The 115,343-nt window shown below is 61.3% G+C and carries 93 protein-coding genes, 1 other RNA gene and 2 pseudogenes (1 of these 96 cut by a window edge); 49 read left to right on the forward strand and 47 right to left on the reverse strand.

Annotated features, from left to right (window positions below):
* A protein-coding gene (locus N008_RS00435) for an ABC transporter ATP-binding protein (protein ID WP_044012878.1) crosses the window boundary here: on the forward strand, window positions 1–107 show its 3' portion. Its footprint begins 703 nt before the window's first position; the window shows 107 of its 810 coding nt (coding positions 704–810); its start codon lies off the left edge, out of view; it ends in the stop codon at window positions 105–107.
* Window positions 108–291: 184 nt separating this feature from the next.
* Here N008_RS00435 and N008_RS00440 read toward each other — a convergent pair whose 3' ends face one another.
* The 4 genes from N008_RS00440 to N008_RS00455 all read right to left on the reverse strand — a co-directional run bounded on the left by N008_RS00440 (window position 292) and on the right by N008_RS00455 (window position 3,540).
* Window positions 292–837, reverse strand: coding sequence for a YfiT family bacillithiol transferase (locus tag N008_RS00440; protein WP_044012881.1), 546 nt, complete (start codon window positions 835–837; stop codon window positions 292–294).
* Between the two features lie 129 nt (window positions 838–966).
* Window positions 967–1,593, reverse strand: coding sequence for a bifunctional nuclease family protein (locus N008_RS00445; RefSeq protein WP_044012883.1), 627 nt, complete (start codon window positions 1,591–1,593; stop codon window positions 967–969).
* A 102-nt stretch (window positions 1,594–1,695) separates the two neighbouring features.
* A complete protein-coding gene (locus N008_RS00450) occupies window positions 1,696–2,673 on the reverse strand; it encodes an electron transfer flavoprotein subunit alpha/FixB family protein (RefSeq protein WP_044012886.1) in 978 nt (325 codons plus the stop codon).
* Window positions 2,674–2,799: 126 nt separating this feature from the next.
* Window positions 2,800–3,540 carry an electron transfer flavoprotein subunit beta/FixA family protein gene (locus N008_RS00455; RefSeq protein ID WP_044012888.1) on the reverse strand — a complete coding sequence of 247 codons (741 nt, stop codon included), beginning with the start codon at window positions 3,538–3,540 and terminating at the stop codon, window positions 2,800–2,802.
* Between the two features lie 74 nt (window positions 3,541–3,614).
* On the opposite strand from N008_RS00455, the gene N008_RS00460 reads away from it, so the two are divergent.
* The gene (locus tag N008_RS00460) at window positions 3,615–3,956 is read left to right on the forward strand and encodes a hypothetical protein (protein WP_044012891.1); all 342 of its coding nucleotides are present in this window, start codon (window positions 3,615–3,617) and stop codon (window positions 3,954–3,956) included.
* A 75-nt stretch (window positions 3,957–4,031) separates the two neighbouring features.
* Here the strand turns inward: N008_RS00460 and N008_RS00465 are convergent, their stop codons facing one another.
* Window positions 4,032–4,907, reverse strand: a complete 876-nt coding sequence (locus N008_RS00465; protein ID WP_044012894.1) for an alpha/beta hydrolase — start codon at window positions 4,905–4,907, stop codon at window positions 4,032–4,034.
* A gap of 164 nt (window positions 4,908–5,071) precedes the next feature.
* Here N008_RS00465 and N008_RS00470 point away from each other — a divergent pair, with 164 nt between their 5' ends.
* Together N008_RS00470 and N008_RS00475 are read left to right on the forward strand one after the other, a co-directional pair.
* On the forward strand, window positions 5,072–5,965 hold the full coding sequence (locus N008_RS00470; RefSeq protein ID WP_044012897.1) for a DUF5996 family protein: 894 nt from the start codon (window positions 5,072–5,074) through the stop codon (window positions 5,963–5,965).
* A gap of 170 nt (window positions 5,966–6,135) precedes the next feature.
* Window positions 6,136–6,987, forward strand: a complete 852-nt coding sequence (locus N008_RS00475) for a transporter (RefSeq protein ID WP_044012900.1) — start codon at window positions 6,136–6,138, stop codon at window positions 6,985–6,987.
* Between the two features lie 250 nt (window positions 6,988–7,237).
* On the opposite strand, the gene N008_RS00480 is transcribed toward N008_RS00475, so the two are convergent.
* The gene (locus tag N008_RS00480) at window positions 7,238–8,578 is read right to left on the reverse strand and encodes a M20/M25/M40 family metallo-hydrolase (RefSeq protein WP_052381031.1); all 1,341 of its coding nucleotides are present in this window, start codon (window positions 8,576–8,578) and stop codon (window positions 7,238–7,240) included.
* 162 nt (window positions 8,579–8,740) lie between these two features.
* Between N008_RS00480 and N008_RS00485 the strand changes: the two genes are divergently transcribed.
* Window positions 8,741–9,190, forward strand: a complete 450-nt coding sequence (locus N008_RS00485; protein ID WP_052381032.1) for an META domain-containing protein — start codon at window positions 8,741–8,743, stop codon at window positions 9,188–9,190.
* A gap of 77 nt (window positions 9,191–9,267) precedes the next feature.
* Here N008_RS00485 and N008_RS00490 read toward each other — a convergent pair whose 3' ends face one another.
* From N008_RS00490 to N008_RS21140, 3 genes are all read right to left on the reverse strand, one after another.
* The gene (locus tag N008_RS00490; protein WP_156108942.1) at window positions 9,268–10,002 is read right to left on the reverse strand and encodes a hypothetical protein; all 735 of its coding nucleotides are present in this window, start codon (window positions 10,000–10,002) and stop codon (window positions 9,268–9,270) included.
* Window positions 10,003–10,193: 191 nt separating this feature from the next.
* Window positions 10,194–13,643, reverse strand: coding sequence for a pyruvate carboxylase (locus N008_RS00495; RefSeq protein ID WP_044012906.1), 3,450 nt, complete (start codon window positions 13,641–13,643; stop codon window positions 10,194–10,196).
* A gap of 154 nt (window positions 13,644–13,797) precedes the next feature.
* Window positions 13,798–15,036, reverse strand: coding sequence for an OmpA family protein (locus N008_RS21140; protein WP_197062918.1), 1,239 nt, complete (start codon window positions 15,034–15,036; stop codon window positions 13,798–13,800).
* Between the two features lie 255 nt (window positions 15,037–15,291).
* On the opposite strand from N008_RS21140, the pseudogene N008_RS22145 reads away from it, so the two are divergent.
* The 7 genes and pseudogenes from N008_RS22145 (at window position 15,292) to N008_RS00535 (ending at window position 22,492) form a co-directional block, all read left to right on the forward strand.
* Window positions 15,292–16,043, forward strand: a pseudogene (locus N008_RS22145) (IS5 family transposase).
* Between the two features lie 126 nt (window positions 16,044–16,169).
* Window positions 16,170–16,882 (forward strand): annotated as a pseudogene (locus tag N008_RS00510) (SDR family NAD(P)-dependent oxidoreductase).
* A 142-nt stretch (window positions 16,883–17,024) separates the two neighbouring features.
* A complete protein-coding gene (locus tag N008_RS00515; RefSeq protein ID WP_044012914.1) occupies window positions 17,025–18,332 on the forward strand; it encodes a cryptochrome/photolyase family protein in 1,308 nt (435 codons plus the stop codon).
* 57 nt (window positions 18,333–18,389) lie between these two features.
* Window positions 18,390–19,058: a TetR family transcriptional regulator C-terminal domain-containing protein gene (locus N008_RS00520; RefSeq protein ID WP_052381034.1), complete on the forward strand. Its 669-nt coding sequence runs from the start codon at window positions 18,390–18,392 to the stop codon at window positions 19,056–19,058.
* 125 nt (window positions 19,059–19,183) lie between these two features.
* The gene (locus N008_RS00525; protein WP_044012916.1) at window positions 19,184–20,500 is read left to right on the forward strand and encodes an ABC1 kinase family protein; all 1,317 of its coding nucleotides are present in this window, start codon (window positions 19,184–19,186) and stop codon (window positions 20,498–20,500) included.
* Between the two features lie 293 nt (window positions 20,501–20,793).
* Window positions 20,794–21,657: a dienelactone hydrolase family protein gene (locus N008_RS00530; protein WP_044012919.1), complete on the forward strand. Its 864-nt coding sequence runs from the start codon at window positions 20,794–20,796 to the stop codon at window positions 21,655–21,657.
* Window positions 21,658–22,006: 349 nt separating this feature from the next.
* Complete coding sequence (locus tag N008_RS00535; RefSeq protein ID WP_044012922.1) at window positions 22,007–22,492, forward strand: DUF962 domain-containing protein; 486 nt, start codon at window positions 22,007–22,009, stop codon at window positions 22,490–22,492.
* A 194-nt stretch (window positions 22,493–22,686) separates the two neighbouring features.
* On the opposite strand, the gene phhA is transcribed toward N008_RS00535, so the two are convergent.
* From phhA to N008_RS00610, 15 genes are all read right to left on the reverse strand, one after another.
* Window positions 22,687–23,445, reverse strand: coding sequence for a phenylalanine 4-monooxygenase (phhA, locus tag N008_RS00540; RefSeq protein ID WP_052381035.1), 759 nt, complete (start codon window positions 23,443–23,445; stop codon window positions 22,687–22,689).
* 321 nt (window positions 23,446–23,766) lie between these two features.
* Window positions 23,767–24,501, reverse strand: a complete 735-nt coding sequence (locus tag N008_RS00545; protein WP_044012925.1) for a phenylalanine 4-monooxygenase — start codon at window positions 24,499–24,501, stop codon at window positions 23,767–23,769.
* 368 nt (window positions 24,502–24,869) lie between these two features.
* Complete coding sequence (locus N008_RS00550; RefSeq protein ID WP_044012927.1) at window positions 24,870–25,403, reverse strand: hypothetical protein; 534 nt, start codon at window positions 25,401–25,403, stop codon at window positions 24,870–24,872.
* 30 nt (window positions 25,404–25,433) lie between these two features.
* A complete protein-coding gene (locus N008_RS00555; protein WP_044012930.1) occupies window positions 25,434–25,820 on the reverse strand; it encodes a hypothetical protein in 387 nt (128 codons plus the stop codon).
* Window positions 25,821–26,087: 267 nt separating this feature from the next.
* The gene (locus N008_RS00560; RefSeq protein WP_044012933.1) at window positions 26,088–27,452 is read right to left on the reverse strand and encodes a helix-turn-helix domain-containing protein; all 1,365 of its coding nucleotides are present in this window, start codon (window positions 27,450–27,452) and stop codon (window positions 26,088–26,090) included.
* 343 nt (window positions 27,453–27,795) lie between these two features.
* Window positions 27,796–28,809: a 3-deoxy-7-phosphoheptulonate synthase gene (gene aroF / locus N008_RS00565; RefSeq protein ID WP_044001621.1), complete on the reverse strand. Its 1,014-nt coding sequence runs from the start codon at window positions 28,807–28,809 to the stop codon at window positions 27,796–27,798.
* A 136-nt stretch (window positions 28,810–28,945) separates the two neighbouring features.
* Window positions 28,946–29,725 carry a tryptophan synthase subunit alpha gene (gene trpA / locus N008_RS00570; protein ID WP_044012936.1) on the reverse strand — a complete coding sequence of 260 codons (780 nt, stop codon included), beginning with the start codon at window positions 29,723–29,725 and terminating at the stop codon, window positions 28,946–28,948.
* Between the two features lie 121 nt (window positions 29,726–29,846).
* Window positions 29,847–31,043, reverse strand: coding sequence for a tryptophan synthase subunit beta (trpB, locus tag N008_RS00575; protein WP_044012939.1), 1,197 nt, complete (start codon window positions 31,041–31,043; stop codon window positions 29,847–29,849).
* A gap of 83 nt (window positions 31,044–31,126) precedes the next feature.
* A complete protein-coding gene (locus tag N008_RS00580) occupies window positions 31,127–32,035 on the reverse strand; it encodes an ABC transporter substrate-binding protein (protein WP_044012942.1) in 909 nt (302 codons plus the stop codon).
* A 54-nt stretch (window positions 32,036–32,089) separates the two neighbouring features.
* A complete protein-coding gene (locus N008_RS00585; RefSeq protein WP_231569759.1) occupies window positions 32,090–32,737 on the reverse strand; it encodes a phosphoribosylanthranilate isomerase in 648 nt (215 codons plus the stop codon).
* Window positions 32,738–32,910: 173 nt separating this feature from the next.
* The gene (gene trpC / locus N008_RS00590) at window positions 32,911–33,723 is read right to left on the reverse strand and encodes an indole-3-glycerol phosphate synthase TrpC (protein WP_044012943.1); all 813 of its coding nucleotides are present in this window, start codon (window positions 33,721–33,723) and stop codon (window positions 32,911–32,913) included.
* Between the two features lie 173 nt (window positions 33,724–33,896).
* Window positions 33,897–34,889: an anthranilate phosphoribosyltransferase gene (gene trpD, locus N008_RS00595; RefSeq protein ID WP_044012946.1), complete on the reverse strand. Its 993-nt coding sequence runs from the start codon at window positions 34,887–34,889 to the stop codon at window positions 33,897–33,899.
* 164 nt (window positions 34,890–35,053) lie between these two features.
* Window positions 35,054–35,620, reverse strand: coding sequence for an anthranilate synthase component II (locus N008_RS00600; protein WP_044012948.1), 567 nt, complete (start codon window positions 35,618–35,620; stop codon window positions 35,054–35,056).
* A gap of 147 nt (window positions 35,621–35,767) precedes the next feature.
* The gene (locus N008_RS00605) at window positions 35,768–37,183 is read right to left on the reverse strand and encodes an anthranilate synthase component I family protein (protein ID WP_044012951.1); all 1,416 of its coding nucleotides are present in this window, start codon (window positions 37,181–37,183) and stop codon (window positions 35,768–35,770) included.
* A gap of 357 nt (window positions 37,184–37,540) precedes the next feature.
* On the reverse strand, window positions 37,541–38,962 hold the full coding sequence (locus N008_RS00610; RefSeq protein ID WP_156108943.1) for an alpha/beta hydrolase-fold protein: 1,422 nt from the start codon (window positions 38,960–38,962) through the stop codon (window positions 37,541–37,543).
* A 950-nt stretch (window positions 38,963–39,912) separates the two neighbouring features.
* On the opposite strand from N008_RS00610, the gene N008_RS00615 reads away from it, so the two are divergent.
* Window positions 39,913–42,921, forward strand: coding sequence for a SusC/RagA family TonB-linked outer membrane protein (locus N008_RS00615; RefSeq protein WP_044012954.1), 3,009 nt, complete (start codon window positions 39,913–39,915; stop codon window positions 42,919–42,921).
* Between the two features lie 12 nt (window positions 42,922–42,933).
* Entirely contained in the window at window positions 42,934–44,562 is a 1,629-nt protein-coding gene (locus N008_RS00620; protein ID WP_044012957.1) for a RagB/SusD family nutrient uptake outer membrane protein, read from the forward strand.
* Window positions 44,563–45,023: 461 nt separating this feature from the next.
* Here the strand turns inward: N008_RS00620 and N008_RS00625 are convergent, their stop codons facing one another.
* Window positions 45,024–46,178, reverse strand: a complete 1,155-nt coding sequence (locus N008_RS00625; RefSeq protein ID WP_044012960.1) for a T9SS type A sorting domain-containing protein — start codon at window positions 46,176–46,178, stop codon at window positions 45,024–45,026.
* Window positions 46,179–46,527: 349 nt separating this feature from the next.
* Between N008_RS00625 and N008_RS00630 the strand changes: the two genes are divergently transcribed.
* The gene (locus tag N008_RS00630) at window positions 46,528–47,373 is read left to right on the forward strand and encodes an N-acetylglucosamine kinase (protein ID WP_044012963.1); all 846 of its coding nucleotides are present in this window, start codon (window positions 46,528–46,530) and stop codon (window positions 47,371–47,373) included.
* 97 nt (window positions 47,374–47,470) lie between these two features.
* Here the strand turns inward: N008_RS00630 and N008_RS00635 are convergent, their stop codons facing one another.
* The gene (locus N008_RS00635) at window positions 47,471–50,296 is read right to left on the reverse strand and encodes an alpha-amylase family glycosyl hydrolase (RefSeq protein WP_044012967.1); all 2,826 of its coding nucleotides are present in this window, start codon (window positions 50,294–50,296) and stop codon (window positions 47,471–47,473) included.
* A 321-nt stretch (window positions 50,297–50,617) separates the two neighbouring features.
* Here N008_RS00635 and N008_RS00640 point away from each other — a divergent pair, with 321 nt between their 5' ends.
* The 4 genes from N008_RS00640 to N008_RS00655 all read left to right on the forward strand — a co-directional run bounded on the left by N008_RS00640 (window position 50,618) and on the right by N008_RS00655 (window position 55,463).
* Entirely contained in the window at window positions 50,618–51,478 is an 861-nt protein-coding gene (locus tag N008_RS00640) for a DUF2279 domain-containing protein (RefSeq protein WP_231569760.1), read from the forward strand.
* A gap of 291 nt (window positions 51,479–51,769) precedes the next feature.
* Window positions 51,770–52,882 (forward strand): Smr/MutS family protein, encoded by a 1,113-nt coding sequence (locus N008_RS00645; protein WP_044012970.1) that lies wholly within the window; start codon window positions 51,770–51,772, stop codon window positions 52,880–52,882.
* 264 nt (window positions 52,883–53,146) lie between these two features.
* Complete coding sequence (locus N008_RS00650) at window positions 53,147–55,009, forward strand: M1 family metallopeptidase (RefSeq protein WP_044012972.1); 1,863 nt, start codon at window positions 53,147–53,149, stop codon at window positions 55,007–55,009.
* 106 nt (window positions 55,010–55,115) lie between these two features.
* Window positions 55,116–55,463: a TonB-dependent receptor plug domain-containing protein gene (locus N008_RS00655; RefSeq protein WP_044012974.1), complete on the forward strand. Its 348-nt coding sequence runs from the start codon at window positions 55,116–55,118 to the stop codon at window positions 55,461–55,463.
* A gap of 366 nt (window positions 55,464–55,829) precedes the next feature.
* Here the strand turns inward: N008_RS00655 and N008_RS00660 are convergent, their stop codons facing one another.
* Window positions 55,830–57,398, reverse strand: a complete 1,569-nt coding sequence (locus N008_RS00660; RefSeq protein ID WP_044012977.1) for a PglZ domain-containing protein — start codon at window positions 57,396–57,398, stop codon at window positions 55,830–55,832.
* Between the two features lie 349 nt (window positions 57,399–57,747).
* Between N008_RS00660 and N008_RS00665 the strand changes: the two genes are divergently transcribed.
* The 7 genes from N008_RS00665 to N008_RS00695 all read left to right on the forward strand — a co-directional run bounded on the left by N008_RS00665 (window position 57,748) and on the right by N008_RS00695 (window position 64,443).
* Window positions 57,748–58,977 carry an HD domain-containing protein gene (locus tag N008_RS00665; RefSeq protein WP_044012979.1) on the forward strand — a complete coding sequence of 410 codons (1,230 nt, stop codon included), beginning with the start codon at window positions 57,748–57,750 and terminating at the stop codon, window positions 58,975–58,977.
* Between the two features lie 129 nt (window positions 58,978–59,106).
* Window positions 59,107–60,147: a UDP-3-O-(3-hydroxymyristoyl)glucosamine N-acyltransferase gene (gene lpxD / locus N008_RS00670; RefSeq protein WP_044012981.1), complete on the forward strand. Its 1,041-nt coding sequence runs from the start codon at window positions 59,107–59,109 to the stop codon at window positions 60,145–60,147.
* A gap of 105 nt (window positions 60,148–60,252) precedes the next feature.
* Entirely contained in the window at window positions 60,253–61,647 is a 1,395-nt protein-coding gene (locus N008_RS00675; RefSeq protein ID WP_044012984.1) for a bifunctional UDP-3-O-[3-hydroxymyristoyl] N-acetylglucosamine deacetylase/3-hydroxyacyl-ACP dehydratase, read from the forward strand.
* A gap of 111 nt (window positions 61,648–61,758) precedes the next feature.
* On the forward strand, window positions 61,759–62,556 hold the full coding sequence (gene lpxA, locus N008_RS00680; protein WP_044012987.1) for an acyl-ACP--UDP-N-acetylglucosamine O-acyltransferase: 798 nt from the start codon (window positions 61,759–61,761) through the stop codon (window positions 62,554–62,556).
* A gap of 109 nt (window positions 62,557–62,665) precedes the next feature.
* Window positions 62,666–63,301 carry an ATP-binding cassette domain-containing protein gene (locus N008_RS00685; protein WP_231569761.1) on the forward strand — a complete coding sequence of 212 codons (636 nt, stop codon included), beginning with the start codon at window positions 62,666–62,668 and terminating at the stop codon, window positions 63,299–63,301.
* 46 nt (window positions 63,302–63,347) lie between these two features.
* Complete coding sequence (locus N008_RS00690) at window positions 63,348–63,941, forward strand: Uma2 family endonuclease (RefSeq protein WP_044012990.1); 594 nt, start codon at window positions 63,348–63,350, stop codon at window positions 63,939–63,941.
* Between the two features lie 139 nt (window positions 63,942–64,080).
* Window positions 64,081–64,443 (forward strand): hypothetical protein, encoded by a 363-nt coding sequence (locus N008_RS00695; protein WP_044012992.1) that lies wholly within the window; start codon window positions 64,081–64,083, stop codon window positions 64,441–64,443.
* A gap of 116 nt (window positions 64,444–64,559) precedes the next feature.
* Here N008_RS00695 and N008_RS00700 read toward each other — a convergent pair whose 3' ends face one another.
* Together N008_RS00700 and N008_RS00705 are read right to left on the reverse strand one after the other, a co-directional pair.
* A complete protein-coding gene (locus tag N008_RS00700; protein WP_052381037.1) occupies window positions 64,560–65,330 on the reverse strand; it encodes a DUF4197 domain-containing protein in 771 nt (256 codons plus the stop codon).
* A 67-nt stretch (window positions 65,331–65,397) separates the two neighbouring features.
* Window positions 65,398–66,222, reverse strand: coding sequence for a DUF4197 domain-containing protein (locus N008_RS00705; protein WP_052381038.1), 825 nt, complete (start codon window positions 66,220–66,222; stop codon window positions 65,398–65,400).
* A 100-nt stretch (window positions 66,223–66,322) separates the two neighbouring features.
* Here N008_RS00705 and N008_RS00710 point away from each other — a divergent pair, with 100 nt between their 5' ends.
* The 3 genes from N008_RS00710 (at window position 66,323) to N008_RS00720 (ending at window position 69,408) form a co-directional block, all read left to right on the forward strand.
* Window positions 66,323–67,579, forward strand: coding sequence for a competence/damage-inducible protein A (locus N008_RS00710; protein WP_044012995.1), 1,257 nt, complete (start codon window positions 66,323–66,325; stop codon window positions 67,577–67,579).
* A gap of 112 nt (window positions 67,580–67,691) precedes the next feature.
* Window positions 67,692–69,104, forward strand: a complete 1,413-nt coding sequence (locus N008_RS00715; RefSeq protein WP_044012998.1) for a dihydrolipoamide acetyltransferase family protein — start codon at window positions 67,692–67,694, stop codon at window positions 69,102–69,104.
* A gap of 97 nt (window positions 69,105–69,201) precedes the next feature.
* Window positions 69,202–69,408, forward strand: a complete 207-nt coding sequence (locus N008_RS00720) for a hypothetical protein (RefSeq protein ID WP_044013000.1) — start codon at window positions 69,202–69,204, stop codon at window positions 69,406–69,408.
* Between the two features lie 151 nt (window positions 69,409–69,559).
* Here the strand turns inward: N008_RS00720 and N008_RS00725 are convergent, their stop codons facing one another.
* From N008_RS00725 to N008_RS00735, 3 genes are all read right to left on the reverse strand, one after another.
* Entirely contained in the window at window positions 69,560–71,680 is a 2,121-nt protein-coding gene (locus N008_RS00725; RefSeq protein ID WP_044013003.1) for a S9 family peptidase, read from the reverse strand.
* 195 nt (window positions 71,681–71,875) lie between these two features.
* Window positions 71,876–74,455 carry a TonB-dependent receptor domain-containing protein gene (locus N008_RS00730; RefSeq protein ID WP_052381039.1) on the reverse strand — a complete coding sequence of 860 codons (2,580 nt, stop codon included), beginning with the start codon at window positions 74,453–74,455 and terminating at the stop codon, window positions 71,876–71,878.
* Between the two features lie 318 nt (window positions 74,456–74,773).
* A complete protein-coding gene (locus N008_RS00735) occupies window positions 74,774–77,467 on the reverse strand; it encodes a valine--tRNA ligase (RefSeq protein WP_044013005.1) in 2,694 nt (897 codons plus the stop codon).
* A 366-nt stretch (window positions 77,468–77,833) separates the two neighbouring features.
* Between N008_RS00735 and N008_RS00740 the strand changes: the two genes are divergently transcribed.
* Window positions 77,834–78,661 (forward strand): carbon-nitrogen hydrolase family protein, encoded by an 828-nt coding sequence (locus tag N008_RS00740; RefSeq protein WP_052381040.1) that lies wholly within the window; start codon window positions 77,834–77,836, stop codon window positions 78,659–78,661.
* A 77-nt stretch (window positions 78,662–78,738) separates the two neighbouring features.
* A complete protein-coding gene (locus N008_RS00745; RefSeq protein ID WP_044013007.1) occupies window positions 78,739–79,902 on the forward strand; it encodes an N-acetyl sugar amidotransferase in 1,164 nt (387 codons plus the stop codon).
* A gap of 186 nt (window positions 79,903–80,088) precedes the next feature.
* Here the strand turns inward: N008_RS00745 and N008_RS00750 are convergent, their stop codons facing one another.
* The gene (locus N008_RS00750; RefSeq protein WP_044013009.1) at window positions 80,089–80,433 is read right to left on the reverse strand and encodes a 4Fe-4S dicluster domain-containing protein; all 345 of its coding nucleotides are present in this window, start codon (window positions 80,431–80,433) and stop codon (window positions 80,089–80,091) included.
* Window positions 80,434–80,643: 210 nt separating this feature from the next.
* Here N008_RS00750 and N008_RS00755 point away from each other — a divergent pair, with 210 nt between their 5' ends.
* Window positions 80,644–81,657 (forward strand): acyl-CoA reductase, encoded by a 1,014-nt coding sequence (locus tag N008_RS00755; protein WP_044013010.1) that lies wholly within the window; start codon window positions 80,644–80,646, stop codon window positions 81,655–81,657.
* A 141-nt stretch (window positions 81,658–81,798) separates the two neighbouring features.
* Window positions 81,799–82,104, forward strand: a complete 306-nt coding sequence (locus tag N008_RS00760) for a hypothetical protein (RefSeq protein ID WP_044013011.1) — start codon at window positions 81,799–81,801, stop codon at window positions 82,102–82,104.
* Window positions 82,105–82,322: 218 nt separating this feature from the next.
* Here N008_RS00760 and N008_RS00765 read toward each other — a convergent pair whose 3' ends face one another.
* The 8 genes from N008_RS00765 to N008_RS00800 form a co-directional block, all read right to left on the reverse strand.
* Window positions 82,323–83,195, reverse strand: coding sequence for a nucleoside phosphorylase (locus N008_RS00765; RefSeq protein WP_044013013.1), 873 nt, complete (start codon window positions 83,193–83,195; stop codon window positions 82,323–82,325).
* A gap of 67 nt (window positions 83,196–83,262) precedes the next feature.
* Window positions 83,263–84,216 (reverse strand): rhodanese-related sulfurtransferase, encoded by a 954-nt coding sequence (locus N008_RS00770; protein WP_044013015.1) that lies wholly within the window; start codon window positions 84,214–84,216, stop codon window positions 83,263–83,265.
* 108 nt (window positions 84,217–84,324) lie between these two features.
* On the reverse strand, window positions 84,325–84,957 hold the full coding sequence (locus N008_RS00775) for a NeuD/PglB/VioB family sugar acetyltransferase (RefSeq protein WP_044018134.1): 633 nt from the start codon (window positions 84,955–84,957) through the stop codon (window positions 84,325–84,327).
* A 106-nt stretch (window positions 84,958–85,063) separates the two neighbouring features.
* Entirely contained in the window at window positions 85,064–86,329 is a 1,266-nt protein-coding gene (locus N008_RS00780; protein ID WP_044013017.1) for a hypothetical protein, read from the reverse strand.
* Window positions 86,326–87,630 (reverse strand): DUF2851 family protein, encoded by a 1,305-nt coding sequence (locus N008_RS00785; protein WP_044018135.1) that lies wholly within the window; start codon window positions 87,628–87,630, stop codon window positions 86,326–86,328. The genes N008_RS00780 and N008_RS00785 overlap by 4 nt, the downstream gene beginning before the upstream one ends.
* 144 nt (window positions 87,631–87,774) lie before the next feature.
* Complete coding sequence (locus tag N008_RS00790) at window positions 87,775–88,419, reverse strand: LolA family protein (protein WP_044013019.1); 645 nt, start codon at window positions 88,417–88,419, stop codon at window positions 87,775–87,777.
* A 121-nt stretch (window positions 88,420–88,540) separates the two neighbouring features.
* Window positions 88,541–91,513 carry an FtsK/SpoIIIE family DNA translocase gene (locus N008_RS22600; protein WP_081910528.1) on the reverse strand — a complete coding sequence of 991 codons (2,973 nt, stop codon included), beginning with the start codon at window positions 91,511–91,513 and terminating at the stop codon, window positions 88,541–88,543.
* Between the two features lie 228 nt (window positions 91,514–91,741).
* Window positions 91,742–93,460: a DUF6044 family protein gene (locus N008_RS00800; protein ID WP_156108945.1), complete on the reverse strand. Its 1,719-nt coding sequence runs from the start codon at window positions 93,458–93,460 to the stop codon at window positions 91,742–91,744.
* A gap of 109 nt (window positions 93,461–93,569) precedes the next feature.
* On the opposite strand from N008_RS00800, the gene N008_RS00805 reads away from it, so the two are divergent.
* Window positions 93,570–93,989 carry a hypothetical protein gene (locus N008_RS00805; RefSeq protein WP_044013024.1) on the forward strand — a complete coding sequence of 140 codons (420 nt, stop codon included), beginning with the start codon at window positions 93,570–93,572 and terminating at the stop codon, window positions 93,987–93,989.
* A 24-nt stretch (window positions 93,990–94,013) separates the two neighbouring features.
* On the opposite strand, the gene N008_RS00810 is transcribed toward N008_RS00805, so the two are convergent.
* Window positions 94,014–95,198 carry a cytochrome-c peroxidase gene (locus tag N008_RS00810; protein WP_044013027.1) on the reverse strand — a complete coding sequence of 395 codons (1,185 nt, stop codon included), beginning with the start codon at window positions 95,196–95,198 and terminating at the stop codon, window positions 94,014–94,016.
* A 180-nt stretch (window positions 95,199–95,378) separates the two neighbouring features.
* Window positions 95,379–96,281, reverse strand: a complete 903-nt coding sequence (xerD, locus tag N008_RS00815; protein ID WP_044013029.1) for a site-specific tyrosine recombinase XerD — start codon at window positions 96,279–96,281, stop codon at window positions 95,379–95,381.
* Between the two features lie 183 nt (window positions 96,282–96,464).
* Here xerD and aroQ point away from each other — a divergent pair, with 183 nt between their 5' ends.
* The 8 genes from aroQ to N008_RS00850 all read left to right on the forward strand — a co-directional run bounded on the left by aroQ (window position 96,465) and on the right by N008_RS00850 (window position 102,975).
* Window positions 96,465–96,911 carry a type II 3-dehydroquinate dehydratase gene (aroQ, locus tag N008_RS00820; RefSeq protein WP_044013031.1) on the forward strand — a complete coding sequence of 149 codons (447 nt, stop codon included), beginning with the start codon at window positions 96,465–96,467 and terminating at the stop codon, window positions 96,909–96,911.
* Between the two features lie 260 nt (window positions 96,912–97,171).
* A complete protein-coding gene (locus N008_RS00825) occupies window positions 97,172–98,236 on the forward strand; it encodes an aminotransferase class V-fold PLP-dependent enzyme (RefSeq protein ID WP_044013035.1) in 1,065 nt (354 codons plus the stop codon).
* A gap of 242 nt (window positions 98,237–98,478) precedes the next feature.
* On the forward strand, window positions 98,479–99,039 hold the full coding sequence (locus N008_RS00830; protein ID WP_044013037.1) for a MarC family protein: 561 nt from the start codon (window positions 98,479–98,481) through the stop codon (window positions 99,037–99,039).
* Window positions 99,040–99,165: 126 nt separating this feature from the next.
* On the forward strand, window positions 99,166–99,636 hold the full coding sequence (rnhA, locus tag N008_RS00835) for a ribonuclease HI (protein ID WP_044013038.1): 471 nt from the start codon (window positions 99,166–99,168) through the stop codon (window positions 99,634–99,636).
* Between the two features lie 178 nt (window positions 99,637–99,814).
* The gene (tnpA, locus tag N008_RS00840; RefSeq protein ID WP_044013040.1) at window positions 99,815–100,306 is read left to right on the forward strand and encodes an IS200/IS605 family transposase; all 492 of its coding nucleotides are present in this window, start codon (window positions 99,815–99,817) and stop codon (window positions 100,304–100,306) included.
* A gap of 208 nt (window positions 100,307–100,514) precedes the next feature.
* An RNA gene (gene rnpB, locus N008_RS22155) (RNase P RNA component class A) lies at window positions 100,515–100,968 on the forward strand.
* Between the two features lie 216 nt (window positions 100,969–101,184).
* Window positions 101,185–102,342, forward strand: a complete 1,158-nt coding sequence (locus N008_RS00845; RefSeq protein ID WP_044013043.1) for a sigma-54-dependent transcriptional regulator — start codon at window positions 101,185–101,187, stop codon at window positions 102,340–102,342.
* Between the two features lie 135 nt (window positions 102,343–102,477).
* A complete protein-coding gene (locus tag N008_RS00850) occupies window positions 102,478–102,975 on the forward strand; it encodes a hypothetical protein (RefSeq protein WP_052381043.1) in 498 nt (165 codons plus the stop codon).
* A 193-nt stretch (window positions 102,976–103,168) separates the two neighbouring features.
* Here the strand turns inward: N008_RS00850 and N008_RS00855 are convergent, their stop codons facing one another.
* Window positions 103,169–104,173: an acyltransferase gene (locus tag N008_RS00855; RefSeq protein ID WP_044013045.1), complete on the reverse strand. Its 1,005-nt coding sequence runs from the start codon at window positions 104,171–104,173 to the stop codon at window positions 103,169–103,171.
* A 117-nt stretch (window positions 104,174–104,290) separates the two neighbouring features.
* Between N008_RS00855 and N008_RS00860 the strand changes: the two genes are divergently transcribed.
* The gene (locus N008_RS00860; RefSeq protein WP_156108946.1) at window positions 104,291–104,866 is read left to right on the forward strand and encodes a hypothetical protein; all 576 of its coding nucleotides are present in this window, start codon (window positions 104,291–104,293) and stop codon (window positions 104,864–104,866) included.
* A gap of 186 nt (window positions 104,867–105,052) precedes the next feature.
* Here N008_RS00860 and N008_RS00865 read toward each other — a convergent pair whose 3' ends face one another.
* Complete coding sequence (locus N008_RS00865; RefSeq protein WP_052381044.1) at window positions 105,053–107,473, reverse strand: thiamine pyrophosphate-dependent enzyme; 2,421 nt, start codon at window positions 107,471–107,473, stop codon at window positions 105,053–105,055.
* 249 nt (window positions 107,474–107,722) lie between these two features.
* Here N008_RS00865 and N008_RS00870 point away from each other — a divergent pair, with 249 nt between their 5' ends.
* From N008_RS00870 to N008_RS00885, 4 genes are all read left to right on the forward strand, one after another.
* Window positions 107,723–108,496, forward strand: coding sequence for a DUF1573 domain-containing protein (locus tag N008_RS00870; RefSeq protein WP_052381045.1), 774 nt, complete (start codon window positions 107,723–107,725; stop codon window positions 108,494–108,496).
* A gap of 138 nt (window positions 108,497–108,634) precedes the next feature.
* On the forward strand, window positions 108,635–109,762 hold the full coding sequence (gene ald, locus N008_RS00875; RefSeq protein ID WP_044013048.1) for an alanine dehydrogenase: 1,128 nt from the start codon (window positions 108,635–108,637) through the stop codon (window positions 109,760–109,762).
* Window positions 109,763–110,024: 262 nt separating this feature from the next.
* A complete protein-coding gene (locus N008_RS00880; protein ID WP_044013050.1) occupies window positions 110,025–110,621 on the forward strand; it encodes an SMI1/KNR4 family protein in 597 nt (198 codons plus the stop codon).
* Between the two features lie 152 nt (window positions 110,622–110,773).
* A complete protein-coding gene (locus tag N008_RS00885; RefSeq protein WP_081910529.1) occupies window positions 110,774–112,702 on the forward strand; it encodes an LTA synthase family protein in 1,929 nt (642 codons plus the stop codon).
* A gap of 8 nt (window positions 112,703–112,710) precedes the next feature.
* Here the strand turns inward: N008_RS00885 and N008_RS00890 are convergent, their stop codons facing one another.
* Together N008_RS00890 and N008_RS00895 are read right to left on the reverse strand one after the other, a co-directional pair.
* Complete coding sequence (locus tag N008_RS00890) at window positions 112,711–113,103, reverse strand: two-component system response regulator (protein ID WP_156108947.1); 393 nt, start codon at window positions 113,101–113,103, stop codon at window positions 112,711–112,713.
* A gap of 176 nt (window positions 113,104–113,279) precedes the next feature.
* Window positions 113,280–113,723 (reverse strand): type I restriction enzyme HsdR N-terminal domain-containing protein, encoded by a 444-nt coding sequence (locus N008_RS00895; protein ID WP_044013055.1) that lies wholly within the window; start codon window positions 113,721–113,723, stop codon window positions 113,280–113,282.
* 210 nt (window positions 113,724–113,933) lie between these two features.
* On the opposite strand from N008_RS00895, the gene N008_RS00900 reads away from it, so the two are divergent.
* Entirely contained in the window at window positions 113,934–114,707 is a 774-nt protein-coding gene (locus tag N008_RS00900; protein WP_044013057.1) for an AMP nucleosidase, read from the forward strand.
* Between the two features lie 147 nt (window positions 114,708–114,854).
* Window positions 114,855–115,310 (forward strand): hypothetical protein, encoded by a 456-nt coding sequence (locus N008_RS00905; RefSeq protein WP_044013059.1) that lies wholly within the window; start codon window positions 114,855–114,857, stop codon window positions 115,308–115,310.
* Window positions 115,311–115,343: the final 33 nt, after the last annotated feature.

Consider the following 115,343-nt stretch of genomic DNA (forward strand, 5'->3'; position numbering starts at 1 on the left):
GCGAGTTCATCTTCAGCAGCAGCCTCGTACGCGCCGCTAAGCGCGTCGACGAAGAATCGGAAGGCGGTCTGGAAGCTTTGGCCAACGAGCCGCTTTCAGAAGTGTAGCTTCCTATCGTTGCTAGGATGGATGGAAGATCAGACATTCTTTCCCCTCGCCGACCCGAATTACCCTTACAAGCAAGCCCTCCGGCAGTAGTTCACTGAACTACCGCCGGAGGGCTTTGTCATTACGATTTTCAGGCTCAGAAGAAAGCAACGGGTACGCTGCCCTTCATCCTCGCCCTGCCAGCTACCACTGCTCGCGGCGGCGCAGCTCCGTGATATGAGCCAAATGGTGCCGGCTGTGCCAGGAGTACAATGCCAGCGCCTGGTCCAGCGTGAAGTTGCAGCCGGAATCGGGGTGGTGGAAGGTGCGCTGCCACTGGGCCTCGGTGAGGTTACGCAGCAGCCGCACCCAGCGAATGTGCAGCGCCTCCAGCAGCGCCAACGATACGGCCGGCGGCGTGGCCTCCACATCGGGCAGTTCGGCCCAGGCGGCTTCGTCGTAGGGCTTGATGGTGGGGTTGTCCTCGGTGAGGGCCAGCCGGCAGCGGGTGTAGGCGTTCAGGTGCGAGTCGGGCAGGTGATGGACGAGTTGGCGCACGGTCCAGCCGCCGGGGCGGTAGGGCGTGTCGAGCTGGGCGGGCGTGAGGCCGGCCACGGCGGCCCGCACCTGGTCGGGCAGGGTGGCCAGGTGGGCAATGTAGGCCGTGCGGCGGCCGTGGTCCAGCGGCGCCTCAGGCAGCACGGGCCGGCCGATGGGGTAGCGGAGGTCGGAAGAAGCAGAATCAGACATGGTAAAGACGGGTTGGGGGCGCAAAGTACGGCAGCCGGGCGCAGCCGAACCTTCGCAGGCCAAGGTTCAGGCACAAAAAAGGCCTTCCCGGGCAGGAAGGCCTTTCAGTTATTTCAGACAAGCCGCGGCTTAGCTGTCGCGCTTGTTGAGTTCGTCGCGGATTTTGGCGGCTTTCTCGTAGTCTTCGCGCTCCAGCGCCTGCGCCAGCATCTTGGTCAGCTCGTCCAAGGACACCTGGCCGCTGGGCTCGCGGGGCGTGGGAGCCGGCTTGGCCGGGCCCTCGTTGGTGTCGTCCTCGTCGTCGTCATCCTCGTCGTCGTCCGAGTCTTCGGCGTTTTCATCGAGGTCCGACAGAATGATACCGGCTTCGCTCAGCACGCTTTCCACCGTGAAGATGGGCACACCGAAGCGCAGGCCGATGGCAATGGCGTCGGAAGGGCGCGAATCCAGCTCGAAGGTAGTGGCCCCGTCGGAGCACACAATCTTGGAGTAGAACACGCCTTCCTTCAGGTCGGAAATCAGGACTTCCAGCACGGCCACGTGTACCTGCTCGGCAAACGACTTGAACAAGTCGTGCGTGAGGGGCCGGTTCGGGTTAATTTTCTCTATCTGAATGGCAATGCTCTGCGCCTCAAACATGCCGATGATGATCGGCAGGCGTCGGTTGCCGGTCTTCTCCCCCAGGATGAGGGCAAAGGAACCCGACTGCGACTGGCTGGACGAGAGGCCCAGGATTTCGAGCGGTATTTTTTTCACAAGTAGGGTCTTGGTGAATTTGCTGGTGCGAAGAATGTGAAAATGTGCGAAATACGGGAACGGCCGCAGCACATTTCCCGCATTTCGCACATTACAGTCACATTAGTTCAGCTCTTTTACCGCTTGCGTGAGCTTAGGCAGCACATCAAACACGTCGCCCACGATGCCGTAGTCGGCAGCTTTGAAGAACGGAGCCTCGGGGTCTTTGTTGATGACCACAATCACCTTGCTCGAGTTCACGCCGGCCAAGTGCTGGATGGCACCCGAAATACCGCAGGCAATGTACAGGTTCGGCGATACGGTGATGCCGGTCTGACCCACGTGCTCGTGGTGAGGGCGCCAATCCACGTCCGATACGGGCTTGGAGCAGGCCGTAGCCGCACCCAGAGCCTTCGCCAGATCCTCGATGAGGTTCCAGTTCTCGGGGCCTTTCATGCCCCGGCCACCCGATACCACGAGGTCAGCCTCGGGCAGCAGAATGCCGCCAGCCTGGTCCTGCATCACTACTTGCTTAGGAGCATCGGCGAAGTCGGCATCCGACAGCTGAGCCGAGAAGGCCTCCACCTGAGCGGTTTTGCCAGCCTCGTGCAGAGCTTCGATGGAGTTCTTTTTAACGGCAATGATTTTCCGGTCACCGTCCAGCTTCACATCAGCAAAGGCTTTGCCCGAGAAGGCCCCGCGCTTCACCGTGAACGAGCCACCGTCGGTTTTGGGCAGCTCTACCACGTTGGTGGCAATGCTAGCCTGCAACCGAATCGACAGGCGCGAGCCAACCGAAGCACCGATGTTGGAGTTAGCCAACACGATGATTTTGGCGTCTTCCTTCTGGGCGGCGGCCGCAATCAGCTTGGTGTAGGCCCCGTTCACGAAATCCTTGAGGCGGGGTTCGGCGTCGTGCAGCACCTTGGTGATGCCCTGCTCGCCCAGCTTGGCCAGGTTGGCTTCGGTGGCTTCACCCACGGCTACGGCCGTGGCCGTGGTACCCAGCATCTGGGCTACCTGGCTGCCGTAGGAAGCTACTTCCAGCGAGGATTTCTTTACCTCGCCGCCGTCACATTCAACAACTACTAGTACAGACATTTCTTTTCTTAATTAGTAATTAAGAATTAGTAATTAAGAATGATTGGATTTTCCCATCGGAGCGACTTTCGCCGGCTCATGGTCAGCCAATTACTACTTCTTAATTACTAATTATTAATTGATGTTTTAGATGACCTTGGCTTCGTTGCGGAGCAGTTTGATCAGCTCGCCGGCGCTTTCGGCCGGGATGAGCTTCACGCCTTGCTTCTGGGGGGGCAGCGCGAAGGCGGCTACCTCGGTGCGGGCCGCGTCGGCGGTGGGCTCCACCACTTTCAGGGGCTTGGTGCGGGCCGTCATGATGCCGCGCATGTTGGGGATGCGGGGCTCGCACATCGGCTGCTGGCAGGAAGCCACGAAAGGCGTGTTCACCTCCACGATTTCCTTGCCGCCTTCGATTTCGCGCTCCAGCGTGGCGGTGTTGCCGCTCATATCCAGCTTCATGGCCGGGGCCACCGTCGGGATGCCGAGCAGCTCGCCTACCATGCCGTGCACTTGGAAGCCGTTGTAGTCGATGCTTTCCTTACCCATCAGAATCACGTCGTAGCCGCCGTCTTTGGCGATGCTGGCGATTTGCTGGGCCACGAAGAAGGCATCCTTCGGGTGGGCGTTGACGCGGATGGCGTCGTCGGCGCCGATGGCCAGGGCCTTGCGGATGTTGGGCTCGGTGTCGGCCTCGCCTACGTTGAGGACGGTGACCGTGCCGGCACCCTGAGCTTCTTTCAGCTCAATGGCGCGAGTGAGTGCATACTCATCCCACGGATTAATCACGAACTGCACGCCAGCTTTGTTAAACTCCTTGTTATCAGGAGTAAACGTGATTTTGGTGGTCGTGTCGGGTACGTTGCTGATGCAAACGAGAAACTTCATCTACGGCTGCTTATATGGAAGATACTAGGAGAAAGTGCCAAATTTGGGGCGAAGATACTCAAAACTACCGCCCCATGGAAACCGCGCCGAGCCGCCTGCAACAACTCCTGGCCTTTTGCCAGGATGATCCCACCGACGCGTTTACCATCTACGCGCTGGCCACCGAATACCGCGTTACGGAGCCGGAAAAGGCCATGACGTACTACCAGAAACTACTCGACGAGCATCCGGACTACGTGGGTACGTACTACCACGCCGGCAAGATGCTGCAACAGCTGGAAAAGCCCGAAGAAGCCGAAAAAGTTTACCGCAAAGGCCTCACCGTGGCCCGCAAAGCCGGCCAACTGCACGCCGCCAGCGAAATCCAGCAAGCCCTAAACCAGCTGCTGGGCCTGGATTACGAGGACGAAGACTAGTTACTCGTTAGATCTTTTCCCGTTGCTCGTTATTGGTTGTTGTTGAAAAACGAACAACCAACCAATAACGAGCAACTACTTCACGGCTACCCCGCCCTTTTCCAGCACCTGCTGGAAGAACTGCATGTGGAAGGGCAGCGCGTTTTGCCAGTACTCCCAGGTGTGGGCGCCGGGCCGCTCGGTGTAGTCGTGGGGGGTGTGGTTGTAGACGAGGCGGCGGTGCATTTCGCGGTTGATTTCGATGAGGAAATCGTCCACACCGCAGTCGATAATGAGGGGTAGGCCGTTGGTGTAGAGCTTATCGGCCATGTTCACCACCGAGTTGGCGCTGTATGGGCTGGGGGCCGGCGTTTCGGGGCCGAGGATGGGGGTGAACAGGCTCTGGCGCTGCTGGGCTTCCTGGGGGTTGAGTTTGCGGTTGGTGATGCTCATGTCCAAGGCCCCGCTCATGCTGCCGGCCGCGGCAAACAGCTCCGGGTGCCGCCCCGAGAGGTACAGCGCCCCGTGCCCGCCCATCGACAAGCCCGAAATAACCCGACCCTCCTTGCGGGCCACGGTGCGGTACGTCTGGTCGATTTTGCCGATGACTTCTTTGGTAATATAGGTTTCGAACTGGCTGCCGGGGTTCACCGGCGAATCGAGGTAGAAGCTGAACGTCTCGCCCTCAGGCATAACGATGATCAGGTTATACTGGTCGGCGAGGCGGTGGATGAGGGCTTTGTCGGGGGTTTTGCTGCTCCAGTCCGAAAAGTGGCCATAGGCACCGTGCAGCAGGTAGAGCACCGGGTAGCGGGCCTTCTTGTTTTTGGCGTAGGAAGCCGGCACCGCCACGGCGGCCTTGTAGGTGCGCTGCATGGCGGCGCTGGCAATGGCCACGGTATCGACGGTGGCGGCGCGGGCGGCGGGGCCCAGCAACAGCAGGAGCAGCAGCAGGCGTAGGACGTTTTTCATAGGAGAGGAATGGATACTGGGGTACAGACGCAGATTAGTAGCCGCTCGTTGCGGAAGATGGCTTGGCCGAGGCAAGCGGCCCCTCAATACCAGCGGCCATTCCCCAACGCGCCGGCCCCAAGTTGCGTCTTTATCAGCACGTTTCACCCGTCAACGCATCTACCATGTCTGCTTCCGCTACTTCCTGGCCCGCCCTGCCCCTGGCCGCCTGGGCCGATACCCTCGCCACGCTGCACCTGTACACGCAGGTAGTAGGCAAAATCCGGCTGGCCACCACCCCGCTCGTCAACCACTTCTGGAACGTGCCGCTCTACGTTTCAGCCCGGGGCCTCACCACCTCGGCCATGCCCTACGAAGGCCGCAGTTACCAGATGGATTTCGACTTCCTCGACCATCAGCTCATTATCCGGTGCAGCGACGGGGCCGAGCAGCGCCTGGCCCTGCAGCCCCGCTCCGTGGCCGCCTTCTACCACGAAGTGCAGCGGATGCTGGCCGAGCTGGGCATCCAGGTAAACATCTGGCCGGTGCCGGTGGAAATCGAAAACCCGATTCCGTTTGCTGAGGACGAGCAGCACGCCAGCTACGACCCGGAGGCGGCGCAGCGGTTCTGGCGCGCCCTCACTCTCATTACGCCGGTGCTGGAGCAGTTCCGGGCCGGGTTCATCGGCAAGTGCAGCCCGATGCATTTCTTCTGGGGCTCGTTTGATCTGGCCGTGACGCGCTTTTCCGGCCGCCTGGCCCCGGCCCGCCCCGGTGCCGACGGCATCACCCGCGAGGCCTACTCCCACGAGGTCATCAGCCACGGCTTCTGGCCCGGCGGCAACGGGCAGGAGGCCGCCTTCTACGCCTACACCGCCCCCGCCCCGGCCGGCTTTGCCGAGGCCCCAGTGCAGCCGGCTGCGGCCTTCTACAGTGCAGAGCTGGGCGAATTCCTGCTGCCCTACGAAGCCGTGCGCACCACCCCCGACCCGGCTGCTGCCCTGCGCGAGTTCCTCGACAGCACCTACGCCGCCGGGGCCACCCTGGCCGGCTGGGACCGGGCGGCACTGGAACGGTAACGCGCCGCCTGACAGAACTGCCCCCCTGCTCAACGCAGCTATATAGTATTGTTGCGAGTTGAATGGCAACCTGCTATGGCTGGCTTGCATTATCCGTCGAAAGCTGCAGCAACCCATGCTGTTAATGGATTTGCAACGAACTTTCCCCGTACCGCCGGTGTCGGGCACGTATGCGCACGACCACTCTGCTGACCGCCGGCGGGCTTCTGCTCGCTGCCCCCGCCTGCACCCTGGCCCAAACCATAGACCCCAGCGTCGGCAATGCCGATACGCCCTTCATCCGGAATATTCGCCCCGACCGCCCCGGGCAAACCGTAACCACTAGCATGCTCCGTCCCGGGCAGGTGCAGCTTGAGCTGGGTACTCAGGGTCAGCTACAATCAGCCGTAGGCACGCCCCGCTCCTTTTCGCAGGGGTTGTTGCGCGTGGGGTTCTTTGGGTTGATGGAGCTGAGAGTGCAGCAGCAGTATCTGCCCAAGGGCCCGGCCCCCGCGCCTGCCACCGAGGGCAGCGGTGCCGTAGTGGGCCGGCCGGGCGGCTTTGCGCCGCTTACGGTGGGCGCCAAAATGCTGGCCTCCTCCAACCAAGATACCCGCTCGCAGGTATCGGTGCTAGCCGAGCTGACGTTGCCCGGTACCGGGGCCGCCGCCTTCGCCGATAAGGTATACGAGCCTGCGGCCCGCTTGCTGGTGTCGCAGCAACTGGGCGAACGGTTCGGCCTGGAAGCCAACCTTGGCTTTAAGCAGCGTGGCTTCAAAGCCGCCGACACCAGCCGGGGCCAGTACCTGGGCACGGTGGCGCTTAACGGCCCACTAGGTGAGCATTTCGGATTCTTTGCCGAAACCTATACTACCTGGCAAAAAACGGCCAGTTGGAAACCCGGCCTCACCGGCGGCCTCTACTGGCGCCCCGCTCCCAGCCTGCGCCTCGACGTGACAGCGGGCGGTGGGCCCGGCACCAGCACCTATGCGCCATCTGGCCCCTACGTAGGAGCTGGCCTAAGCGTGCGGCTACCACGCTAAGGCCGCCTTCTGCCAGCAATCAGCCTTTTCAATATCACATCATCATGTGATTGTACAGTCTGTAGCTGGCAGTTAGATTTGAGTATCTACTACTGACTTCTGCTGATGCCAGCGGTAGTAGTTTAGCTGCTTACACACCTTGCACATTAGTCGCCAGCCGCCGCCCCTTGTTCCTGAACGCAAACACCCCGCAGACTGCCTGCGGGGTGTTTTTTTGTACACTTAAGTGCTCTTGGGAAAATGTCGAGTGCTACTTACCGGCTCCGGTAGCCGGGGTCGGTTTTGGAGCCTCCGGTGCAATGCGCGTTGGAGTTTGCTGTCCCGCAATAATGCCGGCTGCCCCACGGGCTATGCCTGTTATTACAGCCGTCATGTTAGGCAGGTCCAGGCTCTGCACTTCGTCGTCCACAGAATGGTAGAGTTTGTCGGTCGGAATCTGGTCGGTGCTGATACTGTGTGCGGGCACGCCCAGGCGGGCCAGCGTGGCATTGTCGGAACGGTAGAACAGGTTTTGTTCGGGGTAAGGGTCGGGTTCGAAGCGGAATAGCGTGCCTTTAACATTCTCCTGCAGCATAGCGCCAAAGTTCGATTTGTCGAAGCCCGTGATGAAGGCCGTGTTGGGGCCAAACTTCGCCGGCTTGCCAATCATTTCGATGTTGAACATGGCCACCACCTTGTCGGGGCTCAGCTGCTTGGAAAAATACGTGGAGCCAAAACCGCCTATTTCTTCGGCCGTGAAGGCCACGAAGATCAGCGTGCGGGCATTGTTGTTCTTTTTCTTGAAGTGCTCGGCCAGCGCTACTACGGCCGCCGTGCCGCTGGCATCGTCGTCGGCGCCGTTGGCAATGGAGTCGCCGGCCACCGCCGGCAGTATCCCGATATGGTCGTAGTGAGCCGAAAACACTACCTGCTCCCGGCTCCGTGCGGTATCCCTGCCCGGCAGCACCCCTACAATATTGCGTAGCTCTACCGTGCGCGTGGTGGTATTGGCCGCTACTTTGAAGGTAACCGTGGCGCCGGCCGGCAGCGCCTGCATCACCACCAGGCTGGAATACGGGTTGCCGGCTTTGTCGAGGCGCGGCGCTTTGTTGGTGATGTAGCTGGCCAGACGGCGGAATTCCTCGTCGTGCACCGGGTGCAGCACCACCACCAGGTTTTCGCGGGGGCGCATGATGTCGCGCATGTAGGGCTGCACCTTGTCGTCGGGGCCTACTACCACCACTTTGGTGGCGGGCTCGTCGGAATCGGTCCAGTTGAGGTGAGCTTGTGCCGAAACGAGAAGCGCCTTCTCTTTGGGAACCGGTGCGTTGTTAAGGGTCACGAACAAGGCGGCCACCTTCGACTCGTAGGCCGGAAACACCTGCTCGTAGGTGGTCAGGCCGGGCAGCATACCCAGCCCGATGCGCTGAAACTCAGCGGCCAGAAACTGAGCGGCCTTCTGCCCGCCGGGCTTACCGGTGGCCCGGCCCTGCATGTCGTCGGCGGCCAGGGCCTTCACCACCCGCTCCACCGTAGCAGCCGACACACCGGCTGATGCGGGTACCGTTACCGTTTTTTTCTGGGCATACAGTGTAGCGGGGGCAGCAAGCAAACAGGAGAACAGAACGAAGAGAGGGAATTTTCGCATTCCGCAAAATAACCCTTTTGTTATGGTTTATGTACAACTCACCTGAGCAGCCGCTCAATTTTGCCCATCTGTTTTGCTCTATTTTCCCCGAAGCTCATGCGGAACACTTTGCTCTTCGCAACTACTATGTTGCTGACTGCCAGCTGCCAGACCACTGCTCCCGCCACCGACGCCGCCATCCCGGCAGCTGGCCAGGCCACTCCCGCAACCCCGGACGCGGCCCTGCGCAACACGCGCTGGGTGCTGCGCCAGCTGAACGGCCAGCCCGTGCCGCCGCCCACCAACGCCGAGCCCTACGTGCTGCTACGCCAGGATGCCCCCAATGCCGAAGGCAACGGCAGCTGCAACCGTTTCCGCGGCACCTACGAGCTGCCGGCCGATGGCCAGCTGCGGTTCGGTGCGCTGCTTTCCACCCGCATGGCCTGCGCCAGCCCGGAAGGCACCACCACCGAAACCGGCTTCCTGCGCGCCCTCGAAAACGCCCGTACCTACCGCATCAGCGGCGACACGCTCCGCCTGTTCGGTGAAGCAGGTACCACACCGGCAGCCGTGCTGCACGCGGTGTATCTGCGCTAAACAGAGCCTGTAAACACAACGGCCGGCTGGCATACGTCAGCCGGCCGTTGTGTTTACAGAGTGCGGGCAGCTACTGCTTACCGGGCATCCACTGTAGCCAGCACCTGCACCCAGTCGGTCTCGGTGCGGGCTGCCTGCGCGGATGCCGAAGCTTTGAGGGCCGCGGCCAGCTCCGGCGCGGCGGCCTGCATGGCCTTGAGCGTGAGCTTAACGGGTGCCGCCACGCCGCCGGCCCGCGTCAGGTAGAAGGTGTTTTTGTCGGAAATTTCGTCGTAGGAACGAGCAGATGAGCTGTAGCCGCCTTCCAGCTGGGCTTTGCGCAACACCTTGTCGTAGCACTTCAGGAGGGTGTAGCTGCCTTCGTGCAGCACTTCCACGTACTTCTGGCGCTGCTCGGCCTGGGGCGCTTCCGCAAACCGGCGGAACTGCCGCCGACGGGCCGGCTGCCCGGCCGCTGTAGGCTCTTCCAGCACAAAGCCCGCCACCAGCTGGTCGTTGAGCTGCAGCGAGTCGGTGGGGCGGTCGACGGGCTTCATCAGCAGGCGGGCGTTGAGCACATCGTACTTCAGCGGCACCGGAGCCAGAAGACGGTTGTTGGTGGTGCGCAACTGCGCCAGCAGCCAGCGCTTATCGGCGTAGGGCGAGCCCACGGTGCCGTCCGCCACGGCTTTGGGCACCACTGCCATCGAGCCGCTGGTCAGCGCATCGAGGTTGGTTTTGGTGCCCATGCCGTTTTTTTCGGTGGCGCCCTGGGCTACAGCGGCGCCAGCCCACAGCAGGGCCGGCATAAGAAAGAGAATTCGGGGTTTCATATCAGATAACGTGTTGATCATTTACGGCCCTAAGCTACCGGTTTATATGATTCCGTTTCTTAAGTACCTGCTGTTATATAGCAGCAGTAGCATGAAGCCTTTACGGCCCGTTTGCTCCGGCCCCAGCGAGCCGCCGCAAACGCGCCATAAAGGCTTCGCGCTACTGCCTGAACAACAACCCGGGAACTGCGCTATTTCAGCGTCAGCACGAGGTCGTCGGCGTTTACCAGGCTGCCCTCGGTTAGGTTTACGGCCTGCACTGTGGTGTCGTCGGGGGCGGTGATGGTGGTTTCCATCTTCATGGCTTCGATGATGAACAGCGGCGCGTTGCGCTTCACCTGCTGGCCGCTTTCCACCAACACCCGCGACAGTAAGCCCTGCAGCGGCGCACCAACCTGGCGCGGGTTGCCTTTGTCAGCCTTGGGGTTCTGGATTTTCTTCACTTCCACCGAAGTGTCCCGGATTTCCAGGTTGCGGGTCTGGCCGTTGAGGTTGAAGAAGATGGTGCGGTTGCCTTCCTCGTTCACTGGCCCGATGCTCTGCAGACCTACGATGATGCTCTTGCCGCGGGCAATTTCGATGATGGTTTCGTCGCCGGGCTGCAGGCCGTAGTAGAACACCGGCGTCGGCACCACCGACACGTCGCCGAACTCCTGCTGATGCGCCCAGTACTGCTCGAACACCTTGGGGTAGAGCAGCCACGACAGCACATCCGTGAACTTGCCGCGCTGCCCGAACTTCTCCTCGAATTTCTGCCACTCGGCGTCGAAGTCAATGGGGGCCAGGTGCTCGTTGGGGCGGTCCGTGAAGGGCGTTTCGTCTTTCAGAATCACCTGCTGCACGTCGCGGGGCCAGCCGCCTTCGGGCTGCCCGATGTCGCCGCGGAACAGCTCCCGCACCGACTCGGGGAAGTTGAGCGTGGCGCCTTTTTCCAGCACGTCGCGGGTGGTGAGGTTGTTGCTGACCAGAAACAGGGCCATGTCGCCGACCACCTTCGAGCTGGGCGTCACCTTCACGATGTCGCCGAACAGCTGGTTGACGTCGGCAAACGTGGTTTTCACGGTTTCAAACTTATCCAGCAAGCCCAGGGAAGCCGCCTGCGGGCGCAGGTTGGAATACTGCCCACCCGGAATTTCGTGCTGGAACACCTCCGAGGTGCCGGCCTTCAGGCCCGACTCAAACGGATAGTAATGCTCCCGCACGGTTTCCCAGTAGTTGCTGAACTCGTTGAGGGATTGTTGATTGTACTCGCGGTGCCGCTCCTGCCCGCGCAGCATTTCCACCACCGAGTTGAAGTTGGGCTGCGAAGTGAGGCCCGAGAGGCTGCCCAGCGCCACGTCAATCACATCCACGCCGGCTTCCACCGCTTTGAGGTAGGTGGCGGGCTGCAGGCTGCTGGTGTCGTGGGTGTGCAGGTGGATGGGCAGGCTGATGGTGTCGCGCAGGGCCGTAATCAGCTCGGTGGCGGCGTAGGGCTTCAGCAGCCCGGCCATGTCCTTGATGCAGAGGATGTGCGCCCCGGCGTCCTCAATCTGGCGGGCCAGGCGCAGGTAGTAGTCGAGGTTGTACTTCTGGTTGCGTTTGGGGTCCAGGATGTCGCCGGTGTAGCAGATGCTGGCTTCGGCCAACCGGTCCGTCTTGTTGCGCACGAAGTTGATGCAGGCCTCCATGCCCGGCATCCAGTTCAGCGAGTCGAAGATGCGGAACACGTCGATGCCGGTTTCGGCAGCCTGCTGCACGAACCGCTCCGTGAGGTTGTCGGGGTAGGCTTTGTAGCCCACGCCGTTGGCCCCGCGGATCAGCATCTGGAGCAGAATATTGGGCACGGCGGCGCGCAGCTTGGCCAGCCGCTCCCAGGGGTCTTCGTGCAGAAAGCGCAGCGCCACATCAAACGTGGCCCCGCCCCAGCACTCCAGCGAAAACGTCTGCGGGTGCTGTTGGGCGTAGCGACTGGCCACTTTCAGCATATCGAAAGTGCGCATGCGGGTGGCCAGCAGGCTCTGGTGGGCGTCGCGCAGGGTGGTGTCGGTGTAGTGGATCTGCTTGTCGGCCCGTAGCCACTGGGCGAAGCCTTCGGGGCCCAGCTCCGTGAGCTTCTGCTTGGTGCCGGGCGGCGGGGTGGCGGTCAGGTCGGCTTCGGGCAGGCGGGGCTTGCGCAGCTCGCGGCGCGGGTCCAGCAGGTTGCGCACGTCGGGGTTGCCGTTCACTATCACGTCGCCGAGGAAGCTGAGCACCTTGGTGGCGCGGTCCTGCCGGGTCTTGAACCTGAACAGCTCGGGGTGGTCCTTGATGAAGTCCACGTTGGCCTCGCCGGCCATGAAGACCGGGTGGGCGATGATGTTCTGCAGAAACTGAATGTTGGTGCTCACGCCCCGCACCCGAAACTCGTCGAGGGTGCGGGCCATCTTCTGGGCCGCATCGGCCAGGCTGGGCGCGTGCGTCGACACCTTCACCAACAGGGAATCAAAGAACGGCGACACCTTCACGCCGGTGTACACCGAGCCCTGGTCGAGCCGGATGCCGAAGCCGCCCGCCGAGCGGTAGGCCGTGATGGTGCCGTAGTCGGGCTTGAAGTCGTTGGTAGGGTCTTCGGTGGTTATGCGGCACTGGATGGCCACCCCGATTTTCAGCGGCTTCACGTCGGGCCCCAGGTTGATTTCGGGGTCGGTGAGGCGGCGGCCGTCGGCAATGTGGAGCTGGGTTTTGATCAGGTCGATGCCCGTAATCATCTCCGTGACCGTGTGCTCCACCTGAATGCGCGGGTTCACCTCGATGAAGTAAATCCGGTCGTGCTCGGGATTCACCAGGAATTCCACGGTGCCCACGTTGTTGTAGTTCACGGCCCGGCCCAGGCGCAGCGCGTACTCGTAGAGCAGGTGGCGCATGTGGTCAGGCAGGTTCAGCGAGGGCGCCACCTCCACCACCTTCTGGTAGCGGCGCTGCACCGAGCAGTCGCGCTCATAGAGGTGCGTGAGGCCGCCGTAGTTGTCGGCCACCAGCTGCACCTCGATGTGCTTGGGCTGCTCCACGAACTTCTCCAGAAACACGGTATCGTCGCCGAAGGCCTTGAGGGCTTCGTTGCGGGCCTCGAAGAAGCCGCGCTCCATCTGCTCGTCGTCGCGGATGATGCGCATGCCGCGGCCGCCGCCGCCGCTGGCCGCTTTCAGCATCACGGGGTAGCCGATACGGTGAGCCTCAGCAATGGCCGTTTCGGCATCTACCAGGTCGGCCTCGCTGCTCTCAATGATGGGCACCTGGCAAGCTACGGCCACTTTTTTGGCCGCTACTTTGTCGCCGAGGGCTTCCATCACCTCGGGGCGCGGGCCCACGAAGATGAGGCCTTCCTCGCCGCAGCGGCGGGCCAGCGTGGCATTCTCGCTCAGGAAGCCGTAGCCGGGATGGATGGCGTTGGCCCCGTTTTCCTTGGCCGTCCGGATGATGCCTTCGATGTCCAGGTACGGCTTAAGCGGCTCGTCGTCGCGGCCCACCTGGTAGGCTTCATCGGCCTTGTAGCGGTGCAGCGAGTAGCGGTCTTCGTAGGTGTAGATGGCCACGGTCTGAATGCCCAGCTCGGTGGCGGCGCGCAGCACGCGAATCGCAATTTCGCCCCGGTTGGCGACCAGCAGTTTGCGGATGTTCATCTTGGAAAACGGAGTTTAGAGAGAGAACTGAATGCGGATGGCAAGCTACAGAAAGAGCGGGAAAGCGCCAGCGAAAATTCGCTAACACTTTCCCGCTCTCCTTTTTCACCCTAGCTACCAGCGCATTTATCCTTCAATAAACCATTCGCGGTGGCTACTTATTGATGACCCGTACACTCAGGCGGCGGTTCATGGCACGGCCAGCCGGCGTGGTATTGGACGCAACAGGATAGTTGGAGCCGTAGCCGCGGGCCTCCAGGCGCGAGGGACTCACGCCCAGCTCCACCAGCGCGGCCCAGGCGGTGCGGGCCCGTGCCTCACTTAGTTGCCGGTTCATCTGGTACGAGCCCACGCTGTCTGTGTAGCCGCCCAGCTTGATGCGGGTCTGGGGGTAACTCTGCAGCAGCAGCGCAATGTTTTTGAGCTGCTGCATCGATTCTTTGGTGAGGGTGGCTTTCCCGGTATCAAAGTACACCCGGTCGAAGCTCATCCACCCTTTGGTGCGGTCCACGGTGTCTATCTTCTGTTTCGGATCAGCCAGGAAGTGGTGTAGTTTGGTTTCAATCGAGTTGATGCCCACACCGCTCAGCTTTTTGCCGTCGGCCAGCTGCAGCGTGGTCGGGGCGCCGGTATCGTAGATATAGTTGCCTGAGCCGGCATCGTAGTGGCCACCTATGGCCGGCGCCTCAATGGCTTTGGCTGAGCGGCTACCCGGCCGAAATGCCGGCCGCGCCGCCGGAGACGCAGTGGCTGCCACCGCACCGGTTGTTGCTGTGCTAGCAGTTACAGGAGGCACAAGGGCCGTTGCTTTGGCTGGCGCTGGGGCCGACGACGGGGCGGCCATACGGACTGGCCCGGCAGCAGCTACGGGTCGGTTGCCAACTGGCTGGCCTGACGCCACGGGCTGAGCTGAAGCCATTGCCGGCCCTGTTCCCGACGGAATAATACGGCACTGCTGGATGTAAGTGAGGTGGTAGCGCGTGGGCACTGTGGCTACGGCCGGCTGGCCGGCGGAGGCCAGCAGGGCCGGATTGGCGTCGGCACCGGTAGCCAGCTTTTCTTTCCCCGTTTTACGCCGGGCCGGAGCCACGACCTTGTCGGCGGGATGAAGCACGAACGTGCCGTTGGCAGTTTTGCCAGTCAGCAGAAACACGTCATTCACCACTTCAGGCTGGTAGTTTGGCTGGGTGACCTGCACCGTGTAGGGGCCACCCACGGCCAGCTCAGTCACAGCAAAATTGCCGGCAGCGTCCGTTATGGTGGTGTGGCGCTTGCCGGTCGGCACGTAGATAACCAGCACGGATGCCTTAGCCAGTACTTGGTTATCGACGGAGCGTACTGTTCCCACAATGCCCACCGGAGCTTGCGGGTCGCCGGGTGCTGCGCTAGCCAACAAAGACCAGAAAAGCAGTAGAATGGACGTAAACAAAGGCTTCATTGGAGTAGAGTAAAAATATCTGCGAAATCGACGTATAAATGTAATACTTATTATAAAAACAATTATATAAAATCAGCCAATTATTTCTGCTTTAAATTCTACTAGGCTGTGTCTGAAAAGGGGTGTTATGTATCTTAGGGTATGGCAGCACGGTATGAGTTAACAGATGCCCAATGGGCCGCGGTGGAAAGCGAATTGCCCCCACAACGTCTGGGGCGCCCCCGGCGCGATGACCGCCAGCAATGGAATGCCTTACTCTGGATCCTATGCACCGGAGCGCCCTGGCGGGATTTACCAGCACGCTACGGCCCCTGGCAAACGGCGTACGAACGATTTCGCCGGTGGGCCGCTGATGGCACCTTCGAGCGGGTGTTGCACCGCTTACGCCTGCGCCTGGATGCGGCCGGCTTGTTAGACCTGGACACGTGGCTGGTGGATTCGACCACGGTGCGGGCCACCAAAAGTGCGGCGGGCGGCACGAAAAAAAAGCCCAGTGCCTCGGGCGCAGCCGCGGCGGGCTGACCAGCAAGCTGCATGTAGTCTGTGATGGCGCGGGTACGCCGCTGGCCCTGCATCTGTCGGCCGGCCAGCGGCATGATGGGCCCCAGTTTGAACCGCTTTGTGAACAGGTGCGGGTGCGTCGACGCCCACGTCAACTCCTGGCCGACCGCGGCTACGACGCGGTCCACATTCGCCACTGGCTCCGTCGTCGTCGCATCCGGGCCGTCATTCCACGTCGGCAACCAGCCGCAGGCCGTCGCTGTCGGCGGCGAGGACGGCCACCCCGAATCGAGCCAACTCGCTATGCGCGGCGCAATGTGGTGGAACGCTTCTTTGGCTCGCTCAAAGAACATCGCCGCGTGGCCACGCGCTATGAGAAACACGACGCCCATTTCCTCAGCATGGCCTCGCTGGCCTGTATCCGCCGTATTTTGCAGCATCACTTTTCAGACACAGCCTAATGCAGCTAGGCTATACATCTGTGGCAAAGGCACCGCCCGTCTTTTATGGTGTCGCGTAGGCAGGCAGCAAACTTTCCCGCAACCGTTCAGTTCTGAACCCACTTCCCTACCTCTGACTCTACTCTCATGCAATTCTCCGACAAGAACATCCTTATTGTAGGCGCTTCTTCGGGCATCGGCCTGGCTACGGCCCGGCTGCTGCACGGCCTGGGCGCCAACCTCTACACCGCGTCCCGCCACCAGTCGGCCGAGCTGGCCGAGCTCAGCACCACCTTCCTGCCTCTCGACGTGACGCAGACTTTCGGCACGGCGCTGGATGCCTTGCCCGAGGTGCTGCACGGCGTGGTGTACTGCCCCGGCAACATCAAGCTGCGGCCCTTCGAGCGGATTCCGGTGGAGGATTTCCGCGGTGATTTTGAGCTGAACGTGCTGGGCGCGGTGCAGGTGTTGCAGGCCAGCATGAAGCGGCTGAAGAAGCCGGCGGAGCCTCGGTGGTGCTGTTCAGCACCGTAGCCGCCGATACGGGCATGGCGTTCCACGCCAGCATTGCCACCTCTAAAGCCGCCGTGGAAGGCCTAACCCGCGCGCTGGCCGCCGAGTACGCCGCCAGTGGCGTACGGGTAAACGCCGTGGCCCCGTCGCTCACCAACACGCCCTTGGCCGCTGCCCTGCTCAACACCCCCGAGAAAGCCGAAGCCAGCGCCAAGCGCCACCCGCTGCAGCGTATCGGGGAGCCCGAAGACTTGGCCTACATGGCCTCCTTCCTCCTCTCCGACCACGGCTCCTTCATCACCGGCCAGGTCCTGCCCGTAGACGGCGGCATGGGCCGGCTGAAGTAGCGAGTCGTCTGTCATCCTGAGCGGAGCGAAGGACCTTATCACGTCAGAACGTTTGTTGCATCAACGACTCGTTCACGCGTGATAAGGTCCTTCGCTCCGCTCAGGATGACAGGGTAGTTTCATTCTCTTCCACTTCTCTATTATGAAAGTATCCCTGTTCTGGCACCGGCGCGACTTGCGTTTTCAGGATAATGCCGGGCTGGCCGCCGCGCTGCAGGGCGGGCAGCCGGTGGTGCCGCTATTCATCTTCGACTCCGAAATCCTCGATAAGCTGGAAAACCACCAGGATGCCCGCGTCATGTTCATCTTTGACGAGGTGCAGCGGCTGACGGAAGAAGCCGAGTTGGCCGGCGGCACCATGCTGGTGCGCTACGGCAAGCCGGAAAAGGTGTTTGCCGAGCTGCTCAAGGAGCTAGACGTAGCCGCCGTGTACACCAACCACGACTACGAGCCCTACGCCGCCACCCGCGACGCGGCCGTGACCGAGCTTTTAAAAAAGCACGACGTACCGCTGCACACCTATAAGGATCAGGTCATCTTCGAGAAGGACGAGGTCCAGACCAAAACCGGCCAGCCCTACAAGATTTACGGACCTTACAAACGCGCCTGGCTGGCCCGCCTCACCGAGGCCGATTACCGCCCCCACCCTTCCGCCGACCACCTCGACCGACTGGCCCGCGTGCCGGCCGGCCCCCGTCCCACCCTGGCCGATATGGGCTTTGAGCGCAGCCCCGAACATATTCCGGGCCGGCGGCTGGCCTCCCGCACCCTGGAGCAGTACGCCGACACCCGCGACTTGCCCGCCCGCGACTCTACCAGCCGGATGGGTTTGCACCTGCGCTTCGGCACCGTGAGCATCCGACACCTGGTGCAGCGCGCCCTGGAGGCCAAGGCCGAAATCTGGCTGAGTGAGCTGATCTGGCGCGACTTCTTCATGCAGCTGCTCTGGCACTTCCCGCATACTGCCCACGAAAGCTACGACCCCAAGCTGCGCGACATCCAATGGCGCAACAACGAGGACGAGTTCCGGGCCTGGTGCGAGGGCCGCACCGGCTACCCGCTCATCGACGCGGGCATGCGCCAGCTCAACGCCACCGGCTTCATGCACAACCGCGTGCGGATGGCCACGGCCAGCTTCCTCATCAAAAACCTGCTTATCGACTGGAAATGGGGAGAGGCGTACTTCGCTGAGAAGCTGCTCGATTACGAAATGGCCTCCAACGTGGGCAACTGGCAGTGGGTGGCCGGCACCGGTGCCGATTCGCAGCCCTGGTTCCGCATTTTCAGCCCCGATTCGCAGCTGGCCAAGTTCGATAAGCAGCACGCCTACGTGAAGCAGTGGGTACCCGAGTTCGGCACGCCGCGCTACCCCAAACCCCTGGTGGAGCACCCCGCCACCCGCGACCGGGCCCTGGCCGCCTACCGCGCCTCCCGCGACCTGCACGCCTAGCCAAATCCGGCCCGGTTTCTCACAACTTTAAGCCGCTGACGCGGTTATCCTGCTACTATGAAACAGCAACCCACGCCAGCTCCCGAAGCGGCTTTCTCGCCCAAAGAACGCATCAAGCAAGCCTACCTCGACTACGTGCTGCGCAAAGGCAAGCCGCCGATTTCGGTGTTCAAGCTGACCCAAAAGCTGGGTTTGCCCGAGCAGGAATTCTACGCCAGCTACGCCAATTTCGACGCCATCGACCGGGAAATCTGGGCTAACTTTGGCCGTGAGGCCCGCGCCACGGCCGCCCGCGAGCCGGTGTGGGAGCAGTACGGCGCCCGCGAAAAGCTGCTGGGCTACTACTACACGCTCATCGAGATTCTCAAGCACAACCGCAGCTACGCCCTGCAAAGCCTGCGCCGCTCGCTCTCCAAAATGCCCGGCATCACGCCCCGCGTGCTCGACGATTTCCGGCAGGACTTTGAAGCCTTCGTGGAAGACTTGTTGCGCGAGGGCCGCCGCACCGAGGAAGTGGCCAGCCGCCAGCTGGTGCAGCACGGCTACCCGCGCTTCTTCTGGCAGCAGCAGCTGTTCGTGCTCGGCTTCTTCGCCAAAGACGACACCGTAAACTTCGAGCGCACCGACGCCGCTATCGAAAAGGCCGTGACGCTGAGCTTCGACCTGGTCGGCCGCAACACCCTGGATTCCGCCGCCGATTTCGTGCGGTTCCTGGTGCGCCGGTAAGAATTTTTGCGTACACCCGAACGTCATGCAGAGCGGAGCGAAGCATCTCGCTAGTGTAGTAACTGATGATACCACACTGGCGAGATGCTTCGCTCCGCTCTGCATGACGTTCTTTTTTCATCCTCATGGACGATACCCCCAAGTCGCTTACTTCCCTGCCCACCACCAAAGTGGCCCGGGCGGCTCGTTTCGCCAAAACCGGCCTCAACGTGGGGGCCAACTACGTGAAGCACTACGCCAAGCGGGCCGTGGGCGCCGACAGCCCCACCGAGGACCTGCACGCCGCCAACGCGGCCGAGCTGTACGGCACGCTCAGCGAAATGAAAGGCTCGGTGCTGAAAGTGGCCCAGATGCTGGCCATGGAAAAGAACCTGCTGCCCACCGCCTACGCCAACCAGTTTGCCCAGGCCCAGTACCAGACCCCGCCCCTCTCGGGCCCGTTGGTGGTGAAGACGTTTCGGGAGGCGTTCGGCAAGTCGCCGTTCGAGGTGTTCGACGAGTTCGATATTGAGGCGCGGCAGGCGGCCAGCATCGGGCAGGTGCATTTCGCCCGCAAAGACGGCCGGGAGCTGGCCGTGAAGGTGCAGTACCCCGGCGTGGCCGACAGCATCCGCTCCGATATCCGGCTGGTGAAGCCCATTGCCTTGCGCGTGCTGGGCCTCGACGAGGCCACCGTGCGCCCCTACATGCAGGAAGTGGAAACCCGCCTGCTCGAAGAAACCGACTACGCCCTGGAACTGCGCCGCGGCCAGCAGATTGTCGCTGCCTCGGCCGGTCTGGCGCATTTGCAGTTTGCCCGGTATTACCCCGAGCTGTCGGCCGCCCGCATTCTGACCATGGACTGGCTGCCCGGCCAGCACATGAAGGAGTTTCTGGCCACCAACCCCAGCCAGGAAGTGCGCAACCAGCTCGGCCAGGCCCTCTGGGACTTCTATATGTTCCAGCTCAACGAGCTGCGCCAAGTGCATGCCGACCCGCACCCCGGTAACTTCCTGCTCACGGATACCAACGGCGGCACTGTGGGCGTGCTGGATTTTGGCTGCGTAAAGGAAATTCCGGCCGATGTCCACCGCCTGTTCACGGCCCTGCTCACCCCCGAAACCCTCGCCGACCCCGCCCGCCTAGCGGCCCTGCTGGAAGAAGGCGGCGTGCTCCGCGCCGACGACCCGGCCGCCCGCCGCGCCTTCTACGTGGATACCATGCGCGCCTCGCTGGAACTGGTGGGCCGCCCCTTCCGCCAGCCCACCTTCGATTTCGGCGACCCGGCCTACATGCAGAGCCTCTACGCCCTCGGCGACGACCTGATGCAGAAGCCCGAGCTGCGCCAGCAGCGCGAGCCCCGCGGCTCTGAGCACTTCATCTACCTCAACCGCACCTACGTGGGCCTCTACGCCCTGCTCACGGAACTGCGCGCCTCCATCCGCACCAATCCCGCCGAATAATCAGGGACTAAGAACCTAAAAAGAACGTCATGCTGAGCTTATCGAAGCATCTCGCGTGCTGACGTTGCAATGGTAATCCAACGTTGGCGAGCGAGATGCTTCGACAAGCTCAGCATGACAGTCATATAGCTGCTCATTCATCAGTGTTCAAACATGCCAATTCCGCCGAATAATTGGGCACTTCCAAACTAAACCGGCAGACTACAGTTTAAGCATCCCGAAGCAACTCGTGTACTTACACGAATTACTCCGGGATGCTTTTTTTCTCTCCCCATCTTCACCTCTCCTTTTCCATGAAAAAACTCTGGACCCTTTGCGCCGCGCTGCTGAGCGTGGTATCGGTGGCCTCGGCCCAATCGACGATGAGCTGCTGCACCAAGCCCGCCGCCGGTCAGGCGGCCACCGAGGTATTCGCCATGCTGGCCTCCAACGAGGACTTCTCCGGCGGCCACGATGCCCCCCTGCCCTTCACCTACGCCGGCGAAGGCAGCATGATTGAGTTCAAAACCACCGACGGTCAGACCGGCAAAGCCTTTGAAATCAAGAGCAAGACCAAGTCCGACAAATACCTGTTCGTGATTCACGAGTGGTGGGGCCTGAACGACTACATCAAGCAGGAAGCCGGCCGTTTCGCCGAGGAGCTGCCCGGCGTCAACGTCATTGCCCTCGACCTCTACGACGGCCAGATTGCCACCGACGCCGACCAGGCCGGTAAGCTGATGCAGGGCGTAAAAACCGAGCGTGCCCAGGCCATCATCAACGGTGCCCTCGCCTACGCCGGCCCCAACGCCAAAATCGGCAGCATCGGCTGGTGCTTTGGTGGCGGCTGGAGCATCCAGACGGCCCTGCTGGCCGGTCCCAAAGCCAAAGCCTGCGTGGCCTACTACGGCATGCCCGAGAAGGACGTGGCCAAGCTCAAGACGCTGAACACCGACGTGCTGTTCGTCTTCGCCAAGCAGGATAAGTGGATCAACCAAGAGGTGGTAGACCAGTTCCGCAAGGATATGGCCGCCGCCAAAAAAGGCCTCACGGTGAAAACCTACGACGCCGACCACGCCTTCGCCAACCCATCCAACCCCAAGTACAGCAAGGACTTCGCTGCCGACGCCCACGCCGCCTCGGTTGCCTACCTGAAGAAAAACCTGAAGGTGAAATAAATCACGGATTTAGCCGGATTCATCGGATTGCACGGATTCGTTCCGGCAGCCGGTGGTTTTCCCGCAATGCGTAAAAAAGGCTGCCCGCTTGGGCAGCCTTTTTTTGTATCAGCCTGCACGGTTGTAGAGACGCGACACTTCGCGTCTCCCGCCAGAACAAGCCGGAACCGCGCCACCGGCACAACGCCAGCACGGTTTTGATGTGTGTTATCCGGACAATCGGCACCGCACTCCCTGAACAACATCAGCACGCGCCGGGACGCGAAGTGTCGCGTCTCTACAGTCATGTAGGGTTTTCCAGACTGCGGGGAATCTGCTACCTTATTGGCTCCCACCAACGTCCTGCGCTATGTCCACCGCCCTTGTTTCTCCGGTTCAGCGGCTGCTGAACGAGTATGCCGAAAGCCACCAGAACCCTACCAACAAGCTGGTGCACTGGGTGTGCGTGCCGCTGATTATGTTCGCCATTCTGGGGTTACTCTGGTCGGTGCCGGTGCCGGCGGTTGTGCAGAATATCAGCCCCTGGCTGAACTGGGCTACTGTGGTGATGGTGCTGGCAGTGGCGTATTACGTGCGCCTCTCGGGGCGGCTGGCGGTGGGGATGGTGCTGGTGTGGGTGGCTATGGCGCTGGGGCTGCGCGTGGTGGATGCCAGGGCGGCCCTGCCGCTATGGGCTGTATGCCTGATTATTTTCGTGCTGGCCTGGATTGGGCAGTTCTGGGGCCATAAGGTGGAGGGCAAGAAGCCCAGCTTCTTCAAAGACCTGCAGTTTCTGCTCATCGGCCCGCTGTGGCTGCTTCATTTCATCTACCGCCGGCTGGGCTGGCGGTATTGATGGTTTGTTGGACAAAATAGAACGTCATGCAGAGGCGTAGCCGAAGCATCTCGCGTGCTGACGTTGTCCAATCGTCGAACGATAACCACTCCGTAGCCCAAGGTTTAAACCCTGGGCTAGTGAAGCAATGTCAGCACGCGAGATGCTTCGGCTGCGCCTCTGCATGACGTTCAGCGTTGTTTACTAACCGCAGCTTATTCCAGCAGCCGTGCTTGGAGCTGAGCCAGGCTTTCGGGGAGTTGCTGCATGTCGGTGAGCACGAAGTAGAGGTCCTGGAATTTGTCCTTCTCGAAGGGGGTGTCCAGCACGCCGTCGAGGGTGAAGGGCAGGCGGGTGGGCGCATCGCTGAGGCTGAACTTCACCTCGCCGTGCGACGACAACAGCCCGGCCCCGTAGATGCGCAGGCCGTCGGGCTGCTGAATCAGGCCAAACTCGGCCGTGAACCAGTACAGGCGCGTGAACTGCTCCAGCGTGCCGGGCCAGCGCTGCCCGTGGTGCACGGCGGCCGCGCCCAGTTTCTGCAGGAAATCAGCAAAGCCGGCATCCGTCAGCAGCGGCACGTGGCCGAATACGTCGTGGAACATGTCGGGCTCCTCGAGGTAGTCGAGCTGCTCGAGGGTGCGCAGCCAGGTGGTGGCGGGGAAATTGCGGTTGGCCAGCAGCTGGAAAAACACGGCGTCATCCACGATGCCGGGCACAACCACCAGCTCCCAGCCGGTCAGCTCCTGCAGGCGCGGGTTCACCTCCCGGAAATCGGGGATGGCGTCGCGGGTGAAGCCCACCCGCCGCACGCCTTCCAGAAATGCCTCGGCGGCGCGGCCGGGCAGCAAAGCCATCTGGCGGTCAAAGAGCAGCTGCCACACGTGCTGGTCGGCGGCGGTGTAATCGGCGTATACCTGGGTGAGCAGCGGCAGGGCAACGGGAGCAACGGGGGCGGCAGAAACAGACTGCATAACGAAAACGGAAAAGGTGGAAACAGAAAAAGCCTGCCTCCGCAGGGAGCGGAGGCAGGCTTGAAAAGACGTTGGGGAGGATGATGTGCTAGTCTCAGGTCCTCGCGTACGCCGCGGCCGCTCCGCTCCGGAGGGGAACGTAATAGGTAGCAGCGTAATAATAGCGGGACGTGAACAGCAGCATGTGCAGCAAATGTACGAGAGATTTTGAATTAAGTAGATTTCACTCTGTCATTCTGAGCGGAGCGAAGGACCTTATCATGTCCAACGAGTCGTTCAGACGTGATAAGGTCCTTCGCTCCGCTCAGGATGACAGAAGGGCTACTCTACCGGCTGCAGCTCCCAGCCTGAGGACAGCAGCGCGGCCAACTCGGCTACGCTTTCGGTGAGCTGCTCCCAGCTGGTGAGCACGAAGTACTGATCCTGCAGGTGCGCTTCGCTGTAGGGGGTGTGCAGCACGGTGGCCAGGTCGAAGGGGAAACGGCGCGAAACGTCGCCGATGCAGTGGTGGATTTCGCCCGACGACGAGAGCAGACCGGCCCCGTACATGCGCGTCTGGCCGTGCTCCTCCACTAGCCCGAACTGCACCGTGAAGCCGTAGAGCCGCTCGAGGCGGGCCAGGGCCACGGCATCGTCGAGATGCTGGGCGGCTACCTGGCCCAGGAAGTGCAGGAAGTCGGCGAAGGCCTGGTCCATGAGCAGCGGCACGTGGCCGAATACGCCGTGGAACAAGTCGGGTTCCTCAATGAAGTCGAACTGCTCCATGCTCCGGATCCAGACGGTGGCCGGGAACTTGCGCTGGGCCAGCAACCCGAAGAACTCGGCATCATTGAGCATGCCCTGCACCGGTTCCAGCTGCCAGCCAGTGGCTTTTTGCAGGCGCTGGCTTACTTCCTGAAAATCGGGAATGGCGTTGCGGTGGAAGCCCACGGCCTCCAGCCCCCGGCCAAACGCCGAGCAGGCACGCTTGTGCAGCAGGGCCGTCTGGCGGTCGAACAATACCTTCCAAACCAGCTGATCCTGCGTGGTATACCGGTCGTAGTGTTGCTGTATCATAGCGCGTACAGGGCAGAAAAAAAGCCCGGCTCCTGGGGAGGAGTCGGGCTCTTAAGTGGATTTCAGAGAAGGAGAAGCATGCTGTGTTCTACCTTTCGTACCCGCAAAAGCGCCCGACCTCGTCCTGGACTGGACGATTAATGGTCATAAAGCATTTCGCGGATAGGTTCAGCATGATGATGCAAATATAGAAGACTTCCGGAATAAACAAGATTTCAGGACAGTTTATTTTACAAGGCCTATTACATGAATAGGCGCATTTATTTCATCTAAACACCCTTGTACGAGGGGCCATCAGCAATGATTTGACACTATTTATGATTAACTGCCCTATAATTGAAGGGCTCTATTTCTCAAATAAGCCATTTTCATCGTATAAACTCGTACCGGGCTAGGGCGACGAAAGTGGTCGTATTGGCCCGACGTACTTCTTTGCTGATTTCCAGCTTCTGGGAGCCCAGCGTAAGTACGCGGCGCAGCTCGCACGGCTGGCCCATCTCCCGGCCCGGCCCCTCAAATACTGCCTGAATGCGGCCATCGGGCAGGCGGGTTTTAGACCGGAGTTGCAGTTGCGCATCATCCCAACGAATGGAACGACCGTCACGGGCCAGCCAGAGCTTGTCGAACTCCTTCACCATACCACCCTCGGGCTGCTGGTAGATATAATCGAGGACCACGGCATTAGAGCCGGCGCTCATGCCGTTCAGGCCACTGCGAATGGCGACGGATTGGGCGGAAGCCTCATTGGCATATGTGAACTGCCCTTGTTCCCATTGCTGCGTCAGAAGCTGCAGTTCCTGCATGGTCAGGCGGGGAGCATCAGGTTGAGCATTCCCGCGTTCCACCACCAGCGTAATCAAGCTGGCCAGGGCCAGCGCAAACTTGAGAATTTGCTTTTTCATGGCAACGCCTTTTGATTGTGATGATGCCGCCTACAGCTTACCATTAGGCTCGTAGGTCATGCTCAGCCGGGTGTCGCCGGTGATTTTGAGGTCTACTTTGGCTTGCTGGGCCGAGGGGTTGAGCAGCAGCGCCGTGGAGCCGGCCATGAACCGCAACGTGCCCCGCTCGCCGGGAGCCAGCGTCGTCTTGCCGAAGATGCCGCCGCCCCGGGGCCGCTCCTTGAACTCGACGGGTACTTTGCCCACGTTGTGAGCCTCTACTTTGAAGCCGCCCAGTTGCCCGCCGCCCAGCGCAAACTGCTTGCCCGGCTCAATGAGCAGACTGGAAGTGATACCCGCCCAGCAGGCCGTAACGAGCAGTAACAGGGCGGCGAAAGTGGCAACAGTGACCGAACGGGAAGGCAGGAAAGTACGCATGTCAATGGGGGGTTGAAGTGAAACGATGTCCCAAAGGAACTGCCCCCGTCGCCCCCAAACGACCCAGTTTACAGCCTGGGACGCCTCAACTTATAGTTTGACACTGGGCAGGCGTAGAGACGCGACCCTTCGCGTCTCGCCATTGCTGAAGTTGTTTGATTGACGCGGTTCCGGGTCGTTCAATGCCGAGACGCGAAGGGTCGCGTCTCTACAACGTGCTGTTGGTACATGGCCGGCCGTTCAACGATGAGGCGCAAGTATGCGTCTCTACAGCTGCCGGGCTGCTTCGCTGGGCGTCTGGCCGCGGAGCTTTTTGAAGACGCGGTTGAAGGTGGACTTGGAGTTGAAGCCGGCTTCTAGGGCTACGGCCAGTAACGTGTAGTGCCGGAACTGTGGGTCGCGGAGACGGCGCTCGGCCTCGCGCACCCGGTACTCGTTCACGAAGTCGTTGAAGTTCTGACCGCAGCCGGAGTTAATGACCCGGGAAAGCCAGGACGTGTTGGTGCGCAGTTGGGTGGCCAGCTCGCCCAGCGTCAGCTCGGGCTCCAGGTAGGGCCGGGCCGTTTGCATGTGGGCCAGCAGCCGGGTGGTCCAGCGGGTGAGCTCCGCGTCGGGCTCGGCGGCCGTTTCAGTTGGCTCTTCAACGGTGGCATCAGCTACCGACTGTACGCTGGCAACCGTAACGACGGGCGAAACAGATGTTTCAGGCAGACCAAGTACCGCAGGGGCAACTATCTTTTCGCTTGTCTCCAGTGCAACAATGTTGGACGCTCCGGCGGCAGCTTCCACCGGCGGCAACAGGGGTGCTGGCGAAGCGGCTATGTCAGCCGACAGTTGGAAGCGCAGGGCGGCCAGGCGGTAACCCGTCAGCAGGCCCGAGATGCTGAGGTAGTAGATCAGCAGGCCGGTGAACAGGTAGTCGTACCAGCTCTGCACGTAGTTGAGGGGCGTGATGAATAGGTTGACCGCGCCGAACACCAGCGTGACGCCGGTGCCCACCACCACGGCCACCAGCACGTTGCGCAGCCACCGAAACCGGAGCTGCTCGGTGTCGGAGAAGTTGTCGTTGAGGTAACGGGCGTAGGCGCGGTAGGCGCGCAGGGTGTGCACCGCGTAGGCCAGCACCGAGAGGTAGCCGAGCGTATCGGCCAGCAGCCCGATGGGCTGGTAGTCGGCCCAACTGGCCAGGGGGCCTTTGGTGCCGAAGTGGGCGGGCAGCGGCCGGCCCTGTAGCCCGTGCCACCAGCCCAAATCGTACCCAAACACCACCAGCAGCCACGCGAGTACCACCAGAGCGGGCGCGAAATGCCACCAGTGTTGCCGCTGCAGCCGGAACTCCTGGTTGGTGAGGCTGCGGAAGTAGAAGTACAGCGCCGGCCCCACCGCCAGCCAGTTGCTGAATGGCCAGTAGAACATGAACGTCGTGCGGGAGTCGTGCGAGTCGTACCAGCCGGCAAAGCCCAGCATCCATTGGGCCAGCCGCACGGCAAACAGCAGCAGCAGCAGGGCCAGCCAGCCGTCGGCCGCCGTATCCTCGCGCCGCCGCCGCGCCCACAGCACCGCCGCCACAATTACGCCTTGCAGGAAAAACGGCAGCAGCAAGCCGCTGTAGATGTTGAATCCGAAGAACATACCGGCAAGGTAGCAGTAGATCGGGTTTCGACTATATAAAAACCGCCCCGGCTTATTAAAGCCGAGGCGGTTTATGCGCTGTTGAACGATGTAGAGACGCGACACTTCGCGTCTCGTCGTTGCTGATGTTGTTTTGAGTGGCGCGGTTCCGGGTCGTTCAATGACGAGACGCGAAGTGTCGCGTCTCTACATCGTGCTAGTCCGTATCTGAAGCCAATTAAAACGTCATGCTGAGCTTGTCGAAGCATCTCGCGTGCTGACGTTGGGGTAATAATCCGGTGTCAGCACGCGAGATGCTTCGACAAGCTCAGCATGACGTTCCTTTTCTGCCAACCTAACGCCCCTACTCCAGCTCCTGGCGCAGGGCGTACACTTTGCGCAGGTTGCGGATCAGGCGCTCCGACTCGGCGAAATTCAGGGTCTGGGCGCCGTCGGAGGCGGCTTCTTCGGGCTTCTCGTGGGCTTCGTAGATGATGCCGTCGGCTCCGGCCATGACGCCGGCCAGGGCCATGGTGGGCACGTACTCGCGGATGCCGATGCCGTGCGAGGGGTCCACGATGACGGGCAGGTGAGTTTTCTCCTTCAGGATGGGCACCGCGTTCAAATCCAAAGTGTTGCGCGAGGCTGTTTCGAAGGTACGGATACCCCGCTCGCAGAGAATTAGCTTCTCGTTACCGCCCGAAAACACGTACTCGGCCGACGAGAGCAGCTCCTCGATGGTGCCCGAGATGCCGCGCTTGATCATCACGGGCTTATCCACGCCGCCCAGGGCATCGAGCAGGTTGAAGTTCTGGGTGTTGCGGGCGCCCACCTGGAACACGTCCACGTAGTCGTGCATCTCCTCCACCTGCGACACCTGCATGACCTCCGTCACGATTTTGATGCCCCGCTCCCGGGCCATGCGGTGGAAATCCTTCAGGCCTTCCATGCCCAGCCCGCGGAACGCGTACGGCGACGAGCGGGGCTTGAATACGCCCCCGCGCATGATGCGCACGTCGTTGTCCACGAGGTGCTGCATGATCAGCTCCATCTGCTTTTCGCTCTCGATGCTACACGGGCCGGCCGCCAGCGTCAGCGAGCCTTCCCCGATGCGCACCCCGTCGCCGAGGTCGAGCACCGTGGGGCGCACGCGCCACTTGCGGCTCACCAGCTTGTAGTCGTCCGAGACGCGGTGGATGTCGAGGATGCCGGGCAGCTGGCCGATGGCGCGCAGATCCACATCGGCCTTGCCGATGGCCACCAGATAGTGGGCGCGCTGGGTTTTCACCTCCGTAGCCTTGTATTTCAGCTCCTGAATGCGGGCTTCAATGGCGGCTTTGTTGGCGGCGGTGATATGGGGGTCGAGTTGGATGATCATGTTCTGGTGGGGGGAGAATCCTCTGTCATCCTGAGCGGAGCGAAGGACCTTATCACGTTTGGCTTTCTACCGAACGATGTCGTTCACGCGTGATAAGGTCCTTCGCTCCGCTCAGGATGACAGTTTGGGGGGCTACTTAGTTGAGTACAGAAGAAACAAACCGCTTAGCCGCGGCCGGAGCGTCGTCCACACCATCCAGGGCGCGGATAAGGGCGGAGCCGATGATAGCACCCTCGGCGTACTGGCAGGCGTTCTGGAAGGAGGCTTTGTCGCCGATACCGAAGCCGATGAGACGCGGATTGCGCAGATTCATGGCCTCGATGCGCTGGAAATAGGCTTCCTGCACGCCCTCGGCCTGGGTGTTGGCCCCGCCCGTAGTGCCGGGGCCCGACACGAGGTAGAGGAACGAATCCGTCAGCTCATCGATGCGGCGGATGCGCTCCGGGGCGGTTTGCGGGGTGATGAGGAACACCGGCCGCAGGTTGTGGCGGCGGAAGATGTCCTGGTATTCGGCCACGTAATCGTCGAGGGGCAGGTCAGGCAGGATGATGCCGTCGGCGCCGGCGGCGGCGGCTTCGCGGCAGAAGTTGTCTACCCCGAACTGCATCACCGGATTGAGGTAGCCCATCAGCAGAATCGGCGTTTCGGGCACGCTCTCCCGGATGCCTTGCAGCTGCTCGAACAGCACCCGCAGGTTCATGCCATTGGCCAGGGCCACGGTGCTGCTGGCCTGAATCACCGGCCCATCGGCCAGCGGGTCCGAAAACGGCATCCCGATTTCGATGAGGTCGGCGCCGGCTTCGCTCAAGGCTTTGATCAGCGGTACGGTGTCGTGCAGGCGCGGGTAGCCGGCGGTGAAGTAGATGTTGAGCAGGTTCTTCTGCTTTTTGTCGAAGGCGTCTTTGATTCGGTTCATATCAGCGGCTCTGTCATCCTGAGCGGAGCGAAGGACCTTATCACGTCTGGCTTACTAGTGAACGACTTGTTCACGCGTGATAAGGTCCTTCGCTCTGCTCAGGATGACAGGTGGTTTGGCATTACATAATAGCGTCAGCGTACTTGATGTAGGTTTCCAGGTCCTTGTCGCCGCGGCCGGAGAGGTTAATGACCACCACGTCGTCGGGGCCGGCGCCGAGCTGGTCGAGGGCGGCCAGGGCGTGGGCGGTTTCCAGGGCCGGAATGATGCCTTCGAGGCGGCTGCATTCGGCCACAGCCTTCAGGGCCGCTTCGTCTTCAATGCTGATGAAGCGGGCGCGCTTGGAATCAGCCAGGAAGGCGTGCAGCGGGCCGATACCGGGGTAGTCGAGGCCAGCGGAAATGGAGTAAGGCTCGGTAATCTGGCCGTCCTCGTCCTGCATCAGCAAGGTGCGGCTGCCGTGAATCACGCCCGGCGTACCCAGCACCGAGGTAGCAGCCGAGTGGCCCGAGTGCACGCCGTGGCCGGCGGCTTCCACGGCCACCAGCTGCACCGAGGGTTCTTCCAGGAAATGGTAGAACGCGCCGGCCGCGTTGGAGCCACCGCCCACGCAGGCCACCACGTACTGCGGCAGCTCGGAGCCGGTTTTCTCCAGCAGCTGCTTGCGCATTTCCTCGCTGATAACGGCCTGCAGGCGCGCCACCAGATCGGGGTACGGGTGCGGACCCACCACCGAGCCGATGATGTAGTGCGTATCCACGGGGTTGCTGATCCAGTCGCGGATGGCCTCGTTGGTGGCGTCCTTGAGGGTGCGGCTGCCGCTCATGGCCGCCCTCACCTCAGCCCCCAGCAGGCGCATGCGGTACACATTGGGCTTCTGCCGCTCCATATCCACTTCGCCCATGTACACGATGCACTCCATGCCCATCAGGGCGCACACCGTGGCAGTGGCCACGCCGTGCTGGCCGGCGCCGGTTTCGGCAATGATGCGCGTTTTGCCCAGGCGCTTGGCCAGCAGAATCTGCCCCACGGTGTTGTTCACCTTGTGTGCGCCGGTGTGGCAGAGGTCCTCGCGCTTGAGGTAGATGCGGGTGTTGTACTTGGCCGACAGCCGCTTTGCCTCGAACAGCGGCGTGGGCCGGCCCACGTAGTCGCGCAGCAGCTGCTGGTATTCCTGCTGGAACTCCGGCTCGGCCATGATGCTCAGGTATTGCTGGCGCAGCTCCTCCACGTTGGGGTAGAGCATTTCGGGAATGAACGCGCCCCCGAACTGGCCGTAGTAGCCGCGCTCCGTGGGTTGTTGGTAGGTTGGTTTCATGATGGTTTTTCGCAGGGTCTCGGGGTGGTTGGCGCAGGGTCTCGCAGTGGATTACCCCGCGAAATCAGACGCAAAAAAGGTTCTTATAACAGGTCGTTGGTCATGACTTCCGACAACGGCAGCTTCCGGGTTTCCAGGCCATGCTCGGCCAACCAGTCTAGGTAGCGCTGCACCTTGGCGGGGCTCATGTGGCCCCAGCCGGGGCCGCTGCCGTAGTATTCGGCCGTGTGCTGTTGGCTTTCGAGCAGGAAACCGGGGGTGCGGTCGGCGGCCGGAACCAGCTTCTGCAACAGCGCCACCGCCTCCTCCGGGTGGTCTTTGGCGTGCAGGAAGCCCTGCCCGGACACCTGCAGAAACTTCCGGTAGGCCTCCCCGTTTTCCAGCACCCGTTTTTCCGACGCCATGATGACGGGCGAATAGCCGTACGGAATGCCGTAATCGGCCAGGCGGAAGCTGGTCAGCTCCACGCCCTGCTGCCGGGCCTGCACGCCTTCCCAGTTATCGAAAATCCAGGTGGCGTCGGCCTGCTGTTGCAGCAGCGTGTTCCAGATGCCCAGCTTCGCCGGGTATGTAATGGTCAGCGGGCCGATAGCACCGTCGTTTTCCAGCATTTTCGCCACTATCTGGTCCTCGTAGCGGGCCTGGTACGAGGCGTAGATTTTGCCCTCCAAATCTTTGGGCGACTGAATATCCGGGCGCTTAAGCGTTACGATGCTGCTCAGGTCTTCCGTCAGCAGGGCGGCCACGGCTATGGCATCGAACGGCCGGGCCTTGGTGCGGTAGCTGATGATGCTTTCCAGCGGGCAAAGCGCAAAATCGGCCTGGCCCAGCTCTACCTTTTTCGCCGGAGTCAGGGCGTAGTTGTCGGCTTCCGGGGTCAGCAGCTCCACCTCCAGTCCGTGCTGCGCGTACCAGCCCAGCTCTTGAGCTACCACAAAGCCCGTGTGGTTGGTGTTCACCGTCCAGTCCAGCGCAATCTTTATTTCGCTCATAGCTTTTGTGTATCCGTCTTTAGCGCAATCTGCCTGTGTTATGATGCTGGCTTGTTATGCTTTCAGCTCCTGAAAAAAAGCCTCCAGCCGGCCGGCGTCCTTGGTGCCCGGGGCGGTTTCGAAGCGGCTATTCAGGTCCAGGGCAAACAGGCCGGGCAGCCGAAGGTTGCGCAGCGCCGCCGCGTGCTCCGGCCCGATGCCACCGGCCAGAAAGTACGGCACCGGCAGGTTGTAGTCCTGCAGCAGCGTCCAGTCGAAGGCGGTACCGTTGCCTCCGGGCTGGGGGCCGGCCGTGTCGAAGAGGAAGTAGTCCACGCAGCCCACGTAGGGTTGAAGCTGGGCGAAGTCAAACCCCTCGCCTACCGCAAACGCCTTCACTACCGGCACGCCGCCGGCCCGCACCGCGGCGCAGGTTTCGGGCGTTTCGTGGCCGTGAAGCTGGGCCAGTTGCAAATCAAACTCCCGCACCCGCGCCAGCACCGTGGCCGCGTCGTCGTCCACGAACACGCCCACCTTGCGGATAGCGGCCGGCAACGCCCGTACCACCGCCGCCGGCAGCCGCTCCCCCACGTGCCGCTTCGACGCGGGGTAGAAGATGAACCCCAAAAAATCGGGCTGCAGCGCCGCCACCGCCCGCAGGCTGTCGGCATCAGCCATCCCGCAGACTTTGAGGTGAGGCATGTGGTGGGAGTTGGTGGGCATGTGGGTGTGTATTCGTTACGCTGAAATATAACGTCATGCTGAGCGAAGGCGCAGCCGCAGTCGAAGCATCTCGCGTGCTGATGTTGTAGTGCTATTGATTAGCCTCTGGCGAGATTCCTCGGCTTCGGCTGCGCCTTCGCTCGGAATGACGTTCTGTTTCTTCGTTCTGGCTCTTACAGCAACGTCACCGCCTCCGTAGCGCGGAGCTGCTGCACCAGGGCGGCGCAGGCTTTTTCGGGGCGGGAGTGGCGCATGAAGGTTTCGCCCATCAGAAAGCCGCGGTAGCCCACGGCGCGCAGGGCTTCGATGTCGGCGGCGGTGCTCAGGCCGCTTTCGGTCACCTTCACGTACTCGTCGGGAATGCGCTGGGCCAGCTCGCCGGACGTATCGAGGCTGACCGAGAAGTCGTGCAGGTTGCGGTTGTTCACGCCCACCAGGCTCACGGCGTCGGGGTGCAGGGTTTTATCGAGTTCCTCGGCGTTGTGGATTTCCAGCAGCACTTCCATCCCCAGACTTTTGGCCAGGCGGCCCAGGCGCAGCACTTCCTCGCCGCTGAGCACGGCCGCAATCAGCAGTACGGCGTCGGCCCCGAGGCTCTTGGCTTCGATGATCTGGTACTCGTCCACCACGAAATCCTTGCGCAGGATGGGGCAGAAATTAAAGCGCCGGGCCGTGGTCAGGTCCTCGTTCTTGCCGCCGAAAAACTCCGTATCCGTCAGCACCGACAGCGCCGAAGCGCCAGCCTGCATATAGCCCAGCGTGGTGCGCTCCACCGGCGCGTGGGCGTTGATGATGCCCTTGCTGGGTGACTTGCGCTTGAACTCGGCGATGATGCCGCTCAAATCGTCGCGCAGCAGGTAGCGGCGCAGGCTTAGCGGCTGGGCCGGCATGTAGAAGCTTTGCTCCAGCAATTTCACCGGCACCAGGCTCTGGCGGGTGGCTACTTCCTGGCGCTTGTGGGCAATGATGGTATCGAGAATGGTCATTTTTTTGAGCTGTTAGCTATTAGTTGTTGACTGATAGCTGTTTCGAAAATCGTGTGTCATCCTGAGCGGAGCGAAGGACCTTATGCAGTCAGCACGAAGCATAACAACAAGGGTCGTTCTGATTTGATAAGGTCCTTCGCTCCGCTCAGGATGACAGGACCTGTTTATTGGGGTCAGATAGCCGCCACCAACTCCCGTAGCGCCTGGCGGGCGCGGCCGGAGTCGAGCGACTCGCGGGCGGCGGCCAGGCTGTCGGCGAAGCTGAAGGTGGGTTCCAGGCAGCCGATGGCCAGGGCCGCGTTGGCCGTTACCACGTCGCGCTGGGCACGGGTGGCGCGGCCTTCCAGCACATCCACAAAGATGGCGGCCGATTCGGCGGCGGTGCGGCCGCCGGCCAGCTCCTCGGGCTGGTTCAGGGTCAGGCCCAGGTCGGCGGCCGATACCACCCGCTCGCCCTCAGGTGTGGCCAGCTTGGCGGCGGCCGTCAGCGAGAGTTCATCATAGCCATCCAGGGCGTGCACCACGGCGTAGCGGGTGTCGGTTTGCTGGAGCAGGTAGTGGTAGAGGCGCAGCAGCTCCAGGCTGAAGGTGCCCGCCACCTGAAACTTCGGCCGCGCGGGGTTCACCAGCGGGCCCAGAATGTTGAAGAACGTGCGCACGCCCAGCTCCCGGCGCACCGGCCCGGCGTGGCGCATGGCTGGGTGGAAGGCCGGCGCGTGCAGAAAGCAGATGCCGGCCCGCTCCAGCTGCCGCTGCAGCACGTCGTTGCCCACCCCAAACTCCACGCCCAGCTGCTGCAGCACATCCGAAGACCCGCACACCGACGACACCCCAATGTTGCCATGCTTAGTGACCTTGTAGCCGGCCCCAGCCACCACAAAACAGGCCAGCGTGCTGATATTGAGCGTGTCCTTGCCGTCGCCGCCGGTGCCCACAATGTCCACCGTGTCGCGGGTGCCCAGCTCCGGGTCGCGACTGAGGCTCAGCAGGGCCTCGCGGAAGCCCGCCAGCTCCGGTACCGAAATAGGCCGCATCCGGTAGACGCTCATGAAGGCCGCCATTTCCGCCGCGTTGGCCTCGCCCTGTCCAATGCGCAACATGGCTTCCAGCGCCTCAGGGTGAGTCAGCAGCTGCTGGTCGAATAGTTTATTCAGAATCTGTTTCACAATCAGACCGCCACGAAGGCGGGTTTGGGGGAATTGGGTGGGTAATTGTCGGAGGTAGAGACGCAATATTTTGCGTCTCCCTGCGTGCTGATGTTGTTAGCTCCGCGCTACTATTGTCGTTCAACGACGAGACGCAAAATATTGCGTCTCTACATTCAGCCTGTTCAGCTCAGCCAGTTGCGCAGCATCTGGTGGCCGTGCTCGGTGAGGATAGATTCGGGGTGGAACTGCACGCCACGCACATCATACTCCCGGTGGCGGAAGGCCAGTACCTGACCGTCGGCATCGAGGGCGGTGACTTCCAGCTCGGCGGGCACGCTCTCGGGGCGCACGCTCCAGCTGTGGTAGCGGCCTACTTTAAAGGTGTCGGGCAGGCCCCCGAACAGCTTGTCGGCGGCGGTGAGGTGGGCGTCGGTGGCTAGGCCGTGGAGCACCTGGGGCAGGTTGTACAGCTCCCCGCCGAAGCTCTCGGCTAGGCCCTGGTGGCCTAGGCACACGCCCAGAATCCGTTTGGTAGGCGCGTAGCGGCGGATGATTTCGGGCATCAGGCCTGCTTCCGAAGGCACGCCGGGGCCGGGCGACAGCAGCACCGCGTCGTAGGCGGCCACGTCGTCCACGGCCAGCTTGTCGTTACGAATCACGGTTACGTTGCTGGTATGCCCCAGCTCCCGCAGCACCTGCACGAGGTTGTAGGTAAAGGAGTCGTAGTTGTCGAGAACGAGGATGTTCATTGGGGTGGTCCTGAGTATCTATTATAAACGTCATGCTGAGCGAAGGCGCAGCCGTAGCCGAAGCATCTCTACCTCTGACTAATCAACTACTGTTGCAACGAAGCGGTAGAGATGCTTCGACAAGCTCAGCATGACCGTCATCACTACTTAAATAGCTTCTGCGGCCTGCAGCGCCTTGCGCAGGGCGGCCAGCTTGTGGTGCACTTCGTTGAGTTCGGAATTGATGTCGGAGGCGGCTACCACGCCGGCGCCAGCCTGGAAGTAGAGTTGATTGGTGGTGCTCAGGAAGGAGCGGATCATGATGGCGTGGTTGAAGTCGCCGTTGAAGCCGAGGTGGCCGATGGCGCCGCCGTAGTAGCCGCGGGCAGTCGGTTCCAGGCTATCAATAAGCTGCATGGCGCGGTGCTTGGGCGCGCCCGAGAGCGTGCCGGCCGGGAATGTATCGGCCACCACCTGCAGGGAGTTGGTGCCGGCAGCCAGGGTGGCATTCACCTCGCTCACCAGGTGAATCACGTGCGAGTAGAACTGGATTTCGCGGAAGGTTTTCACCCGCACGTTGTCGCCGTGGCGGGCCAGGTCGTTGCGGGCCAGGTCCACCAGCATCACGTGCTCGGCGTTTTCCTTGGGGTCGTCGGCCAGCTTCTGGGCCAGGGCGGCGTCCTCGGCGTCGTGGCCAGTGCGGCGGAAGGTACCCGCAATCGGGAACAGGCTGGCCTCGCGGCCCTGAATGCGCACCTGCGCCTCCGGCGACGACCCGAAAATCTTGAAGGAGCCGTAATCGAAATAGAACAGGTAGGGCGAGGGGTTGATGGAGCGCAGCGCCCGGTACACATTGAACTCATCGCCCGAAAAGCCTTGCTGAAAGCGGCGCGACAGCACAATCTGAAACACATCGCCCCGCAGGCAGTGCTGCTGGCCCTGCGCCAGCACCTTGAGGAACTCCTCGTCGGTCTGGTTGGTCTGCTCCTCCCCTTCCGTCCGGAACTTGAAATCCGGCAGCGAGGGGTTGCGGATCAGGTTCACCAGCTTCGTCAGCCCGTCCTCGTCCACCTCCTGGCCCTGCAGCGTGTGCTCGAACACGTACAGCTCATTGCGGAAGTGGTTGATGGCAATGACGTAGCGGTAAGTGCCGTACAGGATATCCGGAATCTGGCCGGCGGGTTGCTTGTCGGGGTTGAGCGTGAGGTCCTCAAAGGCCTGCACCGCCTCGTAGCCCAGATACCCGAACAGCCCGCCCGTAATGAAATCGTGGCCGGTATCTTCGGTCTGGAAGCTGGCCGCAAAGGCCTGCAGGCGGGCCAGAGCCGCGCGGGGCGAGTCCAGCGTCTCGGTTTCGGTGGTATCGTCGGGCAGCGTGAGGGTCAGCTCCCGGCCGCGCAGCTCAAAGCGGGCCAGCGGGTCGAAGGCGAGGTAGCTGAATGCATTCTGTTGGCCGTGGTAGTCAGAGCTTTCCAGCAGCAGGCAGTTGTCGTACCGGTCGCGCAGGCGCAGGTAGAGGCTCACGGGCGTTACGGTGTCGGCCAGAACGCGCAGGTGGCGGGTGGTGAGCTGGTAGGTTTGCATGAGCGGGGCTGGTTGTGGTGGTAGAGGTGAGCCAGCACCGGGCAACAAAAAAAGCCCGGCGGGCGGCCGGGCTTTCTGTAGAGTCGTTGCGAAGAAAAGAATTCGATTCTAACGCACGCACAGGTTGTCCCGTCCGGAATTTCCGTAGGGCCACCACCAGGCTTGCTGCGTCGTCGAAAAAATCATGGTTCAGAGAGTAATCAGGGGCTTGAACGCCACAAAGGTACTTGAGGTTCGTTAGCGCGCAAGCAAAATATTCGGCAGGCCATTGAAATCTTTCCACCAGCAGCGGCCAACTGCCCCCAATCTGTTAACCCGCTGCCAGCCGTTTGGGCCCGGCACCGGCCAATACCGCGTCTACTCCTTCACAAGAGCCTGTGTGCCCGATTTGTGGCCGCCCGACACGCGCAGGAAGTACGTGCCGCGGGCCAGGCCGCTCACGTTCACCGAGTCGCCGGAGCGCACTTTGTCTTTCAGCACCACCCGGCCGGTGGCGTCGAGCACCTCCAGCCGCGCCTCCCGCAAACCCGTGGGCAGCTCCACGCGCAGCTGGTTTTTGGCGGGCATCGGGTAGGCGCTGAAGGCCAGATGCGCTGTGTTGCCTTTCGTGCTCAGTGGCGCTGCCGGCGCGTTTAGCCACTGATACGCCGCCGAAAACTCCCGCTTCCAGAACCACTCGGCATGCTGCCCGTCAGCTTTGGGGTTGAAGCTGAGGTTGGCGGCCGGCACGCCGCCGCGGGCCAGCGAATCGCGCATGGCCTGCATCAGCGGCACCATCGTCTGGCTTTCCTGGGTGCCGCTCACGAAGTAGAACCGCGTGGCCGGGTTGGCCGGGTGCTGGCGCAGGTACTGAAACAAGGGTGCCTGCGCAAACCAGAAGGCCGGCGAAAACACGCCCACCTTGCTGTACACCTGCGGATACTTCAGGGCCGCGTAGGTGGAAATCAGCCCGCCCATGCTGCTGCCCGCAATGCCCGTGTACTCGCGGCCGGTGAGGGTGCGGTAGTTCTGGTCGATGTAGGGCTTGAGCGTCTGGGCCATGAAATCCACGTACTGGTCGCCCTGGCCGCCGCCGTACTGCGGGTTGTTCCACGGCGACATTTCATTGAGCCGGTCGTTGCCACCGTTGTCCACGGCCACCACGATAGAGCCGGTGGCATCCAGGCCCTGCTGCTGCAGCTGGCTCAGGGTTTCGTCTACGCCCCACTCGCCCGAGAAACTGGTGCAGGCGTCGAACACGTTCTGGCCGTCGTGCATATACAGGACAGGGTAGCGCTTGGCCGGGGCCGTGGCGTAGTCGTTGGGCAAATACACCCACACCCGGCGCGTGCGGCCCAGCTGCGGCATCTGGAATGTGGTGCTGATAACCCGCACGTTGGGCTGCAGGGCCGTGCTCTGGCAGCTGCCGCCCCCGCTGCCCTGGTCTTTCCAGGCGGCCACCTGCAGGTCGACGGTAGCCGGGCCGCTGCCAATGGTGTAGCGCCGGTTACCGATGTCGTTGAACTGCACGTCGGCTTCCACCGTAGCCCAGGAACCACGCGTGAACTTGAACTCGATGGTACCCGTGACGGTAGCCGGCAGCGTCAGCTGGTAGGTGCCGTCGGGGTTGCGGCTAAAGGTATGAGCCGCACTGCTTGGGCTCCAGTTATTGACGGTGCCAGCCAGATATAGCGTGGCCGCTGCGGGCGTGGCAGTAGGTACGCTGGTCAGGCGCAGGGTAGTCTGGGCCTGCGCCCCTCCGCAGAGGCACAGCAGGGCAGCCAGTAAAGCATGTTTCATATAGGTAAACGGCAATGAGTGTTAGCTCACCAGGCAAGCCCGACGAAGAAAAGACAATAATACGACTTAGCAGTTTTGATCAGCCAGACACTCTACCTGCACCCTGTCTTGCGCATTTTTTAGCTGTATTTTTCCGGGAAACAGCCAACGCATGTCATCCACCAAAGTCGATTGCCAGCAAGTAACTGCCAAACCCAGAACCGGGAAAATGACCGGCGTGTCAAACTGAACTGGCTACTATCTAACTCGACATAAGGCCCCTAGGATATATACAAAAAAATGGACCGGTCAATACAAAATTTGAGACGTTAGGATTGATTCTTTATTGACTTCCGAGACTGACGACACAAATAACCAATCCACCCATATTAGCGCGCTCTTTTGGAAGTACCCTTATTTGCAGCTACCCTTTCACTATAAAACCACAGTACAATAAGCAGTACCCCCCACAGCCAAGGGGCCAAAAGCTTCATAACTACGAATATACTTTGCTCTGACAACTCGTAAAGGCAATTAAATATAAAGTCAATACAGCATCACAACACAGCAACCGAGCGTTAGCTGCATCGCCTGATTATTATAGCACTGCGGAGTGCCTAGGCTACCAAATCAGCACTTTAGCATGTGCTTACTCACCTGATATTAGGCGCAGCAAAAGCATCTTGTCTCAACAGTCTTTTTGCTGCTTGGTTTGCCAGCAACCGCTTTCAACCATAGTCCAATTATCATTATACCTCTTTGCTTTGGCCGGCACGTTGTAAATGTGGGATTTCCGCCTTTAACTTGCGAAGTTTTTTAACAGTAATGAGGCGGCTAATCCTCTCTGAAAGTGCATCGGAAGGCAGTACTTACTCACTGCACAACTAGCACGGCGGATGTTGCGGCTACCTTGTCAATTCCCACTCCGGAGACATCCGGAAAAACCCATTCCAACCCCTAATACTTTTCCCATGAAACAACCCTACCTGGCGAAACTCTTGTTTCTGCTACTGTTCGTCTGTGCCGGGTTTACTGGTGCTTTCGCGCAGACTGGTTCCGTGAGTGGCCGTGTCGTAGATGAAAAGAGCGCCGGCTTGCCTGGCGTTACGGTTATCATCGAGGGCACTACGCTCGGCAACTCTACCAACTCGGATGGTACCTACTCCATTCAGAATGTACCAGCTGGCCCCCGCACGCTGGTTATTTCGTTTGTAGGCTACACCACCGGCCGCATTCCGGTTACTGTGACTGCCGGCCAGAACACGGCGGTACCAAGCACCACACTCAACGAAAACACCACCCTGCTCAACGAAGCTGTGGTAGTAGGCTACGGCACGGTGCGCAAGCAGGATGTAACGGGTTCCGTTACCTCGGTTAGCTCCCGGGACTTCGTCAAGGGTCAGGTGACCTCGCCTGAGCAGCTTATCAACGGTAAGGTTGCCGGCGTGCAGATTTCGACCAGCGGTGGTGCCCCAGGTGCTGCCAGCGTTATCCGCATCCGTGGTGGCTCCTCGCTGAACGCTTCCAACGACCCGCTCATCGTAATCGACGGTGTGCCGATTGACAACTCCGAACTGCGCGGTTCCTCGAACGCCCTGAGCCTGATCAACCCCAACGACATCGAGACCTTCACGGTCCTGAAAGACGCTTCGGCTACCGCCATTTACGGTTCGCGTGCTTCCAACGGTGTAATCCTGATTACCACCAAGAAAGGTATCTCCGGCGAAAAAGTCGGCGTAAATGTTAGCTCGCTGTTCTCGCTTTCCACCTCGCCTCGCCGCGTAGAAGTACTGAACGGCGACGAGTTCCGCGCCCTGATCAACCGTGTTGGCACGGAAGACCAGAAGTCGCGCCTGGGCTCGGCTAACACCGACTGGCTGGATGTGATTCTGCGCGACGCGTACACGCAGGACTACAACGCCGCCGTAACGGGCAGCCTGGGTTCCGTACCGCTACGTGTTTCGTTGGGCCACCTCAATTCGGATGGTATCATCAAAACCAACAATCTGAAGCGTAATACGCTGTCGGTAGGTGTAAACCCCGTACTGCTGGGTGGTAATCTGAAGGTTGATGCTAACGTAAAAGGCTCGTGGATTGATAACCGCTTCGTAGAAGACGGCATCATCGGCAGCGCCGTATCGTTCGACCCTACCCAGCCCGTAACCCTGAATGGTTCGCCATTCGGTGGCTTCAATGAGTACTACACTCAGGACCCTACCACTGGCGCTATTGGAGTAGTAGGCCTCGCTCCTACCAACCCGCTGGCCCGCCTTTCGCAGCGCCGCGACCGTAGCACCGTGAAACGCGCCATCGGTAACATTCAGTTGGACTACAAGCTGTTCTTCCTGCCCGATCTGCGCGCCAACCTGAACCTGGGCTACGACCTGACCCGCAGCAACGGCACCACGTTCGTGCCCGCTGGCATTGCTGCCTCCGAGTTCAACCGGGGTGGCGTAGGCAACTTCTACTCGCAGGAGCGCGACAACAAGCTGCTCGAGTTTTACCTGAACTATTCCAAAGACCTCGGCAACGCCGGCCGTCTGGAACTGCTCGGTGGCTACTCTTACCAGGACTTCCTGCGTAAGTCGCCGCCTGTGCCTGATCTGCGCGCCGATGGCACCCCTGCCAGCCCCAACATTGTGCTGCCTGTTCGCTCGCAGAACACGCTCATCTCGTACTACGGCCGTTTGAACTACAACTTCAAAGACCGCTACCTGTTCACCGCCACCCTGCGTAACGACAACTCGTCGCGCTTTGCCAAAGAATTCCGTGACGGTTTCTTCCCGGCTGCCGCTGTGGCCTGGCGCGTGAAGGGTGAGAACTTCCTGGCCAATTCCACCTTCCTGTCGGAGCTGAAGTTCCGCGCCGGTTACGGTGTAACGGGTCAGCAGGAAGTATTCGGTAACGACTACCCTTCGCTGGCGTTCTACAACCCCGGCGAAAACACGGTGCAGTATCCGGTGGCTGGTGTGTTTGTGAACACGCTCCGCCCGGTTGCTTACGACCGTTCTATTAAGTGGGAAGAAACCACTACCTACAACGCTGGCCTCGACTACGGCTTCGTGGATGGCCGCCTGACGGGTACTGTTGACGTATACCTGCGTAAAACAAAAGACCTGCTCAACGAAACCGACGCTTCGGCCGGCACCAACCTTTCCAACCGCTTCCTGACCAACGTAGGTTCGCTGGAAAACCGCGGTCTGGAACTGGGCCTGATTGGGGTAGTTGCTCAGACGACGGACTTCAACTGGAGCCTGAACGCCAACGCTACCTTCAACCGCAACAAAATCACGGACGTGCCGAACCCAACCGGTCTTCGTGTAAGCGGCATCGATGGCGGTACCGGCAACCGTATTTCTATCAACACGGTGGGTTTCCCAGTGAACACCTACTATGTGTACCAGCAGAAATACGCTAACGACAAGCCGATTGTACCAACCAACCCGAATGGTGGCATCAATGCTTTTGTTGACCAGAACAACGACGGTCAGATCAACGAGCAGGATCTGGTGCGCTACAAGTCGCCTAACCCAAAAGCCATCCTGGGCCTGGGTTCCAACGCCACGTTCAAGCGTGCTAGCCTGGCCTTCACCATGCGCGCTTACCTGGGCAACTACGCCTACAACAACATCGAATCTAGCCGCGGCAACCTCAACGCTTTCCTGCCAACCAACCCCTTCCTGCGCAACACGACGCCAGGCTACCTCGAAACCGGTTTCACGGGCGAAGGCACCAGCTTCCTGCTGTCCGACTACTTCATTCAGGACGCTTCGTTCCTGCGCATGGACAACATCACGCTCGGTTACGATTTAGGCGAAACGTCGAACATTCGCGTCACGGCTGCTGTTCAGAATGCGTTCATAGTTACCAAGTTTGATACGGCCGATCCGGAGAAATTCGACGGTGGTTCGCCTGGTGTCATCAACAACGTATACCCACGTCCTCGCACGTTCACGCTGGGTGTCAACGTCAACTTTTAACCTGCCTGTAGCATGAAAAGATTTTCTCCCCGCGGCTTGTCAGCGTTGACGTTGGCCGCTATGCTTACCCTGGGTTCCACGTCCTGCATGAAGGATCTGGACCGGGAACCGTTCTACGGCCTCGACACAGAAACCGTATATACCAATCCTGCCGCTCAGCGTCAGGTATTGGCCAAAATTTATGGTGGCTTGGTTCTCACTGGCCAGAAGACCACCGGCGACAGTGATACTAGAGGCGACGACGAAGGGGCTACCTCTTACTCCCGCCTGTTGTTCAAGATGCAGGAGCTTACCACCGATGAGGCCGCTATTGCCTGGACGGACGGTGCTATCCAGAACCTGAACGACAACACCTGGACCTCGAACAACAACTATGTGCTCGGGATGTACAACCGCATTTATTTCCAGATTGCACTCGCCAATGAGTTCATTCGGGAAATGAGCGACGATAAGCTCAGCGGCCGTGGCATCACCGGTAACGACCTGACCAACGCCAAGCTATACCGCAACGAAGCTCGCTTCCTGCGCGCTCTTGGCTACTACCACGCCCTCGATATGTTCGGCAACGTGCCGTTCGTAACGGAGGCCGACGCTCCTGGCAAGTTTCAGCCCCGCCAGATCTCGCGCGCCGACCTGTTCGCGTATGTGGAATCTGAGTTGAAGGCTATCGAATTGGAGCTGCTGCCCCGTGCTCAGGCTGAGTACGGCCGGGCCAGCCAGGCTGCCGCACAGACGTTGCTGGCTCACCTTTACCTGAACGCTCAGGTATACACGGGTACGGCTCGCAATGCCGATGTCATCACGTATTGCAACAAAGTAATTGGTTCGGGCTACACGCTGGCTGGCCGTTACAGCGACCTGTTTGGCGCTGACAACGACCGGGTGGCTAACTCGGAAATCATTTTCCCAATCATCTGCGACGGTCTGCGGACGCGCAGCTATGGCGGCACCACTTTCTTGGTACACGCTTCGTCGGGTGGCTCGTTGCAGCCTGCCGCGCTGGGTGTAAACTCGGGTTGGGGCGGCTTGCGGGCCCGCAAAAACCTGCCATTGGCGTTTGGCCTGACCACGCCTGCGCAGGCTACTGCTCCGGCTGATAAGCGCGCGATGTTCTTCACCACGCGTCAGAACCTAGAGATGGCCAGCCTCACCACCTTCCGCGACGGTTGGGCTGTGACCAAATGGACCAACAAGACCTCCACCGGTGCTGATGGCACTGATGCCACCAAGGAGTTTGTGGACACCGACATTCCGCTGTTCCGCTTGGCTGATGTGTACCTGATGTACGCCGAAGCCGTTCTGCGTGGTGGTGGTGGTAGCCAGGCTACGGCCCTCAGCTATGTGAACCAACTGCGTCGTCGCGGCTACGGCTTCCCAATCACTACGGCCAACCCGACTTCAGACGTTGCCAGCATCGACCTGGACTTCATCTTGGCCGAACGTATGCGCGAACTGTACTGGGAGTCGCACCGCCGCACTGACCTGATCCGTTTCGGTAAATACACCGGCACGGCTTACACCTGGCCCTTTAAGGGAGGTCCTCAGGCTGGTGGCGACGTAGCTGCCTTCCGCACGTTGTTCCCTATCCCAGTAGCCGACCTGACGGCAAACCCAACACTGCGTCAGAATCCAGGGTACTAACCGATCCGCTCTGAACTTAAAAAAGCCTTCCAATTGGAAGGCTTTTTTTATGCCTGTTTATGGCTCACCTGTCCCTCTTCAGTGATGCTTGGCAGGCGGAAAGTAAGCGCCTGTTCCTGGCCACTTACTGCCAAAAAACCACTTCAGCCAACTGAGCATCAGCGAGATACAAAAACATACGCTAAGAAATACTTTCGCAAAGGGCTGATTACCTCATGGGCTACTACAGGTCAGAGGTCGGAGCCACCTGCTGTGGTGAACTGCAACCAGGCACAAATCAGCAAAGTCTTGGGTGCCCTGCTCCTGCTATGCAATTGGCTGCCAAGGCTAATCTCACCAAAGCCTTTGACGTACCACCCAGCATGCCCACTCTATATCTGAGTGGCCTGAGCTAATCTATACTGCACAAAAAAAGCCCGCTGCTTGGCAGCGGGCTTTTGCAAACAAAGAAAGCAATAAGCTTAGAGCAGAACCACTTTGCGGGTAGCGGTCAGGTCGCCAACTTTCACGTTCACCATGTAGGTGCCGGCAGCTACGTCCTGCGTGCTCAGGTTGATCGACTGGAAACCAGCAGCCTGTACGCCGCTTTTCAGCACACGTACGGTACGGCCGGTCAGGTCGGTCAGGGTTACGTTTACGTTTTGAGCGCGGTTCAGCACCTGGTAGGTAACGGTTGCCTTGCTCGACGATGGGTTCGGGAACACGCTCATGGCCACAGCAGCTTCGGCAGCGTTGCGGTTGCTCAGCACTACCACGTTCAGGGTAGCAGCCTGGGTGCCGGTTTCCTGCGTGAAGTCAGGCGAGTTTTCCAGGTTAACAGCGTTGCCAGCAATTTCTGGAATAACGTCCGACGACCAGTAGCCGGTGTTGCTTACGTAGCCAGCAAACAGGCGCACAATGCTGGCGCCCGATGGCAGGCCCAGAGCGGCACGGTCCATCTCGATTTCCCAGCCATAAGAACCAGCTCCACCACCGTTGGCATTGCCGGGGTTGGTGGTGATTTTGCCATCCGAAGTACCACGGTACGCCATGCGCGAACCGTTGAACATAGCGAAGTTACCGGTAGCACCGGCAATAGTGATTGGAGCACCGGTAGCAGCCATGGTCGTAGCCAGTACAGCAGCCGTGCCGGCCGTGTTGGAGGTGTACACGGCGGCCTGAGGGATGAACGAAGTCAGCGACTCGCCTTTCAGAGCCAGAGCGGCGTCCACTTCCATGTCCATTTTGGTGCCCGTGATACCAGCACCTTCAAACATGGTGGTAGCCGTACCAGCTACCGGCCCCGTTACGGCTGGCAGCGCCGTGCCGGACGTTACGCCCGTTTTGTTCGGGAAGTCCATGTAGATCTGCAGACCGTTGCCATTGGCTTCGGGCGTGCCGGCCAGAGCTACATATAGTTTGGTAGCCGAGTTAGCGCCGTACATACGGAGCAGACCCCAGTCGCCGAAACCAGCAGGGTGAGGCGTGGTGAAAGCACCCAGCGAAACGTAGCGGCCCGAGTTAGCAGCACCGATTTCAGCGGTGTTCATTACGCCGTCAAGCGTGATTTGTGCCTGCGCGTTGAGAGCAGTGGCAGCCAGTGCTCCAGCAGCTGCGAGGGTAAAGATTTTTTTCATGAGATGGGGTTGAAAAAAAATGGGGAAAAGAGTGAGAATTAGAACGATGCAGAAACCCTTATCGGCTGTTTCCGTGATGCAGTAAAAATACCAAATGCACGGGTAAAAAAAGATTTAGCGGCACTTTTCTGTTAAAAAAACGCTAAAAAATATGGGTTTCGAAAAGCGAAATTTCGCTTGCCCAGACCACCCGTTTTTGGGGTACTGCAACGGCTCTACGTCGGGCCGGGAAGTGTGGTTTTGAAAACGCATAATATCTGCGGTCGGAGCCGTACATTCGTATCTGTTGTGGCACGGTAAAACGTGCGTCAGCCAGCCTTTTTTTCAGTCCTGTTTCTCTTTTTAGCCTATGATTCTCATTGCCGATGGCGGCTCTACCAAGAGCAGCTGGTGCCAGCTCGACGAAGCCGGCAACCGGGTACACTTCAACACCGAAGGATACAACCCCGACTTTATCAACACGGCCGGCGTAATTGCTTCGCTGGATAAGAACCTGCCCGAAACCCTTCATCGAGAAGAAGTTACGGAAGTTTTTTATTATGGAGCCGGTGTTTCTTCGGCGAAGAAGGCTGAGGTGCTGGCCCAGGCCATGCGCCAGGTGTTTCCGCAGGCCAAAGTTACCGTCGACCACGACCTGCTGGCTTCGGCGCGGGCCCTGCTCGGCAACAAGCCCGGCTTCGCGGCCATCCTCGGCACGGGCACCAACTCCTGCCTCTACGACGGCACCCGCATCACCCACAACGTCGACTCGCTCGGCTACTTCCTCGGGGATGAGGGCTCGGGCTCGTTTATTGGCAAGCGGCTGCTGCGTGACTATCTGCGCGGCCTGCTGCCCGATGGCCTGCAGGAGATTTTTCAGGAGGAGTTCAAGCTCACCCGCGAAGACATTCTGGACCGGCTCTACAACCAGCCGCTGCCCAACCGGTTTCTGGCCAGCTTCGCCAAGTTCACCTACGACCACAACAACATCAGCTACTGCCGCGAGATTGTGCTGCAGGGTTTCGAAACTTTCTTCGAAAACATCGTCCGGCACTACCCCAACTACCAGGACTACACCTTCAACTGCATCGGCTCGGTGGGCTACAACTTCCGCGACGCGCTGGTGCAGGTAGCCAAAAGCCACCAGATGGAAGTGGGCAAAATCATCCGCTCCCCCATCGACGACCTCGTGACTTTCCACGAAGGCAAGGCGTAGGCCACGGCCGAAACCCGTTACCCGGAAACGCAAAAAAATCCCCGCTGGCAGCTGCCAGCGGGGATTTTTTGTACGTTGATAGTACCCGTTCTGGTGCTTAGTGCTGCACCAGCAACCGGATGGTCTGCTGCTGCTCGCCGGCCTGCAGGCGCACGAGGTACACCCCGTTGGCGAGGCCACTTACGGGCAGTTGCAGCTCGTGCGGGCCGCTGCTCTGGCGGGCCAGCACTACCGGCTTCTGCGCGCTGGCGCCCAGCAGGTTGGTAACCGTAACGGTAACGGGCGCTGCCGAAGTGAGCGTGTACTGCACCGTGGCGGTGGTAGCCACCGGGTTGGGAGCAGCAGTCAGGCGCAGGTCGGCGGTGGTGACGCGGCCTGGCTTGTTGCTCAGGACTACGGCTGCTGGCAGCTTCACACGGCGCGAGGTGTATACGCCGTATTCGCCGGGGCCGAGGGGCATGCGCATGTCCACATTGGTTACCGTAATACTGTCGCCGCGCAGGTAGTTGTACCACTTGCCCGTGTTCGGGAACGACGGCGTGATGCTGTCAGCCTGCACCCCAAAGTTGCCTACCACTACCACATTCATGCTTGGGTCGGTGATGCGGATGGTTTTCAGATTCACGCGGCCCGAGATAGTGAAGGTGCGCGACTCAAAAGCCGGCTCATTTATGCGCAGGGCGTTGAGGGCGGCGTACACGTTGTAGAGGCGGCGGCGGGCCGGCTCAGTCTGGTAGTTCCAGCGAATCGGTTTCTGGCCGGTGCGGCCGTTGAAGTTGATGCCTACATCGTAGCCCAGTTCTCCAAACTGCCAAATCATCTTGGGGCCGGGAATGGTGAGGAAGAAGGCGGCAGCGGCCTCGGCCCGGGCCAGGGCCACAGGTAGTTCGCGCACGTTGTGGGCCGGGTTGGTAGCGTTGCCGGTGGTGAGGGCCTGCACAATCTGGCGCTCCTCGTCATGGCTTTCCATGTAGCTCACCAAGTTAGGCTGCTGGAACTGGCGGTTCTGGTAGCTGGTACCAATCAGGTTGGAGCTGGCACCATTGCCTTTGATGGCTTCGCCGTAGGCCCCGTGCATGTTGCCCCACAGCATCATGCCAGCATCTGCCAGCACTTTTTCCTCCGAGTTATCGGCGAAGTGCTCCAGGATGGAGTAATGCGTCGGGTCGATGGCCGTCATGTAGCTGTAGTAGTCGCGCCAGATGTCGATGCGTGACTGGTCGTAGGCGCCCCAGGCACCCACATCGTTTCCGGAGTTGCGCTGCGTGAAGCCTTTGCTCAGGTCGAAGCGGTAGCCGTCGATGCGGTACTCCTGCAGCCAGAAGCCCATCACCTGCTTGGAGAAATACTTGGTGAATGGCGACTCGTGGTTGAAATCGTAGCACACGTTGAAAGGGTGCGTAGCCGTGCGGTTAAACCACGGCGAGTCGGCTGAAGGATTGCCGCCATCGAAGTACATCTGTACCATGGGGCTCTGGCCACAGCTGTGGTTGAGTACCATGTCGAGCACTACCGCGAAACCACGGCGGTGGGCTTCGTCGATAAAGGACTTGAGGGCGTTCTTGGTGCCATAGTATTTGTCGGGAGCGAAGTAGAACGACGGGTTGTAGCCCCAGGAGTCGTTGCCTTCAAACTCGTTCACCGGCATCAACTCGATGCAGTTAACGCCCAAGCGCTTGAGGTAGCTGAGCGTATCCTGGAGGGTCTGGTAGTCGTGGCGCGCAATGAAGTCGCGCAGGTGCAGCTCATATACCACCAAGTCGGTACGCTTGGGGCGCTGGAAGTTGTTAACCTGCCACTGGTAGGGCGCCTGGTTGCTTTGCAGCACCGATACGATGCCCGTGGTCTGGCCCGTAGGGTAAGCCTTCAGGCTCGGATACGTCACGGCCGGAATGAACCGGTCGTTGCTGGGGTCCAGTACTTTTTCAGCGTAAGGGTCAGCCACGCGCAGAATGCCATTTACCTCATACTGATAGGCATATTCCTGGCCTGGAGTCAAGTTGTCGATCTGTACCCACCAGCGGGCGTTGGCCGCGTCGGTGTCGGGCGTCTTCTTCATGAAGCCGGCCGTGGTCTGCTGCCAGTTGTTGAACTCGCCGAGCACATACACGAAGCTCTTGCCGGGCGCCGTGAGGCTCAGAATGGCCGACGTGCCACCATTGATGTAGGTGATGCCGTCTTTATTGGCACCGGCCGGCAGGGCGGCTACCGTCACCTGCGGACTCACTACCACCAGAACCGAGTCGGAGGCGGTTAGGGAGCCATTAGTGGCCGTGAAGCGTATTACGTTGCGGCCTACCTGGCTTACCGTAACATTGGTGCTGAGCGAGGTACCCGTCTGCTGGGCCACCTGCGTGCCGTTTAGGCGGAAAGTGAGCTGAGCGCTGGCCGAGGCAATGCCCGTGACGGGCACCTGCGTGCCGGCCGGCACGAACTGCGCCGTGGTGGGCGAAGTGATGCGCGCGTCGAGGGCACTCTGCGAGATGTTTACCAGAATGTCGCCGGCATCGCCGCGGCCCACCACCGAGCCATCGGCATTCTTGAAGATCATGGCCAGCTTCAGCATCTGCTCAGTGGCAGGAACGCCGTAGAACGTGCGCGGCGTGAAGCTGATGGTGTAGAGGTTGGGGTTGGTAGTGCTGCGCGTCATCTGCGCCGCCGGATCTGCCTGCCCGAACGAGGGGCTTTTGACGTACTTCCAGTCGGTGTTGCTGGTGCTGCGGTTGGTGATGACGCCGGTCCAGATGTAGACCGGGCCGGTGAATCCTGCTAATGCTCCATTGCCTTTAGTGGCATCGAAGGTCAGGGTGATAGGCGTGGTATCCTGAAAGAATACGGGCTCGGTGGTAACCACTTGGGCCCGCAAAACCGGCATTCCAGCCAGCATTGCCACAAGACTGAGCAACAGTCGAAGTGTTTTCATGAAAAAGAAACTTGGGAATTTTTGGAAAGCGTCGGGGAGGCTACTAATGCCACATTGACCTGTTAGACAGCCTTAGAGCCGCTTTTCAGTGCAAGGTGGCATTAAAGATAATGCGCAGGTGAGCACTCACACAAACTGCAAACGCCTTTTCTCGTAGCTTTAAGCCCTTTTTAACCTGCCGCGGCCTTGCTCCCCTCTACTCCAATCTTTTCTGTACTGCTGGAGGCAGCCCCCCGGCCGCTTGGCAAGTGGGTGGCTGCCGCGCTGCTGGCCCTTCCTCTTGGAGCCACAGCGCAGGAAGCACCATTGGCTCCGCCGCCAGTGGCGGCTCCCCCGCTCGCCGCGGAGCCGCCGCTGGTCCGGCCCGACAGCAGCAGACTGAGCCGCCGCCTGCCGGTGCTGGCCGGGGGGCTGGCCGTCACGTACACAGGCCTGCTCTATGGCCTGAGCAAGGGCTGGTACACTGGTGAGCGAAGCTCGTTTCACTGGTTCAACGACCTGCCCGAGTGGAAGCAGATGGACAAGGTGGGCCACTTCTGGGGCGCCTTCCACGAAAGCCGCGGCGCAGTGGATATGCTGCGCTGGGCCGGGGTGCCCGAGCGCCGCGCCCTCTGGTATGGTGGCTTCGTGGGGTTTCTGCTGCAAAGCCCCATCGAGCTGCTCGACGGCCGCGACCCGGCTTACGGCGCCTCTGCTAGTGATCTGGCTGCTAACTTCCTGGGCTCGGCCGGCCTGATCGGGCAGCAGCTGGCCTGGGGCGAGGTACGCTTGATGCCTAAGTATTCGTTTCATACCACATCCTACGCTGCCCGCCGGCCCAACGTGCTGGGGCGTAGCCTGGCCGAGCAACACCTGAAAGACTACAACGGCCAGACTTACTGGCTGTGCGCCGACGTGGGCGCCTGGCTGCCGGCCTCCTCGCGCTGGCCCCGCTGGCTGCAGCCGGCCGTGGGCTATGGCGCCCAGCAGATGCTGTTCAACGACCCCGACGCCAACGCCGCCGCGGGCCTGAACGCCTACCGTCAATACTACCTGTCGTTCGATATTGACCTGCGCCACATCCCAACCCGCAGCAAGCTCCTGCGCCGGGTGTTCTACGTGGCCAGCATCTTCCACCTGCCGGCCCCGGCCCTGGAGTGGAACCAGCGCCGCGGCTTCGTGATGCGCGGCCTTTATTACTAAACCGAATCGCTAATTTTCGCTGATTGAGGTGATTCCGTTGATTTTTTTTGACTTTGGGGCTTGACGGCTGGCTGTAGTTGCAGGCAGCGGTGAGCGGTAGTTAGCTGTTGTATTGAGTGTATTGAGGTGCCGCAAGCAGGCATTGCAGTCAGCTGACAGTAGAAGCCGGCTGACAAAACCGGGGGCTTGTGCAGTTTCCGTGTCCGATTGGCGACCTTTGTCGTATTCATTGCCGGATGAGGCCGCAGAAAAATCAGCGAAATCACCTCAATCAGCGAAAATCAGCGATTTATGAACATTGGAGATAGAGTGCGCCTGCTGACCGGGCGCGAGCAAGGCATCGTCACCCGCATCCTCAGCGACGAGCTGGTGGAAGTAGCCATCGACAACGACTTCACGATTCCGGTGCTGCGCCGCGAGGTGGTGGTAGTGGCTGCCGATGAGGACAAGGCATTCGGCCGCCAGGGCCCGCCACCCGTGACGCCCCACCGGGCCAAGGCGGGCAAGCACAAGCCCGCCAAACCGGCCCCAGCCTCGGCAGCTGCTTCGGCAGCCACTCCCGCATCCGGCAGTGCCCCTGCCAAAGCCGAGCAGCCGGCGCCGCCCAAAGCCACTGTGCCCCAGCCGGCCGCCAAAGGCCTGTACCTGGCCCTCAGCCACCAGTCGCCGGAGCTGCTGTCGGTTCACGTCATCAACAACACCGACCGGGAGGTGCTCTACACTTACGGCGAGGAAAACAAGGGCCGCTACCGCGCCCTGCGCGCCGACAAGCTCGGCGCCAAAGCCGTGAGCGGCGCCCTTGGCCACCTGCACCTCAAGGACTTCGACCAGTGGCCGGCGGCCGTGGTGCAGCTGCTGCCGCACCAGATCAACTCCGATACGGCCTACGAGCTGCTCACCAAGCGCACTCAGTTCAAGGCCACCAGCTTCTACAGCAGCCGCCGCGAAGCGCCGGTGCTGGGCCGCGAAGCCTACCTGTTTCAGCTGGATGAGAAGCCGGCCGCGCCCGTAGCCCCTGAGAAGCTGGCCGAAACGCTGCAGGCCCAACTCAGCGGCAACGCCCCCGCCAAGCCGGCCGCCGTAGCGCCTGCCCCGGAGCCGGCCAAGGCCATCAAGGCCCCGCCACACGAAGTAGACCTGCACTTGGAAGCCCTACGCCCCGAAGGCGGCGAAGACCTCAGCAACACGGCTATTCTGAAGCTGCAGCTGGAGGTGTTCGAGGATACGCTGAGCCGGGCGCTGGCCACCAACATGCACGAAATCGTATTCATCCACGGCTCCGGCAGCGGCACGCTCCGCAAGGAAATCCACAAGCTGCTCAGCCGCAACAAGGACATCAAGTTCTTCGAGGACTCGAAGAAGGAGAAGTTCGGCTACGGCGCCACGCTGGTGCGACTGAAGTAACGGCGGGACACCTCACCCCCTAGCCCCCTCTCCAAAAGAGAGGGGGAACTAGCTTTTAGTTTTTTAGAGCAAGCAAACCGTTGAAATAGCAAAGCCCGCCAGAGCATCTAGCGGGCTTTGCTATTTCTAGAAATCTAGCAGCTAGTTCCTCCTCTCCTTTTTGGAGAGGGGGCTAGGGGGTGATGCCTATGCAAGTCAGCTAGAGCTAGAGCCCCTCTCTTTTGGAGAGGGGTTGGGGTGAGGTCCGGGTGCTACATTTACCGCATGAAACTCCCGCTACTCTTAGCCGCCTCCCTCCTGCCGCTCACCCTGGCTGCCCAGCAACTCCCCGTACCCGTCAATCTGCAGGCCACCTACGCCAAGGGCACCCGCTCCGAAACTGGCGCGCCCGGCCCGAAATACTGGCAGAACTCCGCCGAGTACGATATCAACGTCAGCTTCGACCCGGCTACGCGGCGCGTGGCGGGCACCGTGGACATTGCTTACCAGAACGCCAGCCCCGATTCGCTGCGGCAGCTGCTGTTCAAGCTCTACCCCAACCTCTACCAGCAGGGCGCGCCCCGCGCCGGCCGCATTGCGCCCGAAGACGTGAGCGAGGGCATGAAAATCGAGGCCCTGAGCTTAGACGGGCAGACGCAGGATGTGAGCAAGCTGCGCGTGCAGGCCACCAACATGCCGGTGCGGCTGCCGAAGGCGCTGGGGCCGGGCCGGGCCGTGAAGGTGCGCGTGGCGTACTCGTACGTGCTCAACAAAGGCTCTCACATGCGTACCGGCGAAGTGGAAGCCAATTCCGCTTTCGTGGCCTACTTCTTCCCGCGGGTGGCCGTCTACGATGATATCGACGGCTGGAACCAGTTCGAGTACAACGGCTCACAGGAGTTCTACAACGACTTCTGCACGTTCCGGGCGGCCATTACGGTGCCGCGCAACTTCGTGGTGTGGGCCACCGGCGACCTGCTCAACCCCGATCAGACGCTCACCAAAAAATACGCCCAGCGCCTGCGCGATGCCGAGCGCAAAGACGCCCTCACCACCATCATCAGCGAGGCCGACCTCAAACGCCAGGACATCACCCAGCCCAACGCCCAGAACACTTGGCGCTTTGAGGCCAAGGACGTAGTCGACTTCGTGTTTGCCACCACCGACCACTACGTGTGGCAGGCCAGCAGCCTCGTGGTCGACCCGGCCACCCAGCGCCGCACCCGCGTCGATGCCGTGTACAATCCCAAACACAAGGACTTCGAGGAAGTGGCGCAGTTCAACCGCCGCACGGTGGAGGCCATGAGCTACACCTTCCCAAAGTGGCCCTTCCCCTACGCCCACGAAACCGTGTTCGACGGCCTCGACCAGATGGAGTACCCGATGATGGTGAACGACAACCCCGTGGAAACCCGCGACGACGCCATCACCCTCACCGACCACGAGGTGTTCCACACCATGTTTCCGTTCTACATGGGCACCAACGAAACCAAGTACGGCTGGATGGACGAGGGCTGGGCCACCATCGGCGAGTGGCTGATTTCGCCGCTCATTCAGCCGGGCTTTGTGGATGAGTACGGCATCGAACCCTACGCCAAGGGTTCGGCGCAGGAGTTCGACGTGCCCATCACCACGCTCAGCACCCAGCAGACCGGCACGGCGTTTTTCCTCAACTCCTACCCCAAGCCTGCGCTGGGCTACCTCTACGTGAAGGATTTGCTCGGCGACGAGCTGTTCACGAAGGCCCTGCACACCTACATCCGCAATTGGCACGGCAAGCACCCCATGCCCTACGACTTCTTCAACTCCATGAACACCGGCGCGGGCCAGAACCTGAACTGGTTCTGGCAACGCTGGTTTTTCGACGGCGGCTACCCCGACCTGGCTATTGCTAACGTCACGAAAACCGCCACCGGCCACGACATCGTGGTGCAGGCCAAGGGCACCAAGCCCGTCCCCGTAGATCTGACCGTGACTTATACCGACGGCAAAACCGAGAAACTGCACCGCACCGTAGCTGCCTGGCAAGCCGGCAACACGAGCGTCACGGTGCCTGTGGCCACTACCAAAGCCGTGAAGCGCGTGGAGCTAGGCGGCATATACGTGCCGGACAAGAACAAGGCGGATAACGTGTGGGAGGGGAAGTAATATGGAATCTGCCAGTAAACAGCATCTAGGCTGAACAACGCTGGCACTGCTTTATTGGTAAGGCGGTTACATTCAGCGAGCGTTATCACTCACGTATTCTGTAGCTATGGCCAACTTCCGTCTTTCCTTTGCAGCGGGCACTATTTTGCTGTTTGCATCAGCGGCTCACGCGCAAACGCAGCAACCGCAGGCCACCCAGCAGGCCGATGCTGCCCAGCAGCCGCAATCCGGCACTATTATCAAGATGCAATGTCGCCCTAACCGCCTGTTACCTCACCAACAGCCACTTTATGTAGTTAATGGCAAACCCTTGAGAGAAGATTCTCTTCAGAGTATCAATCCCAATGACATAGAGAAGATTGACATTCTGAAGGACAAAAAGGCCGTGGAACGCTTCGGCCCAGCGGCCATAAATGGCGCCGTACTCATCACTACCAAGACAGGCAAGCGGTAAACACGCTTCTCACAGATCATGAAACGCTACCTCTCCACTTGCCACGACTTGTAGGTACCAACCTACAAGTCAGATGAAACAACCTAAAAAGCGCTGGGCCTGGACGGCACGCCAGCGCGGCCGATTCCGCCTATACAGCAGCTTTAGCTACCAGTTCTATCATCCCAGCGCAAAATTTAATCGTCAGCTCTGGAAGCATAATCGAAGCCAAACCCGACAAGCGCTTATCCAGCTTCGGCAAGGAACAGACGAAGCGGAAATTCACTTTCCGTACCATCACAAGCACAGTGGCCATTGGCTGTGGACTTAACAAAAAGAAAAGGGCGCCCGTTTGGGCGCCCTTTTCTTTTTGATCAATATTACCCCCTACCCTTTCGCCGTGAGTGTGATGTACGGGATGATACATTCCTCCAGCGAGATGCCGCCGTGCTGGAACGTATCCTTGTAGTAGTTCACGTAGTAGTTGTAGTTGTTGGGGTAGGCGAAGAAGTAGTCGCCGACGGTGAAGACGTAGGCGGTGCTCACGTTTTCGCGGGGCAAGAAGATGCGCTCCGGCTTACGCACGGTGTACACGTCCTTGGTGTCGTCGAAACCCAGGTTTTTGCCGTGCTTGTAGCGCAGGTTGGTGTTGGTGTTCCGGTCACCCACAATCTTGTAGGGGCGCTTCACTCGGATGGTGCCGTGGTCCGTCGTGATGATGAGCTTGCCCTTGCGCTCGGCAATCTGCTGCAGCATCTCATAGAGCGGCGAGTGCAGAAACCACGACTTAGTGATGCTGCGGTACGCCGACTCGTCGGCGGCCAGCTCCCGGATCATGGCCATGTCGGTGCGGGCGTGCGAGAGCATGTCCACGAAGTTGTAGACGATGGCGTTCAGCTTGTAGTTGTTGTGCAGGTTGGCCATTTTGCCCAGCAGGTCCTTGCCAGCCTGCAGGTTGGTCACCTTATGGTAGCTGAACTTGTGCTTCTGGTTGGCCTTCTGGAACATGATTTCCATGAACTCGGCCTCGTGCATGTTCTTGCCCTCGTCGTCGTCGTCCCACACCCACAGGTTGGGGTACTTTTTCTGGATTTCGCCGGGCATCATGCCCGAGAAGATGGCGTTGCGCGCATACGCCGTGGTGGTGGGCAGAATGCTGTAGTAGGTTTCCTCCGAATCGACGGTGAACATCTCGGCAATGATGGGCTCGAGCACCTTCCACTGGTCGTAACGCAGGTTGTCGATGAGCAGGAAGTACACGGGCGTGTCGCCGGTTTCCTTGAGCAGCGGGAACACGCGCTTCGCAAACAGCTCGTGCGACATAAGCGGAGCGTCCTTGTCATCGCCGTTCACCCAGTCCTCGTAGTTCTCCTGGATGAAGCGGCCGAAGTAGGTGTTGGCCTCGTCCTTCTGCATGTTGAATACTTCGGCCATGCTCTTGCCTTCCGTCTCGTTGATTTCCAGCTCCCAATACACCAGCTTCTTGTACACGTCGGCCCACTCGGCCGGGCTGAGCCGGTCGCCGAGCTGCATACCCAGCTGGCGGAAGTCGCGCTGGTAGCCAGAGTTGGTTTTTTCGCTTACGAGGCGCTTGTTGTCGAGCACCTTTTTCACGGCCAGCAGAATCTGGCTGGGGTTCACGGGCTTGATGAGGTAGTCGGCAATCTTGGAGCCGATGGCGTCCTCCATGATGTGCTCTTCCTCGCTCTTGGTAATCATGATGACAGGAAGCGTGGGCTTCACGGCCTTGATTTCGGTGAGGGTTTCGAGGCCTGACAGGCCCGGCATGTTCTCGTCGAGAAACACGATGTCGTAGTTCTGCTCCTGCACCTGCTCGATGGCGTCGGCGCCGGAGTTGACACCGGTTACGTCGTAGCCTTTTTCCTTGAGGAAGAGAATGTGCGGCTTGAGCAGATCGATTTCGTCGTCGGCCCAGAGGATGGAGTATTGTTGCATAGGGGGTCTTGGGGTGTACCGCCCGGCAAGGGGCCGGGCGCGTCGTTACACGAGCTTCTGTGGGGGCTTCCCGCGCTGGTTTTTGCTCCCATAGGAAGCAAAAAACCCGGCGTAGGTTGCAACTGAAGTTTCGTAAGTAGCTTTACTCCCAATCCCTGCTTTTTGGTTTTAAAAAAATTGCGCCCGGCAGATATTCTGCGGCTTTGGCGTCGTAAAGAAGCCGAAAATTGTTGAGTTAGGTTCCCGAGTGGCTGGCCGCCAACCCGCCGGCCGGCAGCAGCCCGCAGCCCGGCAAACTGCCGTAGCAACCACCGTTCCACGATTCTCCGGGCTGGCCCGGTGCCTTTGCATGAACAAAAAGAAAATCTTCAACGACCCGGTTTACGGCTTCGTTACCATCCCTACTGAGCTACTTTTCGACCTGATCGAGCACTCCTATTTCCAGCGGCTGCGGCGCATTCAGCAGCTGGGCCTCACGATGTTTGTGTACCCGGGAGCCCTGCACACGCGCTTCCACCACGCGCTGGGCGCCATGCACCTGATGTCGCTGGCGCTGCGCACGCTCAAGGACAAGGGCGTGGCCATTACGGCCCGCGAGGGCGAGGCCGCACAGGCGGCCATTCTGCTGCACGATATCGGCCACGGGCCCCTCTCCCACGCCCTGGAGCGCAGTATTTTCCACGATGTGCACCACGAGGAAATCAGCTTGCACCTGATGCAGAAGCTGAACGCCGAGTTTGGCGGGGCGCTGGATCTGGCCATCGACATTTTCCAGGGCACCTACCACCGGCCGTTTTTCCACCAGCTCGTGAGCAGCCAGCTGGATATGGACCGGCTGGACTACCTCAACCGCGACTCGTTCTATACCGGCGTGCAGGAAGGCCGCCCCGGCGCCGACCGCCTCATCAAGATGCTGACCGTGGTGGACGAGCGGCTTGTGCTGGAGGAAAAGGCCGTGTACAGCATCGAGAACTTCCTGGTGAGCCGCCGCCTGATGTACTGGCAGGTGTATCTGCACAAAACCGTCACGTCGGCCGAGCAGATGGTGATTCGCATCATGCAGCGCGCCCGCGACCTGGTGCGCAGCGGCGTGGAGGTGCCGGCCACCCCCAACCTGCACTACTTCCTGTCGCGCAACGTCACGCAGGCCGAGTTCCAGGCCGACGACCAGATTCTGCGCCGCTTCACCCGCCTCGACGACACCGACGTGTGGAGTGCCGTGAAGCTCTGGGCCGACCACCCTGACAAGGTGCTCAACTTTCTGGCCCAAAGCCTGCTCGACCGGCGCCTGTTCAAAATCACGCTCCAGACTGCGCCCTTCGAAGCCGAGTTCCAGCTGGGCATCGTGGAGCTGATTGCCGAGCGGTTCAACCTGCTGCCCGACGAGGCCGCCCAGCTGATGATTGCGGGCCGCATCAGCAACAACGCCTACGACGCCGAAGGCCAGGACACCATCGACGTGCTGACCAAGCGCGGCCGCGTGGTAAACGTGGCCGAAGCCTCCGACCTACCCAACATCAAAGCTCTGGGCCAGCGCGTGGAAAAGCACTACATCTGCTACCCCAAGGAGATTCTGTAAATCAGGGCTTAGGGATTGGGGCTTAGGGCTTAGGCTGTTCTGCTGCATACAAGCAGGTGCCTCAAGTCCCAGGCCCCAGGCCCTACTTCCTAAGCACTAAGCGCAACTTTTATCTACTTTTGCCCCCCTATGGAATTCACGGTAGGCCAGATAGCAGAAGTGTTGCGCGGCGCGGTAGAGGGCGACGCAAGCCAGCGGATAGACCGCCTGGCCAAGATTGAAGAGGCGCGCGCCGGTTCGCTGGCCTTCCTCTCCAACCTTAAATACGAGCACCACCTCTACACCACGGGCGCCTCGGCCGTGATTGTGAGCCGCACGCTGGAGCTGCGGCACCCCGTTTCCACGGCCCTCATCCGCGTCGACGACCCCTACACCAGCTTCACCACCCTACTGGAATTCTACCAGCAGGCCACCCGCACCGGCAAGCGCGGCGTGGAGGAACCCGCCTACATGGCCGCCTCTTCCACCATCGGCGACAACCACTACCGGGCCGCGTTTTCCTACATCGGCGAGAACTGCACCATCGGCAACGACGTGGTGATTTTCCCGCACGTGTTCATCGGCGACCGGTGCAAAATCGGGGATGGCACAATTTTGTACGCCGGCGCTAAAGTCTACGCCGAAACCGTTATCGGGGCGCGCTGCACCATCCATGCCGGGGCTGTGGTGGGCTCCGATGGGTTTGGGTTTGCCCCGCAGCCCGATGGCTCCTACCGCACCATCCCGCAGATCGGCAACGTGGTGCTGGAAGACAACGTGAGCATCGGCGCCAACGCCACCATCGACTGCGCCACCATGGGCGCCACCCTCATCCGGGAAGGCGCCAAAATTGATAACCTCGTTCAGATTGCCCACAACGTGGAAATCGGGCGCCACACGGTAGTAGCGGCCCAGTCGGGCATTTCGGGCTCTACTAAAATCGGGGACTTTTGCGTGCTGGCTGGGCAGACCGGTCTGGCCGGGCACCTCACGCTGGCCAACCGCACCACCGTGACGGCGCAGTCGGGCGTGGGCAAGTCCATCAAGGAAGAAGGCGTGCTGCTGCAAGGCTCGCCGGCCTTCGCGCTGCGCGACAGTCTGCGGGCCAACGCCGTTTTCCGGCACCTGCCCGACCTGGAACGCCGCATCAGCCAGCTGGAACGCGGCGCAAACCCGCCGGAAAAGTCCTAGCTTTGCAGCCCTAATAGTTGTCAGTTCCCAGTTGTCAGTTGTCAGATGGTTGTCTTATCAGCCCGCTCCACTGACAGCCAGCCGCTGACAACTGACAACGACCTGATGAACGACAAGCAACATACTATTAAGGCGCCCGTGACGGTGAGCGGCATCGGCCTGCACACCGGCGTACAGGCCACCATGACGTTTTGCCCGGCGCCCGTTGGCCACGGTTACAAGTTTCAGCGGGTAGATCTGCCCGGCCAGCCCACCGTCGATGCCGACGTGGACAACGTGGTAGACCTCTCGCGCGGCACCACCATCGAGCAGAACGGCGCCCGCGTCAACACCGTAGAGCACACGCTGGCCGCCCTCGTCGGCCTGCAGATCGACAACGTGCTCATTCAGCTCGACGGCCCCGAGCCGCCCATCATGGACGGCAGCAGCCACGAGTTTATTGAAGCCCTGGAGCAGGCCGGCCTGGAAGAGCAGAACGCGCTGCGCAACTACTTCGAGATTCCCGAGGAAATCCGCTTCCTCGACAACGCCCGCGGCGTGGAAATTGCCGCCCTGCCCCTCAACGACTACCGCCTCACGGTGATGGTCGACTACAACTCGCCGGTTCTGGGCTCGCAGCACGCCTCGCTCACCGATATCAGCCACTTCAAGGCCGATATTGCCAGCTCCCGCACGTTCTGCTTTCTGCACGAGTTGGAGGCGCTCTACAAGCAAAACCTGATCCGCGGCGGCGACCTGAGCAACGCCATTGTGGTGGTCGACCGGGTGGTGAGCGAAGACGAGCTCAGCGAGCTGGCCACCATGCTCGGCAAGCCCAAAGTGGCCGTAAAGAAGGAAGGCATCCTCAACAACGTGGATCTGCGCCACAAAAACGAGCCCGCCCGCCACAAGCTCCTCGACATGGTCGGCGACCTGGCTTTGGTAGGCCGGCCGCTTAAAGGCCAGATTCTGGCGGCCCGCCCCGGCCACGCGGCCAACGTGGCTTTCGCCAAGAAGATCAAGAAAAAGATGCTGGAGGCCGATTCGTCGCCGATTCCCAGCTACGACCCTAGCCGCCCGCCGGTAATGGACGTCAACCAGATTGCCGCCACGCTACCCCACCGCTACCCCTTCTTGTTGCTCGACAAGATCATTCATCTCGACGCCACCACCGTGACCGGCGTGAAGAATGTGACGATGAACGAGCCGTTTTTCCAGGGCCACTTCCCAGGTAATCCGGTGATGCCCGGCGTGCTGCAGATTGAGGCTATGGCCCAGACGGGCGGCATTCTGGTGCTCAACACGGTGCCCGACCCGGAAAACTACTGGACCTACTTCATGGGCATCGAAAACTGCCGGTTCCGCCGCAAAGTAGTGCCCGGCGACACCCTTATTTTCCGCTGCCAGCTGCTGGCCCCCATCAAGCGGGGCATCGCCAAAATGAAAGGCCAGGCCTTCGTGAATGGCAAAGTGGTGATGGAAGCCGAAATGTCGGCCAGCATTGTCCGCAAGGAAGCGTAATCTTGAATTAGTAATTAGTAGTTAAGAATGAACAATTCTCATACGACATGCGCATTCTGCAGCGTTGAGGCATTCTTGATTATTAATTCTTAATTACTAATTAACCAACGAATGAACCAGCCGCTCGCCTATATCCACCCGGAGGCCAAAATCGCACAGAATGTGGTAGTGGAACCTTTCACGACCATTGACAAGGACGTGGAAATCGGGGAAGGCACCTGGATTGGGCCCAACGTCACGATTATGGCGGGGGCCCGTATTGGCCGCAACTGTAAGATTTTCCCGGGCGCGGTGATTGCCGCCATGCCCCAGGACCTGAAGTTTGCGGGCGAGAAAACCACGGTCCACATCGGCGACAACACCGTTATCCGGGAGTGCGTGACCGTGAACCGTGGCACCGTGGACCGGCTCCGGACGGTGGTGGGCAGCAACTGCCTGCTGATGGCCTACGTGCACGTGGCCCACGACTGCCTGATCGGCGACAACTGCGTGCTGGCCAACGGCGTGCAGCTGGCCGGCCACGTCGAAATCGGCGACCACGCCATTGTGGGCGGCACCTCGGCCGTGCATCAGTTCGTGAAAATCGGGCAGCACGCCATGGTATCGGGTGGCTCTTTGGTGCGCAAGGACGTGCCGCCGTTCGTGAAGGCCGGCCGCGAGCCGCTGACGTACGCCGGCATCAACAGCATCGGGCTGCGCCGCCGCGGCTACTCCGACCAGAAGATTTCCGAGATTCAGCAGCTTTACCGCCTGCTATTCTTGGGCGGCATGAACAACAACGACGCCCTCGACAAGATTGAGCTGGAGCTGGCCCCTTCGCCGGAGCGCGACGAGGTGGTGAACTTCGTGCGCAACTCGGGCCGCGGCATTATCAAGGGCTACTCGCGCGGCGGCAACGGCGCCGACTAATACCAGACCTGAAACAATGAGAGGTGAGACATGAGACTTTCGTTCAACGGGCCACAAGGAGCCCTTGAACGAAGGTGCCATGTCTCACTTTTCATTGTTTCACTTCTCTATGATACAGATTGAAGCAACCGCACTCAGCAAGCGCTACGCCCGCGAATGGATTTTCCGGAACCTGACGCACACCTTCCGGCCGGGCACGGCCACGGCGGTGCTGGGTCCCAACGGCGCGGGCAAGAGCACGCTGCTGAATACGCTGTCGGGGCAGCTGCTGCCCACGGCCGGCACGCTTAGCTACAGCCAACAGGGCCGCCCGGTGCCGGTGGAGGAGCTGCCGCCGCTGCTGGCCTACGCCGCGCCCTATCTGGAGCTGATTGAGGAGCTGACGCTGCTGGAGCTCCTGCAGTTTCACACCCGCTTCAAGCCGCTGCGGCCGGGCCTCACGCCAAAGCAGCTCATCGAGTTGATGTACCTGGAAAAGAGCAGCCACAAGCTGGTGCGCGACTTTTCCTCGGGCATGAAGCAGCGCCTCAAGCTGGCCCTGGCCCTCTACGCCGACACGCCCCTGCTCCTACTCGACGAGCCCACCACCAACCTCGACCGCGCCGGCGTGGCTTGGTATCTGGAGCACGTGCAGGCCACCCTAGCGGGCCGCACGGTGCTGGTATCATCAAACGTGCCCGAGGAGTACAGCTTCTGCACCGAGCAGCTGCTGATTACGGATTTCGGGGCGCAGGCGGCCCGGTAAGCCGGTTTCACGGCGGGTTGCGTATTTTTGGGTAAACCCCTGTCCTATGGCCGCGCAACCACAAGTCGTTCCTTCGTCCAAGCCGTTTGTCACGCCCGAAGAATACCTGGCAGCCGAGCGGGAAGCCGAGTTCAAGCACGAGTACTACCAGGGCGAAGTCACCGCCATGTCGGGCGCCAGCCGGGCGCACAATCTATTGGTTTCTAACCTGATTCGCGGGCTGGGCAACTTACTGGGCGACAGGTGCAACGTGTTTCCCAGCGACATGCGGGTGCACGTACCAGCCAACGGCCTCTACACCTACCCCGACGTGTCGGTGGTGTGCGGCGAAGAGCAGTACCTCGACGGCGCCCACTTGGATACTTTGCTCAACCCGGTGGTGCTGCTGGAGGTGCTGTCCGTGTCGACGGCCCGCAACGACCGGGGCAACAAGTTTCTGCTGTACAAGAGCATCCCCAGTTTGCAGCACTACGTGGTGGTAGACAGCCAGCGCGTGAAGGTGTACGACTACTCGCGGGGACCGGGCGAAGACTGGACCATCCGGGAGTACCAGGGGCTGGGGGCGGTGCTGCTGTTGCCGGCCCTGGCGCTGGAACTGCCGCTGCAAACCATCTACCGGCAGCTCAACCTGCCCGAATAAGGGCCATGCGGCAGCCTCTGCCGCATAAAAAGCCGCGACCGATTCATCCCTCAAACCGCCGGCGTCGTATCTTCGCCCCGGAAACCACCGTGTTAGCCTCGTTTACTTTTCCATTTTCTTCCCTCTCCTGACCAAGGCCATGAGACAATACGACGACTTCGACGATGACGACCTGCTCGGCGATGATGACGAGCTGGATAATTTTGCCAAAACCGGCGGCAGCAAAACCCGCGGGACTTCCGAAGACCAACTGTCGGCCAAATACGCCGACTACCTAATGTGGCGCGACACCGGCTCCTCGCACGACGAGGCCCTGGATTTGGCCAACATGAGCGAAGACGAGTTTGAGCTGGCCGACACCTCCGAGGACACGGACGGCGACACCAAATTCACCAGCCTCGACGATATCGACGAGGACGACTACTCCGACGGTGGCGACGAGTACGGTAGCTCCGGCAGCTCCCGCAACAGCGGCCGCAACTCCGACTACGACGACTATTAAGGCAGTATAGGCTTCAGCCTGTGCCCACATGCAAAAGGAGCCCGTACGCTACGTACGGGCTCCTTTTGTTTGCACTCGTAATCGGGCCTGGCACAGGCTGAAGCCTATGCTACAGATCAGCCTTTGCGGCCGAACACACGGCGCAGCAGCTCAGTGGTGCGGGCCACCGGGTTTTCGCGGATGTTGGCTTCTTCCTGCGCTACCAGCGTGAACAGACCGCCAATGGCGCGGTCGGTGGCGTACTGGTTGAGGTCGGTCTGCACGGGCTTCACCAGCGGAATCTGGTTGTAGCGGGTGGTGAGGTCGGTGTAGTAGCGGGTAGCGCCCACTTTACTGAGGCTCTGCTGAATGATGGGTTTGAAGGCGTTGCTGAGCTGCGCGCTGGTAGTGCGCTGCAGGTACTGCGTGGCCGCGTTTTTCTCGCCGGTCAGGATGTTCCAGACATCCGAAAACGTGAGGCTTTTGATGGCCGCCAGGAAGATGGGCTTGGCACTTTTGGCCGCATCCTCGGCCCCGCGGTTCAACGACAGCTCAAACTTATCCACCTGACTGCCCAGCCCGATGGTGCGTAGCGTGTTGGCCACGCGCTGGGCGTCGGGCGGAAACGGAATCCGAATCAGCCGGTTGAGGTAGAAGCCGTCGGTTTGGGAGGCCTGGTCGGTGCCTTTGCTGATGCCCTGCACCAAAGCTTCCTTTAGGCCGTTGGCGGCTTCGGTGCTGGTGAGGCCGCCGGTGCTGCGCGTGGTGGTGGTGGTGGTGCCCGCGCCTCTGGTGGGCAGCGGCAGCTTGATGTTCCCGATTTTCGGGAGCGTGAACACCTGGGCGGAGGCACTCAGCTGCAGGCCGGCTAGCAGCAGCGGCAACACAAGAAAACGGCGGTAGTTCATGGCAAAAAGGCGTAAAACGAATACGTTCTACGCCTTTTGCACAAACCGGACCAAATACCGTTGCCGCTTACTTCCCAAACACACGCTTAAGCAGCGCGCTGCCCTGGGCGGCGGGGTTGGCCCGGATGCGGCCTTCCTCGGCGGCCATCAGCGCAAACAGGCCATCCACGGTTTTCTCGGTGGCGTAGGGCACCAGCTGCGGGTTGAGGGGCGTCACGAGCGGGATTTTGTTGTAGCGGGCCACCATTTCGGCGTAGAGCTTGATGGCGCCGGTTTTCTCCAACGACTGCTGCACGGTAGGCTGGAAGGCCGTGCGCAGATCAGTAGCCGTTTTTTCGTAGAGCAGCGTGGTGGCGGCGTCGGTTTCGCGGCTGGTGGCCAGCGAGAGGGCATCCTGCAGACTCAGGTTCTGCACGGCATTCAGGAAGATGGGCTTGGCCTGGGTGGCAGCCGTTTCGGCGGCGCGGTTCAGGGCCACCTCGAAGTTGTCGACTAGCGCGCCGGCCCGCAGCTTGCGCAGCGTGGCGGCTACCAGCTCGGCTTCGGGCGGAAACGGAATCCGGATGTCGGCGTTGGCGTTGAAGCCGTCGGTTTCGCCGGCCTGAGCCACAGCTTTGCCCACGGCCTGCGTGAGGGCCTCGCGGAGGCCGCCGGTGGCCTCGTCGGCCGTCAGGGGCACCACCACGGGCGCTACTACTTTCGTCACGGCCGCTTTGGCGGTGGTTGTGGTGGTGGTGGTTTTCTTGGCGGGGGTCGTTTTCTTGACCGGGGTGGTCTTTTTGGTGGTCGTGGTTTTCTTGGCGGTGGTGGTCTTGGTGGTTTGGGCCTGCGCGGCGGCAGGCGCCAACAGCGCCAACGTGCAAGCCACGGCGAGCGTACGGAAAACGGTCATATACCTGAATCGACGAAAACCAGACGGCCGGTGTGGCGGTCTTACGCGTCGGGAACGCCAAATTGCGTGAAATCCCCCGTTCATCCTAACTACGCCCCCTATGCCCCAGCTTCCCGACGTTGAAATCATGACCATTGGCGACGAACTGCTCTACGGACAGGTTATCGACACCAATTCGGCCTTTATGGGCCAGGAGCTCGCCAAAATCGGGCTGCGGGTGCGGCAGATTTCCAGCGTCTCCGACCGCGCCGACGAAATCGTGGCCGCGCTCGACCAGGCCCGGCAGCGCGCGCAAGTGGTGCTCATCACCGGCGGCCTCGGTCCCACCAAAGACGACCTCACCAAACACGTGCTGGCCCGCTACTTCGGCAGCGAGCTGGTGCTGCACGAGCCTACCCTGGCTCACGTGGAGGATATTTTCCGGCGCTTCAAGCGGCCGATGCTGGACGTGAACCGGCAGCAGGCCCTGGTGCCGGCCAACTGCGAAGTGGTGTTCAATGCCGTGGGCACCGCGCCCGGTATGTGGTTCGAGGACCAGGGCACCGTGTTTGTGAGTATGCCCGGCGTGCCCCACGAAATGAAGTACCTGATGACCGAAGGCGTGCTGCCGCGCCTGCAGGAGCGCTTCCAGGTGAAGCCCATCGAGCACATTGTGGTGCAGACCGTGGGTTTGGGCGAGTCATTTCTGGCCGAGCAGATTGTTGACTGGGAAGCCGCGCTGCCCGCCAACTTCAAGCTGGCCTACCTGCCCTACCTGGGCGGCGTGCGCCTGCGCCTCACCGGCTCCGACGACGGCCAGCCCCACCTGCGCCAGCGCATGGAGGCCCTGCTACCCGAGCTGCGCACCCGCCTCGGTGAACACCTGTTTGCCGAAGGCGAAATCAAGCTGGAGGAAGCCGTGGGGCAGCTGCTGCTGGCGCGGGGCCTCACACTGGGTACCGCCGAAAGCTGCACGGGCGGTTTGCTGGCCCACAAAATCACGAGCATTCCCGGCAGCTCGGCCTATTTCCGGGGCAGCATCGTGGCCTACCACAACGACATCAAGACGCGGGAGCTGGGCGTGCTGCCCGCCACGCTGGCCGCTTTCGGGGCCGTGAGCGAGGAAACCGTGCGCGAGATGGCAGAAGGCGCCCGCGCCCGGCTCGGCGTGGACGTGGCCCTAGCCACCAGCGGCATTGCCGGCCCCGACGGCGGCAGGCCCGACAAGCCGGTGGGCACCATCTGCATTGCGTATGCCGATGCGCGCGGCACGGTCAGCCGCAAGTTCACCTTCAACCGGGGGCGGCAGCTGAATGTGGAGTATACCGTGACCATGGCCCTGAACCTGCTGCGCCAAAACCTGCCCGCCGCCGAATAAGTCGGAGGAAGTATAGAATGGCTGGCCCGGCGGCGTGCGGGGCTTGCCGGTTTTCGGCTACCTTTGGGGCCTAAACCTCCCCACCCAATACCTCAACCCCTACCCCAAGCGCATGGCACGAGTGGAAATGACGATGCCCAAGATGGGCGAATCCATCATGGAAGGCACCGTCCTGAAGTGGCTCAAACAAGTCGGCGACACTATTGAGCAGGACGAATCGGTGCTCGAAGTGGCCACCGATAAAGTAGATACCGAAGTACCGGCCATCCACGCCGGGGTGCTGCAGGAAATTCTGGTGCAGGAAGGCCAGGTGGTAGCCGTGGGCGCGCCCATTGCCATTGTCGAAACCGATGCCGCCAGCGCCGGCGCTTCCGCCGCCCCAACTGCCACACCCGCCGCTGCTCCATCCGACAACGGTGCTGCCGAAAAGCCCGCCGTACCGTACCTGCCCGAAGCCGGCGACCCGCAGGCCAACCCGGCCCAGGCCGTAGCTGCCGCCCAGCCCCAGACCGGCCGCTTCTACTCGCCGCTGGTGCTGAGCATCGCCCGCGAAGAAGGCATTTCGATGGCTGACCTGGAGTACCTGCCCGGCACCGGCAGCGAAGGCCGCGTCACCAAAAAAGACATTCTCGACTACGTAGCCGGCGGCAAGAAGCCGCTCGGCCAGGCTGCTGCTGCTCCGGCTCCTGCTGCCGCGCCAGTGGCCGCTGCTCCGGCACCTGCACCAGTTGCTGCCCCAGCTCCGGCTGCCGAAGTGAAACCCACCACTCCACCAGCCCCACAATCCACCGCCAAGGCCGTTCCGTCCATCAGCGGCGGTCAGGAATTGCTGGAAATGGACCGTATGCGCAAGATGATTGCCCAGCGCATGGTGGACAGCAAGCGGATTTCTCCCCACGTTACTTCCTTCGTGGAAGCCGACGTGACCGACATCGTGAACTGGCGCAACAAGAACAAGGACGCCTACAAGAAGCGCGAAGGCGAAAACCTCACCTTCACGCCCATCTTCATCCAGGCCATTGCCCGCGCCATCCAGGATTTCCCGATGATTAACGTCTCCATCGACGGCGACTACATCATCAAGAAGCGCGACATCAACGTGGGTGTGGCCGTGGCCCTGCCGTCCGGCAACCTCATCGTGCCCGTGATTCACAACGCCGACCAGTTGAACCTGAACGGCCTGAGCAAGAAGGTAAACGACCTGGCCAACCGGGCCCGGGCCAACAAGCTCAAGCCCGAAGACCTGGAAGGCGGCACCTACACCGTGAGCAACGTGGGTTCGTTCGGCAACGTGATGGGCACGCCCATCATCATGCAGCCGCAGGTGGCCATCATGGCCGTGGGCGCCATCAAGAAGAAGCCCGCCGTTATCGAAACGCCGCAGGGTGATTTGATTGGCGTACGCCACTTCATGTTCTTGAGCCACAGCTACGACCACCGCGTAGTAGACGGCTCGCTCGGCGGCATGTTCGTGCGTAAAGTGGCCGACTACCTCGAGCAGTTCGACCCGAACACGGCTATTTAATTTGTTGAATGGTTGCATTGCTGAATGGCTGGTTGTTCTACCATGTGGGTGGAACGACCAGCCATTTAACAATGCAGCCATCTAGCCATTCTCTTTCATGAACAAAGTATTGACCATTGCCGCGCTGGTTATTGCGCTGGCTACCATTGGTTTTCTCTACCAGACGCTGAGCAAGACCGAGGAAGCCCTCAAGCGCGCCGAGCAGCGCTTCACCGACTGCGAGCAGGTGAACTTCCAGCTTCAGAACCAGCTCACGGCCGCCACCCGCGGCGCCACCGTGCCTGACAGCCTGAAAGTGCGCTAAGCCCTCTGGATTCCACTGAAAAGCCCCGCCGTGCAGCTGCACAGCGGGGCTTTTTGTATGGGCGACTGTCATTCCGACCGAAGGGAGGAATCTGGGTTTATCTGTTCAATGATTTCACCCAGATTCCTCCCTTTGGTCGGAATGACAGCTATTATGCCTTCACGCCTAGCAGTAGCAGCATGAAGGCGAATTGCCGGGCTGTGTCGTGGATGGATTTGAAGCGGCCCGAGGCCCCGCCGTGGCCGGCGGCCATGTCGGTGTGCAGCAGCAGCAGGTTCTGGTCGGTTTTCACGGTGCGCAGCTTGGCTACCCACTTGGCGGGCTCGAAGTACTGCACCTGCGAGTCGTGAAGGCCGGTGGTCACGAGCATGTTCGGGTAGGCCTGGGCCTTCACCTGGTCGTAGGGCGAGTAGGAGAGCATGTAGTCATAGAACTCCTTCTGGTTGGGGTTGCCCCACTCGTCGTACTCGCCGGTGGTCAGCGGAATGCTTTCGTCGAGCATGGTGGTCACCACGTCTACGAAAGGCACGGCGGCCACTACGCCCTTGTAGTACTCGGGGTGGTTGTTCACCACCGCGCCCATCAGCAGGCCGCCGGCCGAGCCGCCCATGGCAAACAGCTTATCAGCGGAGGTGAATTTCTGGTCGATGAGGAATTTGGAGCAGTCGGTGAAGTCGGTGAAGGTATTTTTCTTCTTGAGCTTCTTGCCGTTCTCGTACCACTGCCGACCCATTTCCTGCCCGCCCCGAATGTGGCAGATGACGTAGGCAAAGCCTCGATCCAGCAAACTCAGGCGGGCGGCGCTGAAGGTGGCGTCCATGGAGTAGCCGTAGGAGCCGTAGGCGTACTGCAGCAGCGGGGCCGAACCATCCTTTTTGAAGCCCTTCTTGTACACGATGGACATCGGGATTTCGGTGCCGTCGGTGGCGGTGGCGTACACCCGCTCGGTCACGTAGTCCTCCTTCTTGAAGCTTCCGAGCACGGTTTGCTCTTTCAGCAGCTTCTTGCTGCGGGCGTTCATGTCGTAGTCGAAGGTGGAGTTGGGCGTGGTGAGCGAGGAGTAGCCGTAGCGCAGCACGGGCGTATCAAACTCGGGGTTGATGCTGATGGCGGCCGTGTAGGTGGGCTCCCCGAAGTTGAGGTAGTGCTCCTGCTTGTCCTTCCACCGAATCACGCGCAGCTGCAGCAGGCCTTCCTTCCGCTCGCCCAGCACTAGGTAGTCCTTGAACAACTCCATGTTTTCCAGGAACACGTCGGGGCGGTGGGCAATAACCTCCTGCCAGGCCGATTTGGCGGTGTTCTTCACCGGCGTTTTCAGCAGCCGGAAGTTGGGCGCCCCGGCGTTGGACAGCACATAGAAGTCGTTACCGAAGTGCTCCACCTCGTACAGGTGGTCGGCCTCGCGCGGCAGAAACACCTGCAGCGCCGCCGTGGGCTTGCCAGCCTCCACGTACCGCACCTCCGACGACATGGTGCTGCCAATGGTCAGGAACACGTACTGCCGCGACTTGGAGCGGTGCACTCCGATGCGGAAAGTGTTGTCCTTCTCCTCGTACACCAGCTGGTCCTTGCTGGGGTCGGTGCCCAGGGTGTGGCGGTAGAGTTGGTAGTCCAGCAGCGTGGTGGGGGCCTTGCGGGTGTAGAAAACGGTTTTGTTGTCGGCGGCCCACACGGCGTTGCCGCTGGTGTTCGGAATCTGCTCGGGGTAGAGCTGGCCGGTTTGCAGGTTGCGGAAGCGCAGCGTGTAGAGGCGGCGGCTCACCACGTCCTCGGAGTAGGCCAGCACCTGGTTGTCGTCGCTCACCTCGAAGCCGCCAATCTGGTAGTAGGCCTTGCCCTTGCCCAGTTCGTTGGCGTTGAGCAGAATTTCCTCCTTGGCGCTCAGGCTGCCCTTTTTGCGGCAGTAAATCGGGTACTCGGCCCCGGCCTCGAAGCGGGTGTAGTAGTAGTACCCATTGTCGCGGTACGGCACCGACTCGTCCTGCTCCTTGATGCGGCCCTTGATTTCCTGAAACAGCTTTTCCTCCAGCCCTTTCACCGGGGCCATCTGCTGCTCGGTATAGGCATTTTCGGCGTTCAGGTAGCTGATTACCTCGGGGTTCTCGCGCTCATTGAGCCAGTAGTAATTGTCGAGGCGGGTGCCGAAGGGCGACTTGAGTTCTTTGGGCTTGAGAGCCGCAACGGGAGGTTTGGGCATGGATGGCGAAGTTTGGGCGTATGCCGCCGTAGTGAGGGCCAGGGCGCCGGCCACGGCGAGTAACAGGTGTTTCATACGGGAGCAGGCTAAAGTAAGCAGACCAATATACAACCGCCGGCCACAGGCGGTAAAAACGGTGTGGTCCTACGAATTGCCCAAAGGGCTTCGTAGGACCACTAAATCCGTTGAACGAAGACGCCTGCAACGGATGGCGCAACAAGTTAGTGGTCCTACGAAGCCCTTCGGGCGATTCGTAGGACCACGTCGTTCTTAAGGGCGGCCGCCGCTGGGGCCCTGGGTGGGCGTGGCGCCGGCGCCGTTGCCCCCGTCGCCGCCGTCTTTCAGGTCGTCGTTGTTGACGGAGCGCTTGCGCCTGGGCTGGGCCATGCTCAGCTTGCCGATGCGGTAGCTCAGGTTCATACGGAAGCCCAGGCGGCGCAGGTCGTTGACGCTGTTTTGCTCCAGCGTGTAGGAGCTGAGCTCGTTGCGAATCTTGATTCGGGGGTTGAAGAAGTTGTCGGCGCCGAAGCCAATGCTGCCCTTCTTCTCAGCAAAGTCCTTCTTCACCCCGAGGCTGTACACCCCGAAACCGCCCTGGAAACCCTGGAGCTGCACCTGCCGGCCGCGGTAGAAGCTGAAAGCCTGTAGCCCCCACCCTTTCGTGAAGTTGTAGGTACCACCCAGGCGGCCGCTGATTACGAAGCCTTCGTTGCTGGCCGCAAAGAACTTGTTGCTTTGGTTGTTGTCGAGCACGGTGTAGTAAAAGTCGGTGCCGCCGTTCAGCGTCAGCTTGTTGTTGAGGTTGACGTTGGCGAAGATGCTGCCGCCGTAGGCGTTTTCCTGCCCGATGTTCTGGTAGTTGGTGATGATGGTGTCGCCGCGCACGTCCCGCACCGGCTGGATGGAGCCGGTGGTGTTGCGCACAAAGGCCGAGAACGTGAGCGAAGTCTGCTTGATGAAGGTGCTGTAGCCCAGCTCGTAGTTGTTGGTTTTCTCGGGGTCCAGCAGCGGGTTGCCCTGGCTCACGTTGAGTGGGTTGGCAGCCTGCCGGTTGGGGTTCAGAAACTGCAACGACGGCCGCTGAATCCGGCGGTTGTAGGCCGCCTTAAGGGTGTTGCCGCTGGCCAGCTTGCGCGACAGGTTCACGCTGGGCACCAGCACGCCATACGACGGAATGTTGGGTGCCTCAGCCGTGCGGAAGTCGGCGTTGATGGTGGTGTACTCGTAGCGGGCGCCGGCCTTCAGGGTGTAGTTCTTCAGGAAGCCGACCGTGTAGGAGGTGTAGGCGGCAGCAACGTTCTGGTTGTAGGTAAACTCGTTGGAGTTGCCCACCCGGTCGTCGCGCTGGCCGTTGCGCAGCGACTCGTAGTCGCTGTTTACTTTGCGCATGATGTCCTTGGCCCCGAACTCCAGCAGCTGGGTTTTGCTGAGCGGCGTCTGGTAGTCGGCCTGCAGCGTTACTTCCTGGTTGTAGCTGTCGTTTTGGTTGAGCAGCTTGTCGCCGGCGCTCAGGCCCTCCAGCACGTCATTGCTGAAGTCGTTTGTGCGGTTGTTGCGGCTGTACTGGCCCAGCACACTGAATTCGCGCTGCGGCGTCTCGAAGGTGCGGGTGTAGTTGAGGGTGGCGTCCAGCGTATTGGAGCGGTCCAGCACCCGCGTGTCGCGCCTGTCGATGATGGGCTGGCTGAGGCCGGGCCGCACGGTGTTGCGCAGCAGGCCGTCCTGGTAGTTGTTGCCGTTGCGCACGCCCAGTTGCACCGAGGCCGACAGGAAGTTGTACTTGTTGATGTCGTAGTCCCAGCCCAGCGAGTAGCGCCCGAACAGGTTTTCCTGGCGCGTGTCGGCCTCTTGCGTGGTGGTGCCGGTGAGCGGGCGGGCATCGGTGAGGGCGTAGGTGCGCTGCACGTTGCGGAAGCTGCCGGGCGTGTTGTACTGGCCGCGGCCGCCGCCACCCAACGAGAAGCCCATCTTGCCCACCCGGTACGAGGCGTTCAAACCCAAGTCGGAGCTGCGCAAGCCGATGCTGCTACGCAAATCCAGCGTGAAGCCCTGCAGGTTGTTCTGCTTGGTCACGATGTTGATGATGCCGCCCGAACCCTCGGCGTCGTACTTGGCCGAGGGCGAGGTAATCACCTCCACAGTCTTGATCTGGTCGGCCGGAATCTGCTTCAGCGCGTCGGCAATGCTGTTGGCCGAGATGGTGCTGGGGCGGTTGTTGATGAGCACCCGGATGTTCTGGCTGCCGCGCAGACTCACGTTGCCGTCGAGGTCGACGGAGAGGCTGGGCACGCGCTTGAGCACGTCGGTGGCGTCGCCGCCGCGGGTAGTTTCGTCCTTTTCGGCGTTATATACGGTGCGGTCCACCTTCTCCTCCACCAGGCTGCGCTGGCCTTCCACCACCACTTCGCCCAGCTTCTGCGCCGCCGATTCCAGCGTAATGGCGCCCAAAGCCACAGTGTTGCCGTCCTCGGTAATCACCACGCCGGTGCGCTCCACGTTCTTGTAGCCGATAAAGCTGATCTGTACGGTGTAGGTGCCGGCCGCCACGCGCGGAATCGAAAACTTGCCGTTGTCGTCGGCCGAGGAGCCGTCTACGGCCTTGCCGGCCGGGTTGAGCAGCACCACCGTGGCGTAGGGCACGGGCTGCCTGGTGGCGGCATCCGTGACGGTGCCCGTCACGCGGCCGGTGCCCTGGGCAGCAGGAGTTCCTGGCTGGCCAGCCGGCTGGCCGGCAGCGGCCGGACGGCCAGCCCCGGGCGGACGGCCACCGGCCGGTGCGCCCTGCGGCATTTGCGCCCACGCCAAGTGGCCGGCGCTGGTGAGAACCAGGAAGAGGAAAGATTTTTTCATGAATTCAGGCAATGCGCCATGCTCCCGGCCTTTTTGGCGCGGAGCAGCCGCAGGGTATTGGCAGATAAAACAGGGCGCCCCAACCGGGCAACGCCTTCACAACAAGTGTGCAGCCGACTCGGGCGGCGCGGATCCAAAAAATCGTCACCCGCCCTCACCGGCACACGCAGCCACAGACGCGCTTCTGCCGCCAAGGTTGGTTGGGCACCGGTTTTTTTTGGTTTCAGGCGCCCGCTGCGGCTGGCGCAAACAAAAAGGCTCCGGCTATGTAGCCGGAGCCTTTCTGCAAATGGTTGATAGCACAGGCTGAAGCCTAGGCTACAGCGCCGCTAGGCTTTGCTCCAGAGCGGTGATTTTGGCTTCGGTGTCGGCCAGCTTCTGCCGCTCGCGCTCCACCAGGTCGGGCTTGGCGTTGGCCACGAACTTCTCGTTGGCCAGCTTTTTCAGCACCGAGTCGCGGAAGCCCTGGGCGTACTCCAGCTCCTTGGTCAGGCGCTCCTTCTCGGCTCCGAGGTCAATCTGACCTTCCAGCGGCACGAAGAACTCCGCGCCGCCCGCCACGAAGCCCACCGAGGCAGCCGGCGCTTCCGTCACCACCGATACTTCGGTGAGGGCGGCCAGCTTGCGGATGATGCCATCGTAGTCCGTGAGCAGCTGGGCATCGTCGGTTTTGGCGGCCAGGGTCAGGGGCTTGTTGGGGCCCAGGCCCTTCTGGTTGCGGATGGTGCGCACGCCGCCCACGATGGCCAGCGCCTTTTCCATGCGGGCCAGCACCTCGGCAGCACCCGCTACGGGCTGGGCCTTGGGCCAGGCGGCCACGCACACGTACTCCTTGGGGCCACGCTCCTGCAGCTCGTGCCAGATTTCCTCCGTTATGAAGGGCATGAACGGGTGCAGCAGCTTGAGCAGGGTTTCCAGGAAACCGGTGGTCAGGCGCAGCGTTTCGGGGTCGATGGGAGCCTGGTAGGCGGGCTTGATCATCTCCAGATACTCCGAGCAGAAGTCGTCCCAGACCAGTTTGTACACCGTCATCAGCGCGTCGCTCATCCGGAACTTCTCGAAATGCTCGTCCAGCTCGGCAATGGTGGCGTTCAGCTTGGCCGAGAACCACTCCACGGCCTTCTCGTTGGGGAAGGGCAGCGCGGCATCCACCTCCCAGCCCTGGGTGAGGCGGAAGGCGTTCCAGAGCTTGTTGCTGAAGTTGCGGCCCTGCTCCACCAGCTTTTCGTCGTAGAGCAAATCGTTGCCGGCCGGAGCCGAGAACAGCATGCCGGTCCGTACGCCATCGGCCCCGAACTGCTTGATGAGGTCCAGCGGATCGGGCGAGTTGCCGAGCTGCTTGCTCATCTTGCGGCCCTGGGCGTCGCGCACGATGCCGGTGAGGTAGACGTTGCGGAAGGGCACTTCCTTACGGTACTCCAGGCCGGCCATAATCATGCGGGCCACCCAGAAGAACAGGATGTCCGGCCCCGTCACCAGGTCGTTGGTGGGGTAGAAATAGTTGACGTCGGCATTGTCGGGGTCCTTGAACCCGTCGAACACCGAAATCGGCCACAGCCACGACGAAAACCATGTATCGAGTACGTCCTCGTCCTGGCGCAGGTCCGAGAGCTGCAGGTTCTGGTTGCCGCTTTGCTCCCGGGCTTGGATCAGGGCTTCCTCGGCGGTGAGGGCCACCACGTAGGTGCCGTCGGGCAGGTAGTAGGCCGGAATCTGCTGGCCCCACCACAGCTGCCGCGAAATGCACCAGTCGCGCACGTTCTCCATCCACACCCGGTAGGTGTTCTTGAACTTGGCCGGGTGCAGCTTCACGGTGTCATTTTCCACCACTTCCAAAGCCGGCTTGGCCAGGTGCTCCATTTTCAGGAACCACTGCATGCTCAAGCGGGGCTCAATGACGGCCTTGGTGCGCTCCGAGGTCTGCACGATGCTGGCGTACTCCTCCACCTTCACCAGGTGGCCGGCTTCCTCCAGGTCCTTTACGATGTTGCGGCGGGCGGCAAACCGGTCCTGACCCACGTACAGCACGGCCTTTTCGTTGAGCGTGCCGTCGTTGTTGAGAATGTCGATAACGGGCAGGTTGTGCTTCACGCCCAGCTCGTAGTCGTTCAAATCGTGGGCCGGCGTCACCTTCAGCGCGCCCGTGCCGAAGTCGATGCTCACGTACTCGTCCAGAATCACCGGAATTTCGCGGCCCAGCAGCGGAATCCGCACTTTCGCGCCGTGCAGGTGCGTGTAGCGCGGGTCGTTGGGGTTCACCGCCACCGCCACGTCAGCCATGATGGTTTCGGGGCGCGACGTAGCTACGGTGAGCCACAAGCTGTCAGCTTCAAGCGGCAAGCTTTCGTTCTGATCCGAAGAAGAGCTTGCCGCTTGTGGCTGGAGGCTTGCAGCTACCACCTCATACCGCAAATGATACATCTTGGCCATTACGTCCTTGGGAATCACTTCCTCGTCGGATAGGGCGGTCTGGCCCAGCGGGTCCCAGTTCACCATGCGGATGCCGCGGTACACGAGACCCTTCTGGTGCAGATCCACAAACACGCGCAAAACGGCTTCGGTCAGCTCGGGCTCCATCGTGAAGCGCGTCCGGTCCCAGTCGCAGGAGGCGCCCAGCTGCTTGAGCTGCTCCAGGATGATGCCGCCGTACTTTTCCTTCCAGGCAAAGGCGTGCTCCAGGAACTGCTCCCTAGTCAGGTCCTTCTTCTCGATGCCCTGCTCCTTCAGCAGCGCCACCACCTTGGCCTCGGTGGCAATGGAGGCGTGGTCGGTACCGGGCACCCAGCAGGCTTCCTTGCCCTGCATGCGGGCGCGGCGCACCAGCACGTCCTGAATGGTATTGTTGAGCATGTGGCCCATGTGCAGCACGCCCGTCACGTTGGGCGGCGGAATCACTACGGTGTAGGGCTGCTTGCGGGGGTTGGCTTTGGCTTTGAAGAAGCCCTGCTCCTGCCAGCGCTGGTACCATTTGGCTTCAACGTCGGCGGGGGTATAGGTTTTGGCGATGGACATCGTCAAGAGGGAATAATGGCGGTTCGGAATACCGACAAAAGTAGGCATTTCGGGCCGGCCATAGGTGGGTGTAGCGCGGGTTGGGCTTGCGGCCGGCTGTTCCCATTATGAAACTAACGCCTCCGCTACATTCATCAGCCCGCATATTTCGCGTAAATTGCGGCCGACAAATGAAGTATGTTAAGGTTTAATCGAGGCAGGAATTATTATATTAGGTTCTGACTTTCACCTTCCAAGCATCATTTCAGTATGGCAGCTCTGCTTAAATTTCTAAAAGGCACTGTCGCCGCCAAAACAGTGCCTTCAGCACCAGCCGCCCCGCCGGCGGCCGCAGCGGCCTTCTCGTCCGGTACGCTCCGGGTCGGAATGGGACAGCTGCTGGTAGAAGGCGGTGAGCCCGACCGCAACCTCGAACGGGCCGCCCAGATGATTGCCGAGGCCGCCCGCCAGAACTGCGACGTAGTACTGCTGCCCGAAACCCTCGATTTCGCCTGGACGCACCCCAGCGCCCTCACCGAGGCCCAGCCCATCCCCGGCATCTACTCCGACCGGCTCTGCCAGGAAGCGCTGCGCCACCAGGTGTACGTGTGCGCGGGCCTGACCGAGCGCGGCGCCGACGGCCGCATCTACAACGCCGCCCTCCTCATCAACCCCCAGGGAGAAATCATCAGCAAATACCACAAAATCAACCTGCTCACCGTGGAGATGCCCTACTACGCCGTGGGCCAGACGCTGAACGTGGTAGATACGCCCCTGGGAAAAATCGGCATCAACATCTGCGCCGACAACTTCCTCGACGGCCTTAGCATCGGGCACACCCTGGCCCGCATGGGCGCCGAGTTCATCCTCTCCCCTTCGTCCTGGACGGTGGACTACTCCATCACGGAGGAAGACGACCCCTACCACGAGAAATGGGTGAAGCCGTACTCCATCCTGGCCCGGCTCTACAACGTCACGGTGGTGGGCACTACGTCGGTGGGCTACATCGTGGGGGGGCCCTACGAGGGCAAGAAAAGCGTGGGCTGCTCGCTGGCCGTCGATGCCAGCGGCATCCGGGCCCAGGGCAAGTTCAACGAGTTTGCCGGCGACCTGGTAGTAGCCGACCTGCCCCGCCCGGTGCGCGCCGAGAAAGGCACCCAGATCGGCGAGATGCTGCTGCGCAAAGGTTTCCGCTTCGATACGCTACCTGCGTAAGTAGCAGTATAGCCTCTTTTTAATACCAGCTTAATCCCGGGGTTCGACCTTGCGGCCGGACCCCGTTTCATTACCGCATGACCCAACATTACCAACAGTGCCGCCGCTGCATCATGGACACCACCGTTCCCGGTATCCGGTTCGACAGTCAGGGCACCTGCAATTTTTGTGCTGTCCATGACCAGATGGACAAGGACTTTCCCTTAGGCGAAGCCGGCCGGTTGAAGGTTCAGGAACTCGCCAACGACATCAAGACGCTCGGCAAAAACCAGAAATACGACTGCGTGCTGGGCGTGAGCGGCGGCCGCGACTCATCGTTCACCTTATGGTACTGCGTCGTGAAGCTGGGGCTGCGGCCGTTGGCGGTACACTTCAACGACGGCTTCGGCAACCCCGTGGCCGGCGAGAACATGACCAAGGCCTGCCGCAAGCTGGGCGTGGAGATGCGCACCATCACCTCCGACTGGCGCGAATCCAAAGACCTGAAAATCGCCTTCCTAAAGGCCTCCGTGCCCGATATGGAGGAAGGCACCGACGTGGGCATTGCCACGGCCCTCTACGGCGTGGCGGCCAAGGAAGGCATTCAGCGCATCATCATCGGGCAGTCATTTCGGACCGAAGGCATTGCGCCGCTGAGCTGGAACTACCTCGACGGCAAGTACCTGAAAGCCGTGCATAAGCAGTTCGGCACGGTGCCGCTGCGGCCCTGGAAGGCAGATGACCCGGGTTTCAATCTGGGCATCAAGGAAATGTTCTACTACGCCTTCATCCGGCGCATCAAAACCGTCACGCTGCTCTACCACGTCGATTACGTGCGGGCCGACGTGGACAAGCTGCTGGAGCAGGAGCTGGACTGGGTGAACCCCGGCGCCCACTACTTCGACGACCTCTACCAGAGCGTCATCTACTACCTCAACCGCACCAAGTTCAACATCGACCGGCGGCTGTTCAACTACTCGGCCTTGGTGCGCTCCGGCCAGATGCCGCGCGAGGTGGCCCTGGAACGGGTCGGCCACGTCAACAAGATCGAAGACGAGAAGGTCATCAACCTGTGCATCAAGCGCCTGGGCCTGACGCGAGAGGAGTTCGAGCAGATTGTAGCCACGCCCGCCAAGACCTTCCACGACTACCCCAATAACTACGCCCTCATCCGGCAGCTGCGCTGGCCCATCAAAGTGCTCAGCCGCCTGAACCTGATTCCAGAGTCGGCCTACGACAAGTATTTCAACTGCGGCACCTAATCACGGATTTTTCGGATTAGCCGGATTAGTCGGATTTTGTAGTCGATTCACGTTCAGCTACACAACAAGAAAGGCTTGCCAATCGGCAAGCCTTTCTTGTTGTGTACTAAAGCGGAGTAAAGTTTACGGCAGTTTAGCGCCGTCCACAAAATCCGACTAATCCGACTAATCCGGAAAAATCCGTGATTAGCTGTGCAGCCACTCTTTTTTGGCGGTCAGCTTCTCCTGCGACTCGCGGTAGTCGGGGTCGTCTACGCAGCAGTCGACGGGGCATACGGCGGCGCACTGGGGCTCCTCGTGGAAGCCCACGCACTCGGTGCACTTGTCCGAGACGATGTAGTAGTACTCGTCGGAAATCGGGGTTTGCGGGGCCACGCCCGATACAGTCTGGCCGCCGTCAACGGTTACTTCCTTCAGCGTCGTGCCATCCGACCAGCGCCAAGCGGCGCCGCCTTCGTAGATGGCCGTATTGGGGCATTCCGGTTCGCAGGCACCACAGTTGATGCACTCGTCGGTTATCATGATGGCCATAGCCTTCGAATCAGTTAAGTGAGCAGTCTGAACTAGAATACGCAGAAACAAACCAAACGGCAGTTTCTGCGGCACGCAAAAGTAGAAACTAACTGGAAGCCGTGCGAGTTTTTTGCGGCTGACGGCTGCGAAATACCGAATTTGCAGCCCCAACCGCCAACTACCGGCGGCCTAACAAGGCCGCAGCGCGCCACTTTGTTTCCTTCCGCTATGCACCACCCCGACCGTCTTGCTGCTTTTGTGGCCCTGGGCCACTTCCTGCGTACCCTTTCTGCCGATGAGCTGGCCCACCTGGCGGCCCGGGCCCGCAACCAGAATGCCTGGTTCGACGCCCCCAACGTGACGGCCGCCATCCAGGGCATTGCCGCGCTGCTGGAAGAGAAGCCGCTCCGGCACTGGGCCGCCCGCTACCCGGCCGAGCCCGCCACGCCCCGGCAGGTGGGCGTGGTGATGGCCGGCAATATTCCGCTGGTGGGTTTCCACGACGCGCTGTGTGTGCTGCTCAGCGGCCACACGCTGCTGGCCAAGCTCAGCAAAGACGACACCGTGCTCATGACCTGGATCCTAACGGAGCTGCAGCGGCTGGAGCCGCGCTTCGCCGCGCAGATTGTGTTGGCCGAGCGCCTCAACGCCGCCGACGCCTACATTGCCACCGGCTCCGACAACACGGCCCGCTACTTTGATTTCTATTTTGGCAGGAAGCCGCACATCATCCGGCGCAACCGCACCAGCCTGGCCGTGCTTACGGGCCGCGAGGAGCCGCACGACCTGGGCCTGCTGGGCGAAGACATCTTCCGGTACTACGGCCTGGGCTGCCGCAACGTGAGCAAGCTCTACGTGCCGCAGGGCTACGATTTCACCCCGCTTCTGGACTCGTTGCAGCCCTGGCACCACGTGCCGGACCATCATAAATACCAAAATAATTACGACTACAACAAAAGCATTCTGCTCGTAAATCGGGTGCCTCACCTGGACACCGGCTTCCTGCTGCTCACCGAGAATGCGCCGCTGGTTTCGCCTATTTCGGTGCTGCATTACAGCTTCTATACCAACGAAATAGACCTGGTTGACCAGCTGACCGACGTGGCCGCCCAGACCCAGTGCATCGTCTCGGCCAGGGGGCATTGGGCGGGCAGCTTTCCGTTCGGGCGGGCCCAGTCGCCGGCCGTTACAGATTATGCCGATGGGGTAGACACTATGGCCTTTTTGGCAGAATTGGCGTAAAATTAGCTACTTGAGTTGACCAGGATGGCGGTAGCGGCAAGCAGGCCCGATAAGGCAGGGCCAGTTCATGGTCGCTTCATGCAGCCGCCATCTATTTCCGGTTCTCTTTGGTTTCACTTTGCCTGTTTAGCCCCTACTACCATGTCGCCCGACCTCCCTGTTGCCACTGCCGAAGTAATCGACAAAGACCTGATTCCCAGCCTGCATTTTGCGGCTGAAGATGTGCTGTCTGATCCGGCCGCCATCAAGCACCGCCGCCACGATGCCGAGCGCGCCACCAGCCTCGGCAACAACTACCAAGGCAAGCTGGATATCTACTTTCAAACGGCTGATGGCGCCGTGAAACGCGTGTATACCACCATTTGGGCCACTCACCAGGACTACCTGACCCTCAAATCCGGCATCACGCTGCCCATCCACGCCGTGCTGGGATTCGACTTCTATTAATCACGGATTTAAGCGGATTAGACGGATTAGTCGGATTTTGTGGACGATTGAAGTTCACTTAAAGCAAAAGAGGCTTGCCAACTGGCAAGCCTCTTTTGCTTAATGGACCAAGTGCCTGCATATAGCACCGTCCACGAAATCCGATTAATCCGGCTAATCCGCTTAAATCCGTGATCAACAGAATCCGATTAATCCGGCTAATCCGTTTAAATCCGTGATTACAATCTGTCCAGGGTTTTCTGGATCAAGTCGCCGATAACCTGCTCGGAGTTGGTGGCAAACTCGCCGGTGGCGCGGTTGGCCACAATGGCGTTCAGCGACACCACTTCGTGGCCCAGCAGGCGGCCCAAGGCGTAGTAGCCGGCCGTTTCCATCTCGAAGTTGGTGAGGCGGAACTCGCCTTCGGCGCTTTCGTGGCGGAAGTTCTGGAACTGCTCAATCAGGTTAGGAATGCGCAGATCGAGGCGCAGCACGCGGCCTTGCGGGCCGTAGAAGCCGGGGCAGGTGAGCGTATTGCCGACCACCATACCAGCGCCCAGCTGCTCGCGCAGCAGGTCGTTGCCGCGCACGCAGTACGGGCGGTAGTCGAGGCCCAGGGCCTGCTGCACGCCAGCGCCGACGGCCACTTCCAGCCCGGTTTCCACCAATGGGTAGAACTGCATCAGTGAGTCGAGGCCCACGGCGTGCTCCGAAACCAGGTGCGAGCCAATTGGAATATCGGCCTGCAGGGCGCCGCTGGTGCCCACACGCACAATGCGCAGCGCAATGCGCTCCTCCAGCGGCCGTGGTTCCCGGGTCACGAAGTCGATATTGACCAGCGCATCCAGCTCGTTGAGTAGGATGTCGATGTTGTCGGTGCCCATGCCGGTGCTGATGACGGCCAGCCGCTTGCCCTTGTAGTAGCCCACATGGGTTACAAACTCGCGCTTGCTGATGATGGTCTCAATCGAGTCGAAGTGCTGGCTGACCATCGGCACCCGCTCCGGGTCGCCCACCGTAATGATGGTGTCGGCAATGTGGTCGGGCTGCAGGTTGAGATGGTAGATGCTGCCGTCTTTATTGAAAATCAGCTCGGAATCGGGAATGGGCATGGGTGGGAGAGTTAGCGGGAGAAAGTTGTAAAAACCTAGACCATCATGCTCGGCATGATGGTCTAGGCTACTTAGCCGGAGCCCGATACGAAATCAGGCCCTGCTCGGGGCGGTAGTGGTTGCTGATTTTGGGGTAGGTGCCGGTGCCGTCGTAGGGGCGCTTGGCGGGGTGCTCCTGGCAGGCCACCGAGCAGGCGCCTTCCAGCTGCTGGCCGCAGGCTTCGCAGAGCGGCACGTGGGCGTTGCAGGTTGGGTTGGCGCAGTTCACCATCCGGTCGGAGGGCGTGTGGCAGTGGTGGCACTGGCTGATGACGGTGGGGTTGACGCTGTTCACGTCTACGGCCACCCGGCCATCGAACACGTAGCATTTACCGTCGAAATCCTCACCGCCAGCCTCCAGTCCGTACTTGATGATGCCGCCGTGCAGCTGGTACACATCCTCGAAGCCCTGCTCCAGCAGGAAGGCCGAAGCCTTTTCGCACTTGATGCCGCCGGTGCAGTAGGTCAGCACCTTCTTACCCTTGTACTGCTCCAGCTCGGCCACCTTGTCCGGGAACTCGCGGAAGTTCTCGATATCCAGCGTCACGGCGTTTTTGAAGCGGCCCAACTCGTGCTCGTAGTCGGAGCGCACGTCGAGTATCACCACGTCGTCCTGGTCCTTCAGGGCTTTGAACTCCTGGGGCGACAAGTGGATGCCGGTGCGCTCGTAGGGCTTGATGTGGGGCAAACCCACGTGCACGATTTCGGGCTTCACGCGCACGTGCAGCTTCTGGAACGTGTGAGCCGGCGCGTCTTCGATCTTGAATTCCAGAGCCGCAAAACGCGGGTCGGCCTTCACCTCCCGCATGTACTCGGCGCAGTCGGCTACGGTGCCCGACACGGTGCCGTTGAGGCCCTCAGGCGCCACAATGATGCGGCCCCGCAGGTTCAGGCGCAAACACAGCCGGTGGTGTTCTTCGCGGAACTGTTCCGGATCGGCAATCGGCGTGTAGCAGTAATAGAGCAGAACGTGGTAGTCCATTTTTCGAATTAGTAATTAAGAATTAGTAATTAAGAATTGTAAAAGTCTCCTGGTTATGCGTTGCACGTTGAACCAGCCAATTACTAATTCTCAATTACTAATCACTAATTAAACCTTGGCAGCAGGGTTGCCGAACACCGTCTGGTTGGCGGGCACGTCGGCCACTACCACCGAGCCGGCTCCTACGCGGGCCTTGTTGCCGATCTTGACGCCGGCCACGATGATGGCCCCGGCCCCGATGAAGGCCTGCTCCCCTACCACCACGTCGGCGTTGAGGATGGCGCCGGCCCCTAGTTGGGCGTAGTCGCCGAGGTCGGCGCGGGCATCGAGCACGGCGTTGGGCCCGATCAGGCAGCCGTTACCCACTTTGGCGGTGCCGGACACCACGGCGTTGGCTCCCACAAGGTTGCCGTGGCCCAGCCAGGCGTGCGGCGATACGCTGGCGCGCTGGTGAATGGCGTTGACCGGTACGGCCTGGTATTCGTCGTGGAGCATGCTGGTGAGGCTGCGGCGGCTGGCGGTGTCTTCAGTGGCCACGAAGACCTCGCACTTTTTGCCCAGCAGCTTCAGCAGCTCTTTGTCGTCGGTGTTGCCCATCACGGGCACGTCGAGGAGCTCGGTGTTTTGCAGCGCGGTATCGTCGTCGAGGAGGCAGTAGACCACCACCTCATTGGAGAGAAAAGCGTCGAGAGCGGTGATGCCCACCGTTTGGGCACCAAGTATGATTACAGGATTTTCCATGCGAAGCGAAATGCGGCCCAGGTAGGCCGGCAGAGTTCCAAACCGCAAATTTACGGATTCGTTCGCTGCCACGAAGCAGAGGCCGCTGGCTTTTCCAGGCGGGCCGCTACATTCCGAGGCGGCGCAGCCAACGCGCGGCGCCCTCGTGCTGCAGTGCCAGCCACAACAGATAGGGCAGCAGCGCCGCCCGGTAGCGGCTCAGAGTGCCCAGATTGGGGCTGCTGAGTCCCAGCAGCGCGGCCAGCAACACGCAATACAGCAGCAGCACCAGCACCAGCGCAAATGGCAGCCGGCCCGGCCTCCCCCGCAGGGTCTGCACCACTGACCACAGCAGCACCGCCAGCAGCGCCAGGTTTTCGAGCCCCGCCACCACGTAGAGCGCGCCGCCGCCTTCCCAGGGCCAGGGCCGCGCCAGCGCCGCCCCAATAGCCGCGGGCGTGTGCGCCAGCACACTTTCGCCGGTGGGCCGCAGATCAGGGTACTCGATGCGCGGCCGGCCGGCGGACTTGGCGTACAGCTCGCGGTAGTTGGTGAGCAGGCGGCTGGTGAAGCGGTTCATGGTGAATATGGGGCTCACCTGCCCCACCACAAACACACCACCGGCCAGCAGCAGCGCCAGCAGCAGCACCTGCCCCCAACGGCGGCGCAGCCCGCCCAGCCACTGCCCCGTCCGGATAGCGGCCAGCCCGGCCAGCGCCGCCAGCAGCAGCCCCGCGAAAAAGAACCGCGCCTCGAAGTGCAGCGCCGCCAGCGCCAGTAGCGCCAGCCACTGCCACGGGCGCAGCTTTTCACTGCCATACAGCCACTGCAGCACCAGCGCCACCACGGCGGCACCGCTGCCTATCAGCACGCTTTCCTTGGTGAGGCCCGCCGTCCAGAACAGCACGCTGGGCCATAGCAAAAAACCCACCAGCACGGCCCCGGTGGGCGTGTCCGGGAACAGCCGGCGCACGGTGCGGGCCAGCTCCCAGCCCGCCACAAAGCAGAACAGACTGGCGTACAGCCCCGAAAGCCACAGGCTGCCCACCGCCCCCAGGTTTAGCACCGACACGACCTTGTACATGAAGAACGTGTTGGAGAAGCCGTGGAAGACGACGTGCCAGTCGTGGAAATGAAACTCATTGCCTAAAGCCGTGTGCAGCCAGGCCGCCGGGCTTTCCCAGAGCTGCCGGCTGAGGGCGTTGCCGAAAAGCTGCATGTGGCGCGAGTCGGCGCTGGGGCGCCAACTGGCGGCCGCCCAAGCCAGCAGCTTCAAACCCAGCAGCGGCAGCAGCCAGCGGCCTAGCCCGGCCTCCGTCAGCCGGGGCCGCAGCCAGCGCCACAGCAGCAGCAGCAGACCCGCATTGAGCACAAGAGCCAGCAGCAGCTTCACGAAACAGCCGGGGTTCGTTGCAGAATCCGGCTGCCGATGGCGCAGTGAAGGCAGCGGCGCGGCGTGCAGTAGCCGCGGTGCAGCGCCAGCAGCCCCTGCGAGTCGGCGGCGCTGCGGTGGCCAAAGCCCTGGGTTGCGTAGGCGTCGGTAATGTGGTTATGCTCGGCGGGCAGCTCGCTTAGCAGGGCTACGGCGCTTTCCACCAGCTCCGGCTGGCCAACGTGGCGGGCGTAGGCTACCCGTAGCGGCACCACCACGTTGGTAATCAGCACCTGCACGCTACTCTTGCCCAGCGCCGGCACTTTGCCGGGCACGCCGGGCCGGAAGTGCTGCCGCCAGTAGTCGGTGGTCGGGGCCTGGAAGAACTGGGTGAGCGTGCGGACGTCGGCGGCCGTGAGCAGGGCGTCGAACAGCGCGGGGCGGGCATGCAGCACGGCAGCCAGCTGGGCCAGCCGCACCGGCGCGAAATTGGCCGGCCGCAGCCGCAGAAAGTTCCACTCGTGCGCCTCCAGCGCCGTGCCGTGCAGGCTATACTTGTGCTGCAGAAACGCAAACTCCTGCCGTAGCCCGGCCAGGTAAGCGTCGTGGCGGGTGGCGTCGGTTTCGGCCAGAAATCCGGCCTGCCCGAACAGCAGGGCCTCCAGCTGGCGCGCATCGTGGCGGTGGCGGCGCACGATACTCAGCGGCAAGGCCTTGGCCAGGCGGGCCAGCGGCTCACTGTTTTTCTGAAAGCCGAAAGCTGCCGCCAGCGCGTGGTAGGCGGTGGCCTCCCAGTCCTGCCCCAGCCGCTGGTGTAGGTCTTCCACCACGCTGGCTTTCTGCTCCACCCGCTCCAGCAATGCCCGTTCCACCATGCTCATGCGTGTTACGGCCGGAACCGTGTCTAACAGTGGAGCGCATGGCAGCGCATCGGTTGCTTCGGCCGTGGCTAGCAGCTTCTCATAGGTGGCCAGCAGCGTGGGCGCAATGCGCGGGGCCAGCGCCAGGGCAGGTACTTCGCTGCCGTCGAGGCGCAGCACGGCCTGGTCGGCTTCGTACACCACGTGCAGCACCACTTGGTCGTATTTGGGGTCGTGCTGGTGCTGGTGGCGGTGCCAGTCGGAGGCGCGCAGATGGATTTCCACCGCGCCGTTCCACTCCACTTCGCCCAGCTGCAGGCGGGCGTTCAGAAAGTCTGGGCCGGCGTCGGGGTTGCGCATGCCGGGGCGCAGCACGGTTATCGGCTGCCCATCGATGGTGCACAAATCGGTTTTATCGAAATACTGATGCTGCCAGACGTAGTGGAGGAAATCTTCTTGCATAGCGCCACCCATAAAGTACGGACGGGCAAGATACTGGGAAACCACACGCCTTGGGTAGCCTGCGCTGCACGGCGCAGTGTCTCCCCAAACGAAACCGGCCCGCCTCCTGTAAGGAAGCGGGCCGGTTTCGTTTGGCAAGGGCAATTAGCGCAGGTCAATAACCTTCACGCCTTTGTATTTCGACTTATCGAAGTTGAACGTGGTGGCATCCACGGGCACGTTCGGCGTGAACTTGTTGATTTTGAAGGTGTAGCGGTTGCCGTTCTTCTTGAACATCTGCCAGCTCTTCACCGACTTGTCCACCTTGCTCACCTTCAGGCGCACCTTGAACACGGGGTTGCTGCGGTCTTCCGGCGACAGCTCAATCACGTCCACGGCCTCGCCGTTTTCCTTGGCTTCCTGCACGTAGGAGTACTTGTAGCCTTTCTTGTAGAGCGTGTAAATCTGCGAAGGCGAGATTTCCTGCTCATCAGCCTCGAAGTCCGAGATGTTCACCTCGTTTTCCGACTTCATGTAGGTCCAGACCGTCTGGCCGTTATTAATGACCTCCTGGCCGCTGATTTTCAGGCGGAACTTCTGGCCGCTCACCAAGATGTCGCCGCTCAGGTTTTCCTTCACCTTGGTGGCGTCGTTTTCCAGCGTCTGGGTGAAGTTGGCCCGGAAGGCTTTCATAGCCTGATACTTGGCACTCATCTGGTCGAGAATCTTGCCGGCTTTGGGGTCCTGCTGCGCCGAAGCAGCCGACACGAGCGACACGGAAAGAGCAAGCAGGGCGAGGTATTTTTTCATTGCAAAAAGGTGGTGATTCGGTAGGTTGAGTACAGAGACGTGTAGCAGGCCAGTTTGTTTACTTCTAAACCAAAAGAAGTGGTAAAACCTCCCTGGCGTGGCTGGAAACAGCCGCTGGCGCTTACTTGGGCAGCGTATTCAACAACTGTTCCAAACTGTACTCGTCCGGAATTAATACTTCGCGGGCCTTGCTGCCCTCGAACGGCCCCACGATGCCGGCGTGCTCCAACTGGTCGATGAGGCGGCCGGCGCGGTTGTAGCCGAGCTTCAGGCGGCGCTGCAGCAGCGAGGTGCTGCCCTGCTGGTGCGTGACGATGACGCGGGCCGCTTCCTCGAACATGGCGTCGCGCTGCGAGGGGTCCATGTCTTCCATGTCGCCGCTGCCGCCGCCGCTTTCACCCACCACTTCGGGCAGCAGGTAGGCGTCGGGGTAGCCCTGCTGCTCGCCGATGTAGTCGCAGAGGCGGTCCACTTCGGGCGTGTCGATGAAGGCGCACTGTACCCGGATGATGTCGGAGCCCTGCGAAATCAGCATATCACCCTGGCCCACCAGCTGGTCGGCGCCACCGGCGTCGAGGATGGTGCGCGAGTCGATTTTGCTGGTCACCTTGAAGGAAATCCGGCAGGGAAAGTTGGCCTTGATGATGCCGGTAATGACGTTTACGGACGGACGCTGGGTGGCCACAATCAGGTGAATACCGATGGCGCGGGCCAGCTGCGCGAGGCGCGCAATCGGGGTTTCCACCTCTTTGCCGGCGGTCATCATCAGGTCGGCCAGCTCGTCAATCACCAGCACGATGAAGGGCATAAAGCGGTGGCCCTTTTTGGGGTTGAGGCGGCGCTCGATGAACTTGCGGTTGTACTCTTTGAGGTTGCGGCAGCCGGCGTCCTTGAGCAGGTCGTAGCGGCGGTCCATTTCCATGCACAACGAGTTGAGCGTGTTCACCACCTTCTTGGTGTCGGTGATGATGGCCTCGTCGGTGTCAGGCAGCTTGGCCAGGAAATGGCGCTCAATCTTGTTGAAAATGCTCAATTCCACCTTTTTGGGGTCGACGAGCACGAACTTGAGCTGAGCCGGGTGACGCTTGTAAAGCAGTGAAGCCAAAATCACGTTCAAGCCCACCGACTTACCCTGGCCGGTGGCCCCGGCCATCAGCAAGTGGGGCATCTTGGCCAGGTCCACCACAAACACCTCGTTGGTAATGGTGCGGCCGAAGGCAATCGGCAGGTCCATTTCGGTGTGGGCAAACTTCTCGGTGGCGAATACCGACCGGATGCTTACCATCTCCTTCTTGGTGTTTGGCACCTCAATACCGATGGTGCCCTTGCCCGGAATCGGGGCAATAATCCGGATACCGAGGGCGGCGAGGCTCAGGGCAATGTCGTCTTCGAGGCTCTTGATTTTAGAGATGCGCACCCCGGCGTCGGGCACGATTTCGTAGAGCGTCACCGTGGGGCCAATGGTGGCCTTGATGCTGGCGATGTTGATGCCGTAGTGGCCCAGCGTCTCCACGATGCGGTCCTTGTTGGCCTCCAGCTCTTCCTTGGTTACCTGCGCCTTGGCAACGCCGTAGTCGTTGAGCAGCTCCAGCGTGGGGTACTGGTAGCGCGAGAGGTCGAGCGTAGGGTCGTAGTTGACGGCGGGCATGGTGTCCATGTCCTCGTCGTCGTCGGCAATGCGGGCCATGTCGGCGCCGGCGGCGGGGTCCAGCTCACCGGGCTTCTCGGTAATCTGCAGGGCCGGCGCTTCGTTGTTGGTTGTCCGTTGCTCGTTGCTTGTGATGGGCAGCGGCGTGTCGTCGTCTACGAGGTCGGAGAGGGAAAGCGGCGTGGGCACCCGCGACGGGGCCACAGCCAGCGGCTCGGGGTCGGCGGGCGCTTCGATGGAGAAACTGGGGCCTTTTGGGGCAGCAGAAGTAGCACCTCCGGCAGCCATGGAAGCCGCGGCGTTGGCCGCGCTTACCGTGGCACCGGCCGCCGCTACGCTCATGGGCACGGCCGTGCCAGCCGCGGTGGCCAGGGTGGCGGCACCGGCGCCAACAACAGCAGCGGCGGCCGGCGCCACGCTGAACGCGGGCGAAGCCACCGGACCGGTCGTTACGGTCGGTGCGTCGGGCATGGTGTAAGGCTCGTCTTCCGGCTCGTCCTCGGTGAAGGCAGCAGCGGGGGCCACGGCCACGGGGCGCGTATCGCGCACCACAAAGCCCATATCCGGCTCTGGCTCATCTTCCTCGAAAGGTGCCGTGGCCGCCATGGCCGGGCGCGCCGGCTGCTCGGCGGCGGCAGGCTCCAGGTCCGGCTCCTCCCCTTCTGCCCCAAAGCGCGGCAGCGTCACGGACGTGACGTTGAAGAAAAACACCACGAAGGAAATCAGCAGGAAGGCCAGCAGCAGCACCGTGCCCCAGCCGATGAGGCTGTCGAGCCAGACGGCGGCTTCGTAGCCGATGCCGCCGCTCAGGAAGTCGAGGCGGTAGCCCAGGGTGGGGTCGGCGTCGGGGGCCTGCATGGTGAGCACCACGTAGCCCAGCAGCACGCTCAGCCAGCCCATAATAAACAGGCACAGCGCCAGCACGTAGCTCACCGACACGCCCGCGCGCCGGAACACAATCTTGTAGCCCAGGAAGAAGACAATCGGAATCAGGGCGAAGGCCGCCACACCGAAGCCCTTGTAAATCAGGAGCTGCGCCAGAAACGCGCCCACCAGCCCCAGCCAGTTGCCCGACTGCTGGCCGGCTTCCTTCACCGGCGTATGGTCGAGGCCTTCCACCACGCTCTGGTCGGCGTGGCCGGTGAACAGGAACGAGAAGAAGGCAAAGGTCAGGTAGAGCGAGGCCAGTAGGAAAAAGAAGCCCAAAAACAGCTGAAACCGCCGGTCGCGCAGGAAGCCAAACATGGCGCCCAGGTTCAACGACGGCAGCTTCAGGGGCTTACGCGGCGGCTTGGGGGCGGCTTTGGGTTCTGCCGAGGCCCGGCGGTTTTCGCGGGGCGCGGCCGGTTCGGGCGCGGCCGGGCGGGGCTGCGGGGCACGGGTTGGCCGGGGCTCATTGGCCCGGCTGGGAGGGGTTGCGTCTTGCTTGTAGGTATTTTTTGCCATTCTCACGCGCCAAAGGGCCAAATCTAGGCAATTGTTGGGGGATTCAGCGGATTCGTGGAGTGGTGGGTTGATGGAGTGATGAAGGCGAAAATCCAGAACGTCATTCCAAGCGGAGCGAGGAATCTCGCGAGCTGACGTTGTAGTCGTGGTTCAACATCAGCACGCGAGGTTCCTCGCTCCGCTCGGAATGACGTACCATTTCAACTACCCCACCAATCCACCAACCCATCACTCCACTTCATACAGCCAGATGCGCCAGTAAGCTCCGGGCTGGCCGAACTCGCCGGCCAGCCGCAGTCCGCTGCGGGCAGGCGTAGCCAGCCGGGCCGCCGACAGCACGTAGCGCCCGCCCAGCTGCCGGAAAGCAGCCGCATCGAAGGCGAAATCCTGCACTGTGCGCCGCTGAAACGCGCCCACCCGGAAATCCTTGCCCAGCTCGCTGGAAAACAGGTAGCAGCGGTTGCCCCAGGCATCGAAATAGCGGCGCAGGGTGTCGTTTTTAGCTAGCTCCCCGGCTATTATTGGGCGGAAGCGGTGCTTGTAGGGCAGCGGGTAGTTGTTCTGGTAGGAATCGAGGGTGTAGAAGTTGTTGAGCTGGGCCACGGCCGGCGGCAAACCCAGGCTGGCCACGCGGTACTGCGCCGGTTCTAGGCCAGTTTGCTGCCGGATGGCCTGCTGCACCTGCTCAAACAGCGCCGGAGCCACGTAGGCCGTGTAGTTGGGTTCGTGCGGATTGGGGCGGCCGGTCAGCTCGCGCAGGTTGTTGAGCCACTCCGGGTTCATGCCCAGCCCGATCAGCAGCTGCAGACCTACCACCACCGCCTGCCAGCGGCCACTCAGGTGGCGCAACGCCAACGCCAGCAGCCAGAACCACAGCAGCGGCGCCAGAAAATGCAGCCGCCCGAAGTTGAACACGCCCAGAATCGGCAGCCGATGCTGCCCCCAGGCCACCAACTGCGGATAGAACCCGCTAAACACGGCCAGCGCCGCCAGCGCCAGCAGCCAGCCGCCCAGCTGCCGCGCCCGCGCCGCCCGCTGCCCGGCCGGGGCCAACGCCACGGCGGCCGCCACGGCCAGCAGCACCGCCACTCGTAGAAACCGGCTGGCGTGGTACTGCCCGAACAGAAAAAACTGAACGGCGCCGCGCAACCCCGCTTTCAGACCCAGCGGCGTCAGCTGGGCCAGGTCAAACTCCACGCGGTGTGGCACAAACTGCCGGGCCACCAGCAGCGAATAGAACAGCGGCCACTCCACCACCAGATATACCGCCAGCAGCAGCACCAGGGCACCCAGAAAAGGCCAGTTGGGCTGGCGCTGCCGCCACCAGTCATGCAGCCACAGCACGCCCAGGGCCGCCAGCACAAACGGCCCCACAAACACGAACATCGTCCAGAACGGAAAGGCGGCAATCAGCAGCCAGTGCCACCAGCGCGCGGCGCCGCGCCGCACGGCCAGAAACGCCAGCAGCAACGCCGGCTGCCCCATCACCGACAGCCCATACATGGAGTAGAGCGGCAGCAGCGCCCAGGCCAGTGCCACGCCGGCTGCCACCCGCCGCTGCCGCCGCTCGGGCAGCAGTTCCTGCCGCAGCAGCGCATGTAAGGCGAGCAGCCCCAGCAGCCGCACCAGGGCCTGCTGCACCAAGTAGGCGGCCCACGGTGGCAACAGAGCAAACAGCCCTACTGTCACGCTCAGGCCCGGACGCAGGGCATTGCGGGGCAGCCCGTCCATTAGGGGCGGCACTACAGCCTGCGGGCGGTAGTCCAGCGCCACCCCTTGCTGCACAAGCAGATAGGGAATATTCAGCTCCGCATCCAGATTATCGTCGATGGTAACGTAACTGTGAGCCCGTAAAATGCCGTATGGAAGTACAAACAGCAGCAAGCCCAGCACCGCCAGCACCAGCGGCGGAAGCCGTAACGAATCAGAAGGATTTGAAGTAGGCACAAGAAAACGGGTTTGCTGCAAAAGTACCCCGCCGCCCCCGAATCCTTCCGACCACACCAATTGCAATGCTCAGTTAGGACTGTATCCACTCCTGCCCCCGCATTGTCCCATGACTATCATCTCGCCATCTGCCTCCGAAAAGCATGCCTTCTGCCAAGTCGAATACGATGCCCGCAACCACTGGCTGCGCGCTACTTGGCAGGGATTCGTGAATCCGCAGCAAGCTCTTCAGAGCATTGTTTCGCACCTCGACCTGCTCAGTAGCCCCATTGCGCCCCTCTTTCTAAACGACAACAGCCGGGTGCTCAACCCCTGGTTCGACTCCCTGACGTGGCTACGCTACGTGTGGGAAAGCACCAACACGCCTCCACCGCCCTGCGTGGCCCACGTCATGCAGCCCGGTGCCAGCGCCAACGTCGGCGACTTGGACACGGGCTGGACCAGCAATGCCGGCACCGACCTGCAGCTGTTTGAGTCAGTATGCGAGGCCGAAGAGTGGCTGCACACCTGCCAACACGGTCTGCGCTAACGCCTGTTTCTGAGAACTGACTGCCTAGAAAGGCGTGCTCCACTTGGGGTCAGTGTATACGTTGATGCCCGTCAGCGTCTTCAAAAAGGCCGACAGCGAATTCACCTCGGCGGCCGTCAGGTTCAGCTTCTGGCCGAATCCGTTGGGGCGCAGACGCGGGTCGAGGCGGCTGTTGCCGGGCGCTAGGTTGATGGTGCCATAGTGGCCGATGGCCGCCTGCAGCGTGGTGATGCTCCCGGTGTGCATGAGCTGGGTATGCAGGTTGCCGCTGCTATTGAGCATGTCGCGCAGCGTGGGCACGCGGGTATTATTTACGTCGATACCAGTGCCGTTCAGCACCCCGATGATGCCGTTGTTGCCGGTGTTGGGGTCGATGTCGAATTCGGGAGCGTTGTGGCAGCCGTTGCAGCCCAAGCCGCCCGCTATTCGGTTGCCGGTGGCGTCGAAGACGGGCGGCGCCAGAAACAGGTTCTTGCCCGCGTTTTCCTGGGCCGTGAAGTTGACGAAGTTCTGCTGGTCGTTGGCGGCCAGCGCCCGGCCCGCATCGTAGCGAGAATCAAATGACTGGATGCTGCGGATAAACTGCGCCAGGCACTCCTGCAGCTTCGGCTCGGTGATAGTGGGGCTGCCGTAGGCAAACTGAAACAGCTCCTGGTAGTAGCCTATGCCTTGCAGCTTGCTCAGCAGCGTCGCCATGTTGGGCCGGCCGTTCTGGCCGCTGAAGCCCATTTCGGCGTGGTCTTTAATGGGCTGCGTGGCCTGCTCTTCCAGCGAGCTGGCCCGCTCGTCCCAGAAAAACTTCGTTTCCCGGCCGAAACGGGCATTTACCAAGCGCATGGCATGCCGGCCGGTGAGGCCACCACTCACGCCCTTGCTGGCCTGCTCGGCATCGCCAAAGGCCAGTTCCTGCCGGTGGCAGCTCCCGCACGATACCGTATTGTCGATGCTCAGGCTCTTGTCGTAGAACAGCACCCGGCCCACCGTGGCCTTCTCGTTGCTGATGCGGTTGCTGCCCGTGTTGTCCTTGGTGATGTAGGCCGGCCGGGGCTGGTTGGCGTAGTCAGCCAACTGGTTGAGGTCGAGCTTGCTGCCGAAAGCGGCCTTCACGGCTTCGTAAGTGGGCTGCGCGGTTTCGCCGGAATCTTTGGCGCACTGCTGGAAAAGTACCACCATTAGAAACAGGGCGGCGGACGTTCGTAAAGCTTTCATGGAGGGATGAAAATGGAGGCAGACAGTTGCCGGGCCGGGTTGCTTCGACAAGGTGCCAGTAACCCGGTTTAATCCCTATATATTGTATTTATCATTTAATAACTAATCGGCGCCAAAAAGCCGCCAGAAAGCAGACCGAATATGGGGTTGCTTTCCGGCGGTTTTTTGGCTTGAGGCCACTCAGCTGCGCGGATGAAAGGCCGTAATCACCTGTCGCAAGTAGTCGCGGTCGAGGTGGGTGTAGATTTCGGTGGTCGTGATGCTTTCGTGGCCCAGCATTTCCTGCACGGCCCGCAGGTCGGCGCCGCCTTCTATGAGGTGCGTGGCGAAGGAATGGCGGAACGTGTGCGGGCTGATGCTCTTGCGCACCCCGGCCTTGTCGGCAGCGGCCTTGATGACCGTGAACACCGTGACGCGCGACAAGCTGCTGCCGCGCTTGTTGAGAAACACGAAGTCCTCGTGGCCCGGCTTGATGTCGAGGTGGCAGCGGATGCCTTGCAGGTAGAGCCCCAGGTGCTTCAGCGCATCGCGCCCGATGGGCACCAGCCGCTCCTTATTGCCCTTGCCGGTCACGCGCACGAAGCCCTGGTCGGCGTAGACGTTGGACAGGCGCAAACCTGTCAGCTCGCTCACGCGCAGGCCCGAGGAGTACAGCACTTCCAGCATGGCCCGGTTGCGGGTGCCTTCGGGCGTACTCAGGTCGATGCCGTCCAGCAGCTGCACGATTTCGTCGTAGCTGAGCGTGTCGGGCAGCTTGCGGCCGGTTTTGGGCGCTTCCAGCGTGTCGGTGGGGTCGTGCGTGAGCAGGTCTTCCATGATCATGAAGCTGAAAAAGGCCTTGATGCCGGACAGGATGCGCGCCTGCGAGGTGGCGCTCAGCTCCAGCTCGCCGAGGTAGGCCAGAAATTCGCGCAGCAGCTCGGCCGTCACTTCCTTGGGCGAGTTGGGCAGGTGCCGGATCTGCAGGAAGTGGTGCAGCTTATTCACGTCGCGCACGTAGGCTTCCACCGAATTGCCCGACAACGACTTCTCCAGTTGCAGGTAGCCTTCAAACTGCCGAATAGTAATGGACCAGGTGGACATCTATGTAAGGCTTAGGGAATAGGGCCTGGAGCTCAGGCCACGTGCATAGCCGGGCAGTATTGCCGCGAATATTGTTTTGTGGTCACAAGTTTAACGAAGCGTAATTTGCCGTCGCCAATTAATCAGTCAGTGCCCCCGCCTCACTGAGCCTAAGCCCCAGGCCCCATTCCCTAAGCCCCACACATGCAGCTTCTCATTCTCAACGGCCCCAACCTCAACCTGCTCGGCCGCCGCGAGCCGGGCATCTACGGCACCCGCTCCTTCGACGACTATCTGCCCGAACTGCGCGCCGCCTTCCCGGAGGTGCAGCTGGAGTATTTCCAGAGCAACCACGAGGGCGAACTGCTCGACAAGCTGCACGAAGTGGGCTACACCTACCACGGCATCGTGCTCAATGCCGGCGGCTACACCCACACCAGCGTGGCCCTCGCCGACGCCGTGGCCGCCATCAACACGCCCGTGGTGGAAGTGCACCTGAGCAACCTGCACGCCCGCGAGGAATTCCGGCAGCGCAGTCTGCTGGGCAAGCACTGCATCGGTAGCATCAGCGGCTTCAAGCTGGAAAGCTACCGCATGGCCGTGCAGTACTTCGAAAGCCAGCGCCCCAAGCGTATGGGGTTTAAGGTGTGATTTTTGGGTGATGAAGTGAAGAAGTAATGAAGGAATGAGGTGAACGGTGACAGGTTAGAACGTCATTCTGAGCAGCGCGAGGAATCTCGTGTGCTGATGTCTGAGCGACACTGCACCGTCAGCACGCGAGATGCTTCGGCTGCGCCTCTGCATGACGTTCTAACCTGTTACCTCATCGCCTCATCACCATTCACTTCTTCACCTCATCACCCCATCCCCTCATTACTACCTTTGCACTTCCTCTTAGCCTCACTACACCTATGTATACATTCAATCCCGGCCCTGCGCAGGTGTACCCGCAGGTGCGCCAGTATCTGCAGGACGCTTTCGACGAGGGCTGGCTCTCGGCCCCGCACCGCGGCGAGCGGTTCACGGGCCTCATGCGCCAGACCGTGCAGGAGCTGAAAAACAAGCTCAACGTGCCGCAGGACTACACCGTGTTCTTCATGGGCTCAGCCACGGAGTGCTGGGAAGTGCTGACGCAGAGCCTCACGCCACGCAAAAGCTTCCACCTCTACAGCGGGGCCTTCGGCGAGAAATGGTACGAGTACGCCAAGGCTTTGCGCCCGGCCTGCGTCGGCTACCCGTTTGGTATTGACGAGGTGCCCGACGTGGCCGCCCTGCCCCTGCCCGACTCCGAAACCGACCTGGTCTGCATCACCCAGAACGAAACCAGCAACGCCACCCAGCTGCGCGACGGCTTCATCCTGAACCTCTACAACCGCCTCGGGCAGGCGCTGCTGGCCGTCGATGCCACGTCGTCGATGGCGGGCGTGCAGCTCAAGTTCATCAAGGCCGATATCTGGTTTGCCTCGGTGCAGAAGTGCTTCGGGCTGCCGGCAGGCTTGTCGGTGATGATTCTGTCGCCGCGGGCCGTGGCGCGGCTGCGCGACCAGAACGAGCGGGCTCACTACAACTCGCTGGTGAGCCAGTACGAGAAGATGCTGAACTGGCAGACCACCTACACGCCCAACGTGCTGGGCATCTACCTGCTCAGCCGCGTCCTGCACGACCGGCCGGCGCTGAAAGCCGTGCACCAGCACCTGCAGGAGCGCGCCACCAAGCTCTACGACTACTTCGAGCAGGCCACCCAGCTCACGCCCCTGGTCACGAACCCCGAAACCCGCTCCACCACCGTCATCGGCCTGCAGGGCCCGCCCGCCCTCATCGACGAGGTGAAGCGCCGCGCCCTCACCCAGGGCCTGCAGCTCGGCAACGGCTACGGCACCTGGAAAAGCAACAGCCTGCGCATCGCCAACTTCCCGGCCATCCCCGACGCTGCCTTCGAGCAGCTGGTGCAGTTCTTCGCCCGCGAGTTCGCCTGATCACAAATGGTGCAGACCAAGCCGCCGATACCGCAGATTCGTTCTGGCAGCTGCGCCGGCCCTCATTTGCCGGACGAGGCAGCTTGCCGAACAGGTGAGCGGTAACAGCCATTCCACCGCCCGTCCTCAAGCCTACCCTGCCAGAAAAACTCAGAACGAATCTGCGGCCCACCACTCGCTACACCTGCCCTGCCAGAACGAATCTGCGGCATCAGCGGCATCATCTGCACCATCTGCGATTTATGTTCAGTCTCAAAGAAATCTTCTCCGTCACGCTCACGCTGTTTGCCGTGATTGATATTCTGGGCTCCATCCCGATTATCATCCAGATCCGGCAGCGCGAAGGCCAGATTCACTCCGAAAAAGCCACGCTGGTGGCCGGCGTGCTGATGGTGGTGTTCCTGTTTCTAGGGCAGAGCATCCTGAGTTTGTTCGGGGTTGATTTCCAGAGTTTTGCATTGGCAGGCGCCATCATCATCTTCCTTATCGGCATGGAGATGATTCTGGGCATCGAGCTGTTCCGGCACAATCCGCTGGCGGCGTCGGGCTCCATCGTGCCGCTGGCGTTTCCGCTCATCGTGGGGGCCGGCACCATGACCACGCTGCTCTCGCTGCGGGCCGCCTACCAGCTGCCCAACGTGCTGGCCGGCATCTTGCTGAACCTGGTGTTTGTGTACGGCGTGCTCAAAAGCTCCGCCTGGATTGAGCGCAAGCTCGGCAAAGCCGGCGAAGACATCCTGCGCCGCGTGTTCGGCGTGATTCTGCTGGCCATTGCCATCAAGCTGTTTAAATCGAATTTTTGACCCCGAAACGTCATGCAGAGGCGCAGCCGAAGCATCTCGCGTGCTGACGCTGGAGTAGTAACCGTGCATCAGCACGCGAGATGCTTCGGCTGCGCCTCTGCATGACGTTCTTTTCAATTTTCTCCATTGATTTACCTGTTCACCGACGGCTCCTCGCGCGGCAACCCGGGGCCGGGCGGCTACGGCGCCATTCTGCGCTTCGGCCAGCACGAGAAAGAGTTGACCCAGGGCTTCCGCCTCACCACCAACAACCGCATGGAGCTGCTGGCCATCATCGTGGGCCTGGAGGCCATCAACCGCCCCGAGCTGCCCATTACCGTCGTGACGGACTCCAAGTACGTGGTGGATTCGGTGGAAAAGAAGTGGGTGTTCGGCTGGCTCAACAAGCCGGATTTCGGCAAAAAAGCCAATGAAGACCTCTGGCGGCGCTTCGTGAAGGTGTACCGCCAGCGCACCGTGCACTTCAAATGGGTGCGCGGCCACAACGGCCACCCCGAAAACGAGCGGTGCGACCAGCTCGCCGTGCGCAGCGCCACCGGCGGCGGCCTGCTCATTGACGACGGCTACGAGCTGATTGAGGCGCGGCGTGCGGGATAGCCAGAGGCTTGCCACTGCCCTGCCCGTAAGCCTGATCTGCCCGCACGGATCCTGCACCCGAAATCGACTGTGCGCAGGGCTGCTCTGCCCGCAAGCCCCGTAGGGGCGGCATATTGGTAGAAATAGTACGTAATTCCGCTGCTTAAGCCCCGGAGGGGCGACACCTTTCCCGCGCCTCATGGCCAATACCTACACGCAGATTCACCTTCACCTTGTGTTTGCCGTGCGGGGCCGGGCCTGCCTGATACCTGCAGACCGGGCTGAAACGCTTTACCGCTATATCACCGGCATCGTAACGAATCAGGGCCAGAAGCTACTCGCCATCAATGGTATGCCCGACCACCTGCACTTGTTGATTGGGTTACGGCCGGAAAAGGCACTTTCGGATCTGGTTCGTGATATGAAAGCCAACTCCGCCAAGTTCATTAATGAGCAACGCTGGCTGAAAACGAAATTTGCGTGGCAGGAAGGTTTTGGTGCGTTTTCCTACAGCGCCTCTCAACTACCAGATGTAATCCGGTACATTCAGCGTCAGCAGGAACACCATGCAAAACGCACATTCGCTGAAGAATACCAGTTGTTGCTCGAACGATTTGGCGTGGAGTACAACGCGAACTATGTATTTGAGTCTGTAATGCCAGACGAGCCGCAAGGGCCTAGTGCCTCCTGAAGATTTCGAAGCTTTCAACCCCGAAGGGGCGGTATGTAGGTAGCCAATAGACCATTCCATAACGCCAGAACCCCAGCGGGGCGGCACAGATAAGGTGCCGCCCCGCTGGGGCTTTGGGATTATCAGCGAACCTGTTTTCTACCAATATGCCGCCCCTCCGGGGCTAGGTAATGCTTACTGCATGATATCTGTGCTACCTTTGCCCTCAGTGATGAGTCGCTCCACCGCGGCGCCGCAAGGCGACGAGGAAAGTCCGGGCAACACAGAGCACCCTGCTTCCTAACGGGAAGGACCGGGAAGTGTAACGCAACCCGGGACAGCCAGTGCCACAGAAAATAACCGCCCGATGGCGGATGAGCGGAATGGCGGATTGGTGGAGTAAAATCCATCACGCCACCAACCCACTACTCCACCATCGGGTAAGGGTGAAAAGGTGCGGTAAGAGCGCACCAGCGGCTGGGTGACCAGTCCGGCTGGGTAAACCTCAGGGGTTGAAAGACCAAATAAGCTGGCACGCGTCCTGCGCGGACGTACCGGGCGGCTCGTCCGGGGCCAGCGGGTAGGTTGATGGAGCCTTTCCGCGAGGACTGGCCTAGATAAATGGTGGAGGCGCGGCCTTTCGGGGCAGCGTACAAAACCCGGCTTACAGACTCATCACCACGGCTTTCGGCCGCCGCAGCTTCGGGTGCGGCGGCCGTTTTGGCGTTTTGTCATCCTGCGCCATCTGTCATCCTGAGCTTGCGAAGGACCTTGTCACGTCTTAACACCATCGTTCGGTGGTGACCCAAACGTGATAAGCTCCTTCGCAAGCTCAGGATGACAAAGGCATCGTTTGCGCCCTTGTTTTCGTTACTTTCGCTGCCCAACTTCCTTTGCTTATGCCCCGCATTCTTATAATCGACGACGAAAAGGCCATCCGCCACACGCTCAAGGAAATTCTGGAGTACGAAAGCTACCAGGTCGACCAGGCCGAGGACGGCCCCACCGGCCTCGACATGCTCATCCGCGACAAGTATGACGTGGTGCTCTGCGACATCAAAATGCCCAAAATGGACGGCATCGAGGTGCTGGAGCGCGCCCGCATTGTGGCGCCCGATGCTGCCTTCATCATGGTATCGGCCCACGGCAACGTGGAAATGGCCGTGGATGCCACCAAGAAAGGCGCCTACGACTTCCTGCAGAAGCCACCAGACCTCAACCGCCTGCTCGTGACGGTGCGCAACGCTCTGGACCGCACCAAGCTGGTGGCCGAAACCAAGACGCTCAAAAAGAAAGTCGCCAAAAGCTCGGAGATGATTGGCTCTTCGGCAGAGCTGGGGGCTGTGCGCAAGGCCATCGAGAAGGTGGCCCCAACCGACGCCCGGGTGCTAATTACGGGTCCCAACGGCGCTGGCAAGGAGATGGTAGCGCGCCAGCTGCACGAGCTCAGCAACCGCGCCGGCGGCCCGCTGATTGAGGTGAACTGCGCCGCCATTCCGTCGGAACTGATTGAGTCGGAGCTGTTCGGGCACGAGAAAGGCTCGTTCACGTCGGCCGTGAAGCAGCGCATCGGCAAGTTCGAGCAGGCCGACGGCGGCACGCTGTTTCTGGACGAAATCGGCGACATGAGCATTTCGGCCCAGGCCAAGGTGCTGCGGGCACTGCAGGAAAACAAGATTACGCGGGTGGGTGGCGAAAAGGAAATCAGCGTGAATGTGCGCGTGCTGGCCGCCACCAACAAAAACCTGCTGCAGGAAATTGCCGACCGCAACTTCCGCGAAGACCTCTACCACCGCCTCTCCGTCATCCTGATTCAGGTGCCGGCCCTCAACGACCGCCGCGACGACATTCCGGAGCTGATTGGCAAGTTCCTCAAAGACATTGCCGCCGACTACGGCAACAAGCCCAAGAAAATCGACGCCGCCGCCCTCGACTACCTCAAGGGCCTCGACTGGCGCGGCAACATCCGGGAGCTGCGCAACGTGGTGGAGCGCCTCGTGATTATGAGCGACGACACCATCTCGGCCGCCGACGCCAAGGCGTTTGCGGGGAAATAACCTCCGGCCGGCAGCAACCATCGACTGGCGGCAGCAGTTCTAGCATTACCACAAACAGCGCGGGTTAGCCGCCGGGTACGTATCCGGTGGCCGGCCCGCGCTGTTGTTGGTTTACCTTTTTGCCCGATTCAGCTGATGCAGGAGTTTTTCAATAACCTACTGGGTATGCAGGCCACGGCCGATACCATCACCGTGGGGCAGACCTGCGCGCGGGCCGTGCTGGTGTTTCTGGTGGCCTTGGTGCTGCTGCGGCTGTCGGGGCGGCGCACCTTCGGCGGCAACAGCGCCCTCGACATGGTGGTGAAATTCATGTTTGGCGCTTTGCTCAGCCGCGTCATCATTGCCGATGCGCCGATGGGCATTACGTTCACGGCGGCGGCGGCGCTGGTGGCAGTTCACCGGGCCCTGGCGTATGCGGTGTATTTTTCGCCGCTGCTGCGCAAGCTGGTAAAGGGCTCCGACTCCATCCTGGCGGAAGGCGCCACCATTCACCAGCAGGAGCTGGCCCGGGCAAGCGTGAGCGAGCAGGAGCTGCGGGCCGGCGTGCGCGCCACCGCCAACACCGACGACCTGTCCACCACCAAAGTGGTCCGCCTGGAGCACGACGGCACGATTACCGCAGTGAAGAAGTAACCAGTCATCCCGAATGCAGTGAGGAATCTGGGTAGAGACGCAATATTTTGCGTCTCGCCGTTGCTGATGTTGTTCAACCGGCACAGTTCCAGTCGTTCAACGACGAGACTCCAACTATTGCGTCTCTACATCGGGCTGCCGGCCAAAAACTAACTTACTCAGATTCCTCACTGCGTTCGGAATGACAGCCTGGCTAGCTGCCGGCCATCTGGTTGCAGCCTCTGATATCCGAGTTGTCCATCCGGCCCAGCACTTCAAACGAGCCGTCGGGGTGCATGCGGGCCAGGTCCTTGGTTTCGATGAAGGCGCAGCTGTCGATGTTGGCTAGGTCGATGACGTTGAGGGCGCCGTCGGGGCGGGTTGCGCTGACGGAGAACGGGTCGGCGGGGTCGCGGAGCAGGAGGCGCAGCTGGGGCGGGGCGTGGAAACGGCCGTCGCCGAAGCTGTAGGCCTGGCTCAGCATTTCCGTCATACCGTACTCGGAGTGGATGCCGGCCGGACCGAACGCCTGCTGCAGCTCGGCGTGCAGCTCCTCCCGAATCATCTCGCGGCGGCGGCCCTTCATGCCGCCGGTTTCCAGCACCGTAATGTGCTGCAGCTCCGGCGCGGCCCCGTACTCAGCCGCCAGGTCCAGTAGCGCGTAGCTCACCCCAAACAGCAGAACCCGGCGGCCGGCAGCTTTAGCCTCGGCCAGAGCCTGTAGCAGCGCGGCGTGGTTGTGCAGGAAAAACGCGTCCTGCCCCTGCTCCGACTCCCGGGCAAAATACTCCACCATGGCCACCAGCGACGAGTGGCCCTGCTCCAGGTACGAGGGCAGCAAAGCCAGAAACGTCCACTCCGTGAGCGGGCCGTAAAACTGCCGGAAGATGTGCGCGGCGTTGTGGCGGTAGAGCTGCGGGTCGCGGAGGAGGTGGCGGCTGCGCTGCTGCAGGGTGGTGCCGCTGCTCAGAAATGTTTCCTGCGGCGCCCACCCGGCCGGCTCGGTGCGGACTTCCTGGGTTTTGAAGAACTCGATGGGCAAAAACGGAATGTCCTCGAGCCGCGCCACCTGCCGCAGGTCGCGGCCGAGGGCGGAGAGGTAGGCGGCGTAGGGCGGGCAGTGCTCGGCCTGGTGCCGGAACAGGCGCAGGGCGGCGGCTGGCGCGGTTTCGGGCGTCAGGTGGGGCAGCTCAGCCAGGTAGTCGGTGCGGAAACTCATTGGGGCTCGGCGGGGTTAGCAGAGAGAATAACAATTGCCGGGCGGCTTCGTTGAGAAATCGTACCTTTTGCCTTCCACAAGGCTATTTTCGTCTCACAACAGCTAGTTATTATGACCATGTTTCGTACGCTTCGTCTGAGTTTGGGGCTGGCAGCAGCCAGCGTAGCCGTCGGTTCATGCATCAGCCCGCCGGAATTTCCGGAAACGCCCAGTATCGAGTTCAAGTCGCTGACCGTGGCGCGCCAGCCCACCCTACCCGGCGACATTCCGGCCGACAGCGTAATTATTACGCTGGGCTTTAAGGACGGTGACGGCGACTTGGGCCTCAATCAGGACGAATATACCAACCCGCCCTACCAGCGCCTCAACGCCGACGGCACGCTGAATCCCAATCATTGGAACTACATTATCAAGCTGTTTGTGAAGAACAGCACGGGCCAGTTTGAGCCCTATACCCGTACGCCCGATGGCTTAGAAATCCGGCCCGAGGCCTATTATGGTCAGTTTCCTCACTTGGAGCCCAACGCCGAGAAAAAAGCGCCCTTGGAAGGCGACCTGCGCTTTGGCCAGCGCCTCTCGCTGGGCTCCCCATTCTTCCCCGGCCAGGAAGTGCGCTACGAAATCACCATCAAGGACCGCGCCCTCAACACCAGCAACACCGTCACGACCAGCAGCTTTGTAGTAGTAAGGTAGATTTTGGCGATGAGGTGACAAGTAAAAAAGTAACAGGTGAGGAAGAGGCTGAATTTCGGCTACTTCCTCACCTGTTACTTTTTTGTGGGTTTTGGGACGATGAGATGGTGAGGTAACAGATGGGAGAACCTGAATCGTGGCTACCTCCTAACCTGTCACCCCATCACCCTTCACTTCATCACTCACCTAATAAATAGCCGGAAACTGCTTGGGAGCGGCTTCCTGGAGCAGCTCGTAGACGGCGTCGAACACGTCTTCGGCGTTGGGCTTGCTGAAGTAGTCGCCGTCGGAGCCGTAGGGCGGGCGGTGGGGCTGGGCCGCGAGGCAGCGCGGGGCCGCGTCGAGGTGGCGGTAGGCGTCCTGGCCGTCGAGCACCTGCTGGAGCATGTAAGCCGAGGCGCCGCCGGGCACGTCCTCGTCGGCGAAGAGCACGCGGTTGGTTTTGCGGATGCTGTCGGTGATGACGTGCTCCAAATCGAAGGGCAGCAGCGTCTGCACGTCCAGCACTTCCACCGAAATACCCACTTCAGCCAGCTGCTTGGCGGCGTCCAGCACAATGCGGCACATCGAGCCGTAGGTAACCACAGTAATGTCGGTGCCTTCGCGCAGCACTTCGGGCACGCCCAGCGGCAGCGTGAACTCGCCCACGTTGCTCGGAATCCGCTCTTTTAGGCGGTAGCCGTTGAGGCACTCAATCACGATGGCCGGCTCGTCGGAGCGTAGCAGCGTGTTGTAGAAACCGGCCGCTTGGGTCATGTCGCGCGGAACGCACAGGTGCATGCCGCGGATGGCGCCCAGAATCATCTGAATCGGCGAGCCGCTGTGCCAGATACCTTCGAGGCGGTGGCCGCGGGTGCGCACGATGAGCGGGGCCTTCTGGCCGCCCTTGGTGCGGTACTGCAGGCAGGCCACGTCATCACTCAGAATCTGGATGGCGTAGAGCAGGTAGTCGAGGTACTGAATCTCGGTGATGGGGCGCAGGCCGCGCAGCGCCGCCCCGATGCCCTGGCCCACAATGGTGCACTCCCGGATGCCAGTATCAGTCACGCGCAGCTCGCCGAATTTGTCCTGCAAGCCCGCAAACGCCTGGTTCACGTCGCCGATGCGGCCCACGTCCTCACCGATGGCGAAAATGCGCGGGTCGCGCTGGAAGTTAGCATCGAAACAGGCCTGCAGCACCTCGCGACCATCTACTTGCGGGGCATCCTGGGCAAACTCCGCCTTCACTTCCTCGATGTTGCCAACAGCTTCTTCGCTCTGGCTGAATAGGTAGGAGTTGTAGCGGTCGGCGTTTTCGGCCAGGGCCTGGTCGAGCCAGCTGAGCAGGTCGCGGCGGCCGGCGCTGCGGGTGCCGCGCACCTGGCGCAGGGCCCGGCGCACGGTACGCACGAGGTCGGCGCGGATGGGCGTGGGGTTGTGCTCCAGGTGCTCAACCAGCTCGTGCAGGCCGTTTTCGGTGCCGGTGTCGGCTACCAGCTTGTTGAGCAGGGCCACCACTTCGTCGCGCTCCTGCTTGATGGGGTTGAAGAACTCGCTCCAGGCGGCCGTGCGGGCCACTTTCACGGTTTCCTTGGCGGCGGCTTCAATCTGGTTGAGCTCGTCTTCGGTGGCGTGGCCCTCGGCCAGCAACCACTCGCGCATTTTGCGCAGGCAGTCGTGCTCTTCTTCCCAGGTCAGGCGGTCCTTGCTTTTGTAGCGCTCATGCGAGCCGCTGGTGCTATGGCCCTGCGGCTGCGTCACCTCCGTGACGTGGATGAGCACTGGTACGTGCTGGGTGCGGCACACCTCGGCGGCGCGCTGGTAAGTATCCACGAGGGCGGCATAGTCCCAGCCTTTCACCACGAAAATCTCGAAGCCCTGCTCGCCTTCGCCGTCGCGCTGCAGGCCGGCCAGAATGGCGGAAATGCTTTGCTTGGTGGTCTGGTACTCGGCGGGCACCGAAATGCCATAATGGTCGTCCCAGACGCTCATCAAGAGCGGAATCTGGAGCACGCCGGCGGCATTCAGGGCCTCGAAGAACATGCCTTCGGAGGTGCTGGCGTTGCCGATGGTGCCAAACGCCACCTCGTTGCCGTTCACCGAAAACTGGTCGTACTGGTGCAGCTCGGGGTTTTGGCGGTAGAGCTTGGAGGCGTAAGCCAGCCCCACGAGGCGCGGCATCTGGCCGGCGGTGGGTGAAATATCGGCCGACGAGTTCTTGCTTTGCGCGAGGTTCTTGAAGTTGCCGTCCTCGTCGAGGATGCGGGTGGCGAAGTGGCCGTTCATGGCGCGGCCGGCGGTGGCGGGCTCGGCTTCGGCGTCGGGGTGGGCGTAGAGCTGGGCGAAGTACTGCTGCAGGGTCAGCTCGCCGGCGGCCAGCATGAAGGTCTGGTCGCGGTAGTAGCCCGAGCGCCAATCGCCGGGGCGGAAGGCGCGGGCCATGGCCAACTGCGGCAGCTCTTTGCCGTCGCCGAAGATGCCAAATTTGGCCTTGCCCATGAACACTTCTTTGCGCCCGGCCAAGGAGGCCTGCCGGCTTTCCCAGCCCAGGCGGTAGTCGTGCAGCAGGTCGTCTTTACTCAGAGTTGCGGTGGTGGCCATCAGGTCAGCAGATACATCGGTGGGCATAGGGCGGGTGGGGAAGGGTGTTGGGGCCGGGAAAATAGCGGGCGGAAAGAGTACCTGCGGCAAACAGGCACCCAAAAGTACGGATTTGGCCGGGAGCATTCACGGGGCGGGGGTGATACGCGGCCGGCACGTTTTTGTATATCTTTGAAGTGGCAGTGGTGCGCGGCGGTTGCGGCTCGCCTCAGCAGCCTTCTTTTTGACTTCATTCGTTCACTCCATACGCCAAGCCATGGCTTGGCGCTACCCTCTATGAAACACATTGCTTCCCTCCTGTTTTTCTGCCTGCTGGCGCTGGGTGTCCGGGCCCAGGGCGTCATGAAGTTTGAGAAAGACACCCACGACTTCGGCAAAGTGCCCGAAGGCACCATGGCCACCTACGAGTTCAGGTTCAAGAACACCGGCACCCAGCCCATCATCATTGCCAACGTGCAGGCCAGCTGTGGCTGCACCACCCCCGACTGGACCAAGACGCCGGTGCTGCCCGGCAAGTCGGGCATCATCAAGGCCATGTACAGCAGCGCCGGCCGCCCCGGCATCTTCAACAAAACCGTGACCGTGACCAGCAACGCCAGCACGCCCAGCGCGGTGCTCACCATCAAAGGCGACGTGGTGACCAAGTCGGAGATGAAAACGATGATGACGCCGGCCCAGCTGGCGCAGTCGCCGCGGCTGGTGCTGGACCGCAACGTGCATAATTTCGGCAAAATGGAAAGCGGCCAGCAGGCCGTGGCCAAGTTCACGGTGAAAAACCCCGGCAAGCAGCCGCTGGAGCTGGGCATGATTACGTCGCAGTGCAACTGCATCGGCTACAAGGCCGTGCCGCCTACCATTCAGCCGGGCCAGAGCGCCGTGGTGGAAATCCTGTACGCCCAGCGCCAGACCGGCCAGATGAGCGACATGGCCACCCTGACCTCCAACGACCTGAACGGCGACGTTAAAATCACGCTGAAAGCCACCGTAGTGCGCGACCTGAACGCGGGCAGCATGGTGAAGGAAAGCGGCGCCGAAGTGCCGTTTAAGTGATTTGAGTGATGAGGTGATGGGGTGAGGAAGTGAAAAAGCCGGATTACCGAAATCCTGTTTTTTTCACTTCCTCACCCCATCACTTCATCCCCTATCTTTGCAGCTTCAATTTTCACCCACCCACCTTCACGTTCTGCCATGATCATCGGCGTACCGAAAGAAATCAAGAACAACGAAAACCGCGTAGGCCTGACGCCTGCCGGTGTAGCTGAATTCCGCAAGCACGGCCACGACGTATACGTGCAGGCCACGGCCGGCAACGGCAGCGGCTTCTCCGACGCCGAATACGAGCAGGCCGGCGCTACCGTGCTGCCTACCATCGAGGACGTGTACGCCAAGGCCGAGATGATTGTGAAGGTGAAGGAGCCAATTGCCTCCGAGTATCCGCTCATCAAGGAAAACCAGCTGCTGTTCACGTACTTCCACTTTGCCTCGGGCGAGGAGCTGACCCACGCCATGATTGAGCGCAAAGCCGTGTGCCTGGCCTACGAAACTGTGGAGCTGCCCACCCGTGCCCTGCCCCTGCTCATCCCGATGAGCGAAGTGGCCGGCCGCATGGCCCCGCAGGAAGGCGCCAAGTACCTGGAGAAGCCGCTGAAAGGCCGCGGCATTCTACTGGGTGGCGTACCCGGCGTGAAGCCCGCCGAAGTGCTGGTACTAGGTGCCGGCATCGTGGGCACGCAGGCCGCCAAAATTGCCGCCGGCCTGGGCGCTAAAGTTACCGTGATGGACATCAGCCTGAACCGCTTGCGCGAGCTGGACGACTTCATGCCTAAGAATGTAGTAACGCAGTACTCCAACGAGTACAACATCCGCGAAGCCATCAAAACCGCCGACCTCATCATCGGCGCGGTGCTGATTCCGGGTGCTAAGGCCCCGCACCTCATCACCCGCGACATGCTCAAGACCATGCGCCCCGGCACCGTGCTCGTGGACGTGGCCGTGGACCAGGGTGGCTGCATCGAAACCTGCAAGCCGACCACTCACGAAAACCCAACCTTCATCATCGACGACATCGTGCACTACTGCGTGGCTAACATGCCGGGTGCCGTGCCTTACACTTCCACCCTGGCCCTGACCAACGCTACGCTGCCCTACGCTGTGAAGCTGGCCAACCTGGGCTGGCAGGAAGCCTGCCGCCGCGACGAGGCCCTGCGCCTCGGCCTGAACGTGGTGCATGGCAAAGTGGTGTACAAAGGCGTAGCTGACGCCTGGGGCCTGCCCCTGGAGTCGGTGGAGTCGGTAATGGAAGAAGCCGCTGTTTAGATAGCAGTTACGTGTTAGAAATTGAGCGTTCTGGCGGCCTTTGGACGTTGGGACGCTCAATTTTTGATTTTTGAGGCAGCCAGTTGTAACGGGAAGTTTCACTTCGCGAAGCGCACGCAATGCCAGTAGGCAGCCCAGTGGTGTAGGCCGTTCCGGCGCTGCGCGAAGTGAAACTTCGCGTTACGTATTCCTGGCCGGGCAGCGGCCTACCACGGTTTGCGCTGCAGCGGGGCCGATTTTCAATTTTCATTTTCTCATTGCCATGAAAGGCATTCTGTATACCGGCGGCGAGCTGACCGATTTAGTGAGCTTCGCCCGCCTTCCCTCCTACCTGCAGGCGTTTCTGCGCGAGCAGAACGGCGTGGTGGCCTACTTCGGTGGGCTGCACTTGCGCGGGTGCGTGGCCGAGCCCGGCTGGCACTCTCTGGCCGAGGCCTGGCAGGGCCCCGCGGCCTTCTGGCGCACTTACGCGCAGGTGCTCGAAACCGACATTCCATTCGGGCAGGACTGCGCCGGCAACCAGTTTCTGCTGCGCGGCGACGCCGTGCTGTGGCTGGACACCGAAACCGGCGAGCTGGCCGACCTGGAAGTGGATTTCAAGCACTTTCTGTTCGGGGCCGAGAAGTTTCCGCTCGATGCCTTGGGCATGGAGCCGCTGCGCGCCTTCCAGCAAAGCGGCGGCGTGCTGCGGCCGGGCCAGCTGCTGAGCATCTACCCGCCCTCCTGCATGGCCACCACCCAGCAAGCCCCCAGCCTGAAAGCCATTGGCGCGCCGGAGCGCCTGGCGTGGCTGGCCGACTTCCACCGCCAGATCAAAGACCTGCCCGACGGCCAGTCCATCAGCCTGAAGCCCTTGTAGCATAGGCTTCAGCCTGTGCCGTTTTGCGCATACACGAGGAAGTAGCACGAAGCCTTTGCTTCGCGTTTTGATACTGCCTCCGGCTGTTCACCAACAAAATATTGCGAAACGCGGAGCAAAAACTTCGCGCCACAGCACCCTTTTGCACTGCTATGCCCGCTGAGTTTCTGCGCCTGTTGGCTCGTCGTTTTTTGCTGCTGCTGGGCGCGTATCTGCTGCTGCGCCTGGGGTTCTATGTGGCCAACCGCACTACGTTTCAGGAGGCCGAAACCGGGCAGGTTGTGCTGGCGTTCTGGCACGGGTTCCGGTTTGATGTGGCGGGGCTGCTGCTGCTCAATATTCCGTTTCTGCTGCTGTCGTTGGTGCCCAGCCGGGCACGGGGCTGGCAGCGGCTGGTGCGGGCGGTATGGCTGCTGCTCAACGGCCTGGGCGTGGCCCTGAACCTGATTGACACCGAGTACTTCAAGTTAATCGGGCGGCGCACCAGCAATGAGCTGGCCACCATCGGCGACGACGTGCGGCGGCAGGCGGGCCAACTGGTGCTTACCTACTGGTACCTGCTGATTCCGTTCGGGCTGCTGCTGGCGGTGCTGTGGCGGCTGTACCCGCTGCCGAAACCTGCTCCGGCCGATAACACCACTTTCCTAAGCCCTAAGCCCCAAGCCCGAGGCCCTAAAACAGGCCTGCTCTACGCCGGGCAGGTGCTGCTGCTGGCGGCGCTGGTGGTGCTGGGCATCCGGGGCGGGCTGCAGCTCAAGCCGTTGCGTACCGGCCACGCCTTCGGGCAGCAGCCGGCGGTGCTGGGCCACCTGGCCCTCAACAGCACGTTCACGTTCCTGAAGAGCCTCGGCGCCGAAACCATCGAGCGCAAGCAGTACTTCAGCTCGCCGGCCGAACTGCGGCAGGCGCTGGCCGCCCGGCCGCTACCGCCCGCCACCACCGCCCCGCGCCCCGACAACGTGGTGGTGCTGCTGCTGGAAAGCTTCGCCTCCGAATATACGGGCGTCGAAAACCCGGGCAAGCGCGGCTACACGCCGTTCTTCGACTCGCTGGCCACGCACGGTGGGCTGCTGTTTCGGGAGCATTACGCCAACGGCCGCCGCTCCATTGAGGCGTTGCCCGCCACGCTGGCCGGCCTGCCGGGCCTCATGGATAACTCGTTTATCACCTCCAGGTTCCAGACCAACGAGCTGCACGGCCTGGGCGAGCTGCTGGGCCGGCGCGGCTACCGTACGTCGCTGTTCCACGGCGCCCAGAACGGCACCATGGGCTTCAACACCTTCGCCGGCATTGCCGGCATGCAGCAGTATTTCGGGCTCGATGAGTACCCCGGCGGCGCTGGCAGCCCCGATTTCGACGGGCACTGGGGCATCCCGGACGTGCCGTATCTGCAGTACTTTGCCCGGGAACTGGGCCGTCAGCCCGAGCCGTTTTTCAGCACGGTTTTCACGCTGAGCGCCCATGAGCCGTTTCTGGTGCCGGCGCCTTACACCAGCCGGTTCGTGCCGGGCACGCTGCCCATCCACGCCACCGTAGCCTATTCCGATTTCGCGCTACGGCAGTTCTTCGCGGCGGCGGCCCGGCAGCCGTGGTACCGCCGCACGCTGTTCGTGCTCCTCGCCGACCATACCTCGCAGTCCGACGAGCCGGCCTACCAGAACACGCTGGGCGCCTACAAAACGCCGCTGCTGCTGTTCCACCCGGGCCGCACGCTGCCTGCCGCCAACGTGCACCGCATCACCCAGCAGGCCGACGTGCCGGCCACCGTGCTGGACTTGCTGCAGGTGCCGGTGCCGGCGCGCCAGCTGCTGCCCTTCGGGTCTTCGGCATTCGACAGCACTACCACCGGGCGGGCGTTGTTTCTGAGCGGCGGTAGCTACTTCCTGGTGCACTCTGACTTCGTGACGGAGCTTACGGCCGACAACCAGGTGCGGCTCTACCCCTACCAGACCCACGCGCTGCCCGCCGCGCCCCTCGCCCACCCCGACCCTGAAAAGCTGCGCCAGTACGGCAACGAGCTGAAAGCCTGCGTGCAGCTGTTCAGCACCGGCCTGCTCGACAACACGCTCTACCGCCAGTAGCCTAGCCTTTACGTCAGGTCGGCCGGGGCCATGGCGGCCTGAATGGCGCGGATTTCGCCGCTGTCGATGGGCTTGTGAATCAGGCCGGCCACGAGGTCGTATCCGTGGGAGCGGGTCAGGTCCTCAAGGGCCAGCGACGAAGTGAGGATGTAGATGCGGCAGTTTCCGAGCAGGCGGCTGCGGTACGGCGCCAGCGCGTCCAGAAACTCCCAGCCGCTCATCAGGGGCATGTGCAGGTCCAGGAACACCACCCGGGCTTGTTCCGGCTGCTGCACCAGCTCGGCCAGCGCCTCGTCGGCGGCCTCAAACGTGCGGATATCAGAAGAGAAATCCTCCATTTTCAGCAGCGTTTCCGTGAGGTAGTTGCTCAGGCTGTCATCGTCGATGAGGAAGGTAGTCATGCAGAGGTAGGCGGTGAAATGCAACGTAAAAGTAGTACCAAGCCGCGCTAAACCGTGCGCCCGGGCCTACTTAACCCACACTGCCAGGTTGCCGCTACGCGGTGGCGGGTGCGCGCGCACGCCTGCATGGCCGCCAGAAAGCCGCGTGCGACGCCGGATTCGGCCCCGGCAGCCGGTTACTCGTAGCGGGGCACCTCAGCCAGCCGCTCGTTGGTGCGGGCCTCGAAGTCGACGCGCCAGCAGTAGTGCTGCAGGCCGTTGGTGAGCAGCAGCAGCGGCGCGCCCACCGTCTGGTTGTAGGTGGCCGCCTGCTGGGCCACGGCCGCCGTGATAGGCACCGACGGCGCCTTGCACTCCACCAGCAGCAGCGGCTGCCCGGCGGCGTCCAGCGCCACCAGGTCGGTGCGCTTCTGGCGCTGGTTGTAGCGCAGGCCGCGCTCCAGGCTCAGCAGGCCCTTGGGGTAGCCGCGGTGGTTGATCAGGTAGTGCACCACGTGCTGGCGCACCCATTCTTCGGGCGTCAGCACCACTTGCTTGCGGCGCAGCACGTCCCAGATCAACAGAGTTGAGTTGGATTGCGTAAGTTTGTAGTCGAAAGGCGGCAGGTCTAGCTCTTGCATCACCTCCAAAGGTACGGCCCTGGACTCCGGTTCCGCTTTCTCGCCCCCGTACCGTCACATCCTCTTACCAAGGGTCTGACGGTTTTTTCGTAGGGTGGCGGGCCGTAGCACGGGGCCGGATCTGGGCCGCTAACCGGAGTCCGGCCAGCCAGCCGCTTTCTTCCCGCTTCTCCTCTCCCGAACACGTATTTCCCAACCAATCAAGACCATATGAAAACCAAATCCGACATCGTAGAGAACTGGCTGCCCCGCTACACCGGCGTGCCGCTCGGCGACTTTGGCCAGTACATTCTGCTGACCAACTTTATCAACTATGTGCACATGTTTGCCGAGCAGTTTGGCGTGGAAGTGCGCGGCCTCGACAAACCCATGCAGACGGCCACGGCCAACGGCATCACCATCATCAACTTCGGCATGGGCTCCCCGATGGCCGCTACCGTGATGGACCTGATTTCGGCCGTTCAGCCCAAAGCAGCCCTGTTTCTGGGTAAGTGCGGCGGCCTGAAAAACAAAACCAAGCTCGGCGACCTGATCCTGCCCATCGCCGCCATCCGGGGCGAGGGTACGTCTGACGACTACCTGCCCGCCGAGATTCCGGCGCTGCCCTCGTTCCGCCTGCAGCGCGCCGTGAGCAGCATGATCAAGAAGCACGAGAAAGACTACTGGACCGGCACGGTATACACCACCAACCGCCGCGTGTGGGAGCACGACGAGAACTTCAAGGAGTACCTGCGCCAGATCCGGGCCATGGCCGTGGACATGGAAACGGCCACCATCTTCACGGTAGGCTTCGTAAACGAGATTCCCCACGGCGCCCTGCTGCTCGTGAGCGACAACCCGATGACGCCGGAGGGCGTGAAAACGTCGGAGAGCGACAAAAAGGTAACGGCCGATTTCGTGACTTCCCACCTGCAGATCGGGATTGACTCGCTGCTGGAGCTGAAAAACTCCGGTGAGTCGGTGAAGCACATGCGCTTCGAGTAGAATCGGCGACTCTCTTTATTTTTTTAGCTTGCGGCACTGCGTGTAGCAAGTAATCCCCAGGGCGGCTGAAGTTCTGGGGATTTTTTGTTGCTGCGCATTCCACTGCTTCCGTGCTCCGCTCCTCTGCTCCCCTACAACCACTGACCTATGACTCACTTCTCCTCTCCTTACCTCACCATCGATTATCTGGCGGAGCCACGCGTGCTGGCGGGCCGCTGGTGGCGCGGGGTGATGCCTTTTGAGTTGCACCGCGGCTACGCGGCCCTGCTCGATGCGGCTGTGTCGCGGCGCTGCCGCTTCTGGCTGGTAGACCTGAGCAACCGCGCCGGCGGCGTAGACGCCGGCGACGTACAGTGGATGCTAAGCGACTTCTTTCCGCAGTTGCCGATCCGCCTGAAACGCCCCACCTACCTGGCCTACCTGATGGCCCCGCACCAACTGGCCGGCGTGCTGGCCGACCCCGGCATTCCGGCTCTCACCTACTTCGACGGGCGCCCTTACCGCATAGAGCGGTTCACGACAGAAGACGCCGCGTTGGAGTGGCTGCAACACTGCCGCCAGCAGGATGCCCGGGCGCGCCGCCGCAAAAGCTCGCCACAATAGCGTTACTCGGCTTTTCGCAGAGCAAGTTCAATT

The sequence above is a fragment of the Hymenobacter sp. APR13 genome, assembly GCF_000737515.1.
GTDB lineage: Bacteria > Bacteroidota > Bacteroidia > Cytophagales > Hymenobacteraceae > Hymenobacter.

What these genes read in the sequence shown, in the direction of transcription:
- N008_RS00830 (WP_044013037.1), top strand. Translation starts at nt 98,479, where the DNA reads ATGTTCAGTCTCAAAGAAATCTTCTCCGTCACGCTCACGCTGTTTGCC.
- N008_RS00555 (WP_044012930.1), bottom strand. Translation starts at nt 25,820, where the DNA reads ATGCGTACTTTCCTGCCTTCCCGTTCGGTCACTGTTGCCACTTTCGCC.
- N008_RS00770 (WP_044013015.1), bottom strand. Translation starts at nt 84,216, where the DNA reads ATGGACTACCACGTTCTGCTCTATTACTGCTACACGCCGATTGCCGAT.
- N008_RS00895 (WP_044013055.1), bottom strand. Translation starts at nt 113,723, where the DNA reads ATGCAAGAGCTAGACCTGCCGCCTTTCGACTACAAACTTACGCAATCC.
- N008_RS00720 (WP_044013000.1), top strand. Translation starts at nt 69,202, where the DNA reads ATGAACAAAGTATTGACCATTGCCGCGCTGGTTATTGCGCTGGCTACC.
- N008_RS00790 (WP_044013019.1), bottom strand. Translation starts at nt 88,419, where the DNA reads ATGAAAAAATACCTCGCCCTGCTTGCTCTTTCCGTGTCGCTCGTGTCG.
- N008_RS00455 (WP_044012888.1), bottom strand. Translation starts at nt 3,540, where the DNA reads ATGAAGTTTCTCGTTTGCATCAGCAACGTACCCGACACGACCACCAAA.
- N008_RS00690 (WP_044012990.1), top strand. Translation starts at nt 63,348, where the DNA reads ATGGCCGCGCAACCACAAGTCGTTCCTTCGTCCAAGCCGTTTGTCACG.
- aroQ (WP_044013031.1), top strand. Translation starts at nt 96,465, where the DNA reads ATGCAGCTTCTCATTCTCAACGGCCCCAACCTCAACCTGCTCGGCCGC.
- N008_RS00740 (WP_052381040.1), top strand. Translation starts at nt 77,834, where the DNA reads ATGGGACAGCTGCTGGTAGAAGGCGGTGAGCCCGACCGCAACCTCGAA.
- N008_RS00490 (WP_156108942.1), bottom strand. Translation starts at nt 10,002, where the DNA reads ATGAAACCCCGAATTCTCTTTCTTATGCCGGCCCTGCTGTGGGCTGGC.
- N008_RS00725 (WP_044013003.1), bottom strand. Translation starts at nt 71,680, where the DNA reads ATGAAACACCTGTTACTCGCCGTGGCCGGCGCCCTGGCCCTCACTACG.
- N008_RS00665 (WP_044012979.1), top strand. Translation starts at nt 57,748, where the DNA reads ATGAACAAAAAGAAAATCTTCAACGACCCGGTTTACGGCTTCGTTACC.
- N008_RS00760 (WP_044013011.1), top strand. Translation starts at nt 81,799, where the DNA reads ATGTCGCCCGACCTCCCTGTTGCCACTGCCGAAGTAATCGACAAAGAC.
- N008_RS22600 (WP_081910528.1), bottom strand. Translation starts at nt 91,513, where the DNA reads ATGGCAAAAAATACCTACAAGCAAGACGCAACCCCTCCCAGCCGGGCC.
- N008_RS00605 (WP_044012951.1), bottom strand. Translation starts at nt 37,183, where the DNA reads ATGCAAACCTACCAGCTCACCACCCGCCACCTGCGCGTTCTGGCCGAC.
- N008_RS00765 (WP_044013013.1), bottom strand. Translation starts at nt 83,195, where the DNA reads ATGCCCATTCCCGATTCCGAGCTGATTTTCAATAAAGACGGCAGCATC.
- N008_RS00785 (WP_044018135.1), bottom strand. Translation starts at nt 87,630, where the DNA reads ATGCAAGAAGATTTCCTCCACTACGTCTGGCAGCATCAGTATTTCGAT.
- N008_RS00825 (WP_044013035.1), top strand. Translation starts at nt 97,172, where the DNA reads ATGTATACATTCAATCCCGGCCCTGCGCAGGTGTACCCGCAGGTGCGC.
- N008_RS00745 (WP_044013007.1), top strand. Translation starts at nt 78,739, where the DNA reads ATGACCCAACATTACCAACAGTGCCGCCGCTGCATCATGGACACCACC.
- N008_RS00865 (WP_052381044.1), bottom strand. Translation starts at nt 107,473, where the DNA reads ATGCCCACCGATGTATCTGCTGACCTGATGGCCACCACCGCAACTCTG.
- N008_RS00730 (WP_052381039.1), bottom strand. Translation starts at nt 74,455, where the DNA reads ATGAAAAAATCTTTCCTCTTCCTGGTTCTCACCAGCGCCGGCCACTTG.
- trpB (WP_044012939.1), bottom strand. Translation starts at nt 31,043, where the DNA reads ATGAAACCAACCTACCAACAACCCACGGAGCGCGGCTACTACGGCCAG.
- ald (WP_044013048.1), top strand. Translation starts at nt 108,635, where the DNA reads ATGATCATCGGCGTACCGAAAGAAATCAAGAACAACGAAAACCGCGTA.
- N008_RS00775 (WP_044018134.1), bottom strand. Translation starts at nt 84,957, where the DNA reads ATGGAAAATCCTGTAATCATACTTGGTGCCCAAACGGTGGGCATCACC.
- N008_RS00620 (WP_044012957.1), top strand. Translation starts at nt 42,934, where the DNA reads ATGAAAAGATTTTCTCCCCGCGGCTTGTCAGCGTTGACGTTGGCCGCT.
- trpC (WP_044012943.1), bottom strand. Translation starts at nt 33,723, where the DNA reads ATGACCATTCTCGATACCATCATTGCCCACAAGCGCCAGGAAGTAGCC.
- N008_RS00715 (WP_044012998.1), top strand. Translation starts at nt 67,692, where the DNA reads ATGGCACGAGTGGAAATGACGATGCCCAAGATGGGCGAATCCATCATG.
- N008_RS00890 (WP_156108947.1), bottom strand. Translation starts at nt 113,103, where the DNA reads ATGACTACCTTCCTCATCGACGATGACAGCCTGAGCAACTACCTCACG.
- N008_RS00860 (WP_156108946.1), top strand. Translation starts at nt 104,291, where the DNA reads ATGTTTCGTACGCTTCGTCTGAGTTTGGGGCTGGCAGCAGCCAGCGTA.
- N008_RS00465 (WP_044012894.1), bottom strand. Translation starts at nt 4,907, where the DNA reads ATGAAAAACGTCCTACGCCTGCTGCTGCTCCTGCTGTTGCTGGGCCCC.
- aroF (WP_044001621.1), bottom strand. Translation starts at nt 28,809, where the DNA reads ATGATCATCCAACTCGACCCCCATATCACCGCCGCCAACAAAGCCGCC.
- N008_RS00810 (WP_044013027.1), bottom strand. Translation starts at nt 95,198, where the DNA reads ATGAAAGCTTTACGAACGTCCGCCGCCCTGTTTCTAATGGTGGTACTT.
- N008_RS00475 (WP_044012900.1), top strand. Translation starts at nt 6,136, where the DNA reads ATGCGCACGACCACTCTGCTGACCGCCGGCGGGCTTCTGCTCGCTGCC.
- N008_RS00685 (WP_231569761.1), top strand. Translation starts at nt 62,666, where the DNA reads ATGATACAGATTGAAGCAACCGCACTCAGCAAGCGCTACGCCCGCGAA.
- N008_RS00735 (WP_044013005.1), bottom strand. Translation starts at nt 77,467, where the DNA reads ATGTCCATCGCCAAAACCTATACCCCCGCCGACGTTGAAGCCAAATGG.
- N008_RS00520 (WP_052381034.1), top strand. Translation starts at nt 18,390, where the DNA reads ATGAAACAGCAACCCACGCCAGCTCCCGAAGCGGCTTTCTCGCCCAAA.
- N008_RS00460 (WP_044012891.1), top strand. Translation starts at nt 3,615, where the DNA reads ATGGAAACCGCGCCGAGCCGCCTGCAACAACTCCTGGCCTTTTGCCAG.
- N008_RS00845 (WP_044013043.1), top strand. Translation starts at nt 101,185, where the DNA reads ATGCCCCGCATTCTTATAATCGACGACGAAAAGGCCATCCGCCACACG.
- N008_RS00700 (WP_052381037.1), bottom strand. Translation starts at nt 65,330, where the DNA reads ATGAACTACCGCCGTTTTCTTGTGTTGCCGCTGCTGCTAGCCGGCCTG.
- N008_RS00535 (WP_044012922.1), top strand. Translation starts at nt 22,007, where the DNA reads ATGTCCACCGCCCTTGTTTCTCCGGTTCAGCGGCTGCTGAACGAGTAT.
- N008_RS00855 (WP_044013045.1), bottom strand. Translation starts at nt 104,173, where the DNA reads ATGAGTTTCCGCACCGACTACCTGGCTGAGCTGCCCCACCTGACGCCC.
- N008_RS00655 (WP_044012974.1), top strand. Translation starts at nt 55,116, where the DNA reads ATGGCCAACTTCCGTCTTTCCTTTGCAGCGGGCACTATTTTGCTGTTT.
- lpxD (WP_044012981.1), top strand. Translation starts at nt 59,107, where the DNA reads ATGGAATTCACGGTAGGCCAGATAGCAGAAGTGTTGCGCGGCGCGGTA.
- N008_RS00635 (WP_044012967.1), bottom strand. Translation starts at nt 50,296, where the DNA reads ATGAAAACACTTCGACTGTTGCTCAGTCTTGTGGCAATGCTGGCTGGA.
- N008_RS00550 (WP_044012927.1), bottom strand. Translation starts at nt 25,403, where the DNA reads ATGAAAAAGCAAATTCTCAAGTTTGCGCTGGCCCTGGCCAGCTTGATT.
- N008_RS00585 (WP_231569759.1), bottom strand. Translation starts at nt 32,737, where the DNA reads ATGCCCACCAACTCCCACCACATGCCTCACCTCAAAGTCTGCGGGATG.
- N008_RS00695 (WP_044012992.1), top strand. Translation starts at nt 64,081, where the DNA reads ATGAGACAATACGACGACTTCGACGATGACGACCTGCTCGGCGATGAT.
- N008_RS00545 (WP_044012925.1), bottom strand. Translation starts at nt 24,501, where the DNA reads ATGATACAGCAACACTACGACCGGTATACCACGCAGGATCAGCTGGTT.
- N008_RS00660 (WP_044012977.1), bottom strand. Translation starts at nt 57,398, where the DNA reads ATGCAACAATACTCCATCCTCTGGGCCGACGACGAAATCGATCTGCTC.
- N008_RS00705 (WP_052381038.1), bottom strand. Translation starts at nt 66,222, where the DNA reads ATGACCGTTTTCCGTACGCTCGCCGTGGCTTGCACGTTGGCGCTGTTG.
- tnpA (WP_044013040.1), top strand. Translation starts at nt 99,815, where the DNA reads ATGGCCAATACCTACACGCAGATTCACCTTCACCTTGTGTTTGCCGTG.
- N008_RS00850 (WP_052381043.1), top strand. Translation starts at nt 102,478, where the DNA reads ATGCAGGAGTTTTTCAATAACCTACTGGGTATGCAGGCCACGGCCGAT.
- N008_RS00675 (WP_044012984.1), top strand. Translation starts at nt 60,253, where the DNA reads ATGAACGACAAGCAACATACTATTAAGGCGCCCGTGACGGTGAGCGGC.
- N008_RS00905 (WP_044013059.1), top strand. Translation starts at nt 114,855, where the DNA reads ATGACTCACTTCTCCTCTCCTTACCTCACCATCGATTATCTGGCGGAG.
- N008_RS00615 (WP_044012954.1), top strand. Translation starts at nt 39,913, where the DNA reads ATGAAACAACCCTACCTGGCGAAACTCTTGTTTCTGCTACTGTTCGTC.
- N008_RS00710 (WP_044012995.1), top strand. Translation starts at nt 66,323, where the DNA reads ATGCCCCAGCTTCCCGACGTTGAAATCATGACCATTGGCGACGAACTG.
- N008_RS00560 (WP_044012933.1), bottom strand. Translation starts at nt 27,452, where the DNA reads ATGTTCTTCGGATTCAACATCTACAGCGGCTTGCTGCTGCCGTTTTTC.
- N008_RS00485 (WP_052381032.1), top strand. Translation starts at nt 8,741, where the DNA reads ATGTTGCTGACTGCCAGCTGCCAGACCACTGCTCCCGCCACCGACGCC.
- N008_RS00515 (WP_044012914.1), top strand. Translation starts at nt 17,025, where the DNA reads ATGAAAGTATCCCTGTTCTGGCACCGGCGCGACTTGCGTTTTCAGGAT.
- lpxA (WP_044012987.1), top strand. Translation starts at nt 61,759, where the DNA reads ATGAACCAGCCGCTCGCCTATATCCACCCGGAGGCCAAAATCGCACAG.
- N008_RS00470 (WP_044012897.1), top strand. Translation starts at nt 5,072, where the DNA reads ATGTCTGCTTCCGCTACTTCCTGGCCCGCCCTGCCCCTGGCCGCCTGG.
- N008_RS00650 (WP_044012972.1), top strand. Translation starts at nt 53,147, where the DNA reads ATGAAACTCCCGCTACTCTTAGCCGCCTCCCTCCTGCCGCTCACCCTG.
- trpA (WP_044012936.1), bottom strand. Translation starts at nt 29,725, where the DNA reads ATGAACCGAATCAAAGACGCCTTCGACAAAAAGCAGAAGAACCTGCTC.
- N008_RS00630 (WP_044012963.1), top strand. Translation starts at nt 46,528, where the DNA reads ATGATTCTCATTGCCGATGGCGGCTCTACCAAGAGCAGCTGGTGCCAG.
- N008_RS00580 (WP_044012942.1), bottom strand. Translation starts at nt 32,035, where the DNA reads ATGAGCGAAATAAAGATTGCGCTGGACTGGACGGTGAACACCAACCAC.
- N008_RS00755 (WP_044013010.1), top strand. Translation starts at nt 80,644, where the DNA reads ATGCACCACCCCGACCGTCTTGCTGCTTTTGTGGCCCTGGGCCACTTC.
- N008_RS00645 (WP_044012970.1), top strand. Translation starts at nt 51,770, where the DNA reads ATGAACATTGGAGATAGAGTGCGCCTGCTGACCGGGCGCGAGCAAGGC.
- N008_RS00900 (WP_044013057.1), top strand. Translation starts at nt 113,934, where the DNA reads ATGAAAACCAAATCCGACATCGTAGAGAACTGGCTGCCCCGCTACACC.
- N008_RS00885 (WP_081910529.1), top strand. Translation starts at nt 110,774, where the DNA reads ATGCCCGCTGAGTTTCTGCGCCTGTTGGCTCGTCGTTTTTTGCTGCTG.
- N008_RS00625 (WP_044012960.1), bottom strand. Translation starts at nt 46,178, where the DNA reads ATGAAAAAAATCTTTACCCTCGCAGCTGCTGGAGCACTGGCTGCCACT.
- N008_RS00805 (WP_044013024.1), top strand. Translation starts at nt 93,570, where the DNA reads ATGACTATCATCTCGCCATCTGCCTCCGAAAAGCATGCCTTCTGCCAA.
- phhA (WP_052381035.1), bottom strand. Translation starts at nt 23,445, where the DNA reads ATGCAGTCTGTTTCTGCCGCCCCCGTTGCTCCCGTTGCCCTGCCGCTG.
- N008_RS00750 (WP_044013009.1), bottom strand. Translation starts at nt 80,433, where the DNA reads ATGGCCATCATGATAACCGACGAGTGCATCAACTGTGGTGCCTGCGAA.
- xerD (WP_044013029.1), bottom strand. Translation starts at nt 96,281, where the DNA reads ATGTCCACCTGGTCCATTACTATTCGGCAGTTTGAAGGCTACCTGCAA.
- N008_RS00870 (WP_052381045.1), top strand. Translation starts at nt 107,723, where the DNA reads ATGAAACACATTGCTTCCCTCCTGTTTTTCTGCCTGCTGGCGCTGGGT.
- N008_RS00600 (WP_044012948.1), bottom strand. Translation starts at nt 35,620, where the DNA reads ATGAACATCCTCGTTCTCGACAACTACGACTCCTTTACCTACAACCTC.
- N008_RS00880 (WP_044013050.1), top strand. Translation starts at nt 110,025, where the DNA reads ATGAAAGGCATTCTGTATACCGGCGGCGAGCTGACCGATTTAGTGAGC.
- N008_RS00440 (WP_044012881.1), bottom strand. Translation starts at nt 837, where the DNA reads ATGTCTGATTCTGCTTCTTCCGACCTCCGCTACCCCATCGGCCGGCCC.
- N008_RS00610 (WP_156108943.1), bottom strand. Translation starts at nt 38,962, where the DNA reads ATGAAACATGCTTTACTGGCTGCCCTGCTGTGCCTCTGCGGAGGGGCG.
- N008_RS00450 (WP_044012886.1), bottom strand. Translation starts at nt 2,673, where the DNA reads ATGTCTGTACTAGTAGTTGTTGAATGTGACGGCGGCGAGGTAAAGAAA.
- N008_RS00525 (WP_044012916.1), top strand. Translation starts at nt 19,184, where the DNA reads ATGGACGATACCCCCAAGTCGCTTACTTCCCTGCCCACCACCAAAGTG.
- N008_RS00530 (WP_044012919.1), top strand. Translation starts at nt 20,794, where the DNA reads ATGAAAAAACTCTGGACCCTTTGCGCCGCGCTGCTGAGCGTGGTATCG.
- N008_RS00495 (WP_044012906.1), bottom strand. Translation starts at nt 13,643, where the DNA reads ATGAACATCCGCAAACTGCTGGTCGCCAACCGGGGCGAAATTGCGATT.